109 protein-coding genes and 3 pseudogenes (1 of these 112 running past the window's edge) are annotated in these 111,554 nt (G+C 73.9%); 66 read left to right on the top strand and 46 right to left on the bottom strand.

Going from position 1 to position 111,554, the window contains the following annotated elements; translation table 11 throughout:
- The 12 genes from ACH4J0_RS01790 to ACH4J0_RS01735 form a co-directional block, all read left to right on the top strand.
- A protein-coding gene (locus tag ACH4J0_RS01790; RefSeq protein WP_396235694.1) for a 4-hydroxy-tetrahydrodipicolinate reductase crosses the window boundary here: on the top strand, positions 1–10 show its 3' end. 773 nt of this gene lie to the left of the window's left edge; only the last 10 of its 783 coding nucleotides appear in the window; its start codon lies off the left edge, out of view; it ends in the stop codon at positions 8–10.
- Positions 7–516 carry a hypothetical protein gene (locus ACH4J0_RS01785; RefSeq protein WP_396235693.1) on the top strand — a complete coding sequence of 170 codons (510 nt, stop codon included), beginning with the start codon at positions 7–9 and terminating at the stop codon, positions 514–516. The genes ACH4J0_RS01790 and ACH4J0_RS01785 overlap by 4 nt, the downstream gene beginning before the upstream one ends.
- A 33-nt stretch (positions 517–549) precedes the next feature.
- Complete coding sequence (locus tag ACH4J0_RS01780) at positions 550–2,469, top strand: AMP-binding protein (protein WP_396235692.1); 1,920 nt, start codon at positions 550–552, stop codon at positions 2,467–2,469.
- Positions 2,469–8,075, top strand: a complete 5,607-nt coding sequence (locus tag ACH4J0_RS01775) for an SDR family NAD(P)-dependent oxidoreductase (protein WP_396235691.1) — start codon at positions 2,469–2,471, stop codon at positions 8,073–8,075. The genes ACH4J0_RS01780 and ACH4J0_RS01775 overlap by 1 nt, the downstream gene beginning before the upstream one ends.
- Positions 8,068–8,937 (top strand): 3-hydroxyacyl-CoA dehydrogenase family protein, encoded by an 870-nt coding sequence (locus ACH4J0_RS01770; protein WP_396235690.1) that lies wholly within the window; start codon positions 8,068–8,070, stop codon positions 8,935–8,937. The genes ACH4J0_RS01775 and ACH4J0_RS01770 overlap by 8 nt, the downstream gene beginning before the upstream one ends.
- Before the next feature lie 59 nt (positions 8,938–8,996).
- Complete coding sequence (locus ACH4J0_RS01765) at positions 8,997–9,266, top strand: acyl carrier protein (RefSeq protein ID WP_396235689.1); 270 nt, start codon at positions 8,997–8,999, stop codon at positions 9,264–9,266.
- Positions 9,267–9,314: 48 nt separating this feature from the next.
- Positions 9,315–10,487 (top strand): acyl-CoA dehydrogenase family protein, encoded by a 1,173-nt coding sequence (locus ACH4J0_RS01760; RefSeq protein WP_396235688.1) that lies wholly within the window; start codon positions 9,315–9,317, stop codon positions 10,485–10,487.
- On the top strand, positions 10,484–11,578 hold the full coding sequence (locus tag ACH4J0_RS01755; RefSeq protein WP_396235687.1) for an HAD-IIIC family phosphatase: 1,095 nt from the start codon (positions 10,484–10,486) through the stop codon (positions 11,576–11,578). Before ACH4J0_RS01760 ends, ACH4J0_RS01755 begins: the two co-directional genes overlap by 4 nt.
- Positions 11,575–12,354 (top strand): thioesterase II family protein, encoded by a 780-nt coding sequence (locus tag ACH4J0_RS01750; protein ID WP_396235686.1) that lies wholly within the window; start codon positions 11,575–11,577, stop codon positions 12,352–12,354. The genes ACH4J0_RS01755 and ACH4J0_RS01750 overlap by 4 nt, the downstream gene beginning before the upstream one ends.
- A gap of 71 nt (positions 12,355–12,425) precedes the next feature.
- On the top strand, positions 12,426–13,130 hold the full coding sequence (locus tag ACH4J0_RS01745) for a 4'-phosphopantetheinyl transferase family protein (RefSeq protein ID WP_396235685.1): 705 nt from the start codon (positions 12,426–12,428) through the stop codon (positions 13,128–13,130).
- A 78-nt stretch (positions 13,131–13,208) separates the two neighbouring features.
- A complete protein-coding gene (locus tag ACH4J0_RS01740; RefSeq protein WP_396235684.1) occupies positions 13,209–13,850 on the top strand; it encodes a LysE family translocator in 642 nt (213 codons plus the stop codon).
- Between the two features lie 23 nt (positions 13,851–13,873).
- Positions 13,874–14,902, top strand: a complete 1,029-nt coding sequence (locus ACH4J0_RS01735) for a histidinol-phosphate transaminase (protein WP_396235683.1) — start codon at positions 13,874–13,876, stop codon at positions 14,900–14,902.
- A 171-nt stretch (positions 14,903–15,073) separates the two neighbouring features.
- Here ACH4J0_RS01735 and ACH4J0_RS01730 read toward each other — a convergent pair whose 3' ends face one another.
- Positions 15,074–17,416 carry an ATP-binding protein gene (locus ACH4J0_RS01730; RefSeq protein ID WP_396235682.1) on the bottom strand — a complete coding sequence of 781 codons (2,343 nt, stop codon included), beginning with the start codon at positions 17,414–17,416 and terminating at the stop codon, positions 15,074–15,076.
- A 205-nt stretch (positions 17,417–17,621) separates the two neighbouring features.
- On the opposite strand from ACH4J0_RS01730, the gene ACH4J0_RS01725 reads away from it, so the two are divergent.
- The 3 genes from ACH4J0_RS01725 (at position 17,622) to ACH4J0_RS01715 (ending at position 20,577) form a co-directional block, all read left to right on the top strand.
- The gene (locus ACH4J0_RS01725) at positions 17,622–18,155 is read left to right on the top strand and encodes a hypothetical protein (RefSeq protein WP_396235681.1); all 534 of its coding nucleotides are present in this window, start codon (positions 17,622–17,624) and stop codon (positions 18,153–18,155) included.
- Positions 18,156–18,310: 155 nt separating this feature from the next.
- Positions 18,311–19,663, top strand: coding sequence for an MFS transporter (locus ACH4J0_RS01720; RefSeq protein ID WP_396235680.1), 1,353 nt, complete (start codon positions 18,311–18,313; stop codon positions 19,661–19,663).
- 95 nt (positions 19,664–19,758) lie between these two features.
- Positions 19,759–20,577: an SAM-dependent methyltransferase gene (locus tag ACH4J0_RS01715; RefSeq protein ID WP_396235933.1), complete on the top strand. Its 819-nt coding sequence runs from the start codon at positions 19,759–19,761 to the stop codon at positions 20,575–20,577.
- Between the two features lie 30 nt (positions 20,578–20,607).
- On the opposite strand, the gene ACH4J0_RS01710 is transcribed toward ACH4J0_RS01715, so the two are convergent.
- Complete coding sequence (locus ACH4J0_RS01710) at positions 20,608–21,798, bottom strand: CapA family protein (protein WP_396235679.1); 1,191 nt, start codon at positions 21,796–21,798, stop codon at positions 20,608–20,610.
- Positions 21,799–22,056: 258 nt separating this feature from the next.
- Here ACH4J0_RS01710 and ACH4J0_RS01705 point away from each other — a divergent pair, with 258 nt between their 5' ends.
- The 8 genes and pseudogenes from ACH4J0_RS01705 (at position 22,057) to ACH4J0_RS01670 (ending at position 29,846) form a co-directional block, all read left to right on the top strand.
- On the top strand, positions 22,057–22,698 hold the full coding sequence (locus tag ACH4J0_RS01705; protein ID WP_396235678.1) for a DUF4360 domain-containing protein: 642 nt from the start codon (positions 22,057–22,059) through the stop codon (positions 22,696–22,698).
- Positions 22,699–22,847: 149 nt separating this feature from the next.
- Entirely contained in the window at positions 22,848–24,515 is a 1,668-nt protein-coding gene (locus ACH4J0_RS01700; protein ID WP_396235677.1) for a purple acid phosphatase family protein, read from the top strand.
- Positions 24,516–24,651: 136 nt separating this feature from the next.
- Positions 24,652–24,873: pseudogene (locus tag ACH4J0_RS01695) on the top strand (hypothetical protein); the annotation flags it as partial.
- Between the two features lie 385 nt (positions 24,874–25,258).
- A complete protein-coding gene (locus ACH4J0_RS01690) occupies positions 25,259–26,302 on the top strand; it encodes a beta-ketoacyl-ACP synthase III (protein ID WP_396235676.1) in 1,044 nt (347 codons plus the stop codon).
- A 126-nt stretch (positions 26,303–26,428) separates the two neighbouring features.
- Complete coding sequence (locus ACH4J0_RS01685) at positions 26,429–26,662, top strand: acyl carrier protein (protein WP_396235675.1); 234 nt, start codon at positions 26,429–26,431, stop codon at positions 26,660–26,662.
- The gene (locus ACH4J0_RS01680) at positions 26,662–27,630 is read left to right on the top strand and encodes an alpha/beta fold hydrolase (protein ID WP_396235674.1); all 969 of its coding nucleotides are present in this window, start codon (positions 26,662–26,664) and stop codon (positions 27,628–27,630) included. The genes ACH4J0_RS01685 and ACH4J0_RS01680 overlap by 1 nt, the downstream gene beginning before the upstream one ends.
- A gap of 699 nt (positions 27,631–28,329) precedes the next feature.
- Complete coding sequence (locus ACH4J0_RS01675) at positions 28,330–28,851, top strand: DUF6328 family protein (protein ID WP_396235673.1); 522 nt, start codon at positions 28,330–28,332, stop codon at positions 28,849–28,851.
- A gap of 143 nt (positions 28,852–28,994) precedes the next feature.
- Positions 28,995–29,846: a DUF1906 domain-containing protein gene (locus ACH4J0_RS01670; RefSeq protein WP_396235672.1), complete on the top strand. Its 852-nt coding sequence runs from the start codon at positions 28,995–28,997 to the stop codon at positions 29,844–29,846.
- Between the two features lie 46 nt (positions 29,847–29,892).
- Here the strand turns inward: ACH4J0_RS01670 and ACH4J0_RS01665 are convergent, their stop codons facing one another.
- The 9 genes from ACH4J0_RS01665 to ACH4J0_RS01625 form a co-directional block, all read right to left on the bottom strand.
- Positions 29,893–30,195 carry a hypothetical protein gene (locus tag ACH4J0_RS01665; protein ID WP_396235671.1) on the bottom strand — a complete coding sequence of 101 codons (303 nt, stop codon included), beginning with the start codon at positions 30,193–30,195 and terminating at the stop codon, positions 29,893–29,895.
- Positions 30,196–30,272: 77 nt separating this feature from the next.
- On the bottom strand, positions 30,273–32,381 hold the full coding sequence (locus ACH4J0_RS01660; RefSeq protein WP_396235670.1) for a xanthine dehydrogenase family protein molybdopterin-binding subunit: 2,109 nt from the start codon (positions 32,379–32,381) through the stop codon (positions 30,273–30,275).
- Positions 32,378–33,382 carry an FAD binding domain-containing protein gene (locus ACH4J0_RS01655; RefSeq protein ID WP_396235669.1) on the bottom strand — a complete coding sequence of 335 codons (1,005 nt, stop codon included), beginning with the start codon at positions 33,380–33,382 and terminating at the stop codon, positions 32,378–32,380. The genes ACH4J0_RS01660 and ACH4J0_RS01655 overlap by 4 nt, the downstream gene beginning before the upstream one ends.
- Positions 33,379–33,951, bottom strand: coding sequence for a (2Fe-2S)-binding protein (locus tag ACH4J0_RS01650; protein WP_396235668.1), 573 nt, complete (start codon positions 33,949–33,951; stop codon positions 33,379–33,381). Before ACH4J0_RS01650 ends, ACH4J0_RS01655 begins: the two co-directional genes overlap by 4 nt.
- A gap of 133 nt (positions 33,952–34,084) precedes the next feature.
- Positions 34,085–35,560 carry a cytochrome P450 gene (locus ACH4J0_RS01645; protein ID WP_396235667.1) on the bottom strand — a complete coding sequence of 492 codons (1,476 nt, stop codon included), beginning with the start codon at positions 35,558–35,560 and terminating at the stop codon, positions 34,085–34,087.
- 43 nt (positions 35,561–35,603) lie between these two features.
- Positions 35,604–36,221, bottom strand: a complete 618-nt coding sequence (locus ACH4J0_RS01640; protein WP_396235666.1) for a GTP-binding protein — start codon at positions 36,219–36,221, stop codon at positions 35,604–35,606.
- Positions 36,202–36,564, bottom strand: a complete 363-nt coding sequence (locus ACH4J0_RS01635; RefSeq protein WP_396235665.1) for a DUF742 domain-containing protein — start codon at positions 36,562–36,564, stop codon at positions 36,202–36,204. Before ACH4J0_RS01635 ends, ACH4J0_RS01640 begins: the two co-directional genes overlap by 20 nt.
- Positions 36,565–36,639: 75 nt before the next feature.
- A complete protein-coding gene (locus tag ACH4J0_RS01630) occupies positions 36,640–37,026 on the bottom strand; it encodes a roadblock/LC7 domain-containing protein (protein ID WP_396235932.1) in 387 nt (128 codons plus the stop codon).
- 17 nt (positions 37,027–37,043) lie between these two features.
- Positions 37,044–38,735, bottom strand: coding sequence for an ATP-binding protein (locus ACH4J0_RS01625; RefSeq protein ID WP_396235664.1), 1,692 nt, complete (start codon positions 38,733–38,735; stop codon positions 37,044–37,046).
- A gap of 429 nt (positions 38,736–39,164) precedes the next feature.
- Here ACH4J0_RS01625 and ACH4J0_RS01620 point away from each other — a divergent pair, with 429 nt between their 5' ends.
- The 8 genes from ACH4J0_RS01620 (at position 39,165) to ACH4J0_RS01585 (ending at position 44,160) form a co-directional block, all read left to right on the top strand.
- Positions 39,165–40,100 (top strand): class I SAM-dependent methyltransferase, encoded by a 936-nt coding sequence (locus tag ACH4J0_RS01620; protein WP_396235663.1) that lies wholly within the window; start codon positions 39,165–39,167, stop codon positions 40,098–40,100.
- A complete protein-coding gene (locus ACH4J0_RS01615; protein WP_396235662.1) occupies positions 40,084–40,632 on the top strand; it encodes a GNAT family N-acetyltransferase in 549 nt (182 codons plus the stop codon). Before ACH4J0_RS01620 ends, ACH4J0_RS01615 begins: the two co-directional genes overlap by 17 nt.
- Before the next feature lie 69 nt (positions 40,633–40,701).
- On the top strand, positions 40,702–41,112 hold the full coding sequence (locus ACH4J0_RS01610) for a hypothetical protein (RefSeq protein WP_396235661.1): 411 nt from the start codon (positions 40,702–40,704) through the stop codon (positions 41,110–41,112).
- A gap of 15 nt (positions 41,113–41,127) precedes the next feature.
- Positions 41,128–42,270 (top strand): sensor histidine kinase, encoded by a 1,143-nt coding sequence (locus ACH4J0_RS01605; protein ID WP_396235660.1) that lies wholly within the window; start codon positions 41,128–41,130, stop codon positions 42,268–42,270.
- Positions 42,267–42,875 carry a response regulator gene (locus tag ACH4J0_RS01600; protein WP_396235659.1) on the top strand — a complete coding sequence of 203 codons (609 nt, stop codon included), beginning with the start codon at positions 42,267–42,269 and terminating at the stop codon, positions 42,873–42,875. Before ACH4J0_RS01605 ends, ACH4J0_RS01600 begins: the two co-directional genes overlap by 4 nt.
- A 177-nt stretch (positions 42,876–43,052) precedes the next feature.
- Entirely contained in the window at positions 43,053–43,328 is a 276-nt protein-coding gene (locus tag ACH4J0_RS01595) for a hypothetical protein (RefSeq protein WP_396235658.1), read from the top strand.
- A 25-nt stretch (positions 43,329–43,353) separates the two neighbouring features.
- The gene (locus tag ACH4J0_RS01590) at positions 43,354–43,641 is read left to right on the top strand and encodes a hypothetical protein (RefSeq protein WP_396235657.1); all 288 of its coding nucleotides are present in this window, start codon (positions 43,354–43,356) and stop codon (positions 43,639–43,641) included.
- A 42-nt stretch (positions 43,642–43,683) separates the two neighbouring features.
- The gene (locus ACH4J0_RS01585; protein WP_396235656.1) at positions 43,684–44,160 is read left to right on the top strand and encodes a hypothetical protein; all 477 of its coding nucleotides are present in this window, start codon (positions 43,684–43,686) and stop codon (positions 44,158–44,160) included.
- Positions 44,161–44,319: 159 nt separating this feature from the next.
- On the opposite strand, the pseudogene ACH4J0_RS01580 reads toward ACH4J0_RS01585, so the two are convergent.
- A pseudogene (locus ACH4J0_RS01580) lies at positions 44,320–44,837 on the bottom strand (ABC transporter substrate-binding protein); the annotation flags it as partial.
- Between the two features lie 64 nt (positions 44,838–44,901).
- Between ACH4J0_RS01580 and ACH4J0_RS01575 the strand changes: the two are divergent.
- Positions 44,902–45,066 (top strand): hypothetical protein, encoded by a 165-nt coding sequence (locus tag ACH4J0_RS01575; RefSeq protein ID WP_396235655.1) that lies wholly within the window; start codon positions 44,902–44,904, stop codon positions 45,064–45,066.
- Positions 45,067–45,256: 190 nt separating this feature from the next.
- Positions 45,257–46,081, top strand: coding sequence for a DUF4389 domain-containing protein (locus ACH4J0_RS01570; RefSeq protein ID WP_396235654.1), 825 nt, complete (start codon positions 45,257–45,259; stop codon positions 46,079–46,081).
- Positions 46,082–46,251: 170 nt separating this feature from the next.
- Here the strand turns inward: ACH4J0_RS01570 and ACH4J0_RS01565 are convergent, their stop codons facing one another.
- Positions 46,252–47,004 (bottom strand): IclR family transcriptional regulator, encoded by a 753-nt coding sequence (locus tag ACH4J0_RS01565; RefSeq protein ID WP_396235653.1) that lies wholly within the window; start codon positions 47,002–47,004, stop codon positions 46,252–46,254.
- Positions 47,005–47,100: 96 nt separating this feature from the next.
- Entirely contained in the window at positions 47,101–47,433 is a 333-nt protein-coding gene (locus ACH4J0_RS01560) for a putative quinol monooxygenase (protein ID WP_396235652.1), read from the bottom strand.
- A gap of 201 nt (positions 47,434–47,634) precedes the next feature.
- Here ACH4J0_RS01560 and ACH4J0_RS01555 point away from each other — a divergent pair, with 201 nt between their 5' ends.
- Complete coding sequence (locus ACH4J0_RS01555; RefSeq protein ID WP_396235651.1) at positions 47,635–48,414, top strand: phosphotransferase; 780 nt, start codon at positions 47,635–47,637, stop codon at positions 48,412–48,414.
- A gap of 92 nt (positions 48,415–48,506) precedes the next feature.
- On the opposite strand, the gene ACH4J0_RS01550 is transcribed toward ACH4J0_RS01555, so the two are convergent.
- The 7 genes from ACH4J0_RS01550 to ACH4J0_RS01520 all read right to left on the bottom strand — a co-directional run bounded on the left by ACH4J0_RS01550 (position 48,507) and on the right by ACH4J0_RS01520 (position 57,285).
- The gene (locus tag ACH4J0_RS01550) at positions 48,507–49,514 is read right to left on the bottom strand and encodes an NADP-dependent oxidoreductase (RefSeq protein WP_396235650.1); all 1,008 of its coding nucleotides are present in this window, start codon (positions 49,512–49,514) and stop codon (positions 48,507–48,509) included.
- Between the two features lie 331 nt (positions 49,515–49,845).
- Positions 49,846–52,419, bottom strand: a complete 2,574-nt coding sequence (locus ACH4J0_RS01545; RefSeq protein ID WP_396235649.1) for a collagenase — start codon at positions 52,417–52,419, stop codon at positions 49,846–49,848.
- Between the two features lie 101 nt (positions 52,420–52,520).
- On the bottom strand, positions 52,521–52,754 hold the full coding sequence (locus ACH4J0_RS01540) for a hypothetical protein (RefSeq protein WP_396235648.1): 234 nt from the start codon (positions 52,752–52,754) through the stop codon (positions 52,521–52,523).
- A 124-nt stretch (positions 52,755–52,878) separates the two neighbouring features.
- Complete coding sequence (locus ACH4J0_RS01535; RefSeq protein ID WP_396235647.1) at positions 52,879–53,907, bottom strand: LLM class flavin-dependent oxidoreductase; 1,029 nt, start codon at positions 53,905–53,907, stop codon at positions 52,879–52,881.
- Between the two features lie 208 nt (positions 53,908–54,115).
- Positions 54,116–54,505, bottom strand: a complete 390-nt coding sequence (locus ACH4J0_RS01530) for an SCO5389 family protein (protein ID WP_396235646.1) — start codon at positions 54,503–54,505, stop codon at positions 54,116–54,118.
- 103 nt (positions 54,506–54,608) lie between these two features.
- Positions 54,609–56,153, bottom strand: a complete 1,545-nt coding sequence (locus ACH4J0_RS01525) for an MFS transporter (protein WP_396235645.1) — start codon at positions 56,151–56,153, stop codon at positions 54,609–54,611.
- A 175-nt stretch (positions 56,154–56,328) separates the two neighbouring features.
- Positions 56,329–57,285 (bottom strand): Lrp/AsnC family transcriptional regulator, encoded by a 957-nt coding sequence (locus ACH4J0_RS01520; protein WP_396235644.1) that lies wholly within the window; start codon positions 57,283–57,285, stop codon positions 56,329–56,331.
- A gap of 159 nt (positions 57,286–57,444) precedes the next feature.
- Here ACH4J0_RS01520 and ACH4J0_RS01515 point away from each other — a divergent pair, with 159 nt between their 5' ends.
- Complete coding sequence (locus tag ACH4J0_RS01515; RefSeq protein WP_396235643.1) at positions 57,445–58,947, top strand: FAD-dependent monooxygenase; 1,503 nt, start codon at positions 57,445–57,447, stop codon at positions 58,945–58,947.
- 18 nt (positions 58,948–58,965) lie between these two features.
- On the opposite strand, the gene cynR is transcribed toward ACH4J0_RS01515, so the two are convergent.
- A complete protein-coding gene (gene cynR / locus ACH4J0_RS01510; RefSeq protein WP_396235642.1) occupies positions 58,966–59,898 on the bottom strand; it encodes a transcriptional regulator CynR in 933 nt (310 codons plus the stop codon).
- A gap of 127 nt (positions 59,899–60,025) precedes the next feature.
- On the opposite strand from cynR, the gene ACH4J0_RS01505 reads away from it, so the two are divergent.
- From ACH4J0_RS01505 to ACH4J0_RS01495, 3 genes are all read left to right on the top strand, one after another.
- On the top strand, positions 60,026–60,619 hold the full coding sequence (locus ACH4J0_RS01505; protein WP_396235641.1) for a carbonic anhydrase: 594 nt from the start codon (positions 60,026–60,028) through the stop codon (positions 60,617–60,619).
- A gap of 86 nt (positions 60,620–60,705) precedes the next feature.
- Entirely contained in the window at positions 60,706–61,176 is a 471-nt protein-coding gene (cynS, locus tag ACH4J0_RS01500; RefSeq protein WP_396235640.1) for a cyanase, read from the top strand.
- Between the two features lie 223 nt (positions 61,177–61,399).
- Positions 61,400–62,254, top strand: coding sequence for a hypothetical protein (locus ACH4J0_RS01495; protein ID WP_396235639.1), 855 nt, complete (start codon positions 61,400–61,402; stop codon positions 62,252–62,254).
- An 83-nt stretch (positions 62,255–62,337) separates the two neighbouring features.
- On the opposite strand, the gene ACH4J0_RS01490 is transcribed toward ACH4J0_RS01495, so the two are convergent.
- Positions 62,338–62,553, bottom strand: coding sequence for a hypothetical protein (locus ACH4J0_RS01490; protein ID WP_396235638.1), 216 nt, complete (start codon positions 62,551–62,553; stop codon positions 62,338–62,340).
- Between the two features lie 122 nt (positions 62,554–62,675).
- Between ACH4J0_RS01490 and ACH4J0_RS01485 the strand changes: the two genes are divergently transcribed.
- Together ACH4J0_RS01485 and ACH4J0_RS01480 are read left to right on the top strand one after the other, a co-directional pair.
- On the top strand, positions 62,676–63,644 hold the full coding sequence (locus tag ACH4J0_RS01485) for an alpha/beta hydrolase (RefSeq protein ID WP_396235637.1): 969 nt from the start codon (positions 62,676–62,678) through the stop codon (positions 63,642–63,644).
- 200 nt (positions 63,645–63,844) lie between these two features.
- The gene (locus tag ACH4J0_RS01480; protein WP_396235636.1) at positions 63,845–65,482 is read left to right on the top strand and encodes an alkaline phosphatase family protein; all 1,638 of its coding nucleotides are present in this window, start codon (positions 63,845–63,847) and stop codon (positions 65,480–65,482) included.
- Between the two features lie 151 nt (positions 65,483–65,633).
- On the opposite strand, the gene ACH4J0_RS01475 is transcribed toward ACH4J0_RS01480, so the two are convergent.
- Positions 65,634–66,182, bottom strand: a complete 549-nt coding sequence (locus tag ACH4J0_RS01475) for a YciI family protein (RefSeq protein WP_396235635.1) — start codon at positions 66,180–66,182, stop codon at positions 65,634–65,636.
- A gap of 259 nt (positions 66,183–66,441) precedes the next feature.
- Between ACH4J0_RS01475 and ACH4J0_RS01470 the strand changes: the two genes are divergently transcribed.
- Complete coding sequence (locus ACH4J0_RS01470) at positions 66,442–66,993, top strand: RICIN domain-containing protein (RefSeq protein ID WP_396235634.1); 552 nt, start codon at positions 66,442–66,444, stop codon at positions 66,991–66,993.
- Between the two features lie 146 nt (positions 66,994–67,139).
- On the opposite strand, the gene ACH4J0_RS01465 is transcribed toward ACH4J0_RS01470, so the two are convergent.
- The 5 genes from ACH4J0_RS01465 to ACH4J0_RS01445 all read right to left on the bottom strand — a co-directional run bounded on the left by ACH4J0_RS01465 (position 67,140) and on the right by ACH4J0_RS01445 (position 72,740).
- Complete coding sequence (locus ACH4J0_RS01465; RefSeq protein ID WP_396235633.1) at positions 67,140–67,682, bottom strand: hypothetical protein; 543 nt, start codon at positions 67,680–67,682, stop codon at positions 67,140–67,142.
- Positions 67,683–67,859: 177 nt separating this feature from the next.
- Positions 67,860–68,600 (bottom strand): 2OG-Fe(II) oxygenase, encoded by a 741-nt coding sequence (locus ACH4J0_RS01460; protein ID WP_396235632.1) that lies wholly within the window; start codon positions 68,598–68,600, stop codon positions 67,860–67,862.
- Positions 68,601–68,751: 151 nt separating this feature from the next.
- Positions 68,752–70,476, bottom strand: coding sequence for a putative Ig domain-containing protein (locus tag ACH4J0_RS01455; RefSeq protein WP_396235631.1), 1,725 nt, complete (start codon positions 70,474–70,476; stop codon positions 68,752–68,754).
- A 372-nt stretch (positions 70,477–70,848) separates the two neighbouring features.
- The gene (locus tag ACH4J0_RS01450; protein ID WP_396235630.1) at positions 70,849–72,093 is read right to left on the bottom strand and encodes a M20 family metallopeptidase; all 1,245 of its coding nucleotides are present in this window, start codon (positions 72,091–72,093) and stop codon (positions 70,849–70,851) included.
- Between the two features lie 272 nt (positions 72,094–72,365).
- Positions 72,366–72,740 carry a hypothetical protein gene (locus ACH4J0_RS01445; protein WP_396235629.1) on the bottom strand — a complete coding sequence of 125 codons (375 nt, stop codon included), beginning with the start codon at positions 72,738–72,740 and terminating at the stop codon, positions 72,366–72,368.
- Positions 72,741–73,073: 333 nt separating this feature from the next.
- Between ACH4J0_RS01445 and ACH4J0_RS01440 the strand changes: the two genes are divergently transcribed.
- Positions 73,074–73,277, top strand: a complete 204-nt coding sequence (locus ACH4J0_RS01440) for a cold-shock protein (protein ID WP_045694210.1) — start codon at positions 73,074–73,076, stop codon at positions 73,275–73,277.
- A 134-nt stretch (positions 73,278–73,411) separates the two neighbouring features.
- Here the strand turns inward: ACH4J0_RS01440 and ACH4J0_RS01435 are convergent, their stop codons facing one another.
- From ACH4J0_RS01435 to ACH4J0_RS01425, 3 genes are all read right to left on the bottom strand, one after another.
- Positions 73,412–73,903: a universal stress protein gene (locus ACH4J0_RS01435; RefSeq protein WP_396235628.1), complete on the bottom strand. Its 492-nt coding sequence runs from the start codon at positions 73,901–73,903 to the stop codon at positions 73,412–73,414.
- Between the two features lie 13 nt (positions 73,904–73,916).
- Positions 73,917–75,173, bottom strand: coding sequence for an SLC13 family permease (locus tag ACH4J0_RS01430; RefSeq protein ID WP_396235931.1), 1,257 nt, complete (start codon positions 75,171–75,173; stop codon positions 73,917–73,919).
- Between the two features lie 83 nt (positions 75,174–75,256).
- Positions 75,257–76,129: a helix-turn-helix domain-containing protein gene (locus tag ACH4J0_RS01425; RefSeq protein WP_396235627.1), complete on the bottom strand. Its 873-nt coding sequence runs from the start codon at positions 76,127–76,129 to the stop codon at positions 75,257–75,259.
- Between the two features lie 154 nt (positions 76,130–76,283).
- Between ACH4J0_RS01425 and ACH4J0_RS01420 the strand changes: the two genes are divergently transcribed.
- From ACH4J0_RS01420 to coaD, 7 genes are all read left to right on the top strand, one after another.
- Positions 76,284–77,300 (top strand): zinc-dependent alcohol dehydrogenase family protein, encoded by a 1,017-nt coding sequence (locus ACH4J0_RS01420; RefSeq protein ID WP_396235626.1) that lies wholly within the window; start codon positions 76,284–76,286, stop codon positions 77,298–77,300.
- A 31-nt stretch (positions 77,301–77,331) separates the two neighbouring features.
- Entirely contained in the window at positions 77,332–77,748 is a 417-nt protein-coding gene (locus tag ACH4J0_RS01415) for a cupin domain-containing protein (RefSeq protein WP_396235625.1), read from the top strand.
- Between the two features lie 160 nt (positions 77,749–77,908).
- Positions 77,909–78,094: a hypothetical protein gene (locus ACH4J0_RS01410; protein ID WP_396235624.1), complete on the top strand. Its 186-nt coding sequence runs from the start codon at positions 77,909–77,911 to the stop codon at positions 78,092–78,094.
- Positions 78,095–78,191: 97 nt separating this feature from the next.
- A complete protein-coding gene (locus tag ACH4J0_RS01405) occupies positions 78,192–80,021 on the top strand; it encodes a RiPP maturation radical SAM C-methyltransferase (RefSeq protein WP_396235623.1) in 1,830 nt (609 codons plus the stop codon).
- Positions 80,018–80,584: a DUF5825 family protein gene (locus ACH4J0_RS01400; RefSeq protein WP_396235622.1), complete on the top strand. Its 567-nt coding sequence runs from the start codon at positions 80,018–80,020 to the stop codon at positions 80,582–80,584. The genes ACH4J0_RS01405 and ACH4J0_RS01400 overlap by 4 nt, the downstream gene beginning before the upstream one ends.
- 242 nt (positions 80,585–80,826) lie before the next feature.
- Complete coding sequence (locus ACH4J0_RS01395; protein ID WP_396235621.1) at positions 80,827–81,243, top strand: nuclear transport factor 2 family protein; 417 nt, start codon at positions 80,827–80,829, stop codon at positions 81,241–81,243.
- A gap of 58 nt (positions 81,244–81,301) precedes the next feature.
- Positions 81,302–81,724 (top strand): pantetheine-phosphate adenylyltransferase, encoded by a 423-nt coding sequence (gene coaD / locus ACH4J0_RS01390; RefSeq protein ID WP_396235620.1) that lies wholly within the window; start codon positions 81,302–81,304, stop codon positions 81,722–81,724.
- A 179-nt stretch (positions 81,725–81,903) separates the two neighbouring features.
- Here the strand turns inward: coaD and ACH4J0_RS01385 are convergent, their stop codons facing one another.
- Both ACH4J0_RS01385 and ACH4J0_RS01380 read right to left on the bottom strand, forming a co-directional pair.
- Positions 81,904–82,365, bottom strand: coding sequence for a MarR family winged helix-turn-helix transcriptional regulator (locus ACH4J0_RS01385; RefSeq protein WP_396235619.1), 462 nt, complete (start codon positions 82,363–82,365; stop codon positions 81,904–81,906).
- 294 nt (positions 82,366–82,659) lie between these two features.
- Positions 82,660–83,091 carry a tautomerase family protein gene (locus ACH4J0_RS01380; RefSeq protein WP_396235618.1) on the bottom strand — a complete coding sequence of 144 codons (432 nt, stop codon included), beginning with the start codon at positions 83,089–83,091 and terminating at the stop codon, positions 82,660–82,662.
- 98 nt (positions 83,092–83,189) lie between these two features.
- Between ACH4J0_RS01380 and ACH4J0_RS01375 the strand changes: the two genes are divergently transcribed.
- From ACH4J0_RS01375 to ACH4J0_RS01365, 3 genes are all read left to right on the top strand, one after another.
- Positions 83,190–84,119 carry a LysR family transcriptional regulator gene (locus tag ACH4J0_RS01375; RefSeq protein WP_396235617.1) on the top strand — a complete coding sequence of 310 codons (930 nt, stop codon included), beginning with the start codon at positions 83,190–83,192 and terminating at the stop codon, positions 84,117–84,119.
- A gap of 448 nt (positions 84,120–84,567) precedes the next feature.
- Entirely contained in the window at positions 84,568–86,784 is a 2,217-nt protein-coding gene (locus ACH4J0_RS01370) for a SpoIIE family protein phosphatase (protein WP_396235616.1), read from the top strand.
- A gap of 164 nt (positions 86,785–86,948) precedes the next feature.
- Positions 86,949–88,070 carry a serine hydrolase domain-containing protein gene (locus tag ACH4J0_RS01365; RefSeq protein ID WP_396235615.1) on the top strand — a complete coding sequence of 374 codons (1,122 nt, stop codon included), beginning with the start codon at positions 86,949–86,951 and terminating at the stop codon, positions 88,068–88,070.
- A 179-nt stretch (positions 88,071–88,249) separates the two neighbouring features.
- On the opposite strand, the gene ACH4J0_RS01360 is transcribed toward ACH4J0_RS01365, so the two are convergent.
- The gene (locus ACH4J0_RS01360) at positions 88,250–89,515 is read right to left on the bottom strand and encodes an APC family permease (protein WP_396235614.1); all 1,266 of its coding nucleotides are present in this window, start codon (positions 89,513–89,515) and stop codon (positions 88,250–88,252) included.
- Positions 89,516–89,848: 333 nt separating this feature from the next.
- Between ACH4J0_RS01360 and ACH4J0_RS01355 the strand changes: the two genes are divergently transcribed.
- Both ACH4J0_RS01355 and ACH4J0_RS01350 read left to right on the top strand, forming a co-directional pair.
- Positions 89,849–90,043: a hypothetical protein gene (locus tag ACH4J0_RS01355; protein ID WP_396235613.1), complete on the top strand. Its 195-nt coding sequence runs from the start codon at positions 89,849–89,851 to the stop codon at positions 90,041–90,043.
- The gene (locus tag ACH4J0_RS01350; RefSeq protein ID WP_396235930.1) at positions 90,022–90,219 is read left to right on the top strand and encodes a tannase/feruloyl esterase family alpha/beta hydrolase; all 198 of its coding nucleotides are present in this window, start codon (positions 90,022–90,024) and stop codon (positions 90,217–90,219) included. The genes ACH4J0_RS01355 and ACH4J0_RS01350 overlap by 22 nt, the downstream gene beginning before the upstream one ends.
- A 217-nt stretch (positions 90,220–90,436) precedes the next feature.
- On the opposite strand, the gene ACH4J0_RS01345 is transcribed toward ACH4J0_RS01350, so the two are convergent.
- Positions 90,437–90,847 (bottom strand): DUF1634 domain-containing protein, encoded by a 411-nt coding sequence (locus tag ACH4J0_RS01345; protein ID WP_396235612.1) that lies wholly within the window; start codon positions 90,845–90,847, stop codon positions 90,437–90,439.
- On the bottom strand, positions 90,840–91,733 hold the full coding sequence (locus ACH4J0_RS01340; RefSeq protein WP_396235611.1) for a sulfite exporter TauE/SafE family protein: 894 nt from the start codon (positions 91,731–91,733) through the stop codon (positions 90,840–90,842). The genes ACH4J0_RS01345 and ACH4J0_RS01340 overlap by 8 nt, the downstream gene beginning before the upstream one ends.
- Positions 91,734–91,979: 246 nt before the next feature.
- On the opposite strand from ACH4J0_RS01340, the gene ACH4J0_RS01335 reads away from it, so the two are divergent.
- Together ACH4J0_RS01335 and ACH4J0_RS01330 are read left to right on the top strand one after the other, a co-directional pair.
- A complete protein-coding gene (locus tag ACH4J0_RS01335; RefSeq protein WP_396235610.1) occupies positions 91,980–93,188 on the top strand; it encodes an acyl-CoA dehydrogenase family protein in 1,209 nt (402 codons plus the stop codon).
- A gap of 96 nt (positions 93,189–93,284) precedes the next feature.
- Entirely contained in the window at positions 93,285–94,166 is an 882-nt protein-coding gene (locus ACH4J0_RS01330; protein ID WP_396235609.1) for a fumarylacetoacetate hydrolase family protein, read from the top strand.
- A 30-nt stretch (positions 94,167–94,196) separates the two neighbouring features.
- Here the strand turns inward: ACH4J0_RS01330 and ACH4J0_RS01325 are convergent, their stop codons facing one another.
- Positions 94,197–95,600: an MFS transporter gene (locus ACH4J0_RS01325; protein WP_396235608.1), complete on the bottom strand. Its 1,404-nt coding sequence runs from the start codon at positions 95,598–95,600 to the stop codon at positions 94,197–94,199.
- A gap of 458 nt (positions 95,601–96,058) precedes the next feature.
- Between ACH4J0_RS01325 and ACH4J0_RS01320 the strand changes: the two genes are divergently transcribed.
- The 10 genes from ACH4J0_RS01320 to ACH4J0_RS01275 are packed head-to-tail and all read left to right on the top strand — an operon-like array spanning position 96,059 to position 106,738.
- Entirely contained in the window at positions 96,059–97,018 is a 960-nt protein-coding gene (locus ACH4J0_RS01320) for an NAD-dependent epimerase/dehydratase family protein (protein ID WP_396235607.1), read from the top strand.
- Positions 97,019–97,077: 59 nt separating this feature from the next.
- A complete protein-coding gene (locus tag ACH4J0_RS01315) occupies positions 97,078–98,751 on the top strand; it encodes a carbamoyltransferase (RefSeq protein ID WP_396235606.1) in 1,674 nt (557 codons plus the stop codon).
- Positions 98,748–99,818, top strand: coding sequence for a glycosyltransferase family 2 protein (locus tag ACH4J0_RS01310; protein ID WP_396235605.1), 1,071 nt, complete (start codon positions 98,748–98,750; stop codon positions 99,816–99,818). Before ACH4J0_RS01315 ends, ACH4J0_RS01310 begins: the two co-directional genes overlap by 4 nt.
- Positions 99,815–100,465 carry a D-glycero-alpha-D-manno-heptose-1,7-bisphosphate 7-phosphatase gene (locus ACH4J0_RS01305; RefSeq protein ID WP_396235604.1) on the top strand — a complete coding sequence of 217 codons (651 nt, stop codon included), beginning with the start codon at positions 99,815–99,817 and terminating at the stop codon, positions 100,463–100,465. Before ACH4J0_RS01310 ends, ACH4J0_RS01305 begins: the two co-directional genes overlap by 4 nt.
- Positions 100,462–101,502 carry a glycosyltransferase family 9 protein gene (locus ACH4J0_RS01300; RefSeq protein ID WP_396235603.1) on the top strand — a complete coding sequence of 347 codons (1,041 nt, stop codon included), beginning with the start codon at positions 100,462–100,464 and terminating at the stop codon, positions 101,500–101,502. Before ACH4J0_RS01305 ends, ACH4J0_RS01300 begins: the two co-directional genes overlap by 4 nt.
- On the top strand, positions 101,499–102,461 hold the full coding sequence (locus ACH4J0_RS01295; protein WP_396235602.1) for a glycosyltransferase: 963 nt from the start codon (positions 101,499–101,501) through the stop codon (positions 102,459–102,461). The genes ACH4J0_RS01300 and ACH4J0_RS01295 overlap by 4 nt, the downstream gene beginning before the upstream one ends.
- Entirely contained in the window at positions 102,458–103,720 is a 1,263-nt protein-coding gene (locus ACH4J0_RS01290; RefSeq protein ID WP_396235601.1) for a glycosyltransferase, read from the top strand. The genes ACH4J0_RS01295 and ACH4J0_RS01290 overlap by 4 nt, the downstream gene beginning before the upstream one ends.
- A complete protein-coding gene (locus ACH4J0_RS01285; RefSeq protein ID WP_396235600.1) occupies positions 103,717–104,388 on the top strand; it encodes an SIS domain-containing protein in 672 nt (223 codons plus the stop codon). The genes ACH4J0_RS01290 and ACH4J0_RS01285 overlap by 4 nt, the downstream gene beginning before the upstream one ends.
- On the top strand, positions 104,385–105,767 hold the full coding sequence (locus tag ACH4J0_RS01280; protein ID WP_396235599.1) for a PfkB family carbohydrate kinase: 1,383 nt from the start codon (positions 104,385–104,387) through the stop codon (positions 105,765–105,767). The genes ACH4J0_RS01285 and ACH4J0_RS01280 overlap by 4 nt, the downstream gene beginning before the upstream one ends.
- A complete protein-coding gene (locus tag ACH4J0_RS01275; protein ID WP_396235598.1) occupies positions 105,764–106,738 on the top strand; it encodes a glycosyltransferase family 9 protein in 975 nt (324 codons plus the stop codon). Before ACH4J0_RS01280 ends, ACH4J0_RS01275 begins: the two co-directional genes overlap by 4 nt.
- A gap of 47 nt (positions 106,739–106,785) precedes the next feature.
- Here ACH4J0_RS01275 and ACH4J0_RS01270 read toward each other — a convergent pair.
- The 8 genes and pseudogenes from ACH4J0_RS01270 to ACH4J0_RS01235 all read right to left on the bottom strand — a co-directional run.
- Positions 106,786–107,211 (bottom strand): annotated as a pseudogene (locus tag ACH4J0_RS01270) (glycosyltransferase family 2 protein); the annotation flags it as partial.
- A gap of 92 nt (positions 107,212–107,303) precedes the next feature.
- A complete protein-coding gene (locus ACH4J0_RS01265) occupies positions 107,304–109,097 on the bottom strand; it encodes a complex I subunit 5 family protein (RefSeq protein WP_396235929.1) in 1,794 nt (597 codons plus the stop codon).
- A gap of 84 nt (positions 109,098–109,181) precedes the next feature.
- Positions 109,182–109,529, bottom strand: a complete 348-nt coding sequence (locus ACH4J0_RS01260) for a sodium:proton antiporter (RefSeq protein WP_396235597.1) — start codon at positions 109,527–109,529, stop codon at positions 109,182–109,184.
- Positions 109,526–110,269, bottom strand: coding sequence for an MnhB domain-containing protein (locus ACH4J0_RS01255; RefSeq protein ID WP_396235596.1), 744 nt, complete (start codon positions 110,267–110,269; stop codon positions 109,526–109,528). The genes ACH4J0_RS01260 and ACH4J0_RS01255 overlap by 4 nt, the downstream gene beginning before the upstream one ends.
- Positions 110,266–110,535: a Na(+)/H(+) antiporter subunit B gene (locus ACH4J0_RS01250; RefSeq protein WP_396235595.1), complete on the bottom strand. Its 270-nt coding sequence runs from the start codon at positions 110,533–110,535 to the stop codon at positions 110,266–110,268. Before ACH4J0_RS01250 ends, ACH4J0_RS01255 begins: the two co-directional genes overlap by 4 nt.
- Positions 110,532–110,828, bottom strand: a complete 297-nt coding sequence (locus ACH4J0_RS01245; protein WP_396235594.1) for a monovalent cation/H(+) antiporter subunit G — start codon at positions 110,826–110,828, stop codon at positions 110,532–110,534. The genes ACH4J0_RS01250 and ACH4J0_RS01245 overlap by 4 nt, the downstream gene beginning before the upstream one ends.
- Positions 110,825–111,082, bottom strand: coding sequence for a monovalent cation/H+ antiporter complex subunit F (locus tag ACH4J0_RS01240; RefSeq protein ID WP_396235593.1), 258 nt, complete (start codon positions 111,080–111,082; stop codon positions 110,825–110,827). The genes ACH4J0_RS01245 and ACH4J0_RS01240 overlap by 4 nt, the downstream gene beginning before the upstream one ends.
- Positions 111,079–111,525 (bottom strand): hypothetical protein, encoded by a 447-nt coding sequence (locus ACH4J0_RS01235; RefSeq protein WP_396235592.1) that lies wholly within the window; start codon positions 111,523–111,525, stop codon positions 111,079–111,081. Before ACH4J0_RS01235 ends, ACH4J0_RS01240 begins: the two co-directional genes overlap by 4 nt.
- Positions 111,526–111,554: the final 29 nt, after the last annotated feature.

Raw genomic sequence — 111,554 nt, 5'->3', positions numbered from 1 at the left:
ACGGCGGTGACCGGCGTGCGGCTGCTCCGGGGCGAGGACCGGCACGGTGCGGCGCAGCGCGCGGGCCGGCACGGCGGTCACACCGGTGCCGCCCGGCAGGACCAGTGGTGCGCGGCCCGGCACACGTTGAGGACCGGCCTGGTCCGGCTCGGCCCGGTGCCCGACGCGCCCGACGCGCACCGGCGGATCGGGCCGGCCGAGCCGGGCGCCGTCCGGCCGGTCGGCTGGGACGGTGCCGTCCTGCGGCCCGCCGTGCAGTTCTCCGTCGCGCACACCGCCGAGCAGGTGGTGGCGCTGCGCCGACTGCACCCCGCCGCCGACTCCGCGTCCCACCGCCTGACCGTCGAGATCGCCGGAGCCGACCCGCCGGACCACGGCCCCCGCCGCGCCCGGGTCCGCACCGGCACCCGGACCCCCGCCGGTCGGCCGCCCACCGCGTGGGCGGTGGCCGAACTGCCTACCCGCCGAACCCGGAACTGCCGATCCGCCGAACCCCGGAACCTGCCGACGCGCTGAACCCCGACCAACGAAGCCACCTGGGAGATCACCGTGACCGAGGACGCCCCGATCACCGGCCTCAGCCGACTGATCGCCGACCGGGCCGCCGCCCGGCCGGACGCCGCCGCCCTCCTCGCACCCGACCGGACCCCGCTCACCTACCGGGCGCTCGCCGACCGGATCGAGCAGATCGGGCAGTCGCTGAACACCTTCGGAATCGGCCGCCCCCACCGGGTCGCCCTGGCGCTGCCCAACGGCCCCGACCTCGCCACGGCGTTCCTCGGTACGGCCGCGCACGCCCAGAGCGCCCCGCTCAACCCCGCCTACCGGGAGCGGGAGTTCGCCTTCCACCTCGCCGACATGCGGGCCGACGCCCTGCTGATCGAGGCGGGCGACGACTCGCCCGCCGTGGCGGTGGCCCGCGAACTCGGCATCCGGGTCATCGAGCTCAGCTCCCGGCCCGGCACCCCCGCGGGCGCGTTCGACCTGCACTGCGCCGACCCGGCCACGCCGGTCGCCGCCGCCGACGGCGGCCCCGCCGGCCCGGACGACACCGCGCTGATCCTGCACACCTCCGGCACCACCGACCGGCCCAAGCTCGTCCCGCTCACCCACGCCAACCTGCACGTCGCCGCCCGCAACACCGGCGCCGCCTTCGCCCTCGACGAGAACGACCTCTGCCTCAACCCGATGCCGCTGTTCCATGCCCACGGCCTGACCAGCACCCTGCTGGCCACCCTGGTCCGCGGCGCCGGCATCGTCTGCACCCCCGGCTTCAGCGACACCGGGTTCTACACCTGGCTGGAGCGGTTCCGGCCGACCTGGTACACCGCCGTGCCCGCCATGCACCAGGCCCTGCTGTCCGTCGCCGACGACCACCGCGAGGTCCTCGCCGGCAGCCGGCTCCGGTTCATCCGCTCCGCCTCCGCACCGCTGCCCGGCCCGACCCTCACCGCCCTGGAGGACGCCTTCCACGCCCCGGTCATCGAGGCGTACGGCATGACTGAGGCCGGCTCGCTGGTCACCAGCAACCCGCTGCCGCCCGGCCGGCGCAAGCTCCGCTCGGTCGGCCTGCCCGTCGGCGGCCCGGTCGCCGTGCTGGACGAGGCCGGGCGCCCCGTCCCGGCCGGCGAATCCGGCGAGATCGCCATCCGCGGCGCCAACGTGATGGCCGGCTACGAGGCCAATCCGGAGGCCAACGCCCGTGCCTTCACCGGCGGTTGGCTGCGCACCGGCGACGAGGGACGCCTCGACGAGGACGGCTACCTGTACGTGGTCGGGCGCAGCAAGGAGATCATCAACCGCGGCGGCTCCAAGGTCGCCCCGGTCGAGATCGACGACGTGCTGGCCGGCCACCCCACCGTCAAGCTCGCCGTCGCCTTCGGCGTCCCGCACCCCACGCTCGGCGAGGACGTCGCGGTGGCCGTCGTCCCGCGGCCCGGCGCGCTGGTCGTCGAACGGGAGCTGCGCGCGTACGCCCGGGAACGGCTCGCCGAGTTCAAGGTCCCCAGCCGGGTGTTCGTCGTCGACGACGTCCCGCGCAGCCCCACCGGAAAGGTGCAGCGACTGCGGCTCGCCGAACGCCTGGCCACCGCTGCCGCCGCGCCCGGTCACCGGGCCGCCCCAGCCGACCCCTTGGCACGGCGGATCGCGGCCGTCTGGTCCGAGGTGCTCGGCACCGAGGAGTTCGGCGTCGAGGACAACTTCTTCGACCTCGGCGGCAACTCGCTGCTCCTCAAGCGCGTCGCCGCCCGGCTCGGCGAGCAACTCGGCCGCGACGTACCGCTGCTGACGCTGACCATGTGCCCCACCGTCGAAACCCTCGCCGCGCACCTGGCCGAGGAGCCCGGCGCGTCGGGCCGGCCCGCGGCCACCGCCCCCGACACCCGGGAGCGGCTCGACCGCGGCCGCGACCGGATGCGCCGTCAGCTCGACCGACGGCGGGACGGCGCGCGGAAGGAGAACAGCTGATGGAGCACAGCGACGACACGACCGGCCTGGAGATCGCCGTCATCGGCCTCGCCTGCCGCTTCCCCGGCGCCGACGGCCCCGAGCAGTACTGGGAGAACCTGCGCACCGGCACCGAGTCGATCACCTTCTTCACCCCCGGGGAACTCGCCGACCAGGGCGTCCCCGAGGCGCTGCGCACCGACCCGGACTACGTCGCCGCCCAGGGCGTCCTGGCGGACGCCGACCGGTTCGACGCCGACTTCTTCGGCATGAGTCCCAGGGAAGCCGACCTGATGGACCCCCAGCACCGGGTGCTGCTCCGGTGCGCCTGGGAGGCACTGGAGGACTCCGGCCACGACCCGCACGCGGTCCCCGGCCAGGTCGGGGTGTACGCGGGCACCTACTACAACAGCTACGTCGACCACGTGGACGCCCGGATCGACGGCGACGACCCCGGTGAGGTGTTCGCCCGGAACATCGCCAACGAGAAGGACTTCCTGGCCACCCGGATCGCGTACAAGCTCGACCTGTCCGGCCCCGCCCTCACCGTCCAGTCCGCCTGCTCCACCTCCCTGGTCGCCGTGCACCTGGCCTGCCAGGCGCTGCTCAGCGGGGCCTGCGACACCGCGCTCGCGGGTGGCGCGACGGTCCGCGCCCACCAGCACCAGGGCTACCTGTTCCAGCCCGGCGGGATCTTCTCCGCCGACGGCCACTGCCGGCCCTTCGACGCCACCGCGCAGGGCACCGTCGCCGCCAACGGCGCCGGCATGGTGGTGCTCAAACGCCTGGAGGACGCGCTCGCCGACGGCGACCCGATCCGGGCCGTCATCAAGGGCTCGGCGGTCGGCAACGACGGCGCCCGGCGGATCGGCTTCACCGCCCCCGGCGTCGCCGGCCAGGCCCGGGTGATCCGCGCCGCCCTCGACACCGCAGAGGTCGACCCCGCCACCATCGGCTACGTCGAGGCCCACGGCAGCGGCACCCCGCTCGGCGATCCGATCGAGATCGAGGCCCTGACCCGGGTCTTCCGGGGCGTCGCGCCCGGCAGCTGCCCGATCGGTGCCGTCAAGGGCAACATCGGCCACACCCACGCCGCCGCGGGCGTCGCCGGGCTGATCAAGACCGTGCTGGCGCTCCAGCACCGGCAGATCCCGCCGAGCCTGCACTTCGACGTCCCCAACCCGGCCATTGACTTCGGCGCCGTCCCGTTCCGGGTCAACACCCGGCTCACCGACTGGCCCGCCGGCCCCGGGCCGCGCCGGGCCGGTGTCAGCTCCTTCGGCATGGGCGGCACCAACGCCCACGTCGTGCTGGAGGAGGCCCCCGCCCCCGCCCGCCGCGACCCCGGCCGGGCCCGCGTCCTGCTGCCGATCACCGCCCGCACCGCCACCGCCCTGGAGGCCGCCACCGACCGCCTCGCCGACCGCCTGGACGGCCCCGGCGCCCCCGACCTGGCCGGCGCCGCCCGTACCCTGCAGACCGGCCGCCGCCACTACGGCCACCGCCGCTTCCTGATCGCCGAGTCCACCGCCGAAGCCGCCCGCGCCCTGCGCGAACGCGCCCCGAACGCCGTCCGCACCGGCCACCACGACGGCACCCCCCGCCAGGTCGCCCTGGTGCTCCCCGGACTCGGCGAGCAGCGCATCGGCATGGGACGCGAACTCCACGCCACCGAACCGGTGTTCCGCGCCGCACTCGACCGCTGCGCCGAAGGCTTGCGCCCCCACCTCGGCATCGACCTGCGCGAGCTGATCCACCCCGCCGGCGCGCCGGACACCGCCCCCGCCGGCCCCGACCTGCGCCGGATGCTGCGCGGCCCGGCCGCCGTGGAGCGCACCGAACTCGACCGCACCCGCTACGCGCAGCCCGCGACCTTCGCCATCGAGTACGCGTTGGCCCGGCTCTGGGAGTCCTGGGGCGTGCGGCCGACCGCGCTGATCGGCTACAGCATCGGCGAGTACACCGCCGCGCACCTGGCCGGCGTCCTCTCACTGGACGACGCCCTGGAACTGGTCGCGCACCGTGCCAGGCTGATCGACGGCCTGCCCGCCGGCGCCATGCTGGCCGTGCCGCTGCCCGAGGAGCACGTCCTCGGCCTGCTGGACGACGGCCTCTCGCTGGCCGCCGTCAACGGGCCCGCGCTGTGCGTGGTGGCCGGCACCGCCGAGGCCGTCGGCGTCCTGGAGACCCGGCTCGCCGCGGACGGCATCGCGGCCCGGCAGTTGCGGACCACCCACGCCTTCCACTCGCACCTGATGGACCCGATCGTCGAGGAGTTCGCCGAACTCGCCGCCGGGGTCACCCTCCACCCGCCGACCGTCCCGTACGTCTCCAACGTCACCGGCGACTGGGCCGACGCCGAGCTGGTCACCGACCCGGCGTACTGGGTGCGGCACCTGCGCCGGCCGGTGCGCTTCGCCGACGGCATCGGCCGGCTGTGGCGGCAGCCCGGACGGATCCTGCTGGAGACCGGCCCCGGCCAGTCGCTGACCAGCCTGGCCCTGCAGCTGCGGCCCGCCTCCGCCGCGCCGGGCGCGGCCGTCGCCTCCCTGCCGGGCCGCTTCGACCGGCAGGGCGAGGAGCGGTTCCTGCTGAACACCGCGGGAGGGCTGTGGGCCGCCGGCGTGGACCTGGACTGGTCCGCCGTCAGCGGTGGCAACGAGGCGGTGAGGGCCGCCCTGCCGCCGTACCCCTTCGAGGAGACCCGGCACTGGATCGACCCGGCACCCCGCCGGGCCGCGTCCTCGCCCGGCCGGCGGGCGGACCTGGCGGACTGGTTCCACATCCCCGTCTGGGAGTCGCTGCCGCCCCGCCCGGCGACCACCGCCCCGGCGGCCGGGAGCTGGCTGCTGTTCACCGACGAGGAGGGCGTCGGCGAGGCGCTCGCCGACCGGCTGCGCGGCGACGGCCACCGCGTCAGCACCGTCCGGGCGGCCCGCGGCTGGAGCGAACTCCCCGACGGCGGCTACGAGATGGACCCCGGCAGCGCCGCCGACCACCGGCGCCTGGTCGAACGGCTGACCGCCGACGGCGGCCCGCCCGACCGGATCGTCCACCTGTGGAGCGTCGGCCCGCGCCGCCCCGCCGACGAGACCCTGGAACGCGGCTTCCACAGCCTGCTCCGGCTCGACCAGGCCCTCACCGCCACCGCCCCCGGCGCCCCGCTGGACCTCGCCGTGGTCTCCAGCGACGCCTTCGCGGTCCTCGGCACCGAGCCCGTCGTCCCGGAGAAGGCCACCGTCACCGGCCCGGCCCTGGTCCTGCCGCTGGAACAGCCCGGCACCGTCTGCCGGGCCGTCGACCTCTCGCTGCCCCCCGGCCGCGGCTGGACGCCGGAGGACACCGACCTGCTGTACGCCGAACTCCTCGACGAGCCGACCCGCCCGCTCACCGCCCTGCGTGGCCGCCGCCGCTGGGAGCGCACCCACCGGCCCGTCCGGGTGGAGACCACCGAGGACGGCCGCACCCCGCTGCGCGAGAACGGCGTCTACCTGATCACCGGTGGCTTCGGCGGTGTAGGCCTCTCCCTCGCCCGCCACTTCGCCGCCGCCGCCCGGGCCCGGCTCGTCCTGGTCGGCCGCACCCCGCTGCCGCCCCGCGAGAGCTGGGACGCCCTGCTCACCGGCGACCGCCGGGGCGGGGCGGCGGGGGAGCGGATCCGGGCCGTCCTGGAACTCGAAGAGCTCGGGGCGCAGGTGATGACGGCCGCCGCCGACGTCACCGACCCCGCGGCCATGCACCGGATCGCCGACCAGGCCGTGCAGCGGTTCGGCGCCGTCCACGGGATCGTGCACGCGGCCGGCGTCCCGGCCGCCGGGCTCGCCCAGCTGAAGACCGTCGAGGCCGCCGACCGGGTGCTCGACCCCAAGGTGCGCGGCGGCCTGGTGGTCGACGCGCTGGCCCGCCGGCTCGCCCCGGACTTCACCGTCCACTGTTCCTCCAGCCTCGCCCTGACCGGCGGCGTCGGGCAGATCGACTACGTCGCGGCCAACGCCTTCCTGGACGCCCTGGCCCACCACAACGAGGCCACCGGCGGCCCGCGCACCGTGTCGGTGAACTGGGACGGCTGGCAGGAGGTCGGCATGGCCTTCCGCACCATCGGCGCCGGCGCCGACCGGCCCGCCGACGGCCGCACCGGCCCCGTCGACCACCCGCTGCTCGACGCCTGCCTGCGCGACGACGAAGCCGTCGCCGTCTACTCCGTCGCGCTCAGCGTCGCCACCTCCTGGCTGATCGACGAGCACCGGATGGCCGGCAACGCCGTCGTCCCCGGCACCGGCCACCTGGAACTCGCCCGCGCCGTCCACGAGCACCAGAGCGGCGACGCCAGGGCCGTGCTCGACCAGGTCACCTTCCTCTCCCCGGTGGTCATCGGCGAGGACCGGCAGCGCGAACTGCGGGTCGTCCTGGACAAGCGGCACACCCCGCCGAGCTTCGCCGTGGTCAGCCGCGAGACCGGCGACGCCGCCGACCCGGCCCACCCCGCCGACGTGGACGGCTGGCAGGTCCACGTGACCGGCTCCGTCGGCCCCCTCGGCGACGGCGCCGCCCCGCGCCGCCGCCACGACATCGCCGAGCTGATCGCCCGCGCCGGCCTGCGCGACCTCGGCGCCGTCACCCACACCGGCCCGATGGGCTTCGGCCCGCGCTCCCGCTGCCTGCGCCGGGTGCACCTCGGCGAGAAGGAGGCGCTGGCCGAACTCGAACTGCCCGACGAATTCACCGGCGACCTGGAGCGGATCGCCCTCCACCCGTCCCTGCTCGACCTCGGCGCCGGGTTCCACGGCATGAACCTCGCCGAGGAGTTCCGGATCCCGCTCAGCTACGGCCGGCTCACCCTGCTCGCCCCGCTGCCGCGCCGGATCTACAGCCACCACCGCTTCCACGAGGCGGACCGGCCCGGCAAGGAGACCTTCACCGCGGACTTCACCCTGCTGGACGAGACCGGCCTGGAGACCGTCCGGGTCGAGGACTTCGTCCTCAAACGGGTCGCCGACCTGGAGACCCGGCTCGAAGCGCTGCGCGACGGCACCTCCCGCGAGACCGCCGCCTACCGCTTCCCGCCCGCCGCCACCGCCCCCGGCCGGCCGGGCGACGCCGGACCGCTGCGCGACCACCTGGACCAGGGCATCCGGCCCGCCGAAGGCGTCGAGGCGCTGCTGCGGCTGCTCGCCGCCGGGCTCGGCCCGCAGGTCGCCGTGGTCGCCAAGGACCTGGACGCCCTCCTCGCGGACATCCGCGCCCACCGGGTGGGCGCCCCGGCGGACGGCCCGGCGCAGGACACCGCCGTCCACCCGCGCCCCGGCGTCCTCACCGCCTACACCGAGCCCCGGGACGAGACAGAGACCGTGCTGGCCCGGCTGTGGGCCGAACTGCTCGGCCTGGAACGCGTCGGCGTGCACGACGAGTTCTTCGAGCTCGGCGGCCACTCGCTGCTCGGCCTCCAGCTCGCGGCCCGGATCCGGCGCCGGTTCGGCGTCGACCTGCCGCTGAACGCCCTCTTCGAGACGCTGACCGTGGCGGACCAGGCCGCCGCGCTCCGGCGACGCCTCGACACCGAACCGACGACCGGCACCGCGGGGGAGACGACCCCGGCCGAACAGAAGCGGAGCACAGCAGATGTCTGACATCCACACGGTCGGCGTGGTCGGCGCCGGCGTCATGGGCACCGGTCTGGCCCAGGCGCTCGCCCAGACCGGCCACCAGGTCCTGCTCGTCGACCGGACGAAGGAGATCCTCGCCGCCGCCGAGCGCACCATCGGTCAGGGCCTGCGCTTCGGGCGGGTGCTGGGTGCCGAGGGCCCGAAGGAGGACCGGCGGACCGTCCTCGGGCGGATCAGCTGCACCACCGACTACGAGGGCTTCGACGGAGCCGACTTCGTGATCGAGAACATCACCGAGGACTGGGGTCTCAAGAAGGGCGTGTACGCGCGCCTGGACGCGATCTGCCCGGAGCGCACCGTGTTCGCCGCCAACACCTCGGTCATCCCGATCACCCGGATCGGCGCGGCCACCTCTCGCCCCGACCGGGTGCTCGGCATGCACTTCATGAACCCCGTCCCGCTCAAGCCGACCGTGGAGATGATCCGCGGCCACCACACCTCCGCCGCGACGGTGGACACCGCCCGCACCCTGCTGACCCGACTCGGCAAGGAGGGAATCCTGGTGGAGGACTCGCCGGGCTTCGTCACCAACCGGGTCCTGATGCTCACCGTGAACGAGGCCGTCTACCTGGTCCACGAGGGCGTGGCCGGCGCCGAGGAGGTCGACCGGATCTTCAAGACCTGCTTCGGCCACACCATGGGCCCGCTGGAGACCGCCGACCTGATCGGCCTGGACACCATCCTGCAGTCCGTCGAGGGCCTCTACACCGCGTTCAGCGACAGCAAGTACCGGCCCTGCCCGCTGCTGGTCCGGATGGTCGACGCCGGCCTGCTCGGCCGCAAGAGCGGCCAGGGCTTCTACAGCTACGCGACCACCCTGGCCTGACCGTACGTCCCAGCCCCAGCCGAACCCGGCACCCGAACGAGAAGGAGGAACCGCCCGCCATGACGACGGCCGACCACAAGCCGCAGATCCTCGCCTTCCTCGCCCAGTTCTTCGGCGAGCACCGGCTCACCGACGACGAGGACATCTTCGCCACCGGATTCGTCAACTCGCTCTTCATCATGCAGCTGGTGCTGTTCGTCGAGGGCGAGTTCGACATCACCGTCGACGACGACGACCTGGAGATGGCCAACTTCAACACCGTGCGCGCCCTCGACGCGCTGGTCACCCGCAAGCGGGCCGCCGTGGGCGCCGCCGCGCGGCACTCCTGACCCTCCCGTGACCATCCCGACCGTAGAGACGAGGCAGGAGAGGGACCGATGGCCATCAGAGTGCAACTGACCGAGCGCCAGGCCGCGGCGCGGGAGGAGTACGAGTCCTTCAGCCGGGAGGCCGTCGCCCCGCACGCGGACGCCTGGGACCGCGCCGAGCGCCTCCCCGAGGAGTTCCTCGAGGAGTTCGCCGCCCGGGGCCTGCTGGGCGCCGCCGTCCCGGCCGGGTACGGCGGCACCGAACTGGACCCGATCACCTTCGGCCTGCTCAACGAGGAACTCGGCCGCGGCTGTTCGTCCGTGCGCAGCCTGGTCACCGTGCACGGCATGGCCTCGTACGCGGTCGCCCGGTGGGGCGGCGAACAGCAGCGCGCGCACTGGCTGCCGAAGTTCGCCACCGGCGAGGCGATCGGTGCCTTCGCGCTCACCGAGCCCGGCGCCGGCAGCGACGTCAAGGCCCTGCGCACCGCCGCCCGGCGCACCGACGACGGCTTCCGGCTCACGGGTGAGAAGCGCTGGATCACCTTCGGCCAACGCGCCGACGTGTACCTGCTGTTCGCCCGCCTGGACGGCCGGGAGGCCGCCTTCCTGGTGCCCCGGGACGCCCCCGGGCTGACCGTCCGGCCGGTCACCGGCGTCCTCGGCACCAGGGCCTCGATGCTCGCCGAACTCAGTCTCGTGGAGTGCCGGGTGGCCCCCGAGGCACTGCTCGGCCGCCCCGGCTTCGGACTCACCGCCGTCGCCGCCAGCGCCCTCGAACTCGGCCGCTACAGCGTCGCCTGGGGCTGCGTCGGCCTCGCCCAGGCGTGCCTGGACGCCTCCCTCGACCACGCCGACCGGCGGGAGACCTTCGGCGTCCGGCTCCGCGACCACCAGCTGGTCCAGCGGATGATCGCTGACATGGCCACCGGCACCGCCGCCGCCCGGCTGCTCTGCCAGCAGGCCGGCTGGCTGCGGCACGACCGCTCCACCGAGAGTCTGCACGCCACCTGGCTCGCCAAGTACCACGCCTCGCGCACCGCCTTCCGCTCCGCCTCGGACGCCGTCCAGGTGCACGGCGCCCAGGGCTGCGGCGACGCCTACCCCGTGCAGCGCTACCTGCGGGACGCCAAGGTCATGGAGATCATCGAGGGCAGCACCGAACTCCAGCAGGCCACCATCGCCGAATCCGCCTACCACTCCCGGCCCCGCACCACCCCCAAGGAAAGGGTGACGGCATGACCACCCCGGGCACCGCCGACCACCAGGACGCCACCACCGACAAGCCCGCCAGGACGGTCAAATGCGTCGTCTGGGACCTCGACCACACCCTGTGGGACGGCATCCTGCTGGAGGACGGCGAGGTGCCGCTGCGCCCCGGGCTGCGGGAGGTCATCGTCGAACTCGACCGACGCGGCATCCTGCACTCGATCGCCAGCCGCAACGACCACGAGGCCGCCACGGCGGCGCTGCGCCGGCACGGCCTGCTCGACTACTTCCTCTACCCGCAGATCAACTGGAACGCCAAGTCCTCGTCGATCCGCTCGATCGCCACCTCGCTCAACCTCGGCCCGGACGCCTTCGCCTTCGTCGACGACGACGTCTTCGAACGCGGTGAGGTCGCCTTCGAGATCCCGGAACTGCTGGTCGTCGACGCGGCGGAGGCCGCCGGCCTCGCCGACCGGCCGGAGTTCTCGCCCCGGTTCATCACCGACGACTCCGCCCGGCGCCGCGAGATGTACCTCGCCGACCAGGAGCGCACCCGGGTCGAGAAGGAGTTCACCGGCCCCCAGGAGGCCTTCCTCGCCACCCTCGGCATGACCCTCACCGTCCTCCCCGCCCGGGAGGAGGACCTGCGCAGGGCCGAGGAGCTGACCGTCCGAACCCACCAGCTCAACACCACCGGCTACACCTACTCCTACGACGAGCTGGACGCCTTCCGCCGCTCGGACACCCATGAACTGCTGGTCGCCCGCCTTGAGGACCGCCACGGCCCGTACGGGACCATCGGCCTGGTGCTGGTCGCCAAGGACCCGGGCGCCTGGACCGTCAAGCTGCTGCTGATGTCCTGCCGGGTGATGTCCCGAGGCGTCGGCGGCGTGATCATCAACCACCTGCGCCGCAGCGCCCGGGACGCCGGCGTCCGCCTGCTGGCCGAGTACCTGCCCAACGGGCGCAACCGGATGATGCTGATCACCTACAAGTTCACGGGCTTCCGCCGGCTCCCCGGCGACGACGGGCCGACGCTGTTCGAGGCCGACCTCACCGACGTTCCCGACGACCCGCGGTACCTCACCGTCCACACCCCCACCGGAGAGGACGGGCAGCGGTGACGGCGGCCGGCAGCCCCTGGGTGGTCAGGACCGAGCCCAAGCCCGGCGCCGGGCTCCGGCTGATCTGCTTCGCCTACGCCGGCGGCGGCAGCTCGGCCTTCGGCGACTGGCCGCGCGTCCTGCCCGACGACGTCGAGGTGTGCGCCGTACGGCTGCCGGGCCGCGAGTCGCGGATCTTCCAGCCGGCCTACACCGACGTCGAGGACCTGCTGCCCGACCTCGCCGAGGCCCTGGCCGACCACTGCCGGCCCCCCTTCGCCCTGTTCGGCCACAGCATGGGAGCGCTGATCGCGTTCTCCTTCGCCCGCCGCCTCCGTGCCCTCGGCGCCCCCGCTCCCGAGAACCTGGTGGTCTCCGGCCGCCGGGCCCCGCAGCTCGCCCACAACCGGCCGCTGATCCACCACCTGCCGCAGGACCAGTTCCTGGAGCGGATCCGGGAGCTGGGCGGCACACCGGAATCGCTGCTGGCGGACGCCCGGGCGATGCGGGTGGTCCTGCCCGGGCTGCGGGCCGACTTCCAGCTCAACGACTGCTACACCCACCGTCCGGAGGAACCCCTGTCCGTCCCGATCACCGCCTTCGGCGGTCGCGCCGACCCGCACGTCGACCCCGAGGGCCTCGCCGCCTGGGCCCGGCAGAGCACCGGCGCCTTCACGATGCGGCTGTTCGACGGCGGGCACTTCTTCCTGCACTCCGCCCGACAGGAGGTCCTGCGCGAACTGTCCCGGCTGCTGCGCCGGCCGACCGACCGGATCGCCGGAGCGGTCGCGCTGTGAACCCACCCGACGTGAATCCACCCCACGTGAATCCACCCCACGTGAACCCACCCGACGTGAATCCACCCCACGTGAACCCACCCGACCGGTGGCCGGACGGCCCCGCCGCGCCGACCCTCGCCGAGGGCGAGGTGCACGTCTGGCAGGCCCGCCTCGACCCGTCCGAACAGGCCGCGCGCCGGTACGCCGACCTCCTCGACCCCGAGGAGCGGGCGCGGGCCGACCACTGCCGGCTGCCGGTCCAGCGCGCCCGCTTCGTCGCCGCGCACGGCGCGCTGCGCACCGTCCTCGCCCGCTACACCGGCCAGGCCCCCGCCGGCCTCCGCCTGCACCGCACCGCCCGCGGCCGCCCCCGCCTGACACCGGCACCGCACCCCGCGGCGCTCGACTTCAACCTCAGCCACTCGGGCGACCTGGCCCTGATCGCCGTCACCCGAACCGGCACCGTCGGCGTCGACCTGGAGGAGGTCCGTACCGACCTCGACCACCGCGCGATGGCCGCCCGCTTCCTCGACCCCGCCGAGGCCCGGCTGGTCGCCGGCCTGCCCCCGGCCGCCGGGCGGCAGGCCTTCTTCGCCCGGTGGACCTGGCGGGAGGCGTACGCCAAGGCCGCCGACGTGCCCGTGCCGCGCCGGCTCGGCACCGGTCCACCGGGCCCGCTGCCGATCACCGTGGATCTCTGGAAACTGAGCAACCTCCCACTGGGCAAGGGATATTGTGCGACCGTCGCGGCCTCCGGATCCTGCGCGCCGCCGCTCCGCTGGACACTGAGCTGACGCAGGACCGGGCCCGTAGGACATCGCCCACCCGCTGCTCCGCCTGACAGGGACTGCGGACGAAAGGAGCCGGATCGCATGCCCGAACTGTCCAGCCTGTGGTGGTTCTTCACGGCCTCACTGGTACTGCTGCTCATCCCCGGCCCGTCCGTGCTCTACGTGACCGGCCGGACCCTCGACCAGGGGCGCCGCGCCGGACTGCTGTCCACCCTCGGCCTGGCCTGCGGCGACCTCGTCCAGGTGCTCGCGGCCGTGGTCGGCCTGTCCGCCCTGGTCGCCTCCTCCGAGACGGCCTTCGACGTGGTCAAGTACGCGGGCGCCGCCTACCTCGTCTGGCTCGGCGTCAAACGGCTGCGCACCCCGGACCCGGACCCGTCCGCCGAACAGACCGACGGGGCGCCCGGCCGCTCCCCCCGGATCTTCACCGACGGCCTCGTCGTCAACGCCCTCAACCCGAAGAGCACCCTGTTCTTCCTCGCCTTCCTGCCCTCCTTCATCCACAGCGGCAGGGGAGCGGTCTGGTCCCAGACCCTGGTCTTCGGACTGGTCTTCGTGGTGGTCGGCATGGCCACCAACGCCGGCTGGGCACTGCTGAGCTCACTCATGCGCCAGCGCGCCCGGAAGAGCCGCGGCTTCCTCCGTGCCGAGCGGTACATCGTGGCCGGAGTCTTCCTCGTCCTCGCCGCCGCCACCCTGGCGACCGGCCTCACCGGCGGCTGAGCCGCCCACGGGAGCCCACCGACATGACCGACGCACCCACCGGCACCGCGCCGACGACCGCCCACCACCTGCTGGCGGGCAACGAGAACCCCTACCCGCCGCTGCCCGGCGTGCTGGAACGGGCCACCGCCGCCCTGCACACCCTCAACCGCTACCCCGACCCGGCCGCGGCCCGTCTGGTGGCCTCCCTCGCCGACCACCTGAACGTCCCGCCGGCCCATGTGGTGGTGGGCCCCGGATCGGTCGGCGTGCTGTTCCAACTGGTCCGATCGGCCGCCGGCCCGGGCGACGAAGTCCTGTTCGCCTGGCGCTCGTTCGAGGCCTACCCGGAGGCGGCCGACCTCGCCGGCGCGACCCCCGTCGCCATCCCGCTGGCCGACGGCGAGGTCCACGACCTCACCGCGATGGCCGCCGCCCTCACCCCCCGCACCAAGGTCGTCCTGGTCTGCAACCCCAACAACCCGACCGGCACCGCCGTCCCGCCCGCCGAGCTGGTGAAGTTCCTGGACGCGGTACCCGCCACCACCCTGGTGGTCCTGGACGAGGCCTACCGCGAGTTCGCCCCCGAGGACACCCCGGACGGCGTCGACCTCTACCGCACCCGCCCCAACCTGGTCGTCCTGCGCACCTTCTCCAAGGCCTACGGCCTGGCGGGCCTGCGGGTCGGCTACGCCGTGGCCCACGACACCGTCGCCGCCGCGGCCCGCACCGTCGCCCTCCCGTTCGGCGTCAGCCGGATCGCCCAGGACGCCGCCGTGGAGTCCCTCGCGGCCGGCCCCGAACTGCACGACCGGGTCCGCGGCCTGCTCGCCGAACGCACCCGGGTCCAGACCCTGCTGCGCGCCCAGGGCTGGCCCCTGGTGGAGTCCCACGCCAACTTCGTCTGGCTCCGCCTCGGCGAGCACACCTCGGCCTTCGCCGAGGCCTGCGCCGAGGCCGGGATCACCGCCAAGGTCTTCCCCGGCGAGGGCGTCCGGCTCAGCATCGGCGAACCCCTCGCCAACGACGCGGCCCTCACCGTCACGGCCGCCTGGCGCGCCCGCACCGCGTGACGAGCGGCTGGCCCTCTACGTCCGGACCGCCTGCACCGGGAGCGGCTGCCGCGGTAGCCCCGGGGCGACGATCCCAGCCCCAGCGCGTGGTCCTCGCCTGGTCCCGTAGCGCACGCGGAGCCCGCCGACCCGGTCGGCGGGCTCCGTCGCCGTACGGTCCCGCCGCGGCGTTCAGCGGGGCGGCTCCGGCGCGGGGTGGCCGTCCAGGCGGGCCCGGACGACGTCGGCGTCCCGGTGCTGGAGGTCCTCCAGGATGGCGAGACTGCGCAGCCAGGCCGCCCGTGCGGCCCCGACGTCGCCGAGCGCGAGGTGGGTGTCCCCGAGGTGGGTGTGGATGTCCGCCTGGAGGAAGTAGTCGCCGACCGCCACCCGCAGCCGCAGGGACTCGTGGTACGCGGGCAGCGCCTCGTGGTACTCGCCGAGGCGGTGGTGGATGAAGCCGATGCTGTCCCAGATGGACGACTGGCCGGGGAGGTTGCCGGCCTCCCGGGCCAGCTCCAGGGCGCGCCGGCAGTGCGGGAGCGCCTCCCGCAGCTCGCCCTGCTGGGCCAGGTACCAGCCGATGCTGTTGAGCGCGAGGGCCTGCCCGGACGGGTCGCCGATGGCCTCGAACAGCTCCAGGGCCCGGCGGGACTCGGCCACGGCGTCGGCGTCGGCGTGCTCCTCTCCGTGGGCGATCGCGAGGTCGAGCCGGGTCCGGCCCTCCCTCGGCCGGTCGCCGAGCGACTCGAACAGCTCCAGGGCCAGGCGCAGTTGGCGCTGGGCCTCGGGCTGGCGGCCCTGGGAACGGTGCACCTGGCCGAGCCAGCGGTGCGCGTGGGCCTGTCGGCCGAGGTCGCCGGTGCGTTCGGCGGCTGACAGCGCGGTCTCGCTCGCCCGCTGCCACTGCTGCCACAGCCCCGACTTGAGCAGGTAGGGCACCTGGGCGCCGACGAGCTGCCAGGCGTGGACGTCGGCTGCGCATCGGTGCGCCGTGTCGACGATCCGCTCCAGCACCGGCTGCTCCTCCCGGTACCAGTCGAGCGCCTGCCGCCGGTCGGTGAGTTCCTCGGGCGTCACCCCGGTGGCGGGCTCCGCGAGGTCGAACGCCTGCCAGGAGACGTCGTCGGCGTAGGCGAGGCGAGCGGCGCGGTGGGCGGTGTGGAGGTAGTGGTCGAGCATTCGCAGGGTCGTCGCGGCCCGCCCCTGCGGGGGTTCGAGGGCGGCCGCCTGCTCGGCGGCGTAGGCGCGCAGCAGGTCGTGGAAGGTGTACCGGTCGCGCTCCGGCGCGGTGATCAGATGGGCGCGGTGCAACTCCTCCAGCAGGGCGCGGGTCCGGGCCGGCGGCCGGCCCGCGAGGCTCGCTGCCGCCGCCGTGCTGATGGTCGGGCCGGGGTGCAGGCCGAGCAGCCGGAACAGGCGGGCGGCCTGCGGGGTCAGCGCGCGGTAGGACCAGGAGAGCACCACCCGGACGTCGGCGTGGCTGTCGCCGGCCGACAGGAGGTCCAGGCGCGCCCGGGAGTCGCGCAACTCGCGCGCCCACACCTCCAGCGGGGTGCCGGGGTGGTCGGCCGCCCGGGCGGCGGCGATGTTCAGCGCGAGCGGCAGCCGGGCGCACAGCTCGACCAGCTCGTCGGCCGCGTCATGCTGGCCGGCGACGGTCGCGGCGCCCAGGCGGCGGGCGAGCAGTTCCCGCGCTTCCGCGGGGGAGAGCACGTCCAGGGCCAGCGGGACGGCGCCGTCCAGGGCGACCAGCCCGGGAAGCCGGTTCCGGCTGGTGACCACGACCAGGCAGGTGTTCGAGCCGGGGAGCAGCGGGCGGACCTGTTCCGCCTCGCGGACGTTGTCGAGGACGATCAGCGTCCGGGTGCCCGCCAGCCTGCTGCGCAGCAGCGCGAGCTGCCCGTCCGGGTCGGCGGGGACGCGGAGGGCCGGGACGCCCAGCGCGTCCAGGAAGCCGCGGGCCACGTCGGCGGCGTCGACCGGGGCCCGGGCCGGGTCGAACCCCCGCAGGTTGGCGAAGAGCTGGCCGTCGGGGAAGCGGTCGGCCACCCGGTGGGCGAAGTGCACCGCCAGGGTGGTCTTGCCGACGCCCGCGGTGCCGGCGATGGCCGAGATGACGACCGCGCCGCAGCCGGGGGTCACGTCGACGAGCAGCTCGTCGAGCAGCCGGAGCTCCCGGGTCCGGCCGGTGAAGTGGCGGATGGCCATGGGCAGTTGCTGTGGGGCGGTGGGCCCGGTCGGGACCACCGGAAGGACGGCGGGGCCGCCCTCGAGTGACGGCGCCGGTACGTCCGGCCCACCCGCCCCGTCGGGCTCCGCGGACGGCCGGGCGGCGTCCGTGTCCCGCGCCGCCGCCAGCCACCGGGCCCGGGTCTGCGGGTCGACGCCGAGGGCCCCGGCGAGCCGGATCACCGAGGACATCCGCGGGCGTCGCCCGCCCGCCTCCAGGGCGCTGATCGACCGGGCGGACACCCCCGAGCGCTCCGCGAGTTCGTCCTGACTCCACCCCGCCGACAGGCGCCGTTCCCGCAACAGCGCAGCAAAGACCGCAGACTCCACCAGATCCCCCCGAGTCCCCTGCGATCCGCGCCGTCGCCCCGCCCGTCCGACCCGGATCGCGAACGAGCGTAGCCCGACGGCGCCCAAGTGTCAGGTCAACGTCGGGTCAACGTCGTGGTCAGCGGGGCGGTGCCGGGGCGAGGATGAACGTCCTACGGACCCGTCCGAGGAGGAACGATTGAACGCCCGCAGGCTTGCTTCGCGCCCGACCAGGGGCCTGGCCCGGGTCGTCGCCGTCGCCCTCACGGCGTTCGGAGCCGTCGGTACGGTCGGCGCCTCGCCGTCCACCCCGACCGCTGCCTCGACCGCCACGCCGACCTCCACGCCGACCGGCGCGTCGGCCCCGCCCGGCGCCGCCCTGGTCAAGGAGGTCAGCACCGACGACGGGATGCTGGCCGTCTACCGGTCGGGCGATCCGGCCGAAGCCTGCAACGGCGTCGACCCGAAGGTCTGCCTCGCGGTCTCCGGCAGCGGACTCGCCGTCAGCACCGTGGTGAACAGCACCTACTACGGTGCGGGCGCCTCGGCGGACCTCCAGATCAAGAGTCCGTCCGGGGCCGTCGTCGCGGAGACGAGTTTCTACGCGAGCGCCGGCGGCTGGTACAGCGCGACCTACGCCCCGGACGGCTACGTCGCCGCCGGTCGGTGGTGCGGCCTCAGCAACGCCAACGGCGGTGTGTACACCGGAACGTGCGTCAACGTGACCAACTGATCGGCCGGTCCGCCGGGCCGGTGGGCCGGTGGCGAGGCGCGGCAACGGGGGTACCGCGCCTCGCCGGGGCCCCGCGACGGCCGACCGCAGCCCGGCCGTCGCGGGGTTCACCGCCGCCGATTCCGCCGCAGGTGGAACGGTGCCATGCTGACGCCATGACTGATCACATCGATACCGCCCCGGCTCGTGACGGGGCGCAGGACGGGGGCCGGCGGCGGGAGTTGGCGGCGGCGACGGTGGGGTCGGTGGTCGAGGCCTTCGACTGGAACATCTACGCCGTGCTCGCGCCCTACTTCGCCGCCGACCTGTTCGGCCACGGCAAGGGCGGGGTCAGCGGCGTGCTCGCCGCGTACGCCACCTTCGCGGTCGGCTTCGTGGCCCGGCCGGTCGGCTCGTACCTGATCGGCCGGCTGAGCGACACCCGGGGACGGCGCTTCGCGCTCAGCCTGGGCATGGCCGTCATCGCCGCCGCGAGCCTGGGAATAGCCGCGCTGCCGGGGCAGCGGACGATCGGCGTCTGGGCGGCGGTGCTGACCGTCGTCGTCCGGGTGGTGCAGGGCCTCGCCTTCGGCGGGGAGGCGCCGAGCGTCGCCGCGTACGTGACCGAGACGGCCCCGCCCCGACACCGCTTCGCGTTCAGCGCGGTCTCCTACGGCGGGATCGTCCTGGGCTCGCTGCTCTCCTTCGGGGTGCTCACCCTGCTGATCCACACCGTCGGCAAGTCCGGCCTGGAACAGGGCGGTTGGCGCTGGGGCTTCCTGGTCGCCGCGCTGCTCGGGCTGGGCGCGGTGTGGGTGCGGCGGGCCGCGCCGGAGAGCGCCGAGTTCCACCGCGCCCGGGCCGGGGCGCGGCCGGGAGTGCGCCCGTCCTTCCTGCGCACTGTCCGCGACCACCGCTGGGCGGTGCTCACCGTCTTCCTCAACACCCTGGGCGGCACGGTCGGTTACTACTTCGCGCTGACCTACCTGCCGCAGTACGCCGCCGCCTACCACGTCATCGACAAGGAGCGGGCGGCCTCCTTCATGACGGTCGTGCTCGCCGTGGTCCTGGTCACCATGCTGCTCGTCGGTGCGGCCGCCGACCGCTTCGGCCTGCTGCCGGTCGCCCGGATCGGGTTCGGACTGCCGATCCCGATGGTCGGGATCCTGCTGGCCGGGCTGCGCGGGGGCTGGCTGCCGTTCCAACTGGTGGCCGTGCTGTTGGGGATGCTGGTGGCGACGCAGCTCGGCACCCTGAACGTCCTCACCGGTTCGCTCTTCCCGACCGAGGTGCGGTCGGTCGGCGTCGGCGTGGTCAACGCGACCACCATCGCCGCGTTCGGCGGCACCTTCCCGCTGCTCGCCGAGTGGCTGGGCCACCACGACGGCCTCGGGGTGATCCCGGTCTACGTCACGATCTGCCTCGCCGGACCGGCGCTGGGCCTGCTGACGGCCATGCGGGTGCCCTCGTTCACCGCCGCCCTCCGGAAGGCGGAAGCCGGGATTCAGCGGACAGCGGGAACCGCCTGACGGACGCTCACGTCCTGTGGTTGAGTGGTCCGGACCAGACGCCGGACGGGGAGGGCGAGGCGACAGTGGACAGCAACGAGCCGGACAGCTGGCTGATCGAGACGGACTTCGAGCAGCCGCCGCAGGTGGACCTGCGGACCGACCGGGCGCACTCCGCGCGGGTCTACGACTACCTGCTCGGCGGCAAGACCAACTTCCCGGCGGACCGGGAGGTCGGCGACCGGGTGCTCGCCGACCTGCCCGCCGCCCGGGCCGGGGCCACGGCCGCCCGCGCCGTGATGCACCGGATGGTCCGCCGGCTGGCCGAGCAGCACGGCGTACGCCAGTTCCTGGACGTCGGTACCGGCATCCCCACCGCGCCCAACCTGCACGAGATCGTCCAGGCGGTCGACCCGGCCTGCCGGGTGGTGTACGTGGACAACGACCCGATCGTGCTGGCCCATTCGCGCGCGCTGCTCACCAGCACGCCCGAGGGCCGCACCGCCTACGTCGAGGGCGACCTGCGCGATCCGGCGAAGTTCCTGGCCGACCCAGCGGTGGCCGCCACCCTTGACCTGACCCGGCCGATCGCGCTGACGCTGATCAACATCGTGCACTTCCTCTCCGACGAGGCCGCGCACCCGCCCGTCCGCGAGCTGCTGGACGCCCTGCCCTCCGGCAGCTTCATGGCCCTGACCGCGGGCACCGCCGACAACGCCCCGGAACAGGTCGCGGTCGGCGCGCGCCGCTACGCGGAGGCCGGGATAGAGGTGCACGCGCGCTCGCACGCCGAGGTGGAACGTTTCTTCGCCGGGCTGGAGCTGGACGACCCGGGCGTGGTCCTGATCAACCGGTGGCACCCGGAGCTGGGCGGGCCCTCGGGCCTGGCCGACGGCGAGGTCTCGGTGTACGGCGGCGTCGGCCGCAAGCCGTGACACCGGCCTCGGCCACCCGGGCGGCCACGCCTACCGCGGCGCCACGGCCAGCCCCGCCGAACCGGCGCCGCGGCTGAGCACCACGGTGCGGATGTGCTCCAGCGCGCGGGCCCAGTCGGCGCGGCCGGGGTCGCGACGGACGGCCTCGCGCAGGTCGAGCACCCGGTAGGGCGGGCCGAGGTCGGTGATCTGCGGTACGAACTCGGCCCGGCTCACCGACCACCGCTGCCCGGGAGCGGCCGGCGGGCTGACGGTGAAACGGGCGATCGAGCTCCAGTTGCCGCGCGGATCCTCGGCGCCGTCATAGGTGAACATGTGCCCGGCGAGCTGGTCGCCGAGCCCGTACACCGTCCAGGTGTCGCCGATCTTCTCGTAGGCCTGCGGGATGTGGGCGTGGGTGCCGAGGATCAGGTCGACGTCGGGCCGGCCCGGGCCCTGCCCGGCGGCGGACAACTCCCGGGCGAGGGTGAGCTGCTGCTCGTTGGGCGTGTCCTGCCACTCGGTGCCCCAGTGGATGCTGACCACCACCAGGTCGGCGCCGTTCGCCCGGGCGGCGCGGGCGTCGGCGAGGATCCGGTCCCGGTCGATCAGGTTGACTGCCCAGGGCTCGTCCTCGGGCAGCGGGATGCCGTTGGTGCCGTAGGTGTAGGCGAGGTGGGCCACCGTCGCACCGCCGGCCCGCAGCAGCGCGGGCCGTCCGGCCTCCTCGGCGGTGCGGGCCGAGCCGGTGTGGGCGAGGCCGACGGCGTCCATCGCGTCCAGGGTGCGGCGGATGCCGGCCGGGCCGTCGTCCAGGGTGTGGTTGGAGGCGGTGTCGCAGGAGGCGTACCCGGCCTCCTTGAGCGCCTTGGCGACCTGTGGCGGGGACTTGAACGCCGGGTACCCGGTGTACGGACCGCCGTCCGCGCCGTAGACCGTCTCCATGTGGCAGATCGCCAGGTCGGCCGCGCCGATCAGCGGTCTGACGCCGGCCAGCATGGGGCCGAAGTCGTAGCCGGAGCCGCCGGCGTCCTCCTTGGCCTGCTGGATGATCTCGGTGTGCGGCAGCACGTCGCCGGTGGCGAGCAGGGTGAACGCCCGCGGCCCGGTCGGGCTGGGGGTCGGCGTCGGCGCGGCGCTGCCGGGGGCGGCCTGCCCGGACGGGTGCAGGGCGCTGCAGCCGGGGAGGGCGAGCAGCAGGGCGAGGGCCGTGACGGCGGTCCGGCGGCGGGGGAGGGGCATGGTCGGCTCGTCTCACGATCGGAAGGTATGACCAACCCTCCGACTATGCGGGCGCCCGCTTCACGGGTCGTCGGCCCCACGCCCGCAGGTCACCCGGGGGGCTGCCGCTCCCGCCGGTAGTGACCATGGGTGACCCCCTGTACACGGTCCGCTCGATGTGCTGACATATCCACGTCAATTCTGACGAGGGGTCGCGCGGGAAACGCCCGGACCGCGCCGCGCCGCCCCTGCCTCCGTGGACGATCGAAGGGGAAGCCCATGCTGCTCCGCACCCTGGCCGCCGCGGCCGCCGTCTCCGCCGCAGTGGTCGGCTCTCCGGCCTTCGGCGGCGACTCGCTGCCCACCCCGCCGGACCGGATCGTCATCGACGTGGCGACCGTCAACGGCTCCGGCTGCCCGGTGGGATCGGCCGCGGTGGCCGTGTCGCCGGACAACACCGCCTTCACCGTGACGTACAGCAGCTACCTGGCCCAGGTGGGAGTGGGCGCGAAGCCGACCGACTTCCGGAAGAACTGCCAGCTCGACCTGCGGGTGCACGTCCCCCAGGGCTTCACCTACGCCATCGCCTCCGCCGACTACCGCGGCTTCGCCCACCTGGAGAACGGGGCGAGTGGCGTCGAGCGGGCCAACTACTACTTCCAGGGGGACTCCGGGACGACGTACCAGAGCCACCGCTTCGACGGCCCGACGGACGACAACTGGCAGGCGACGGACTCCGTCGACGTCGCCGCCCTGGTCTGGGCCCCCTGCGGCGAGGAGCGCAACTTCAACATCAACACCGAACTGCGCGTCGCCGGCGGCACCTCGGACCAGGCCCACACGACCAGCTTCATGACGATGGACTCGACCGACGGCAGCATCAACACCGTCTACCACCTCGCCTGGAAGCAGTGCCCCTGATCCGCGAGCGCGCCCGGCCCCGGCGGTGCCCCGGCCGCCGGGGCCGCGGCGTGTCCGGAGGTGAGCGTCCGTCAGAAGACCCTCGCCTTTACATGCACATGTCGTTACAGTGCTGCGGGTCCGAACCCCCACTCGGCAGACGGAGCACCATGACCATCGCACGCAGGTCCATCCTCAAGGGCACATCGGCGGCCGGAGCCGCCCTGGTCGCCGGCGGCGCGGCCGTCCAACCGGCCACCGCCTCCGACGGACCGACCGACCGGAACACCGACGGGCCCACCGACGGGCCCACCGACGGGCCCGCGAGCCCGTTGCTCCAGGCCCGCCCGCACCGCATCGGCACCCCCAGCGTCAGCGGCCTGCACCTGCAGTTCGGCACCGACCCGGCCACCGAGATGACCGTCTCCTGGATCACCCCGCAGTCCGTCCGCCGCCCGCAGGTCAGGCTCGGCTCACCCGGCGGCGGCCTCGGCAAGGTGACCGAGGCCGAGACCCGCACCTACCGCGACGCCCTCGGCAAGGACGAGGTGTACGTCCACCACGCCAGGCTCACCGGCCTGCACCCCGGCACCACGTACCTCTACACCGCCGGACACGACGGCACGAGCCCCGAGACCGGCAGCTTCACCACCGCCCCGCGCGGCCGCACTCCCTTCACCTTCACCAGCTTCGGCGACCAGGCCACCCCCAACCTCCGCCGCCACCTGGTCTTCCCCGACGGCACGCCCTCACCGCTCGGCAAGTACCCGGTGTTCACCAGCAGCCAGGTCGGCACCCCGCACTCCGCCGACATCGTCGCCGCCGTCGAACGCGTCGGCCCGCTGTTCAACCTGGTCAACGGCGACCTCTGCTACGCCTCCTACAGCGGCCGCCACGGCAGCAGCCGCACCGCCACCTGGGCCGACTGGTTCATCAACAACAGCCGCTCGGCCCGGCTGCGCCCCTGGATGCCCTGCGCCGGGAACCACGAGAACGAGGGCGGCAACGGCCCGATCGGCGCCGCCGGCTACCAGACGTACTTCACCCTCCCGGACTCCACCGCCGACCGCGACCAGGAGACCCGGGGCATGTGGTACGCCTTCACGGTCGGCTCGGTGCGCTTCATCAGCCTCGCCAACGACGACGTCGCCATCCAGAACTCCGGCGAGACCTATCTGCGCGGCTACTCCGGCGGCGCCCAGCAGCGCTGGCTGGAACGGGAGTTGCGCACGACCCGGAGCAACCGGGCGATCGACTGGATCGTGGTCTGCATGCACCACCCGATGATCTCCAGCTCCAAGCACGGCTCCGGCAGCGACCTCGGCGTCCGCGAGGCCTGGGGCCCGCTGTTCGACGCCTACGGGGTCGACCTCGTGGTCAGCGGCCACGAGCACTACTACGAGCGCTCCCACCCTGTCCGCGGCACCCTGCCCAACGACACCCGCACCCCGGTGCCCACCGGTACCGACCCCCGCCTCGCCGACACCGGCCGTGGCACCGTCCACATGGTCATCGGCGCCGGCGGCAACGCCGCCACCACCCAGGACGACCTGTTCGAACGCCCCCAGGGCCGGGTGGTCATCGGCCTGGAGGACAAGCCGGCCCCCGGCGCGCCCTACCGGGAGTCGATCTGGCTCACCGAGGACGCCCCCTGGGCCGCCTACCAGGACCGCACCAACACCCACGGCTTCGCCGCCTTCGAGGTCGACCCGGGGGACCGGCGCGGCGGCACCACCAGCATGCGCGTCACCTACTACACCTTCGACGGCCCGCACGCCGACCTCACCCCGGTCGACACCTTCACCCTCCACCGCCGCCGCACCGACGGCCGCGACTGACACCGGGGGGCGGGATGCCCGGCAGGTGCCCCCGCCGCGAATTCCCGCCCCACCCCCGGGTAGGCGCGTCCACGCACCCGGGGCCGCCGGCCGTCGGGGCCGGTGCGCGCAGGGGCGCGGAAGGAGCGTCGCGATCATGAACGAGGAGACCGGCCACGTCACCGGCACCAAGGACAAGGACTACAACCTGCTCTGGTACGTCGAGGCCTGCCTGAGCAACGCGCTGCGCATGGAGACCTACCTGGAGGACGCCGAACGGGAGGGCGACGACGAGGTCGCGGAACTGTTCCGCAAGGCACAGGCCGACAGCCGCAAGGGCGCCGAGATGGGCAAGCGGCTGCTCGCCGCCCGCCTGAGCGCCACGGGCTCCGGCACGAGGGGCACCCCCACCGCCCCGGGCAGCGAGACGGGCAGCGGCGAGGGCAACGCCACGGTCCCCGGCGAGGCAGCCGGAACCGGTGGCTCCCCGGCGCCCGTCGGTGACCCGGGCGCCCTGCCCCAGGACCCGGGGACCCCGTAACCGCCCCGCCCGCGCGGCGGCCCCGGTAGCACGGGATCGGGCCCGGTGCACCCGACGCACCGGGCCCGATCCGCCGTTAGGGCGACAGCGGCCCCTTCCCGGTGTGGCTCCGGGACCGCCGTCAGGAGCGCTCCTCTATGAATTGACGGGCGGGTCCGGCCGGTACGGCAGCGGCGCGGACGCCGCCTTTCCGACGTGCGCGTGTCCGACCGAGGGAGCTCCCGTGACCGACACCCCCTGTGCCACGGACCGCGGCCGCGGCGCCGCCGCCGTCCTGACCGGGCTGGGGGCGTGGCTGCCGCCGCGCCGCGTTCCCAACAGCGCGCTGTGCACCCGCATCGACAGCTCGGACCAGTGGATCCGCGAGCGCATCGGCATCGCCGAGCGCCGGATCGCGGAACCGGACATCGCGACCGGGGACATGGCGGTGGAGGCCGGAGCGCGGGCCATGGCCTCCGCCGGGATCGGCAGCGTGGACGCGCTGGTCCTGGCCTCGAACACCCCGGACCGGCCGTGTCCGGCCACGGCGCCATGGGTCGCCCACCGGCTGGGCCTGCCCGCCGTTGCCGCCTTCGACGTCATGGCCGGCTGCTCCGGTTTCGTGTACGCCTGCACGGCCGGCGCCGGTCTGATCGCCTCGGGCACGGCACGCCGGGTCCTGGTGGTCGGCGCCGAGACGATGACCTCCCTGGTCAACCCGCTCGACCGGGCCACCGCCCCGATCTTCGGCGACGGGGCGGGCGCCGTCGTCCTCGAAGCCGGCCCGCCGCACGCCGAGGGCGCCCTCGGGCCCGTGGTGTGGGGCAGCGACGGCTCCCTCGCCGACGCCATCGCCGTTCCCGCGGGCGGTGCGCGCGAGCGCCACCGGCGGAACCGGACGGCACCCGAGGAGCACTTCGTGCACATGAGCGGCAACGAGGTCTTCCGGCACGCGGTGCGCCGGATGACGGCGGCCGCACGGGAGGCGGCCGCCCAGGCCGGCTGGTCACTCCGCGACGTCGACCGGCTGATCGCCCACCAGGCGAACCAGCGCATCACCGCCACGGTCGCCGACATGCTGGAGATCCCCGCGGCACGCGTCCCGTCGAACATCGAGGAGGTCGGCAACACCGCGGCCGCCTCCGTGCCGCTGCTGCTGGCCCACGCCGCCGAGCAGGGGGAACTGAAGCCCGGTCACCGAGTGCTGCTGGTCGCCTTCGGCAGCGGCCTGGCCTGGGCGGCCACCACGCTGGTGTGGCCGGCCGGCCTCAGCGCCCGTCTGTCCTGACCCCGCCCGCCCTGCTCCCGCCCCGTCCTGCCCCCGGCTGCCGCGCCCCGCCGCCGCGCCCGCCCGTCCACGTCCCTCGGCCGCCGCGTTCCGAGCCGGCCGTCTTCCCACCGGAGGGAATCGCGCATGACGTTCGACGAAATCAAGGAGATCCTGACGGACAGGTGCGGCCTGCCGTCCGCGCCCCTCACCCCCGAGGCCCCCCTCGCCAGCGCGGGCGTCGACTCCATGGCCCTGGTGGTGCTCTCCATCCACCTGGAGGACCGCTTCGGAGTGGAGATCAGCGAGGACCAACTGTCCGCCGCGACCTGCGTGGACGACATGGCCAAACTCATCAGCCGTCACGCGGTGGGCCGTTGATGACCCACCTGTCCCCGCCCCGCCCCGCCGGGGACACCACCCCCGTCGAGGAACTCCACCACCTGCGCTGGCAGGGCATGAAGTACGTCTGCCGGATCGTGCACACGGACCCGGGCGCCGGGCACTGGCGCGGACCGCATCCCGTGCCCGAACCCCTCCTGCTGCTCGGCGGCGCGCTCCAGGACATGTACGCCTGGGGCCGCCTGGAGCGGCGCATCGCACCGCACACCCCGGTGATCCTGGTCGACCTGCCCGGCACGGGCACCGCGGACGACCTGCCCGAGGAGGAGGGGTTCGACACGCTGGCCGGCGCGGCCCTGCACCTGCTGGACGCCCTCGGCCTGGACCGCGCCAACGTCCTGGGCGCCTCCTACGGAGCGCCGATCGCCTACCGGATGGCCCAGCGCCGCCCGGACCGGGTCAGCCGTCTGCTGCTGTCCGGCGCCACCCACCGGGTCACCGGCACCATGCGGGGGTTCCTGCGGGAGGCCGTCAGCCACATCGAAGGAGTCGCCCCCGGACCGGGCGAGTCCCTGGACGACGCGTGCCCGGTCATGGGCCCGTACGCCGACCGCCTGGTGCGCTACCTGGTCAACACCGACGAGCACCAGCGCGTCCAGCAGTCGGCGGCCGTGCAGCGGCTGCTGCTCAAGCAGGCCCTGCGCACCACGTGGCGCCAGGCCCGGCGCCACGCGGCGTGCCACCGCCGCGTCCTGGAACCGACCCTCCTGCCGCGCGGCGGCGTCACCGGCGTCCCCGCGCTGGTGTTCACCGGGGAGCACGACGTCACCACCTCCCCACGGCAGAACCGCGACGTCGCCCGCACCATCGCCGGCTCCACCCTGGTCCTGCTCAAGGACGCCGACCACATGGCCCACCTGGAACGCGACGCCGAGTACGCCCACCTCGTGCTCCGGTTCCTGCGCGACGAACCGCTCAACGGCCTGGACTTCGCCTACACCGCCTGACCCCGGACGCGAGAGGGAACCCGTGCCCAGAACACCCACCCGCCCGTGGCACCAGTGGCGCGCCGCGACGGAGCTGACCACCGGCCCGTCCGACGACGTGGAGAACGCCAGCAGGCGCTTCCTCCTCTACGGCGTGCTGCCCCTGTGGTTCGCACCGGCCGTCGGCGACTGGGCCATGCACCGCCGCTCGCACATCGAGGACACCAATGGCCTGCGGGAATCACTCGTGCACGCGCTGATGATGGCCGAAGCGGGCACGCCCGTCGTCCTCGGCCTGGTCGCCGGGATCAACCCGCTGGTCCTCGCCACCATGGGTGCCGCCGCCCTCGCCCACGGCGCCACCGCGCTGTGGGACGTCACGGTCGCCACCGGCCGACGGGACGTCACCCCGCTAGAACAGCACGTCCACAGCTTCCTGGAGGTGCTCCCGCTCACCGCCGCGCCTTCACCGCCTGCCTGCACTGGGGCCAGGTCCGCTCCCTGGCCCGCGGCGGCGACACCCGCCGGGCCTGGCGCCTCAACCCCAAGCCCCACCCCCTGCCGGCCCGGTACCTGGCCGGCTTCGCCGCCGCCACCGCGGCCTTCGTCGCCCTGCCGTACAGTGAGGAACTGCTGCGCTGCGCCCGCGCCGCGCGCCGCCGGGCGGCGGCCTGACGGCCGATGGCGTGACAACCGTCCGACCGCAGGAGGATCCGGCGCATGCCCGCCCAGTCCGACCGCCCCGCACCGGGCCGCGACGAAACCCCCGAGGAACGCGCGGACCGTCTCTGGACCGACATGCTCCAGGAGGTCCGCGTCTGCCAGACCGGCGCGCAGATCCTCTTCGGGTTCCTGCTCAGTGTCGTCTTCACCCCCCGCTACCGCGGCCTGCCGGCCTTCGACCACGACCTCTACGTCGCCACCGTGTTCCTCGGAGCCCTCGCCACCGGCACCCTGATCGCCCCCGTCGCCTTCCACCGCTTCCTGTCCGGCCGGGGCATGAAACCGGAACTGATCCACGTCGCCCGGCGACTGATCGCCGCCGGACTGGTCCTGCTCGCCCTCACCATCACCGGGGCCCTGCTGCTCCTGCTGCGCACCGCCACCGACCTCTCGACCGCCGCCTGGGTCCTGACCGGCATCACCCTCGGGTGGTTCGCCACCGGCTGGCTGCTGCTGCCCTGGTACGTCATGCGGCGCGGTTCCCGCCGGGACGCCGCGCGGCGTCGTACGGAACGCTGAACCCGCACGGGCCGCCCGGCGGTGCGCACCCGCTGCGGTGCGGCGGAGCGGATCGGCGGTGGTGTCACGATTCCGGGTGAACGGGCGCGGCGTGTCGGTGCGGTGGGCCGCCGACCGCCGGGGCGGACGGCTAGGACGGGGGGATGCGTCTTCTTCCCCTGACCGCGCTGCTCGCGGTCCCGCTCGTCCTGTTCCCCGCCGCCGTCCCCGCACAGGCGTCCCCGCTCGTCCGTCCCCGGCCCTTCGCCGCCGCGCCGCCCGACGGTTCGTCGGAACCGCCGCCCGAGTACCGGTACACCGGGGCCGGGTTCGACGCCTGCTCGGCTCCGCCGGCGGAGGCCCTGGACGTCTGGCGCACCGCGTCGCCGTACGGTGCGGTGAACATCTACAGCAGCGGCAGTCAGCGCGCCTGCGAGCAGCCCCGGCTGACGCCCCAGTGGGTCGCCTCGGTCCGGGCGATGGGGTGGAAGCTGGTGCCCACGCACGTCGGGCTCCAGGCGCCCTGCGCCGAACGCCCGGACAAGCCGTTGCGGATCGATCCGGACCGAGCCGAGGAGCAGGGCGGACAGGAGGCGGGCGAGGCCGCGGCGGCGCTGGGGGAGCTGGGCCTGGGGCCGGGCAGCCCGGTGTACCTCGACATCGAGTCCTACCCGGTGGGCGACGCGGTCTGCAGCCGGGCGGTGGTCGACTTCACCGTCGGCTGGACCAGGGCCCTGCGGGCGGCCGGATACCGGTCGGGCTTCTACTCCAGCATGAGTTCCGGCATCGCGGACCTGGTCGCCGCCGCCCGGGCCGGCCGGGCCCCGCTGCCCGACGCCATCTGGTACGCCCGCTGGGACGGGCGCCCCACGACCACCGGGCAGCCCGGGCTGCCCGACGACCTGTGGGCCGGCCACCGCATCCACCAGCACCGGGGCAGCGCCGACGAGACCTACGGAGGGGTGACTCTCAGCGTCGACCCCGATGCCCTGGACGGACTGGTCGCCGGCCCCTGAGCCGTGACGAGCCGTGACGATCCGGATGCCACCCCCGGGGGCAGGACTACCCGGGGGTGGCGTCGTCCTCGGCGGCGGGCGGCACCGTGCGCCGTTCGGCGCTGCGGCAGGTCCCGCAGGCGTTCCAGTACGGCCAGGGCCGGCCGTCGATGGTGGTCCGGTGGGGTGCGAGCGTCATGTCGGAGGTGTTCCGGCCGCACAGGGTGAGCGGTCCGCAGACGCCGGAGGCGTCGGCGGGCGCGGTGTGCGCGAGGCGCACCGGGTCCTCCGGGGCCGCGGGCTCCTGGTCGGTGCCGAGGAGCCGGACATTGGCCGGAGTGTCGGTTTCGAGCACGGTGACGGTGTCCATCTCCCCAACCTCGCCGCAGAAGCCGTACGCTGCACGCGGAGGCTGCCATCCGGACCAGTCGGCGGTGGGCGCCGCGGTCACCGCCCGGGCCCGTCCTCCAGCGCGTGCAGGACCTTGTCCAGGGTGATCGGCAGGTCCCGCACCCGCACGCCGCAGGCGTGCCACACCGCGTTCGACACCGCGGCGGCGGTGCCGACGATGCCGATCTCCCCGATGCCCTTGGACCCCACGGCGTTGACGTGGGGGTCGTGTTCGGCGAGCCAGTACGCCTCGATCTCGCCGACGTCCGCGTTGGCCGCGACGTGGTAGTCGGCCAGATCGTGGTTGACGACGTGACCGGTGCGGGGGTCGAGCACGCTGCTCTCGTGCAGGGCCATGGACAGCCCCATGGTCATCCCGCCGATGAACTGCGAGCGCGCCGTGCGCGGGTTGATGATCCGACCCGCCGCGAACACGCCCAGCAGGCGCGGCACGCGCACCTCGCCGGTGTCCAGGTGGACGTGCGCCTCGGCGAACTGCGCCCCGAAGGCGTGCATCGCGTAGCGGTCGTCGGTCGGTCCGACGGAACCGGACGCCTCGGCTCCGTCCGGCGGCTCGCTCCCGTACCTGGCCCGGAAGGCGCCCGCCGCCTCGACCACGGCCGAGCCCCAGGTCGTCATGCCGGAGGAACCCCCGGCCACCGAGGCCATCGGGTAGTCGGTGTCGCCGATGCGCACGTCCATGAGGGCCACCGGCACGCCGAGTGCGTCCGCGGCGATCTGCGCCAGGGTGGTCCAGGTGCCGGTGCCCAGGTCGGCCGCGCCGATCTCGGTGACGTAGCGCTCGCCCTCCCGACGGATCGTCGCCGTCGACTTCGGCATGCGGCTGACCGGGTAGGTCGAGGAGGCGACGCCGGTGCCGACGAGCCAGTCACCGCGGCGGCGCACGCCGGGCCGGGGATCGCGCTCCGACCAGCCGAACCGGACGGCGCCCTCCTGCAGGCACCCGACCAGGTTGCGGCTGGAGAAGGGCTTGCCGGAGCCGGGTTCGACCTCGGGCTCGTTGCGGATCCGCAGTTCGACCGGGTCCGTGCCCAGGCGCTCGGCCAGCTCGTCCATGGCCACTTCGGGGCCGAACATCCCGGGGCACTCGCCGGGGGCGCGCATCCAGGACGGCACCGGGACGTCGAGGGCGGCGAGGCGGTGCGTGGTCCGCCGGTTCGGCGAGGAGTACATCATGCGCGCGGGAACGCCGCTCTGCTCGGCGAACTCCTTGATGCGCGAGGTCAGGCCGACGGCGTCGACGGCGATCGCGGTGATCCTGCCGTCCCGGTCCGCACCGAGGCGGCAGCGCTGGATGGTCGGCGTGCGGTAGCCGGCGAGGGAGAACATCTGCTGCCGGGTCAGGGCCAGCCGCACCGGCCGGCCGGGGACCGCCCGGGCGGCCATGGCGGCCAGGACCACGTTGACGTGCGGCTGCCCCTTGGACCCGAACCCGCCGCCGACGTACGGGCAGACCACCCGCACCCGCTCCTCGTCGAGGCCGAACACCGACGCCAGGGCGGCCCGCGTCGGGTGGACGCCCTGGGTGGAGTCCCACAGGGTCAGGAAGCCGTCGCCCACCGGGTCCCACAAGGCCGCCGTGGCGTGCGGCTCCATCGGGTTGTTGTGGTACATCGCGGTCGTGTACGTCTGCTCGACGCTCACCTCCGCAGCCGCCATCGCGGCATCGACGTCGCCCTCGGCGGTGTCGGTGGGAAGGTCCGGGTTCACCGTCCCGGGCGCGTACAGGTCCTCGCGGTCGGCGCGCAGCTCGGCGTCGTGCGCCTGCTGGGCGTACTCCACCCGGACGAGGGCGGCCGCGTGCCGCGCCACCTCGGAGCTGTCCGCGACGACGAGCGCGACCACCTGGCCGCGGAAGGCGACCTCCTCGTCCTGGAGGACCGCCAGCTCCCGGTCCTCGGTGGACGCCAGCCGCTCCGCCGTGCCGGGAGTGAGCACCGCGAGCACACCGTCGAGTCCTTCGGCGGCGGCGGTGTCCACCGCCGTGACGCGTCCCCGGGCGATCGTGGCCTGGACGGCGTGGAGGTAGGCGGCGTCCGTCAACGGCGTCTCGTAGGCGTACGTGGCGGTGCCCAGGACCTTGACGGCCCCGTCCCGGCGGGGCAGGTCGCGGCCGACGGCCTCGGGTTCGTCGGGGAACGTCATCGGGGGTCCTCTCCCGCCAGGTCGCGGAGGGTGGCGGTCAGGGTGCGGCACAGCAGCGGGATCTTGAAGGCGTTGCCGCCGTCCAGCCCCTCGGCCGGCCGGGCGTCGGCGAGCTCCGCCTCCGCCGCGGCCCGGTAGCTCCGGTCCGACGCAGGGGCGCCCCGCAGGGCCTCCTCGGCCCGGTAGGCGCGCCACGGCGCGTGCGCGACGCCGCCGAACGCGACGCGCGCGTCAACGATCACGCCGTCCTCGACGTCGATCGCCGCGGCCACGCTGACCAGGGCGAACGCGTACGAGGCGCGGTCGCGCACCTTGCGGTAGGCCGATCGGCGGGCGAGGGGCAGCGCCGGCAGCTCGATCGCGGTGATCAGCTCGCCGTGTTCGAGCACCGTGTCGCGCTCGGGGGCGTCGCCGGGCAGCCGGTGCAGTTCGACGAAGGGGATCGTGCGCTCCCCGACCGGGCCCAGCGTCCGCACCCGTGCGTCGAGTGCGGCCATCGCCACGGCCATGTCGGACGGGTGGACCGCGATGCAGTGCTCGGACGCGCCGAGGACCGCGTGGTAGCGGGTCCATCCTCCGGTCGCGGAACAGCCCGAGCCCGGCTCCCGCTTGTTGCACGGCGTCGTGACGTCCTGGAAGTAGACGCAGCGGGTGCGTTGCAGCGGATTGCCTCCGACGGTGGCCATGTTGCGCAACTGCCCCGACGCGCCGGACAGCAGTGCCTGCGACAGCACCGGGAACCGCTCGCGCACCCGCGGGTCGGCGGCGAGTCCACTGTTGCTGACACCCGCGCCGATCCTGAGGGTGCCGTCGCCGAGTTCCTCGATCCCGGCGGGCAGCAGACCGGCGAGGCCGACGACCAGGTCGGGTCCGACGACGCCGAGCTTGAGGTGGTCCACCAGATTGGTACCGCCGCCGAGGAAGACCGCGCCCGGATTCCCGGCGACGCCTCGCACGGCGTCCGCGGCGTCCGTGGGGCTGAAGTAGTCGAAGGGCTTCACCCGGTCACCTCCGGGCCGGCCGTCCGTCCGGCGGGGGACGCCCCGGAGGCCTGGAGCACCGCGGTCACGATGTTGACGTAGGCCGCGCAGCGGCACAGGTTGCCGCTCATCCGCTCGGCCACCTCGGTGCGGTCCAGTCGCGGCGCCCCGGGGCCCTCGGTGACGGCGCTGGGCCAGCCCCTCGCGAACTCGTCGAGCGCCCCGACCGCCGAGACCACCTGCCCCGGGGTGCAGTAGCCGCACTGGAGCGCGTCGCAGTCGATGAAGGCCCGCTGTACCGGATGCAGGCCGCCCTCGGCCCGCTGTCCGTCGGCGGTGACCGGCTCGGCGGCGAGCCCTTCGGCGGTGACCACCTCGGCGCCGTCCTGGGTGACGGCGAGCGTGAGGCAGGCCAGCACGCGCTGCCCGCCGGACAGCACCGTGCACGCGCCGCACTGCCCGTGGTCGCAACCCTTCTTGGGGCTCGTGATCCCGAGCCGTTCCCGCAGGGCGTCGAGCAGCGTCGTGCGCGTGTCGACGGTCAGCCGACGCGCGATACCGTCGACCTGAACGGTGATTTCCCTCTCCATCGCACGAGAGTCCCCGGCCCCGGCCACGCCCACACGGCGCACGGGGCCGCGTCACACCGGCGGCGGCAGGAGGCCGGGCCGGCGCGAAGGGCGGGCGGGGACCGACCGGCCCCGCCCGCGGCGCTGGGCCGGCTCAGCGCCGGAACAGGCCGGTCAGCGCGTCCCACCAGCTGCGACGCTGCGCCGGGACGGTCGCCGCGGCCCCGGTTCCGGTGGCGGCCGCCCGCTGGGTGGCCTCCGGCGCCCGGGCGGCGAGCTCGCGCTCCTCGGCTGCCCGGCCCTCCGCCGCCCGCGCCGCCTCGGCGACCGACTCCGGGTCGGGCTCGATCTCGTGGGCGGTGAACTCCACCGGCAGCGCGGTGAGGTGGCGGGAGATCCAGGCCGAGCTCCAGGTCAGCTCCTCCTCGGGGACGGCGAGTCGCAGGTCGGGGAGCAGGGTGAGCAGGATGTCGATCCCGGCCTCGGCGACGTGCCGGCCGATGTCCTGTCCGGGGCACTCGTGCGGGCCGGCGCCGAAGGAGAGGTGCGAGCGGTTGCCGTACAGCGGGGTGGTCAGGTCGGGCCGGACTACCGGGTCGACGTTGCCCGCCGCGAGGCCGAGCAGCAGCAGGTCCCCGGCCCGGATCTGCTGGCCGCCGAGCTCGGTGTCGGCGGTGGCCCAGCGTCCGGCGACGAGGGACATCGGCGGGGAGTCCCAGAGCACCTGGTCCAGCGCCTCGCCCAGGGTCATCTGGCCCCCGGACAGGTGGGCGCGGAAGCGCGGGTCGGTGAGGACCATCTTCAGCGAGTCGGCGATCAGGTTGACGGTCGTCTCGTTGGCGGCCAGCAGCACCACCCGCAGGTGCTCCATGACCTCGTCGTCGCTCAGCCCGGCCGGGTGGGCGAGCAGCCGGCTGGTCAGGTCGTCGCCGGGGCTGTCGTGCTTGATCGCGATGGTGCGGCGCAGGCTCGCCACCACGTACTCGTTGCTGGCGATCGCCGTCTCGGTGCCCTTCATCAGGTCCCGCGCGGCCTCGACGAGTTGGGGCCCGTACTCGTCGGGCATGCCGAGCAGCTTGGTCATCACCAGCATCGGCAGGTGCTCGGCGAACTGGGTGATCAGCTCGGCCCGGCCGGTCGGCCCGACCACCTGGACCAGGTCGGTGGTGAAGCGGCGGACGTGGCGTCGGATGCCGCGGCGGTCGAAGCCGTTGAGGCCGTCCAGCAGGGCGGTGCGCAACCGGCGGTGCTCCTCGCCGTCGGCGAACACGCAGATCGGCTGCCAGGCGACCACCGGCAGCAGCGGGGAGTCGGCGGGGATCTCGTCGTTGCGGAAGGCGTTCCACAGCCGCGAGTCGCGGGAGAAGAGCGAGGGGGTGCGCATCGCGGTGATGTTGGCGCCGTGGCCGAGGACCAGCCAGGCCTGGTGGTCGCCGTGCAGCAGCACCGGGGCGACGTCGCCGTGCTCGGCGCGCAGCTTCTCGTACAGGGCCGCCGGGTCAGCCTCGGCCTCGGGGCCGTACAGCCGGCGCAGGCCGCCGGGGCCGATCGGTTCGACGGCGCGCCCGTGGGCGGGGCAGCCGGGCGGCGGGACGGGGGCGGCGGCGTCGTCGGGGAACGGGGTGGTCACTGGGTCTCCGGTCGCGAGGTTCGGACGGGGTACGGCAGGGGGGTCAGCCGGCGGGTGGTGCGGCCAGTTCGTACAGGTAGTGCATGAGCGTCATCAGGAGGTCCCGGCTGGATCGGCGGCTGCGCGCGTCGCAGGCGACGATCGGCACCTCGGGCGGCAGGTCGAGCGCCTGCCGCAGCTCGTCGAGCGGGTAACTCGGCGCCTCGGGAAAGCCGTTGACGGCGACCACGAAGGGCACGCCGCGGTCCTCCAGGCGTCCGATCACCTCGAAGCTGACCTCCAGCCGGCGGGTGTCCACCAGCACGACGGCGCCGAGCGCGCCCTCGAACAGGCCGTTCCAGAGGAACCAGAACCGCTCCTGGCCGGGGGTGCCGAAGACGTACAGCACGAGCTTGTCGCTGATGCTGATCCGGCCGAAATCCATGGCCACCGTGGTGGAGGTCTTGCGCTCGACCCCGGTCGGGTCGTCCACGCCCACCCCGGCCTGGGTCATGGTCTCCTCGGTGGTCAGCGGGCGGATCTCGCTGACGGCACCGACCAAGGTGGTCTTGCCGACGCCGAAGCCGCCGACGATCACCACCTTGACCGCCGTGGTGACGGTGTCCGGCAGCAGGTCCGCGCTCGCCGGTCCGACGACCGTGTCAGAGCCGCTGAAGTCCATGGATCACCGCCTCCAACAGGGCACGGTCGGGGAGTTCCGCCGCTCGACGACGGGCGGCGCGGGCCTCGATCCGCCCGTCGTCGAGCAGGTCCGCCAGCAGGACGGTGACCACGCTCGTGGGCAGTTCGAGGTAGGCGGAGACCTCCGCCACCGAGAGCGGCGAGCGGCACAGCCGCAGGATCGCCGCGTGCTCGGGCTGCATGGCGGGGGTCGGTTCCGCGAGGGAGACGATCAGGGTGACCAGGTCGAAGACGCCCGGCCCGGAGGGGCCGCTGCGACCGCGGGTGATCACGTACAGGCGATCGGGCTCGGGTCCGTCCCAGCTGCCCTGGTCGGCGGTCATGTCACCGCCTCACTGTGCTCGTTCATGTGCCCGCCCGGGCGCCGGGGGCGCCATTGGACGTCACGGCCGGGCGGTTCACGCGACCACCTCCGGATTGCGCGGCGGCGCGGACAGGTGCTCGCCGATCCGGTCCACCAGGTCGCGCATCTGGTGGCTGACCAGACCGGCGTCCACTCCCTCGTCGGCGAGCACCGCGAGGTAGGCGCGCTCACCGGCCGACATCAGGTAGAAGTAGCCGCCGTCCACCTCGATGACGACCAGCTTCATCGCGCCGTTGCCGTGCGGGAACTCGTGCCCGACGGCGGCGGCCAGGCTCTGCAGTCCGGCGCAGGCGGCGGCCAGCCGGTCGGCGGTGTCCGGGTCGGCGCCGTACTGGGCGATCCGCAGGCCGTCGGCGGAGAGCACGATGACGTGGCGCACGTACGGGACGCTGTGTGCGAGGTCGTTGAGGATCCAGTCCATGTTGCTGCGGTGCGGAATCACTGCTCGCCTTTCCCTGCCGTCTCTTCACTGGTCTGTCCGGCGCTGCTCGGTGCGGTGCTGCTGGTTCCGGTGGTGGCGCTGTCACCCGAGCCGTTGCCGCTGCCGCCGGTGCCCTTGTAGCCCTCCATGAACGCCTCCAGCCACAGGCCGGGCTGCTTCTTGGGGCGGGGTGCCGGGGCGGCCGGTCCCGCCGCGGGACCGGCGGTCGGGCCGCTGGGCTGCGCGCTGCTGCGGGCGGCGGCGGAGAAGACGGCCCGGCCGGTGGGACGGCTGCGGCGGCGCTGCGGCAGGCCGTTGGCGGTGCGCTCGGTGACGATCACCTCGTCGTCCCCGTTCCCCGGGCCGGACGGCCCCCACGGGTTGGTCGAACCGAAGGACGGTCCGACGCCGGCCGTCTGCCCGAGGCCGGCGGACTGCCCCAGCCCGGCGGCCGGGGCAGTCCGGGCGCCCCAGGGCCGGGCGGGGGCGGCGTGCCGGGGCGGGTTCGCAGGCAGCGGCCGCGGGCCCGAGAAGGCGCCGATGCCGTGCGCCCGCCCGGTCGGGGGAGCGGTGGTGAGCAACTCCTGGGGCACCACCAGCACCGCGCGTACGCCGCCGTAAGCGGAGCGGCGCAGCGACACCTGGAAGCCGTACGCCTGGCAGAGCCGGCCGAGGATGGCGAAACCCAGCCGGGGGGACTCGGTGAGGTCGTCGAAGTCCTTGGAGACCATGGCCTCGCGCATCGAGCGCTCGGCCCGGGCGCGGGCCTCGTCGGTGAGTCCGAGGCCGCCGTCCTCGACCTCGATCGCGATCCCGCTCTGCACCTCGGAGGCGCTCAGGTGGACGTGGGTGTGCGGCGGGGAGTAGCGGGTCGCGTTGTCGAGCAGCTCGGCCACCGCGTGGATCAGGGGTTCGACGGCGGGGCCGGTGACCGAGATCTGGGCCACCGGGTGCAGGTCGACCCGCTGGTACTCGAGGATCCGGGACATCCCGCCGCGCAGCACGCTGTAGAGGGCGATCGGGCGGGTCCACTGGCGGCCGGGACGGGCGCCCGAGAGGACGGCGATGGAGTCGGCGAGGCGGCCGACCAGGGCGTTGCCGTGGTCCAGGCGCAGCAGGTCGTCGAAGACCGCCGGGTCGTTGCCGTGCCGGTCCTCCATCTCCCGCAGGTCCTTGGCCTGGCGGTGGATGATCGCCTGGACCCGGCGGGCCAGGTTGACGAAGGCGCGCTCGGCGGAGTCGCGCCGGCTGACCTCGTCGTCGACGGCCTGGGCGATGCCGCGCACCACCAGCTCCAGCGAGTGGCGGAACTTCCGTGACAGCAGCGGGTTCGGGCGCTGGAAGGGCTGGAGCAGCACGTCGATGGACGAGCCGTACCGGGCGCCGCCGACCAGTCGGCGCAGCTCGCCGGCGGCCATCCGCTCGATCTCGTCCTCCTGCCCGGCCAGCTTGCGCTGCAACTCGTCGATCCGCCGGGTGTGTTCGTCGCGCAGCTCGGCGAGGGCCCGGCCGCGGCGGGCGGATTCGGCGGCCACCACGGCGACCAGCACGGTGGCCGTCGCCCCGCACCACAGCAGTTGGGCCCTGGCTCCGGCCGACACCACCACCGCGGCGACCCCCACTGCGGCCGCCATCACGGCCGTGGGCAGCAGCCAGCCGAGCAGGGGCGCGGGGCGCCGTCTGGCGGGTGACGATCCAGCTCGAAGCATTCGGCATCCTCAAACGATCGGAACAGAACGGGGACGGGCGACGACCGGCTCCGGAGGCGTGGTGCTGCAGCATAGCCAAGTTCAGGACAAGCCTGACCGAAACTCAAAATTACTGTCGGTCAACCGACTTGTGGCAACTTGCCGGACATGCCGGACATCTCGCACGCCAGTCGGAGTCCGGGTCGGCGGCGCCCGGCCCCTAAGGCTTCTCGCCCGGCCGCGCCCGCACAGGGAACCCGGCCCGGATTCGCTCGTGCGAAGGGTTTCCGGTCCAAGTCGCCGCGAACGGAAGCGAGTTCGTGCTACAGGCGGGGCGCGAGGCCCGTTCGTCACTCCTGTGGGGGATGAGACGGCGTGGCGCAACATCTGTTGCTCATCAGGGCAATGGTTGTTGACGGTTCGTGCGCGCGGTCCCTAGAGTGCGGGCCCATGGACATGAACGATCTGGGTAGCCGGGTGGCGGCCGACGTGACCGGCGCGGGCGGGCTGGACGGCCTGCACCGGCTCTCGGGGGTGATCGAGGCGCTGGAGGAACGGCGCACCGACCTGGTGGAGGAACTGCGCCGCGGCCGGGAGGCGACCTGGGAGGAGATCGGCCGGGCCTGCGGGATGACCAGGCAGGGCGCGACCCGGCGCTGGTCCGGCCGGTTGCAGGCCCGTTCCTTCGGCCTCGCCGCCGCCTCCTACCAGCACGGCCGGCCCGGCTACCCGCAGGCGCTGATCGGCTCGGCGGTGCCCCGCGAGGCCCGCCGGGTGCTCGATCTGGGCGCCGGGACGGGCAAGTTGACCGCTCTGCTGGTCGACGCCGGACTGGACGTGGTCGCGGTGGAGCCCGACGAGGGCATGCGCGACCGGCTCGCCGCCGCCGTACCGAAGGCGGCGGTCCGGGCCGGCTCGGCCGAGCGCATTCCGCTCCCCGACGCCGGCGTGGACGCGGTGGTGGTCGCCCAGGCCTGGCACTGGTTCGACCAGGCGGCGGCCGTACCGGAGATCGCCCGGGTGCTCGCCCCCGGCGGCACCCTCGCCCTGGTGTGGAACGTCCGGGACGAGACCGAGCCCTGGGCCGCCGCCCTCGGCGCGCTGATGCACCGTTCGACCCGGCAGCAGATCGACACCGCACCCGTGCTGCCCGCCCCGTTCGGCGCGCCCGAGCGGCTGGAGATCCGCTGGGAGCACTCCACCACCCCGGCCGGAATCATCGACCTGGTCGCCTCCCGCAGCTACGTCATCGCCATGCCCGAAGCCGAGCGCGCCCGGCTGCTGGCCGACGTCGAGCACCTGCTCGCCACCCACCCCGGCCTGGCCGGGCGGGAGGAGATCGCCATGCCCTACCTGACCCGGTGCACCCGTGTCCGCCTCGGCTGAGCCCGCCGCCCTCATCCGCCGCCTCGGCGTCGCGGACGCCGAACCGTACCGGGCCTTCCGGCTCGCCGCCCTGCGCGGGACGCCGAGCGCCTTCACCTCCGGCTACGCGGAGGAGCGGGCCAAACCGATCACCGACACGATCCGGCGGTTGGCCGAGGCCGAGCACGGGCCGGGCGTCCTGTTGGGGGCCTTCGGCGACGACGGCGCCCTGGTCGGCACCGCCGGACTGCGGGTGAAGCAGCGCAGCCAGGAACGGCACAAGGCCACCCTGTACGGCATGGCGGTCGCGGGCCCGGCCGGCGGCCGGGGGATCGGCGGTGCGCTGGTGGACCGGGCGCTCGCGGTCGCCGCCGACGACGCGCGGCTGCGGCAGGTGCTGCTGACCGTCTCCGAGGGCAACGAACCGGCCCTGCGCCTCTACACCTCCCGCGGCTTCGAGGTGTGGGGCCGCGAGCCCCGGGCCGTCCTGGTGGACGGGCGGGCGGTCGCGAAGCTGCACATGGTGCGGCTGCTGCCCGAGCCGACGGGCTGACAATTGTCATGGTGCGGGGGTGTGGCAGCACACTGCCGCCCACCCCCGCCCCGCGGCCACGATGAGGGCATGACCTCCACCGACCTGCACTCCGACGCCCGTCGGGCCTTCCGCACCGTACGGCGGCTCGTGCTCGCCTACCTCGGCCTCAGCGCCCTCACCCTGGTCGCCGCCTTCGCCCTCCGCGACCACACCGACCTGATCACCCCGGCGGTGTGGGTCCGCGGCACGATCGTCCTGGCCGGCGCCGCCGTCGCCCTGCTGCTCACCGTCCGCGCGGCCCGCGGCTCCCGCGGCGCCTTCCGACGGCTGCGGATCGTCTCCGGCGCCATGCTGGTCGCGATTGCTGCGATCATCGCGGTGCCGGGGGTCTTCCCCGTCTGGATGAAGATCGAGCAGGGCCTGTGCGGCCTCGCCCTGCTGGGGGTGGCCGTGGTGCTCAACGGGCGGCAGCTGCGCACGCTGTTCGCCCGGCCCTGAGGAGGGGGCGCAAGAGTGACCGACCTCGACCGTGAGAACGCGCCACCCCTCGCCCACAGCTGGGCGGGCGGCTGGCGGCGGATCATGCTGGGCACCGGGATGCTGGTCTTCCCGACGCTCACCGCGGTGGCCGTGAGCGGCGACGTCGGCGGGTCCGCAGCGGTCGCCGGGTTCGCCGTGGTCATCGCGTTCTGCCTCTGCTACGTGCTCCTCGCGCTCGCCCTCGGGCCCGAGCGGCGCAGCTTCGTCAAACCGCTGCTGGCGGTGATGACCGTCCTGTTCCTGGCCTCGCTGCCGTTCGCCCACGCGGACGCCTTCTACCTCGCCACCGTGATCGTCTCCGTGGTCGTGGTGCTGTGGCGGCAGCACACCCTCAGGGCGGTCGCCGCCGGGACGCTCGCCGCCCTGCTGGTGCCCTGGGCGGTGCCCGCCTGGCACACCGGGCCCGGGGGGTTCCAGGCGCTGGCCCTGCTGTTCACCTCGCTCACCTGCGGCGCCTTCGCCGAGATCGCCGACACCAACCGGGCCCTGGTCGCCGCCCGGGCCGAGGTCGCGCGCCTCGCCTCCGAGGCCGAGCGCAACCGGATCGCCCGCGACCTGCACGACCTGCTGGGTCACTCGCTCACCGCGATCACCGTCAAGTCCCGCCTGGCCCAACGGCTGGCCCCCAAGGACCTGGACCAGGCAGTGGCGGAGATGACGGCCGTGGAGTCGCTCTCCCGCCAGGCCCTGACCGACGTGCGCGCCGCCGTCACCGGCTACCGCGAGGTCACCATCGCCGGCGAGCTCGCCCGCGGCCGTGAACTGCTGCGTGCCGCCGGGGTGGTGGCCGACCTGCCCAAGGCGGCGGACGCGGTCGGGCCAGAGCACCGTGAACTGTTCGGCTGGGTGGTGCGCGAGGGCATCACCAACGTCGTCCGGCACGCCCGGGCGTCGCGCTGCTCGGTGCTGCTGACCGCCACCTCGGTGGAGATCCGCGACGACGGCCCGGGCGGTGGGGGTCTCGGCCTCATCGGTGCGGGCAAGGGCCTCACCGGGCTGAGGGAACGGGTAGCGGCGGCGGGCGGTACGGTCGACGCCGGCCCGCTCGACCCGCGCGGGTGGCGACTGCTGGTCACCGTCCGGCAGGCCGACTCGCGCTCCGGAGGGACGACATGACGATCCGCCTGCTGCTCGCGGAGGACCAGGAGCTGGTCCGCACCGCGCTGCGCGCCCTGCTCGACCTGGAGGACGACTTCGAGGTCGTCGCCGCCGTGGGACGCGGCGACCAGGTGGTCGAGGCCGCCCGCGAGCACCGGCCGGACGTCGCCCTGCTGGACATCGAGATGCCCGGCCTGGACGGCCTGGCGGCCGCCGCCGTACTCGCTCAGCAGGTCCCCGGCTGCCAGGTGGTCATCCTCACCACCTTCGGTCGCGCCGGCTACCTGCGCCGCGCCATGGAGGCGGGAGCGCTCGGCTTCGTGGTCAAGGACGCCCCGGCCGAGGTGCTCGCCGACGCCGTCCGCCGGGTCGCGGTGGGGGAGCGGGTGGTCGACCCGGAACTCGCCGCCGCCACCCTCGCCGCCGGCGCCTCCCCGCTCACCGCCCGTGAGCGCGACGTCCTCGACGCCTCCCGCTCCGGCGCCGGGGTCGCCGAGATCGCCGCGAAGCTCTACCTCTCCGAGGGCACCGTCCGCAACTACTTCTCCTCCGCCATCGCCAAGACCGGCACCCGCAACCGCACCGAGGCCCTGCGCACGGCCGACGAGCGCGGCTGGCTGTAGGGCCCGGCTCCGAGCTCGAAGGCGGGCGGCTCGGGCGTCGTGCGTTTCGGCTTCCCCCGACCGGTTAGACGCACGGGGCCGAGGGAGGAGCAGCGGCCGCGCGGCCCGCCGCGGCGGGGCCGGCGCCGGAGCCCGCGCTCCCGTACGGCGTCCGACGGACCCCCGGAGGAGGAGGGCATGACCGGCTCGCACAGCCAGGAGGACCGTGGCGAGCCGACGGTCCAGCGTTTCGCGGCCGGCTCGTTCGCCGGGCTGTTCGCGGTGACGGCGGTGGTGTTGGCGGTTCTGGCCGCCGTCCTCCCCGTCGACGGGACGACGACGGGCTACTGTGCACTCGCGGCCCTCCTGTTCGCACTGCTCGCGGTCGGCACGGTCGTCGAGCGGGTGGTCGTGCGCCGCCGCCGTGAGGATCGCCCGCGGCACGGCGGAGGACCACCGGTGCGAGACTCGTAGGGGGACGGAGCGAAGGACGGGACACATGACTGGGGACATCGGGATCGAAGCGCTGGGTGACCACGAGTACCTGGTGAGCTTCCCCACCGCCGGCGAGGCGGTGCTCGCCCGCTTCCAGGCCAGCGAGGCGACCTTGGAACGGCTGAGCCCGGACCGCGCCGACGAGCAGCGGATCGTCGCGGAGACCGCCGTCTACCTCTCCGAGCGCCAGCAGACGGCGGACCTCCCGCCGATGATCGACCTCGACGACGTCGCCGCCGCGTACGGTGACGACTACCTGGAGGAGCTCGGACGCCGTCTCAACGCCCGGTGATCCGGTCTCGGGCGGGCGGCGGGCGCGGCTCCGGGGACAGTCATGGCTGACGGAACGGGCGACGGTGCGACCCGGGGGCCGGTGGTGTGGGCGATGGCCGTCCGCGAGGCGGTGCAGGGCCCACCGGTCGCGGAACTGATCGTCGAGGTCGGGGTGAACCTGCACGCCGACCTGGTGGAGGCCGCCGTCGACAGCGGCTTCACGGTCGCGGCCGGTGAACCCCCGGCGACGACCGGCGTCATCGAGGTCGGCGACGGCCGGGTGGAGCGGCTCCTGCTGGTCGGCGGCCGCCAGGGCTGGGAACCGGGCTCACGGGTCGAGGTGTCGCCGCGCTGGCTGGCCGCGGCCGAGGGGCGGGGTGAGGCCGTGGTGGTCGTCGTCCCGCCGCAGGACTGGCCGCTCGGGCCCACCGACGAGGATCTCGGGGCGCGGGTCGGCACGTTCACCCGGTGGGTCGAGGAGCAACGGGTGGCCGGCCGGGTGCTGCACGGGGCGGTCTCGGTGCGCGGCTGGGCGTGAACGGGCTCAGCCGGTGCCCTGGCCGCGCGTCAGTGTCGAGGGCACCTGCGGGCCGACCCGCTTCTCCCGATCGCCCGGCATCAGCGTGTGGCAGTGGGCCTGGCCGCCGGTCCAGGTCGTCGACCGGGATCCGGCGGCACCCGAACACTTCCGGGTCCTGCGCTTCCGCTCGGTGCCGGCGGTGCGCAGCACCTCGGCGAGCACGGTGACGGCGTCGTAGCCCTCGAAGGCGACGAAGGACGGCGCCTGGCCCAGGTGCTCGCGAAGGGCCGCGCCGACCCGCGCGCCGAGCGGCCCGAGTCGCTCCGGCAGGTAGCGCAGGAAGGGGATGCCCGAACCGTCGCCGCCCAACTGTGCCGTCCACTCGGCGAATTCGGGCTGCCCCGCCGGAGCGCCGATCAGGACGTCGGCGAGGCGCTGGTCGTCGCGGACGGACCTGACGATCGGTACGACGGGCTCCGGGTGGCCGACCAGGAGGAGCAGGGTGGTCGCGCGGTGCCGGACGAGCTCCTCGCACAGGCCGGTGGGGAGAGGGCACCGGTGTCGAGTTCGACGACCGTGCCGCCGTGCGGGCCGAGGTGGTCCCGCAGGACGCGGGCCCCGGCGGCCCAGTAGACGCTCGGCTGGGTCGCCACGGCGATGCGGCGGTGGCCCGCGGCGAGCAGGAAGTCCGCGTAGGGTCCCCGTGTTCGCCGCGCCCCCGGTGGGCGTCCGGGCGCGCCGTACTGGCCTCCCTACCCGGTGCCGGCGCCCCAGCCGCGCAACGGCCTGGGCGTCGCGGCGATGGTGCTCGGGATCGTCGGCACCGTTCTCAGCCTCGCCGTCACCCTGTTCCGGCTCTCCTGGCTTCCTGCCGTGCTCGCCCTGATCTGCAAGAACGTCGTCTGGACCGGTGCCCCCAGCTGACCCGGCGTCCGGGACCCCTACCCGGCCCGGGCCCGGCCGACCGGTCGAGCCCGGCCCGTGGCGTGACCCGTGCGGCGCAGCACGGCGCGCGGAGCGGGCGGGGTGCTGCGATCTTCGGAAGGCACCCGGCCGCGCCCGATCGCCGTGCCCGATCGCCGGGTCCCGTCGTTCCGAGACCGTGGAGGCCCGGATGTGGCAGGCTCCCCCCGCCCCCGCCCCCGTCAGCCGTGAGTGGCTTCCGGTGCTGGACATGCCGGCGTCCGGCCCGCAGTACCGGTTGACGGTGCTGCTGCGCATCCTGCTGCTGATCCCGCAGTTCGTGGTGGTGTGGGTTCTGTCGGTGGTGGCGTTCGTCGTCACCGTCATCGGCTGGTTCGGCGCGCTGGTGCTCGGCCGGCTGCCCGGCTTCGTGGCGGACTACCTGACCGCGTACCTCCCGTACGACACCCGGGTCACCGCTTACCTGATGCTCACCGTGGACCGCTATCCGCCGTTCCGGTTCCAGGTCCCGGAGTACCCGGTGCAGGTCGGGCTGCGCCCGGGCCCCCTGAACCGGCTCGCCGTCCTGTTCCGCATCATCCTGGTCATTCCGGCATCGATCGTGCAGGGCCTCGTGAACGCGGGGTGGTGGGTGGTGGCGTTCGTCATCTGGCTGGTGGTGCTGGCCCTCGGCCGGATGCCGCAGCCGCTGTACGAGGCGACCACGGCGATCGTGCGCTACCGGATGCGCTTCATCGCCTATCTGGTGATGCTCACCTCGGCCTATCCCAAGCGGCTGTTCGGCGAGGAGCCGGGCAGCGAGCCCGAGCCGGCGTCGGCCACCCGCCCGCTGGTGCTGAGCGGCGCCGGGCGCGGTCTGCTCGTCCTGTTCCTGCTCCTCGGCCTGGTGTCCTGGGCGACGAGTTCCGTCACCGCCTCGGTGAACTCCGGCGACGACAACGACGACGACAACGGCACCAACCCGACCGAGCACGTCATGGCTCCGCTCGTGCCGGGCCCCGCCACTCAGGGCTGAAACCGTTCTGCCGCAGGGTACTTGACGGGACCACCTGCAGAGGAACATGCGGTGCCGCAATCGGGCCAGCTGGTGTGAACGAGCTCGCAGCCTCTTTCACGTCAGCTGGCCCGATGTCGTTCCTCAGGCCTCAGAGCCTCAGGGACCCAGAGCCTCAGAGCTTCAGGGACTCAGGGCCGCTGGGAGGCTTCCCGGGCGGCCTGCTTGACGGCGGTGATCAGCTGGTGCCGACGGGTGCGCAGGTCCTCGGGGCGGACGGACAGCGAGACGCTGCCGATCACGGCGCCGTCGGCCGCCAGGACGGGGGCCGCCAGGCAGGCCAGCCCGGGGCGGGCTTCCTCGACGTCCAGGGCGACACCGGTCCGGCGGATCCGCCGGAGCTCCTGGTCGAGCCGTTCGGCGGAGGCGATGGTCTGCGGGGTGAACCGGCGCAGGCCGGGCTGTTCGAGGTAGCGGCGGCGCGCGGCCGGCCCGGCGGCGGCCAGGGCGATCTTGCCGTGCGCGTAGGCGTGGGAGCGAGGGTCGACGCCGATCGCGAGGTCGGGCTGCTCGTCGCCGTCGGCGGCGACGGTCCGCACGTCGGCGATCACCAGTCCGTCGCCCTGGTAGGCCACGTAGTTCGCGGAGGCGCGGGTGGCGTGCCGCGTCCGCGCGAGCACCCCGTCGATGCCGTCGGTCAGGCCCGCCTGCCGCTGGAACGCGCGGTGCAGTGCGGAGACCTGGTAGCCGAGGGTGTAGCCGCCGTCCGTGCGCACCAGGTAGCCCCGCTCGATGAGCGGGGTGAGGAGGGTGTAGACCGTCGACAGGGCGCACCCGAGCCCGCGGGCGAGGGCCTTGGCCGAGACCGGTGCGCTCGCCCGGGCGACCAGTTCCAGCACCTCCAGGGTGCGGTCGGCGGCGCGCGGCCCGCTCTGCCCGGCCATGACGGGTGTTCCTCCCGCTCGTCGTTCGTGGTCCCTCCAGTGTGCCGGTGACCGGACCGGGGGCGGTCACCGGCCCCCGGGCCCCGGCTCCCGGCCTCAGGACTCGCGGGGCGAGAGCTCTCCCATGAGGTCCCAGCCGTCACGGTCGGGGAGGTCGACGCTGAGGATCCTCGGCCTGGCGACGACCGCGCCGGACAGCGTCTCCATGGCCTGCCGGAAGTGCGCCGACTCGACGTGGGCCCGGCCGGCCGCGGCGTCGCGAAAGCCCTCCACGAGCACGTACTCGTCCGGGTCGTCCAGGCTGCGGGACCACTCGAAGAACAGGTTGCCCGGCTCAGCGCGCGTGGCCTCGGTGAAGTCGCGGACGACGGCCGGCCACTGCGCGCTCAGCTCGGGGCGGACGGGGAACTTCACGGTGATGAAGATCATGGCGGTCCTTCGGGTCGGGGAGGACGGTCGGGCCCCACGGTGCCCGAGCGCCGCCCGGCGGGGGAAGCGGACGGCGCCGCGATTCCGCCCCTGCCGGAAACCGCCGTGCCTCCGTGACCGCTGTCCGGCTGTACCGCACCGCCCGCGGGCGCGAGCTCCACCGGATTCGGCCGTGGGGGGCGGGCCGCTACGCTGCCTCCCGTGATCGAGGACGGCGCCACGGACAAGGGCAGTGTGACCACGGTCCGGCGGGTCGGCGAAACGATCCGCCGACCGGTCGGTGAGTGGACGCCCGCGGTCCACGCCCTGCTGGCCCACCTGGAAGCGGTGGGCTTCACCCGGGCCCCCCGGGTGCTCGGCGTCGACGGCACCGACGAGGTGCTGTCGCTGCTGCACGGCGAACCCGCCTTCGGACCGTGGCCGTCGCTGCTGCGGTCGACCGCCGGAATCGCCGAGCTCGGGCGCTGGCTGCGGGACTACCACGACGCCGTCCGGGACTTCCGCCCGCCGGCCGACGCCCGGTGGCGGGGCCAGGAGCAGGAGTGGCGGCCCGGCACGGTCATCCGGCACGGCGACCTCGGCCCGTGGAACTCCATCTGGAACGGCGACGGACTGGTCGGGTTCATCGACTGGGACTTCGCCGCGCCCGGCCACGCTCTCGACGACCTCGCGCAACTCGCTTGGTACGCCGTCCCGTTGCGCTCCGTCGAGAAGCAGCGGCGAGCCGCGGTCACCGGCGAGCGCGTCCTGCGGAGCCGCCTCCGCACCCTGTGCGCCGCCTACGGGGCCGAACCGGCGGCGGTGCTCGACGCGCTGGAAGCGCTCCAGACCCGCGAGGCGGGGCGCATCCGACGGCTCGGTGGGCTGGGCCAGGAGCCGTGGGCGGCCTTCCTCGCCCGCGGGGACGTGGCCGAGATGGCGGCCGAGCAGTCCTGGCTCCGCTCGGAGCGCACGGCCCTGCTCGGTGGTCCGGGTGCCTGAACGGCATCGACCGGGGCGCTGAGGCCGCTGTCGGAGGCGGGCCCGGGGTGGCCGCCGAGGTCCTCGGCGGCCACCCGACGGTCACGACGGGCTCACACCAGCCGCAGCACCAGCTTGCCCGTGTTCTCGCCGCGGAAGAGCATCCCGAGGGTCTCCGGGAAGTCGGCGACGGTGCCCTCGACCAGGTGCTCCTTGACCTTGATCCGGCCCTCGCCGATCCAGCCCGCGATCTCGGCCGCCGCCCGCGCGTACTGGCGGGCGTAGTCGAAGACCACGAACCCTTCCATCCGGGCCCGCCGCACCAGCAGCGACAGGTAGTTGGAGGGGCCCTGCACGGCCTGCTCGTTGTTGTACTGGCTGATCGCGCCGCAGACGACGACCCGGGCGTGCATCGCCAGCCTCGTCAGCGCGGCGTCCAGGATCGGGCCGCCGACGTTGTCGAAGTAGACGTCGATGCCGTCCGGGGCGTGGGTGCGCAGCGCCTTGCGGACGTCCTCGGAGCGGTAGTCGATCGCCGCGTCGAAGCCGAGCTCCTCGGTCAGCAGCGCACACTTCTCCGGCCCGCCGGCGATCCCGACCACCCGGCAGCCCTTCACCTTGGCGATCTGCCCGACCATCGTGCCCACCGCCCCGGCGGCGCCGGACACCACCACGGTCTCGCCCTCCTTGAGCGCGCCGACCTCCAGCAGCCCGAAGTACGCCGTCATCCCGGGCATTCCGAGCGCCCCGAGGTAGGTGGACAGCGGCGCGAGCGCGGGGTCGACCTTGAGCGCCCCCTTGCCGTCCGACACCGTGTAGTCCTGGACCCCGAAGGCTCCGACCACGTGGTCGCCGACCTGGAACTTCGGGTGGTTCGACGCCACCACCTCGACCACCGACCCGGCCCGCATCACCTCGCCCAGTCCCACCGGCGGCAGGTAGGACGGCCGGTCGTCCAGCCACCCGCGCATCGCCGGGTCCAGCGACACGTACCGCGTCCGTCCCAGGAACTCCCCGTCCCCCGGCACCCCCACCGGCTCCTCCGTATACGCCCAGTCCTCCGGCCGCACCTCACCGACCGGTCGACGGGCGAGGCGGATCTGGCGGTTGACGTCGGTCATGGCATCTCCTGGGGGGCGTACTCGGTCTCCGCATGGACAGGTGTCCGATTCTAAGCAAGCGCTTAGTCAAATGACCAGGGATTGTCCGGAGTCAGCGGGCCGTGCGTGCCAGGGGTGCAAAGGTGGGGGTCGAGCACCGACGGCCGCTCCGCCGGGTCGCCCCCCGTGCGTGGGGACCGGCGCCGGAGAGGAGAGCGGTAGGTGAGCAGAGCGCAGATCGGTCCCGGTGACTTCAGCCAGGTGTCCTGGACACCGGCAGGTTCTGACACGGCCCGAGCGGCGCGTCCCCGGCAGGGGGCGCGCCGCTCGGGCCGTTCGCGCGAGGAGTCCGTCAGTACTGGGTGCTGACGGTCACGCCGCTGAAGTCGGTGGCGGCGTAGAGGCTGACGTACCGGTAGCCGGCCGTGGTGTTGGTGACGGTGAGGGTCTGGGCGGTGCCGGGGTTGGTGGAGGCGGCGGTGTGGGTGGCCGGGGAGGCCCAGGTGTCGGGGTCGTAGTAGAGGGCCGCGTTGCCGGTGCCGCCGGAGGTGGAGACCTTCAGGGTGGTGGTGCCGGCCGGCAGGTAGAGGTAGAAGTAGTCGAGGTTGCCGGCGGTGCGGGCCTGGCCGGGGCGGGAGCAGTTCTGGCCGAGCGCGTCGGTGCGGGGGTCGGTGCAGGTCGGCAGGGCGGTGCCGCCGCCGGTGGTGACGGTGACCGAGGACGGGGTGGCGGCGGTCTTGCCGGCGCTGTCGGTGACGGTCAGGGCGACGGTGTAGGTGCCGGGGGCGGCGTAGGTGTGGACCGGGTTGCGCTCGTCGGAGCTGCTGCCGTCACCGAAGGTCCAGTGCCAGGAGGCCAGTTTCGCCTGCGAGTTGGTCTCGACGGACTTGTCGGTCAGCGTGACGGTGGCGCCGTCGACGGACTGGCCGAACAGGGCGGTGGGGCCGTCGGCGTAGCAGGCGCCGGCGGCGCAGGTGTTCAGCCAGCTGTCGAAGTCGGCGTCGTAGGAGGTGCCGAGGCCGTTGTAGACCGCGTAGCCGCCCTGGTAGTCCCCGGCGCGGAAGTGGCCGAGCATGTTCTGGATGTCGGCGGGGTGCTTCTCGAACATGTAGCGCACGGCGAGGTAGCCCCACGGGTAGGTGCGCACCGTGTCCGAGTTGTCGTAGGTGTTCTGGAAGATCGTGCTGAGCTTGTACCGGTGCGCGGCGGCCTCGTCCATCGCCTGGGTGTCGGTGGTGCCGCGGTAGGCGTAGGACTCGTACTCGGCGACGCCCTCGATCCACCAGATGTCCGGGACGGAGATCTCGGTGGAGAAGTTGCCCTTCATGTCGTAGATGTTGTCGAGGTAGTGGGTGTACTCGTGGTTGAGGTTCCACACGTTGGCGGGGAAGCCGTCGTTCCACGCCTTCCGGTACATCACCGACACGGGCTTGTTGTTGGGGTCGGTGACGTCCATGACGGTCTGACCGCCGTTGTCGGTGGAGTTGCCGTAGATCGCCCAGGAGTAGGTGAGGTAGTCGTCCCGGTTGGAGAACACGGCGAGGGTGATGGTCTTGCCGTACTGGTCGGGGACGGGTCCGTTGTCCTTGACGAGGTTGTGGAAGAAGGTGTCCTCGCCGCGCAGGCTCGCGCAGACGGTCGACAGCTCTGCGGGCGAGAGGTCCTCGGTGCGGATGGTGCGGTTGTCGCAGACCAGGCTGTTCGGCAGGACGGCCGCGGTGAGCTTGCCGGGCAGGTCGCAGGTGCCGTAGTAGGAGCACTGCGCGTTGTCGTACTGGTTGGCGTTGTACGCGGTGTAGACGTACAGCTTGCCGACGGCGCCGGAGATCGGGGTGGTGTCGAGCACCTTCTTGACCAGCGGCCTGGCGAAGGCCTCGACGCTGCCGCCGTCGCCGGCGGTGCGCGCCAGGTCGTTGCCCGCGTTGACGTCGAGGAAGGCGTTGGGGGTGGTGAGCAGGTCCTTGTGGTTCTGCGCGAAGTTCGCCAGCGTGGTGACCACGCTCGGGTCGGCGGTGACGGCGCTGACGTAGTCGGGGTTCCAGTTCGCCCGCCACAGCGGCGCCCACAGCACGGAGTTGACGGCGTTGACCATCTTCGGGAACGCGTTGTAGCCGTTGTCGTAGCCGTTCAGGACCTGCTGGTAGACCTTCAGGTAGTGCGCCTGGATGTTCGCGCTGTCGGTGAGGATCAGCACCTCGCTGAGCACGGTGCCGTTGGCGTCGCTGACGTCCTTGCGGTGCGCGTTCGCGAAGAAGGCGTCGAGGCCGGCCTGGACGGCGGTGGTGAGCGTGGCGTCGTACGGGCCGACGGCGCTCGCGTTGTTGGACTGGACGTAGTAGCCGGCCCGCAGGAAGAGCACGAGCTGCAGGAGGTTCGCGGAGTTGTCGCCGGTGTAGTTCGCCGCCTGGGCCCGGAAGGCGTTGGCGACGGTCAGCATCTGCGACTGCTTGAACACCTTGCCGGCGTCGGTCCCGGTGACGTTGAACAGCGTCTTGACGCAGTCCGTGGTCGAGCCCTGGACGAAGGAGACCAGGGCGGCGCCGCTGCGGCCGCCGAAGTCGGCGGGCGTGCAGCTGGGCGCGGCCGGGGTCTGCGCGGCCTGTGCGCGCTTGGCCGGCGCCGTGGCGTGGGGGTGGGGCGTGGTCTGGACGGCCGTCCCGGTCGGCTGGAGGGCCTGCCCGAGCAGCTCCGCGGGGAGCGGCGGGGCCGTGCGGCCCAGGTCTTCGGAGGAGTCGGCGGCGATCTCGGCGCCGAACGGCTTCGGCGCGACCGTCCCGGTCTGAACCCCGGCGGCCTCGGCCTGGGGCGTCGGGTTCGAGGCCGCGACGGTCGTCGGGGAGGCGGCGAGCGCGGGGGTCGGTAGCAGGGTGGCGGGGCCGGCGAGGGCGGCGGCCACCAGGAGCGGAAGGGATTGGCGCAGACGCACTGCGGTGTCCTTGTCCTGAGGTGGGGGAGGTGACGCGGCGTCGGCCACGAGGCGAGGGGGTTGACGTGTGACCTGTCACCGGAATCAGGGTCAGAACAATGTCACAGGTTATATGTCATCGCAAGGGTGTGCGCAGGAGCGGCTCCGGGCAGTCGGTGGAACTCGAGGATGGGGCCGGCGTGGAGCAGGGCGACCTGGGTGGCGGCCGTCAGCTCGGCGACCGAGACGAGGATGCCCTGCATGGTGGCCATGAAGGTCCGCTCGTCGTGGTGGCGCGGGCTCTGCCTGCCGGCCTCGACGTCCTTGCGCGAGGTCCGGTAGATCACGTCGATCATGGGCAGCACGTAGCAGTGGACCGCGTTGAAGAGTGTTGAGGCTGGTGACGGCCTGGTCGCCGGCCCGGAAGCAGGAGCGCGTCATTCGAGCAGCGCAAACGGCCGGTGCGGTGGCCCGGCCTCGTCAGGCTGCGGGCGACCAGCCGAGGGCCGGGCCGAGGCGGGTGGCGAGGTCGGTGAGGATCTGCACGTAGTCCTCGTGTGCGAAGGTGAAGGGCAGGGCGAAGGCGACCTCGTCGACCTCCCGGTAGCCGGTGTGGGCGTGCAGCCGTTCGGCGAGTTCCGCGGAGCTGCCGACGAGGTCGGGGGCGAAGAGCAGCCGGGCCGGGCCCTGCGGGGCGAGGGTGCGCGGAGTGCGGGCGAGGGCGTACGCCTGGTACTTGGCGCGCTGCTCGGGGGTGGCGCTGTCGGTGGGGACGACCACCAGGCCCTGGGAGACCCGGGCGCGTTCGCCCTCGGGGTGCACGGCGCGGAAGGCGCGGATCTGCTCGGCCTGGATCCCGGCGAAGTCCGGTGCCAAGTCGGCCGGTTCGGGCTTGACCACACTGCTGGTCAGCAGGTTGAGCCCCTGCTCGCCGGCCCAGCGGGCCGAGCGCAGGCCGGCAGCGCCGTACCAGAGCCGCCCGGCCAGGCCGGGGGAGTGCGGCTGGACGCGGCGCGAGTACACCTCGATGCCCTCGGTGCCGGCGAAGTCGGAGGCGTCCTCGCCGCGGACCAGGGCGATCAGCCGTTCGGCGCGGCGGTGGCCGAAGTCCTCTTGGTCGCCGGTGTCCGGGTAGAGGGCGCCTCGCACGTGCTCGTAGTGGGTGGGCGGGCCGACGCTGAAGCCGGGGTTGAGCCGGCCGCCGGAGAGCAGGTCGACGGTGGCGAGGTCCTCGGCGAGCCGCAGCGGGTTCTCCCAGCCGAGCGGGGTGACGGCGGTGCCGAGCTGGATGCGGCTGGTGCGCTGGGTGGCGGCGGCGAGGACGGCGACGGGCGAGGAGATCCCGTACTGGAGGTGGCGGTGGCGCAGCCACGCGCTGTCGAAGCCGAGCCGCTCGCCGAGGGCGATCAGGTCGAGGGTGGACTCGTGGCCCCGGCGCGGGTCGGCCTCGTCGAAGAGCCCGATGGTGAGGAAGCCGAGCTTCCGCAGCGGGCGGGGGAAGGGCGGCATGGTGGCGGCTCCGCGTGGGATCCTGCGGCCCCGGGGAGGGCCGGACGGGTGGGGCCCGTCGACCGTACGCAGGCCCTCCGCGGCGCCACAAGATCGCCGTGCGATCCGGACAGCGGATCGCAACGGGCCGCAACGCGGCGCAACGCGGGGGCGCGTACGACGGGCGCCCACCCCTGCCGGGTGGGCGCCCGCCACGGGCTGCCGCCGGTCAGCAGCTGCGCAGCTCCGGGCTCTGGTTGCGGATCTGGTTGTGCAGCGAGGTGAACTCGCGGTAAGCCTCGCTGTCCTCGCAGCCGGGGCGGAAGGCTCCGACGCGGTGGCAGTTGACGAAGGCGAGCCTCACGCCGAAGTGGTCCTCCAGGCTGCCGCGGATGGCGTTGCTGGCGAGCGCGCGCAGCAGCTGGGCGCGCTGCTCGTCGCTGGGCGTGGTGTTGTCGGTGGTGAACTCGGCCTCGGTGGCGGCGAGTTCGGTGCTGAGTCCGGCGACGACCTGGTAGGCGTACGGGAGCGAGGCGCGGACGGTGTCGAGGAAGTCGGCCTCGTCCACGCGGCCGTTGCGGGCCTGGTCGAGCAGGGCGGGGGAGACGTCGAGCGACATGGGGGTCCTCTTTCGCGGGGCGCGCACGGGCGCGGTCGGGGGATGGTTAACGAAGATGAAAACCATTTGCGTAAAGGACTGTCCTGGACGCCCCGACGGTCTGTCAAGTACCGCCCCCCGAAGGGCTGACGCCCGGCGCCTGCGGCACCCGCCGCACCTTGATGACGAACACCGCGATCAGCACCGCGAGCGCGGCGAACACCAGGCCCATCCGGAAGGCGGTCGCGATGCCGTGCACCAGCACCTCCGAGGAGTACGGTGCCGGCAGCTTCCCGCTCGCCCGGAACCGGGCGGCCTGCTGCGCGGTGGCCTGCCGGAGGAACGCGCCGACCTGCCGCCCGGCCTCGTTGCGGCTGGCCGTGCCGTACACGGTGACCAGGATCGACAGGCCGAGCGAACCACCCACCTGCTGGGTGGTGTTGAGCATCCCGGTGGCCGCCCCGGTCTCGTGCGGTGCCACGTGCGAGACGGCGGTGAGCATCGCCGGGACGAAGATCGAGCCCATGCCGAAGCCGAACAGCAGCGTCGGCCCGAGGACGCCGCCCGCGAAGGTGCTGTGGACGTCGATCCGGGTCGCCCAGAACACCCCGCAGAACACCAGCACCGAGCCGGTGACCAGGAACGGCTTCGGGCCCCACCGCAACTGGTTGCGCGCGGCGAACTGGGCGGCCGCGACGATCGCCGCGCTGATCGGCAGGAAGGCGAAACCGGCCCGCAGCGGGCTGTAGTCCAGGATGTCCTGCACGAACAGGGTGATGAAGAAGAAGATGCTGAACATCGTGGCCGCCACGCACAGCATCAGCCCGTACACGCCGGAGCGGTTGCGGTCGCGGAAGAGGTGCAGCGGGGTGATCGGCTGTGGCACCCGCCGCTCGTTCACCAGGAAGGCGGCCAGCAGCGCGACCGCCAGGCTGAACGCGGTGAGCGTGACGGCGTCCGTCCAGCCGTGCTCGGAGGCCCGGATGAATCCGTACACCAGCGACACCATGCCCCCCGTCGCGGTGAACGCGCCGGTCAGGTCGAAGCGCCCGGGGTGCCGCTCGGACTCGTTGATGTACAGCGGCGCCAGCACGGCGATCGCGATGCCGATCGGCACGTTGACGAACAGCACCCACCGCCAGGACAGCCAGGAGGTCAGCATGCCGCCGAGCAGCAGACCCACCGCGCCGCCCGCACCGGCGACGGCGGAGTAGACGCCGAAGGCCCGGTTGCGTTGCGAGCCCTCCTTGAAGTTGGTGGCGATCAGCGCCAGCGCGGTGGGCGAGGCGATCGCCCCGCCCATGCCCTGGAGGGCCCGGGCCGCCAGCAGCCAGGCCGAGGACTGGGCGGCCCCGCCGAGCAGCGAGGCCAGGCTGAACACCAGTACGCCGACGATGAACACCCGTCGGCGGCCGAGGATGTCGCCGGTGCGCCCGCCGAGCAGCAGCAGGCCGCCGAAGGTGAGGGTGTAGGCGTTGATGACCCAGGACAGGTCGGTGGTGGAGAACCTCAGCGCCTGCTGGATGTGCGGCAGGGCGATGTTCACGATCGTGATGTCGAGGACCACCATCAGTTGGGCGGCCGCGATGACGGTGAGCGCTATCCCCGGGTGCTGGCCCCGACGTGCGGTCGCGGGCGAAGCCGGGGCCAGGGCGGGAGAGGTGGCCATGGCAGGTTCCCCAATGGCTCGGGGGCGGCGAACGGCGGGCAGGGGACGGATTCGTTCGCCACCCTTGACAGTAGCCCCGGGGGATAGGGAACACAACCGTTCATTACGGACAAGAGGTGATTTCCGGACAACCGCCGATCAGGGGTGGGGGAGCGGCTCGGTGCCCCGGGGGGCGTCACGCCCGGTTCGCGGCCTGTTTGACGGTGCGGATCACCGGCGCCGTCTCGACCTGGAGGACGGCCGGGAGCGCGGCGACCCGGGTCGTCAGGTAGCGGTACAGCGCCCGCTGGTCCGCGCACACCACGGTGGCGTACAGGTTCGTCGGGCCGGTCGTGGCGGCGGCGAAGGCCACTTCGGGGTGGCCTGCCAGCACCTGGCCGGCCTCTTCCAGGTGAGGGGGAGCGACCGAGAGCCACAGCAGGGTCCGGATGCTGAAACCGAGCAGGTGCTTGTCGCAGTCGACGTCCAGGTAGAGCACCCCGCGTTCGCGCAGCTCCGTCATCCGGCGCCGGACCGTCGTCGGCGACCAGCCGGTCAGTGCGGCCAGCTGTTCGAAACCGGCGCGGCCGTCGGCGGCGAGCAGTCTGCGGTCGCCGTCGTCGAGCCGCACCGGGCCGGGCCGGTGCGGCAGCGGAGGCGGGCGCAGGGCCTCGACGGCCTCCGCGTCCAGCGGGCCCAGCTTGGCGATGAGGCTGTCCGGGCCGCCGTAGAAGGTGTGCAGCACGGCGTGGGCGCTCACCCCCTCGACCCGCGGGGTGCGCGGCAGTCGGGCCAGCAGCAGCGCTTCGCTGTCGGCCTCGCTCTCGGTGCGGACCGTGCAGGTGATCTCGGTGCCGCCGGAGGAGAGGCTCACCCAGGAGGTCTCGGGGCGCCGGGCCAGTGCCTCGGCGACCGCGACCGACGCGGACGGCGCGCAGCGCACCCGCAGGAGCCACCGCACCGCGCCCAGCGCGGCCGGGTCGACCCCGCCGAGCACCCGCACCGCGCCGGTCGAGCGCAACCTGGCGTACCGGCGGGCGACGGTGCGGTCCGACACCCCGAGGACGGCGGCGATCGTGCTGAACGGGGCCCGGCCGTCCACCTGGAGGGCGTGCACGAGGCGGCGGTCCAGCTCGTCGTAGTCGGATTCCACCGCGCCGAGCGTAGTGGGTGTCGGATCCCGCCGCCATCGCTCCGGTCACTCGCCCAACGGCCCTTGGTGGGGCGAGCGTTGTTCCCGTCATCAGAACCGCCGGTCGACGGCGCGGCCGTTCGACGACACGGCAGATCGACGAGAACCAGGGAGAGAAACATGGACACCGACGTACTCATCGTCGGCGCGGGCCCGACCGGGCTGACGGCGGCCAACGAACTGCTGCTGGCGGGCGCATCGACCGTAGTGGCCGACCGGCTGCCGCGACGCAGCGCCCTGTCCCGCGCCGGCGGCGTGCAGTCCCGCACGGTGGAGGCGCTCGACCAGCGCGGCCTGCTGGAACCGCTGCTGGCCGCCGGGGACCACCCGGTCGGCACCACCCACTTCATCGGCATCCCCCTGCCGGCCGACAGCGCCTCCCGCCCCCGCCTGCCCTGGCGCTCCGTCCCGCAGGTCGAGCTGGAGGGCTTCTTCGAAGGCCACCTCGCCACACAGGGCCTGCACGTCCGGCGCGACCACGAACTGGTCGGCCTCGTCCAGGACGAGGAAGCGGTCACCGCGACCTTCGCCAACGGCCGTACCGTCCGGGCCCGTTACCTCATCGCCGCGGATGGCGGCCACAGCACCGTGCGCTCGCTATTGAAGGCCGGGTTCCCCGGCCGGGCGGGCACGGCGACCACGGTCGCCGCCGACGTCCGGCTCAGCGGCACCGAGGACCTGGGGACGCACCACCGCGCCGCGGACGGCACCTGGGCGGCGGTGTTCCCGCTCGGCACCGACGGCCGGGGCAGGCCGCTGCGCCGCCTCGCCCTCGGCGGTCCGGGCCGGTCGGTGCCCAGGGACGTCCCGATCACCGAGGAGGAGATCCGCTCCGGGCTGCGGACCGTGTTCGGCGACCGGGTGCGGCTGCTCGAACTGTGCCACGCCCGCCGGATCACCAATGCGGCCCGGCAGGTCGCCGAGTACCGGCACGGGCGGGTGTTCCTGGCCGGCGACGCGGCCCACGTCCACCTCCCGCTCGGTGCCCAGGGCATGAACACCGGCATGCAGGACGCCTTCAACCTGGGCTGGAAGCTCGGCGCCGCCGTGCGCGGCTGGGCGCCGGAGGGCCTGCTCGACAGCTACCACACCGAACGCCACCTGGCCGGCGCCCAGGTGCTGCGCCACGTCCAGGCGCAGAGCCTGCTGATGGACTGGGTGGGCAGCGGCGACCCTGAGGTGACGGCCGCCCGGGAGCTCTTCACCGAGCTGGCCCGACTGCCGGAGGTGCGGCGCCGTCTCGGCGACCTGATGGCCGGGATGGCCACCCGCTACCCGATGCCGGACGTCGTCCCCCATCCGCTGCTCGGCGGCCCCGCACCGGACCTGGACCTCGGCGCGGCCCGACTGCACGAACTGCTGCGCTCGGGACGCGGGGTGCTGCTCGACCCGCGGGACGCCCTGGCCGAGGCCGTCGCTCCCTGGTCGGACCGGGTCGACCGGGCCGGCCGGGGCGCCGCGGTCGAGCCGATGCTCGTCCGCCCGGACGGCTACGTCTGCTGGGTCGGCACCCCGGACGCCGAGGGCACCTCGGACGCCGATGGCGCTTCGGACGTCGAGGGTGCCCTAAAGACCCTGCGGCCGTCCCTCGCCCGCTGGTTCGGCGGCCCGTCCGCCGGGTGACCGTGGCCGGCCCGTCCCTCAGGAGGCCGGCGGGTAGCCGCGGGTGCGGACGAGGGCGTGGGTGAGGTCGGTGAAGGCGCGGGTGGCGGCGCTGCGGTAGGCGTCGGCGCGCAGCAGCAGGGTGACGGTGCGAGTGGGGAGAGGAGGGTCGAGCGGGACCCGGGCGAGGCGGGGGTGGTCGTGGGTGACGGCCTCGGGCAGGACGGTGGCGAGCTGGGTGCGCTGGACGACCTCGGTGAGGGCCTGGACGGAGTTGGCCTCGACGGCGATGCGCGGGCTGACGCGGTGCTGTGCGAAGTAGCCGTCGATGTGTCCACGGGTGGCGAAGTCTCCGCTGAGCAGGGCCAGTTGTCGATCAGCGAGGTCACGGGCGGGGAGCGCGCCGGGCTGGTCGGCGCCGGACTGGTCAGCGGCGGGGTGGCCGGTGGTGACGCTCGCGGTGACCAGGGTGAGGGTCTCGGTGAACAGGGCGGTGGCGGCGACGCCGGGCAGGTGCGGCCCCTGGAAGGCGATGCCGAGGTCGAACTCGTCGGTCAGCAGCCCGGCTTCGATGCGGTCCTGGCTGGTCTCCCGCACCGTCAGGGTGATGCCGGGGTGCCGGGCGTGGAGTTCGGCGGTGAGCGGGCCGACCAGGTAGGCCGTGAAGGTGGGCGTGACGGCCAGGCGCAGCTGCCCCCGTGAGAGGTCCTGGACGTCGTGGACGGCGCGTTCGGCGGCGGCCAGGTCCCGCAGCGCGCCGCGGGCGTGGTGGGCGTACGCCTGGCCGGCGTCGGTGAGGCGCACGGTCCGTCCGGTGCGGTCCAGCAGCTGGGTGCCGAGGGCCCGTTCGAGCTGCTTGACCTGCTGGGACAGTGTGGGCTGGGAGATGTGCAGCTCCTCGGCGGCACGGGTGAAGTTGCCGTGGTCGGCCACGGCGAGCAGGTAGCGCAGGTGGCGCAGTTCCAGGGCCATGGGAGCAACTATAGATGGCAGCAATGAGATCCATGGTTTCTGCGTCTTGGACACTATAGAAGCAGGTCATGCACAGTGGATCTCGACGGGCCCCACCGGCCCGGCCGCCACGAAAGGAAGTGACCCCATGCGTGACTTCGCCCAGGGCATCGCACGCTTCCAGCAGGACGTCTTCCCAGCCAGGGAGGAGCTCTTCACCCGCCTGGCCGCCCATCACGCCCCGCACACGCTGTTCATCGGCTGCTCCGACGCCCGCGTCGTGCCGGAGCTGATCACCGGATCGGAACCGGGCGAGCTGTTCGTCATCCGCACCGCCGGGAACCTCGTGCCCGCCTACACCCCCGGGGCCGACGGGGTCACGGCGAGCATCGAGTACGCCGTCGCGGCCCTGGGCGTGCGGGACATCGTCGTCTGCGGGCACTCCGCGTGCGGCGCCATGACCGCCCTCGCCCACGGCCACGACCTGAGCGGTGCCCCGGCGGTCGCCGACTGGCTGCGGCTCGCCGACGCCTCGGTGGCCCGGACCGCCACCGCCGGGGACGTGCCGGCCCTGGTGCGGCACAACGTGCTCGCCCAACTGGCGAACCTGGCGACCCACCCGTCCGTCGCCCGCGCCCTCGCCGAGCAGGCGGTCACCCTGCGCGGCTGGGTCTTCGACATCGCCACCGGCGGCGTCGAGGACCTCACCCCGGACGGCCGCACAGCCGTGCTCGCGGCCTGACCCGGAAACACAACCCGGACACACCACCCCTGAACCCGGCGGCTCCGCGCACGATCCGCGCAGCCGCGAACCCGAAAGGAACCTCCATGGTGCACGCCCAGTTCGACCCCACCGCCCGTCAGGCCCTCGCCGTCGCCGCCGTCGACGCCAAGATCCGCAAGGACCTCAGCTGGCAGCAGATCGCCGACGCCTCCGGCCTGTCGGTCGCCTTCACCACCGCCGCCGTCCTGGGCCAGCACGCCCTGCCCGAGGACTCCGCCAAGGCCGTCGCCGCCCTGCTCGGCCTGGACGACGACGCGGCGCTGCTGCTCCGGACCGTTCCCACCCGCGGCTCGATCCCCGGCGCGATCCCCACCGACCCGACCATCTACCGCTTCTACGAGATGCTCCAGGTCTACGGCACCACTCTCAAGGCCCTCGTCCACGAGCAGTTCGGCGACGGCATCATCTCCGCGATCAACTTCAAGCTCGACGTGAAGAAGGTCGCCGACCCCGAGGGCGGCGAGCGGGCCGTCATCACCCTGGACGGCAAGTACCTGCCGACCAAGCCCTTCTGATCCGCCCCCTGGCTGATCCGGTCCCACGGCGGGGCGGGCTCGCCGCCCGCCCCGCCCACCGTTCGACTTGAGGGCCGACGCCCCCGACGCCCGACGTGCGAGGGCTGCCGTTCGGGTGATGTTCCGCCGGTCGGGGCGGTGGCAGCCCCTCGGCCTCGTTGAATCCGGTGATCCAGCCACGAGGAGTCGCGAGTGCAGCGACCGTACCGAGCAGGGAGACCGGGTGAACGATCAGGCCGCCTTCGATCACGAACGAGCCCCGGGCAAGGCCCGTTTCGACGACATCTACGACCAGCCGGATCCCCGGGCCTACTTCGCCAGGCTGGCGCCGCTCGAGTACCAGATCCCGCACCATGCGCAGGCGGAGTTCCGCCGTACGCTCGCCGAGCGCACTCGGGCGGCCGACTGCGCGGGCGAGGTCGCCGTTCTCGACCTGTGCTGCTCGTACGGCATCAACGCGGCGCTGCTCAACCACGATCTGACGCTCGCGGACCTCTATGCCCACTACACCGACCCCGCGCTGGGGCGTTTGACCACGGCGGAACTGGTCGAGCGGGACAAGCAGTTCTACACCGCCCGACGCCACCGCCATGCCGTACCGGTCATCGGTCTCGACATCGCGGGCAACGCGCTCTCCTACGCACTGGCCGTGGGACTGCTGGACGACGCCTGTTCGGTCAACCTCGAGCACGACGAACCGAACGCATCGGTGCGCCGTGCGATGGCGCACACCGGCCTGATCGTCTCCACCGGTGCCGGAAGCTACATCACCGCTCGCACCGTCTCCGCCCTGCTGGACCAGGCCCGCCGCCCCGTGTGGATCAGCGCCTTCATCCTGCGCACGGTCGACTACCGGCCGGTCATCGACCGCCTGCGCTCCTACGGACTGATCACCCGCTCGGACCCGGCCGACCTGTACCCCCAACGACTCTTCGCCACCCCGGACGAACAGCACCACGCCGTGGCGGCGGTACTGCGAAGCGGTCAGGAGCCCCACGGCCGGGAAAGCGCAGGACGGTACTACGCGAGGCTGTACCGCTCCCGCCCCGCCACCGCGTGGGCCGACCAGCCGGACTGACGGGCCCGAACCGGGGGCGACGGGTGTCTTCCTGTGAGGGGCCCGGGCGTGACCGAGATCGCTTGGGGGTCTCGACGGGTTCCTCAGGGCGTCGGCGCCGTGAGGAACCGCTGGACCGTGGGTTCGAGCCAGTTCACGATCGCCTCGCGGCCGAGTTCCACGCTCGCCGGGAATCGCGGCACGTAGCGCGTCAGCGCGAGGCCGGGCACGGTGGAGGCGCACCGTGCCGCCCGCGCCGGCGCCAGCTCCGGCTCCGGGCCGATCCGGCGGACCAGCGGGATCAACTGCTCGCGCAGCACGCGAGGAGATCGGCCGCACGCTGTGCCGAGCCGGCCGGGCTGGCAAGCTGGGGGGGTCGGGGCGCCGCCGGGTGCCCCTCGGCGATGGGGGTGCTGGGGTGGGTGGCTCGGTGGCTCGACGGGTGCCTCCGTTGGATCCGCAGGTCCGGGACGCGGTGGCGGCCGCGGGTGCGAGGGCGCGCGAGGTGCTCACCCCGGAGGGGCTGACGGCCTGGCAGGAGCGGGACGCCGACGCCCGGCCCCGCCCGACGCTCGACCAGTTGTGCGACGGCGGCCGGTTCGAGGTGGCGGAGCTGCGGGTGCCGCGGGCCGACGGCGGGGGAGAGGTCACGCTCGTCCATGGGCGGCCCGCCGGAGTCGGCGGCGCCCTGCCGGTGCTGTACTACCTGCACGGCGGTGGAATGGTGACGGGCAACGCGTGGTCCGTCCTGCCGCGGCTGTTGCGCTCGTGGGCGCTGCCGCTGGGTTTGGCGGTGGTGTCCGTCGAGTACCGGCTCGCGCCGCGCACCCGCTTCCCCGGCGCCGTGGAGGACTGCTACGCCGGGCTCGCCCGGGTGGCCGAACACGCCGACGCGCTGGGCCTGGACGCACGGCGCCTGGTGATCGGCGGGAAGAGTGCCGGTGGTGGGCTCGCCGCCGCCCTGGCCCTGCTGGCGCGTGACCGCGGCGGTCCGACCCCGGTCGGCCAACTGCTGCTGAGTCCGATGCTCGACGACCGCGGCGACACCTTCTCCAGTCGCCAGATGGCCGGTCATGACACCTGGGACCGCACCTCGAACGCCACCGCCTGGCAGGCCGTGCTCGGCGACCGGTACGGTGCCGCCGACCTCTCGCCGTACGCCGCCCCGGCCCGTGCCACCGATCTGGGCGGACTGCCCGCCGCGTACGTCGAGGTGGGGTCCGCCGAGACCTTCAGGGACGAGGCCGTCGCCTACGCCGACGCGATCTGGCGGGCGGGCGGCGAGGCCGAACTGCACGTGTGGCCCGGCGCCTGCCACGGCTTCGACACCCTCGCCCCGCACGCGGCCGTGTCGCGGGACGCCCAGGACGCGCGCACCCGCTGGCTGCGGCGCGTTCTCCCGTCGGAGTGAGGAGTCGCGACAGCTGGCCGCATTGACCGGGCATGCTCAGCAACTACCAAGGAGCATACACGAGTTGGTGAGAACTGGGTAAAACCGAACATCTCTCCGCGAGCCGGTCCGGCGCTGTTCATCCGCCGGCCGCCGCCGGTACACCGAGGACTCCCAACCTAGGGGCCGCCACCTCCCCTCCCCCTCCACAGGAGCCCTCCGTGACCCGTCGTTACCTCCGGCTGGCCGCCACCCTCGGCGCCGCCGGTGTGCTGGCCGGATCCACCGTCGCCCAGGCCGCCGCCGCCGAGGAGGGCCGCGGTGCCCACGCCGAGCACGTGCTGCTGGTCTCGGTCGACGGCCTGCACCAGTCGGACCTGGCCCGGTTCGTGGCCGCGCACCCGCAGTCGGCCCTGGCCCGGCTGGTCCGCGGCGGCGTCGAGTACACCCACGCCGGCACCACCAACCCCTCCGACTCCTTCCCCGGCATGGTCGCGCAGCTGACCGGCGGCGGCCCCGGCACCACCGGCGTCTATTACGACGACACCTACGACGCCGCCCTGCTCCCGGCCGGCACCACCGACTGCAAGGCTGCCGAGCCCGGTGCCGAGGTCGACCTCACCGAGGACCTGGACCGGAACCAGGACTCCATCGACGCCGGCCAGGGCCTGGCCGGCCTGCCCGGCTCCATCCTGAAGATGACCGGCCGGCCGCAGACCCTGATCGACCCGGCCAAGCTGCCCGTCGACCCGCGGACCTGCAGGCCAGTCCAACCGCACTCCTACCTCCAGGTGAACACCGTCTTCGAGGTGGCCCGCCAGGCCGGGCTGCGCACCGCGTGGTCGGACAAGCACGCCGCCTACGACATCCTCAACGGCCCCTCCGGAGAGGGCATCCAGGACCTCTTCACCCCGGAGATCAACAGCAAGGCGACCGGCTACGACGGCGACTGGACCAAGGACAACCAGGCCACCGAGCAGTACGACGCGTACAAGGTGCAGGCCGTCCTCAACGAGATCGACGGCTACGACCACGGCCGCGCGCAGCAGGTCGGCACCCCGGCGGTCTTCGGCCTGAACTTCCAGTCCGTCTCCACCGCGCAGAAGCTCAAGAGCTCCGAGGGCCTCCAGGGCGGCTACGTCGGCAAGGGCGTGCCCGGCCCGCTGGTCGAGAAGAACCTGGAGTTCGTCGACCGGCAGATCGGCGCGCTGACCGACGAGCTGCGCAAGCAGCACCTGGACGGCTCCACCACCGTCATCCTCTCGGCGAAGCACGGCCAGTCCCCGATCGACCCGACCGCGCTCAACCGGATCGACGACGGTCCGCTGCTGGAAGGCCTCGACACCGCTTGGAAGGCCGCCCACCCGGGCGCCGGAGACCTGGTCGCCCACGCGGTCGACGACGACGGCGTGCTGCTCTGGTTGAACGACCGCTCCACGGCCGCCACCGGGTTCGCCAAGGACTACCTGCTCGCGCAGAACGGCAACGGCGTCGACATCGACGGCAAGGCCCGGCCCTTCACCGAGAGCGGAGTCCAGAAGGTCTATGCCGGTGCGGCAGCCGCCGACTACTTCCACGTCGAGCCGGGCGACGCCCGGGTGCCGGACGTCTTCGGCGTCGCCCAGTACGGCGTCGTCTACACCGGCGGCAGCAAGATCGCCGAGCACGGCGGCGCCCACGCCGACGACCTGAACGTGCCGTTGGTCGTCTCCGGCGCGGTCACCCCGGACGGCGTCCGCCACGACGAGAAGGTCGAGACCAAGCAGATCGCGCCGACGATCCTGAAGCTGCTCGGCCTCAAGCCGAACGCCCTTCAGGCCGTCCGCGAGGAGCACACCCGGGTGCTGCCGCTCCGCTGACCACCCGGATCCCCGGTCGATCGGAGCACCGGAAGCCCCGCCAGCCGGATGAGCGCACGATCGAGATGAGCGCCCCGAGCGGCCGTACGCCAACCGCGCACGGCCGCTCGTCCACGACTGCCTTCGGAAACGACCACTCCTCCGGCCCTGGCTACGACGGACGCCCGCCGAAGGTCCACCTGCGCACCTCGACGTCGTCGTACCGCTCCGGGGTCAGTACGGCGCGGGCGGCCTTCGGGTCCGGCGCCCGGAGCAGTACGGCCGTGCCCAGCCAGGCGGCGCCGTCGTCGGACAGGAGCGGCCCGTAGACGATCAGTTCGTCCCGGTCGGCAGGCACGGTGAGGTCGGCGGGCCGCCCCGTGCCGAGGCCGAGCACCAGGTAGTGGTTGCCGTCGGTTCCGCCGCCGGGGAAGTCCCACATGGTGCGCCCCAGCAGGTTGCGCCAGCGCCGCAGCAGCACGTCGCGGTAGACGCCGGCCTGGTAGCCGGGCTCGTCGAAGGCGAAGGCGCGGGCGGCGGCGGGATCGGGCAGGTCGACGACGTGGACGCTGCCGGTGGGGGTGTCATCGTCGTCGAGGGTCGGGCCCCGGGCGATCAGCTCGTCCGCGTACCGGTCCATGTAGGACCAGTGTTCTTCGCGCACCTCGTGGCGCAGCGCCACGGAGCCGGGCCGGTCGCGGTGGTAGCAGAGGAACTCCATGCTCGCAGTCTCCCGTCAAGTGGGCGGCACGATCCAGCACCGGGGGTCCGGGCCGCAAGTGTCGGGCGAACGTCGGGCGAACGTCGTGGCCGCGGACGTACCGGGGCCGCGAGGATGGGTCACGTCAGCCGGTCAGCTGACACGGCGAGCGCCACGGAGCGCGGCACCGGTCCGGCCCGGTCGGGGTTCGGCAGGGTCAGTGCCGCCTGCGGGAAAGTGCACGTGCTCCGTCCGCTCACTCATGCTGCGAGGAGAGTTCATGCGCAAGCAGATCTGCACCGGTTTCGGAATCCTGGCCCTGGTGACGGCCGCCCTCGGCGCGGGCGTCGGGTCGGCTTCGGCCGCCGACAGCCGCGCGAACACCGGTACGGTCCGCGCCGCAGCGGCGCTGAACTACGTGGGCCAGTACCGGATCCACAACAGCTACAACGGCAAGTGCCTGGATGCGGACCTGAACACGATCGGCGCCAACGGCACCAAGGTCCAGCTGTGGGACTGCAACGGCTGGACCAACCAGAACTGGACCCTGTGGACCGACGGCACCGTCGACTACATCCAGAACAACTACAGCGGCCGCTACCTGGACGCGGACCTGAACACGATCGGCGCCAACGGCACCACGGTCCAGCTGTGGGACTACAACGGCTGGTCGAACCAGCGGTGGAACTTCGCCAGCTACGGCGTGGTGAACGGCTACAACGGCCGCGTGCTGGACGCGGACCTGAACACGATCGGCGCCAACGGCACCAAGGTCCAGCTCTGGGACAGCAACGGCTGGTCCAACCAGACCTGGACGCTCGAAGCGATCTGACCCCCACCCACCCTGGCCCCGCCCCTCGCCGGGTCTTCCGGCAGCCTGCCCCACCAGAGCTGCCGGAAGACGGTGGCGCCGGCTCGTTCCGAGTCGGCGCCACCGTCGCCGGCGGCACCAGCGGCGGGAAGAGCGGTGGGACGGGTTCAGCGGGGGCTGCGGGTCTCGGGCGACCGGCTGGTCAGCCAGCCGTGACGGACCTCCCAGGTGCGGCCGTCCGCCGTGGCCCCGCGCAGGCCATGCAGGGTGTCGGGGCCCGCGAGGGCGACGGCGCGCGGCTCGGCCAGCGAAGCGAAGCCGAAGGTCCGCTCGGCGGTCCACGTGGTGCTGTGCCGCAGCCGTCGGGCCATCTGGACCCAGCCGGGCGGCGCGGCGGCGACCACCCAGGCGTCCGGGGCCCGGCTGGTGAACCGTCGGGCCGGGCGGAGCCAGGAGGCGGCCTGCTCGGGCCAGTCGGTGACGGCGAGCACGGATCCGCCGCGGGCCCGCCAGGCGTCGGTGAAGGCCTGGGCGGTCGCGCGGGAGGCGTCGTCCCGGCTGTGGCCGACGGCGACCGTGTGCATCCGGGGGCGGCTGGTGCTCAACAAGCCTAGTAGCGTGGCGAGTTCGGCTTCGGTGTGACCGGTGGGGGAGGGCAGTGGCCCGTAGGCGCCGAGTTCGCCGGGGCGGACCAGCGGGGAGGGGGTCATGTGTGCTGCTCCTGCTGTTGGGCCTTCCACTGTCGGCCCTCCGCGGGCAGGCGGACCGCGGAGGGCCGGTAGTCGCCGAGGGGGCCCGGACGGGGACCGGTCCGGGTGCGGCCGGCCGCGTCGAGCAGCCGGGGACGCGGTTGCGGGGCCGGCTGGTCGGGGTGGGCCATGGCGGGCTCAGGCGTCGTGGAAGACGAGCCCGAGGGCGTGCCGGCGGCCCGAGCGCACGGTGCTCACCCCGTGCCGCACGGGGCCCGCGGAGAAGCCCCGGGCCGAGCGGACGGGCCGGTCGCGGGTGGTGAACACCAGGCCGTGGCCCTGTGGGAGGACGGTGCTGGTGCCCCGGGACTGCGCGCGGGGGCGCTGTTCGACGAGGAGGAACTCGCCGCCGGTGTAGTCGGTGCCCTGTTCGTCGAGGCCGATGACCACCTGGAGCGGGAAGACGAGGTCGCCGAAGACGTCGCGGTGCAGCGCGTTCCAGTCGCCGGCCCGGTAGCGGAGCAGGATCTGCGAGGACTTGGCCTGCCCGGCGGCGTGGCACCGCTCCAGCCACTCGTCCAGGCTGTCGGGCCAGGGCGCGGGCCGGCCGAGCTTCTCGGCCCAGCCGCGGGCGATGGTGAGCAGGTGCGGGTACAGCGCCTGGCGCAGCTCGTGGACGGGCCCGGGCAGGTCGTGGGTGAAGTAGCGGTACTGGCCGGAGCCGAAGCGGTGGCGGGCCATGTCGACGGTGGTGCGGAACGGCTCGTCGCGGTCGTAGAGCGCGGCCAGGTCGCGGCATTCCCGGCGGCTGAGGAGCTGCGGGGTGAGCGCGCAGCCGTGGGCGTCGAGTTCCTCGGTCAGGGCCGGCCAGTCGGCCGGGTCGACGCGCTCCCGGGAGCGGGACGCCGCAGGGGCGGGAGGGGCTGTTCGGGTGGTCACGCGGTCCAGTCTCCGGCCCGTCGGCGGCCGGCACCGGCGGTTTTCGGACCGGACGTTCGACGGCCCGCACGCCGGTTGCTCCCCGCACGCCGGTCGGCCTCCCCGCACGCCGGTTGCCCTCCCCACCGCGGGGAGGGCAACCGGCTTCGGATCACCCGACGTTGACGGCGGTGTCGTCGAGGACGAAGGAGGTCTGCTTGGTGTAGTCCTCGGCGCCGGTGAACTTCAGGGTCACGGTCCGGCCCGCGTACCCGGACAGGTTGAAGCTGTGCTGCTGGTAGCCGGCGGCCGCGTTCATGTTGGAGTAGGTCGCCAGGGTGGTGCCGTTGGCGGTCACCGTCAGCTTGTCGTACGCGCTGGTGGTGGGCTCGGCGGTGTCGACGTGCAGCCAGAAGCTGAAGGTGTAGGTGCTGCAGCCGGTCGGCAGGGTCACCGTCTGGGCGAGCGTGTCGGTGTTGGTGCTGCCGTAGCCGTCCAGCCAGACGTCGTACGTGCCGGAGTGCGGCGGCTCGCTGGAGCCGCTGTTGATGGTGCTGCTGCCGCCGGTGTTGGTCTCCGTCCAGCCGGCCGTCGTGCCGGCCTCGAAGCCGGGGTTGGTGAGCAGCTGGGCCGCGGTGCAGCCGCCGCCGCTGCCGGTGGCCTGGACGGTCCAGGTGAAGGTGACGGAGGAGGACGGGCCGGTGGAGTCGGTCGCGGTGGCCGTCACCGAGTAGGTCCCCGCGGTGGTCGGGATGCCGCTGATCAGGCCGGTCGTGGCGTTGAGGCTGAGGCCGGCGGGCAGTCCGGAGGCGCCGTAGCCCAGGGTCCCGCCGGCGGTGTCGGTGGCGGAGAGCTGGAGGCTGGTGGCGGTGCCGGCGGTGGCGGTGCGGGCGCCGGGGTTGGTGAGGGTGACGCTGCCGGTGGTGCTGCCGCCGCTTCCGGTGGCGAGCCAGGCGGTGGCGTTGAGGCCGAGGGCGGCGTCTGTGCCGGCCGGGTCGTTCCAGCCGTTGTAGAGGGTCTTGCCGGATTCGCCGGTGCCGTCGTCGATGGCCGAGCTGTCGCCCCAGATGGCGACCCGGCCCTTGCCGAAGCTGCTGGTGGCGAAGAAGGCCCCGGTGGTGCCGGAGTACCCGGTGCGGTAGACGATGCCCTTGACGCTGGGGTTGTCGGCGGGCTTGAGGGTGAAGGTGGTGCCGTTGCGGATGATGCTGCCGGTGACGGTGCCGAAGGGGCCGTGCAGGACGGGGTCGGTGGCGTCGCCGATGGCGGTCGGGTTGTCGGTCTGGATGTTGAGCAGGTCGACGGAGAGCCCGAACGGGTCGTTGCTGTTGACCGAGTTGGTGGTCATCAGGTCGTTGATGACGGCGGGGGAGTCCCAGCCGTCGTTGTTGCGGTCGCTGCCGGTGTGGTCCGAGATGAGGAACAGTCCGCCGCCGTTCTGGACGAACGTCATGACCGCGGTCTTCTCGGCGTCGCTGAGCCGGACGTTGGGCTCGGGCAGGACGAACTCGTCGAAGTTGGCGAGGTCGAGGGCTCCGCCGGTGCCGTAGGTGATGCTGGAGCCGCTCGGCAGGGTCTTGAGGCTGTACTGGCCGGTCTTCTGGAGCGCGACGCCCCAGCTGGAGATGGCGCCGGTCCAGTCGGTCTCGGACTGCGGGCTGCCGTTCTCGGCGAGCGGGTCCGGCTGGCTGGTGCTGATGATCCAGTCGGCGTTGCCCGCGGTCTCCGCCTTGGTGTCGTCGAACAGCACGCGGTGCTGGGCGGTCGCGGCGGCGGGGGTCGCGGCCGTCACGGTCGCGGCCGCGGCCCGGTGGGGGACGGCGCCGGCGGCGGTGAGCACGGCCAGGGCGACGGCGCCCAGGGCGAGCGGGCGGGTGGCTGCGATGCGTCTGAGCATCGGTCAGGCTCCTTGTGTTGTGGGGGGCAGGGGGGCGCTACGCGCGTAGGCGCAGAGGCACCGTCCCATGATGGGGTAAGCGGCGCTTGAACGGAACGCGACGAAACGGGGCATCACCACGCCGCTCGCCCCCATCCGTGAAAGCCTGCACAGCTGCCACACCGTCAACTCACCGGATCTCCCCGCCTCCGACGGGAACGGACGGTCGCACCGTGCGGATCCCCGTCGCCCCGCCGACTTCCCGCTGCGCTCGACAGGACGCGCCGACGCGGCGCGGGGCGGCCGTAGCGCTCCGGAGCACCGCCCGACCGTGGCCCGGCGCCCGGCTGCCTCCGCCGGGCACCGGGCCACGCCCTTGCATTGCCACCGGGTCTACCCCCGGGCCAGCCTCCCCAGGGCGAGGGCGGCCAGGAGCGCGGCGCCGTCGGCGAGCACGTTGTCGTCGAACTCGGCGTCAGGGGAGTGGTTGTAGGCCGCGGTGAACGGGTCACGGCCGTCGGTCGGGGCGGCGCCGAGCATCAGGTACGCCGACGGGACCAGGGCCGCCAACACGCCGAAGTCCTCGGAGCCGGCGATCGGTTGGGGCATCGGCACGTACCGCTCCGGCCCGACGAGCCGGCCCGCCAGTCCGGCCGCGAAGTCCGCCTCCACCGGGTCGTTGACGGTCACCGGGTACCCGGGCTCCACCTCGGCCACCGCCTCCAGCCCGTGGGCGGCCGCGATCCCGTGCACCACCCGCAGCGCCTCGCCGTGCACCAACTCCCGCGAGCGGGGGGAGAAGGAGCGGATGGTCGCCGCGAACCGTGCCTCGTCGGGGATCACGTTGGCCGCGGTGCCGGCGTTGAGCGTGCCGACGGTGAGCACCACCGGGTCGAAGGCGTCGACCCGCCGGGTCACCATCGTCTGGAGGGCCAGCACCGCCTCGCACGCGGCCGGCACCGGGTCCAGCGCCGAATGCGGACTGGACCCGTGCCCGCCGCGCCCGCGCAGGGTGACCCGCAGGGTGTCGGAGGCGGCCATCACCGGTCCCGGGCGGGTGGTGACCAGCCCGTTGGGCAGCAGGGCCGCCGCCACGTGCAGGGCGTACGCGGCCACCACCCGCTCACCGGCCGCGTCCAGCACGCCCGCGTCCACCATCAGCTGGGCGCCGCCCGCCCCCTCCTCGCCGGGCTGGAACATCAGGACCACGTCGCCCGCCAGCTCGGCGCGCCGCTCGACCAGCAGACGGGTGGCGCCGACCAGCGCGGCCATGTGCAGATCGTGCCCGCAGGCGTGCATCGCCCCGGGGACCTTCGAGGCGTAGGGCAGCCGTACGTTCTCCTGCACCGGCAGGGCGTCCATGTCGGCGCGCAGCAGCACCTTCGGCCCGGGGCGGCCGCCGCGCAGCACGGCCGTGATCGAGCTCAGCCCCTTGCCCGGGGTGAGTTCCAGCGGCAGCCCGTCGAGTGCGGCGAGCAGCCGGGCCTGGGTCCTGGGCAGTTCCAGTGCGATCTCCGGCTCCTGGTGCAACTCCCTCCTCAGGGCGACCAGTTCGGGTTGCAGCAGGGCGGCCGATCGGGTCAGTTCGGGCAGTGCCAGCCGGTCGAACAGGGCGGCGAACGTGGGAAGGTCGGACACGGGGCCTCCAGGCGAGGGTCGGGTCTGGCTGGCTCCATGATCCGCGCTGACCGGCCCGTTCCGGCCGGATTCGCGGATCCGTGACGCGCCGGACCCGGGAACCCGCCGTGATGGTCCTGACCGTCCCGCGCCCGGGCCGCCGGGCTGGAACGCCGCGACGCCGAGGGCGCCTGAGCGCCGGGGCCGTACGGGCGTCGGCCGGTCGCCGGCCGACCGGGCACCGAGCGCACGACGGCCGGGCCCCGCGGAGCGGAGCCCGGCCGTACGAGGTGTCACTGGTCCGAGTAGCTGAGGTCTCCCACCGTCCAGCTGCTGACGTCGGCGATGGCGATGCGGTACATGCCCCCGGTGTGGGGCAGGCCGTAGCTGCCTTGCAGGATGCGGGCGACGTGCAGGTGAAGGTGGGTAGGCGGGGTGGCCGGCGGAGCCGGGTCGCCGGTGGCGGACATCGCGAAGAGCGTGGCGAAGGGCTTCAAGTGGTCTGAGGCGCCGAGGACTTCGGCCACCCGTTCGTGCCAGAGGCGTTCCGGTGCCAGACGGCCGGTGATGACCGCCCCCGGGACGACCACGGTCAGGGGCATCTGGTTGCTGCGCTCGGACTCCACCATTGCGGCGATGTCGACGAGCAGCGCATCAGGGTTCGACATGGATCCGAGAATAGTGCCCCCGGACGCCGGTCGGACCGGATCCTGCTTCGACGGCCGCCCTGGCGGTCAAGTTCGAACAGCTGGGAATGCATTCATTCCGCGCGGCATGCGCCGGGACGCGCGGGCGCGGGATTTTCCGGCGGGTCCCACCACGGCGGGCGGCGGCCTGCTACAGTCGACCCAGTTGCAGTAGTGGTTCCCATGAACTTTGTGTGCGCCTGCTGATGTATCGCAGGCGCATTTTTTGTTCCCCGGCTTTCCGGTGGGCGCTCCATGCGGTGACTCGAAGTACGCACCGTGCGTGCTTCGGATTGTCCCTTGAAGGAGATTTAAATGGCTAATGGCACTGTGAAGTGGTTCAACTCGGAGAAGGGCTTCGGCTTCATCGAGCAGGAGGGTGGCGGCCCGGACGTCTTCGCCCACTACTCGAACATCAACGCCAACGGCTTCCGTGAGCTGCTCGAGGGCCAGAAGGTCGAGTTCGACGTCACGCAGGGCCAGAAGGGCCCGCAGGCCGAGAACATCCGCCCGCTGTAGTTCTTCTGCCGCGGCACCTGCCCGAGCAGTGAGGGGCCCGCACCGAGCACATGCTCGGTGCGGGCCCCTCGGCGTCGCGCCGGCTCCGGAGACAGCCGGGCCGGACGCCGGCCACTGACCGCCGTCCGGCCGCGTCAGCGCTGGGGGCTCGGCGGGGGCGGCAGGGTCTCAGTGCCCGGTGCGGGCTGCGGCCAGACCAGCAGCACGGGGCAGGGGGCGTGGTCGACGACGAAGCGGGTTGCGGGGCCGAGACTGTGCGGCCCGAGGCGGGTGCGGTCGCCGTCGCGGGCCAGGACCAGCAGTGCGGCCCCCTCCGCCGCCGAGACGACCTCGCGCTCGGTACGGCCGGTGCGCTCCAGGCGGGTGCAGGCCCGTCCGAGCCGCTCGGCCGCGGCGTCGAGTAGCTGCCGGGCGGAGGCGTCGGCCAGGTGCTCCACCTGGTCGCCGGGGTCGCGCTCGCGGTGGCCGCGCCCGAGCAGACCGGCGAAGGCGCCGTGCGCGAGGCCCGGGACGTCCCGGTCGCTGACGTGGAGCAGCACGACCTGCGCGCCCTGCGGCGCGTGGGTGCGGGCGGCGTCGACGCAGGCGGGCCAGGTGCCCTCGGTGATCCAGACGACGACCGTCACGGATTCCTCCTCCTCACGATCCGATGATGTGCAGGGACCCCCACAGTGCCACCACGGCCAGTGCCAGGGCGGCGGGCACGACGAGCAGCCCGAGCCGGGTGAACTCGCCCAGACCGACTTCGGTGTCGTGTTCGTGCACGATGCGCCGCCACAGCAGGGTGGCCAGCGACCCGGCGTAGGTGAGGTTGGGGCCGACGTTCACCCCGAGCAGCACGGCCAGGACGGCGCCCGGACCGGAGGGGACGGCCAGCGGGAGCAGGACGAGGGTCGCGGGCAGGTTGTTGATGACGTTCGCCAGGACGGCCGCCAGCGCCGCGACCCCGAGCAGGGCGGGCAGCGAGGTGCCGTGCGGGAGGAGGTGCCCGAGCGCGGAGGCCAGCCCGTTGTCGACCACCGCCCGCACCACGACGCCCAGCGCCAGGACGAAGGCCAGGAACGGCACTGCGGCCGAGCGCACGATCGCGGCCGGGCTGGTGCGGCGCTGGGCGAGCGCCCGGGCGGCGAGAACCAGGGCGCCCGCCAGCGCCGCCCAGGCCGGGTCGATCCCGACCGCCGAGGTCAGGACGAACCCGGCGAGCGTGCCCGCCACCGTCACGAGCGCGAACACAGGCGTCTGCGGCGCCTCCGCCTCGGTCGCGGCCGGGGCACCCGCGTCCAGATCGGCGCCGAAGAACCGGCGCAGCACCACGTACTCCACGCCGATGGCCGCCAGCCACGGCAACACCATCAGCGCGGCGAACCGGGTGAAGCTCAGCCCGCTGGCGGCGAAGGCCAGCAGGTTCGTCAGGTTGGAGACCGGCAGCAGCAGCGAGGCGGTGTTCGACAGATGGGTGCACGCGTACAGGTGCGGCTTCGGACGGGCCCCGAGCCGGGCCGCCGTGGCGAACACCACCGGAGTCAGCAGCACCACCGTGGCGTCCAGGCTCAGTACCGCCGTGATCACCGACGCGACCACGAACACCTGCACCAGAAGCCGCCGCGGACTCCCCGCCGAGGTGCGGGCCATCCACGCCCCACAGGCCTGGAACAACCCCTCGTCGTCGCACAGCTGCGCCAGCACCAGCACGGCCGCCAGGAACCCGATCACCGGGCCGAGCCGCTCGGCCTCGGCCAGCGCGTGGGCGGGGGAGATCGCGCCGGTGGCGACCACCAGTCCCGCCGCCGGGACGGCGACCACCGCCTCCGGCCACCCCCACGGCCGCACCACCGCACACACCAGGACCAACACCAACAGCGCGAGGGACAGGGCCTCGGCGAACGACGTACTCAGGGACCTGCTCCTCGCGGCTGGGGATGACGGCGGCCCCTATCGAACCAGACAGCCCCGACGAACGCCCGACCGCCTCTCCGGAGTCACGCGTGCGTACCTACGGCCTCCCTGGTCGCGCCCCAGGAGGCGAGCAGGCGCAGTCCCTCCTCGCTGGGGGAGCCCGGCTCGGCGGTGTAGACCGTGAGGGTCAGACCGGGCTCGGCGGCCAGTTCCAGTCCCTCGTAGGCGAGGGTGAGGTCGCCGACCGCCCGGTGGTGGAAGCGTTTGGTGCCGGTGCCGTGGTGGCGGACGTCGTGGGCGTCCCAGCGGGTGCGGAACTCGTCACTGCGGGTGGACAGCTCGCCGACCAGTTCGTGGAGGTCCTTGTCGTGGGGCGTGCGGCCCGCCTCGGTGCGCAGGATGGCGACGGTGACGTCGGCGGCCTGGCTCCAGTCGGGGAAGAAGCGGCGGGAGGCCGGGTCCAGGAAGTGGTAGCGGGCCAGGTTCGCCTGGTTGTCGGGGCCGTCGTAGATCTCGGCGTGGAAGGCGCGGGCGAGCGGGTTGGCGGCGAGCAGGTCCAGCCGGCCGTTGCGGACGAAGGCCGGGCCGGCGGTGATCGCGTCCAGGGTCCACTGCAGGCTGGGGTGCGGCGTCCACGCCCTGGCCCGGCGCCGGGGGCGGACGAGGGCGTCGGAGCCGTCGGCCGCCTGCGCCAGGTTCAGCAGATGGGCGCGTTCGGCCTCGTCGAGGCGGAGCGCGCGGGCGACGGCCTCCAGGACGGCGGGGGAGGCGCCCGCCAGATTGCCGCGCTCCAGTTTGGCGTAGTACTCCACGCTCACGTCCGCGAGCGCCGCGACCTCGCTCCTGCGCAGGCCCGGGACCCGCCTGCGGCTGCCCGCGGGCAGGCCCACCCGCTCGGGGGTGATCTTCGCTCGCCGCGAGGTGAGGAACTCGCGGACCTCCTGGCTGTTGTCCACCCCCCGACCGTACGGCCTGTCGGGCCCGGGAGGGATGTACTGCCGGTACACCCCTCGCTGGTGACTCGCCGCGGGCGCCGGCAGCGGGTTCCCTGGAAGGCAGGGGGCGCGAGCAGAACGCACCCCGGCCCCGTGATGCGAAGGAATCCCACTCATGCGCGGAACAGTGATCCACGGCCCCGGCGACATCCGCCTGGAGACCCTGGAGGACCCGAAGATCCTCCACCCCACCGACGCGATCATCCGCACCGCCGTGACCTGCGTCTGCGGCTCCGACCTGTGGTCGTACCGCGGCGTGGATCCGGTGGGCGGACCGAGTCCGATGGGGCACGAGTACATCGGCTTCGTGGAGGAGGTCGGCAGCGAGGTCACCGGCCTGCGCCCCGGCCAGTTCGTCGTCGGCTCGTTCGCCACCTCGGACAACACCTGCCCCAACTGCCGCAACGGGTTCACGTCGAACTGCGTGCACCGCGAGTTCATGAGCACCTGCCAGGCCGACTACGTGCGCATCCCCAACGCCCAGGGCACCCTGGTCGCCACCGACGGGGTGCCCGGCGAGGAGTTCTGGCCGGGCCTGCTGGCCGTCTCCGACGTGATGGGCACCGGCTGGTGGGCCGCCGACGCCGCCGAGGTCAAGCCCGGCTCGACCGCGGTGGTGATCGGCGACGGCGCGGTGGGCCTGTGCGGGGTGATCGCCGCCAAGGCGATGGGAGCGGAGCGGATCATCGCGATGAGCCGCCACGAACCCCGGCAGAAGCTGGCCCGGGAGTTCGGAGCGACCGATCTCGTCGCCGAGCGCGGAGAGGAGGGGGTGGCCCGGATCAGGGAGCTGACCGGCGGCATCGGCGCCGACAGCGTGCTGGAGTGCGTGGGCACCGCCGAATCCATGCGGCAGGCCCTGCGCTCCGCCCGGCCCGGCGGCACCGTCGGCTTCGTCGGCGTCCCGCACGGGGTCTCCGTCGACGGGCAGGAGCTGTTCTTCTCCCACGTCGGCCTGCGCGGCGGCCCGGCCCCCGTACGCCGCTACCTGCCCGACCTGATCGACCACGTGCTGACCGGCCGGATCGCGCCGGGCAAGGTCTTCGACCTCACCCTGCCCCTGGAGCGGGTCGCCGAGGGGTACCGGGCGATGGACGAGCGCCGCGCCGTCAAGGCCCTGCTCAAGCCCTGACCACGTTGCCTTCGACTGGACAGGAAGACCTGTGGAACTCATCAAGCCCCAGCCCACCGGCAAGGCCCCCGCCGACTGGTTCACCGGCGACGTGTGGTGGGACGTCATCGTCGCCGGCCGGGAGCCCTCCCGGATGCGCGCCAACCTCGTCCGCTTCGCCCCCGGTGCCCGCACCCACTGGCACGCCCACGCCGTCGGCCAGATCCTGCACGTGGTGTCGGGTGTGGCCCTCATCGGCACCCGTGGCGGCACGGTCCTCGAGGCCCACCCCGGTGAGACCGTCAACTGCCCGCCCGGTGAGGAGCACTGGCACGGCGCCGCGCCCGACCGCTTCATGGAACACATCGCCATGTGGGAGGGCACCGGCAGCGCCGACACCCCCGAGACCGTCTGGGCCGAGCCCGTGACCGACCAGCAGTACGACGGCCCCCGTACGTGCGGCCGGTAGCCGCCCGGACCGGTACGGAACCGTGCTGCACGGGCGCGTCGGGCTTCCCCGTGCACGGCTATTCACCGGTAACCATTCGCCGATTACAGTGACTTGGCGTGCGAGTCCGGAAGCGAGTGAACGTCCGGGCCGTTGCGCGCCACTGCCCGCAGGAGAGGAGGTGACCACGATGCAGATCACCAAGACCGTGATGAGCAGCGGGACTTCGAACTCGACTCCGCGGATCGACGCCCCACCGGCGTACCGGATCGACGCGCCTCCGGCGTACCGGATCGACGCGCCTCCGGCGTACCGGATCGATGCTCCGCCGTCCCGGGTTGACTCGTCCGCCGAGCGGGACGGCTGAGCCGAAGCCGAGACAGACCTATCGACGGTCGGGGCCCCACCCACTCCGGGGTCCCGGCCCGACGCGGGAGCGGAGTTTGAGGCTGAGCCTGGTGTCGATGCCGTGGCAGCTGCTGGAGCTGCCCTCGTTGGCGATCGGCATCCTGCGCCGCCGCGTGGCACGGACCCGGCCGGAGGCCGAGGTCTCCGAGGTGCACGCGGCGATGGACTGGGCCGGGTTCCTGCTCGCCGAGAGCGGCGGGGACCTCACCCCGCACGACTACACGCACGTCGCGGAGACCGGCCTGCACCACGGGCTGGGGGACTGGGTGTTCGCGGGTGTGCTGCACGACGACGACCGCTGGCGCGAGTTCGAGCTGAACCGTTACGCGAAGGCCAGTGGGGTCGACATCGAGGTGGTGCGGCGGATGCGTCCGTACGCGCGCCCCTTCGTCGAGCGGGTCGTCGACCAGATCCTGAGCGAGGACCCGGACGTCGTGGGGTTCACCACCACGTTCATGCAGAACGTGCCGAGCCTCGCGGTGGCCCGGCTGCTCAAGCAGCGGCGCCCCGGGGTGAGGACCGTCATGGGCGGGGCGAACTGCGACGGACCGATGGGCGCGGCACTGCACCGCAACCACCGCTTCGTCGACTTCGCCGTCCGGGGAGAGGGCGAACTCGCCTTCCCCGCGCTGCTGGAGCACCTCGCGGCAGCGACAGCTCCGCTGGACGTACCGGGGCTGTGCTGGTGGGACGGCGACCGGCCGGTGGCGAACCCCGAGAGCGCAGCGCCCGTCCCGCCCGGGCTGATCCCCGCCCCCGACTACACCGGCTGGCAGCGGGCCCTGGAGGCGTCGCCGGTACGCACCTTCGTGGAGCCCAAGCTCGCCGTCGAGGGAGCGCGCGGCTGCTGGTGGGGAGAGAAGCACCAGTGCACCTTCTGCGGGCTCAACGGCTCGGCCATCGCCTTCCGCAGCAAGGACGCCGACGCCGTGTGGGAGGAAGTGTCCGGCCTGATCGAGCGCCACCGCATCCTGGACCTGGTGATGGTGGACAACATCCTGGACATGGGCTACTTTGCCGGACTGCTGCCGCGGATGGCCGCCAGTGGCTGGGACCTGCGCGTGCACTACGAGGTGAAGTCCAACCTCCGCCCCGACCAGCTCGACCTGCTCGCGGCGGCCGGGGTGGTGCACATCCAGCCCGGCATCGAGAGCCTCAACGCCCGGGTGCTCGACCTCATGGACAAGGGTGTGAGCGGTGCCCGGAACGTGAGGCTGCTGCGGGACTGCCACGACCGTGGCCTAACGGTGAGTTGGAACCACCTCTACGGCTTCCCCGGGGAACGCGACGCGGACTACCGGCCCGTGATCGACCAGATGCCCGCGCTGGTGCACCTCCAGCCGCCGGGCGGCACCATACGCATAGCGCTGGAACGGTTCAGCCCGAACTTCGAACGCCCGGACCTGGGCTTCGCCGCGCGGGCCCCGTCCCGCATCTACGACCACATCTACGACCTGCCGCCCGAGGAACTGGCGGATCTGGTCTACCTGTTCGACACACCGCCGCAGGGGATCCGGGGAGAGATCGAGGCCCGGCTCCACCGTGCGGTCGATGCGTGGCGGGCCGCGCACGCCGGCTCGTTCCTGGTGGTGGTGGCCGACGTCGAAGGAGAGGTGAGGATCACCGACCGTCGGCACGGTTGGCCGGCACGGGACCACCTGCTGCGCGGTCTGGACGCCGCCGTGTACCGGCTCACCGAGCGGGTCCGTACCGCGCGTTCCGTGCTCCGGGCACTGGCCGAGCAGGGGCGGCGGGTGTCGGAGGAGGAGGTGGCTGCGGCGCTGGCGGGCTTGCGGGAGCGCGGACTCGTCTTCTGCGACGGGGAGCAGGTCGTGGCACTGGCGGTGCGCGACCTCCCGGTCCCAGTCCGGGAGGGGGCGGAGTGAACGTGGTGGTCGGCGATCGGGCGGCAGACCTGTTCCGCAGGCACGACCCCGGCTACGGTGCCACGGTGGAGGGCGGCACCATCGTCGTGCCCGACGAGGTCGACCTGGGTGGGGACGCGCTTGCCGCCCTGGGGTTCCTGGCGTTCCTGCGGGTCGCCCTGGAGGAAGGCGTGCCCGTTCGTTGGACGGCGTCCGGAGGCGGTGAACTCGACACCGCACCGCTGCGCCACCTCTGGCCGCCGAGCGGGTTCGCCGGGCTTCCCGCCGACCCGTGGGAGGAGGCGTTCCGGTACGGGCTGTGCTATTTCAGGCGCGGGCCGGGCTTCATCACGGTCAAGGACGCCCGGGCGGAGCACGACGTCCACCTGATGCTCGACCACCCGGACCTGGTCACGACCTTCCTGGCCGGACGCACTCCGCTGCCGGTGGAAGCCCTCACCGCGACGCAGCGCCAGGCGGTCGGCCTGCTCATCGCGGAGAACCTGATGTACCGACTCGGCGATCTGCTCCTGACTCTGCCCACCCACATGCGCCGCTGGCCCGTACCGTTCAGCGCGGTGTGAGCCTGTACGCCGACGGCCCACCGCCCGGAAGGCGGCGGGCCGTCGGGAGAGGTCGGACCCGGCACCACCACAACCCACCTCCGGCGAAGCTGTGCGGACGAGGAGGGCGCGGATGGAGAAGTCGGTGGCAGGCTGACCGCCGGTAGGGCACGATCACGACGTGTGCGGCCCTGCACCTGCCGTGCCGATGTCGGATCGCTGCTCGCCTCGGCGCCTTCCACGCCGGGCCGGAGAGGACGCGTGTGTCGCTCGCTGTTGAAGATCGCCTGGCCGTCATGGAACTGATCTCGTTGCACGGCCACCTCGTTGACGACGGAAGCCTTGACCGGTTGGACGAGTTGTTCACCGCCGATGTGACCTACGACCTCACCGACTTCGGCCAGGAACCGCTGTCCGGGGTGGCGGCCGTCCGGGAAGCGGCATGGGCGCTGGGAGCGGCCAACCCCGTCGCGCATCACGTCACCAACGTCGTCGTCACCGCATGGGCGGAGGGCCGGGTGCAGGTCCGATCCAAGGGGCTGGGCATCAGGGCGGACGGCTCCTGCGGTTCCGTCTCCTACGACGACACCGTGGTGCGCACCGCCGAGGGCTGGCGGATCAGCCATCGCAGGGTCTCGGCACGCCGAACTCCCCTGGGTGGGATGACGAAGCCCCGCTGACCGGGCGGCCGCCCCGGCCCTCACTGCCGGGGCCGGCCGCTTGCTACTGTTCCCGATCATGCGAGCCCTCTTCCCAGGATCCTTCGACCCGGTCACTCAAGGGCATCGGGACGTCCTGCGCCGCGCCGCCCTCCTGTTCGACGAGGTCGTCGTCTGCGTGATGTTCAATCCGAACAAGACCGGCCGCTTCCCCGTCGCCGAACGGCTGGAACGGCTCCGCGAGGCAGCGGCTGACCTGGGCAACGTCACGGTGGACTACCAGACCGGCGGCCTGCTGGTCGACTACTGCCGCCGGACCGGAATCGACGCCGTCATCCGGGGAGTCCGCGACACCCACGACCTGGACCACGAACTGCCGATGGCCCGCATGAACCACGAACTGGCCGGGGTCGAAACCTTCTTCATCGCGGCCGACCCCGCCCTGCGGCACATCTCCTCGACCCTCGTCACCACGATGGGTCAAGGCCTGTCGCGGAAGTGAATCAAGGTTCTGGATGATCAGAGGCCGTGAGGCGCGGTGACCTGACGAACGGCCGGTGGAGTCGGGTTGAGCCGCTGTTGCCGATGGGCGGGAAGCCGGACCGGCCGCCGGTGAGGTTGCCGTTCGTTACGAGGCGCCCGTGCTGGTGACGGCCGTCAACGAATGGTTGTGGCCGGCCTTCACGACAGGCCCTCGGCGAGGTTGTCGGTGACGCGTTGGAGCACGGAGACCGCAGTCGCGTACTCCTCCTCCGTGATGTCGCCGAGGAGCTCCGCACGCACCCGGTCCATGTGTTCCTTCGCCGTTGCCAGGCCCTCGCGGCCCTGTTCCGTGAGGGTCAGCCGGCCGTCCGCGCCGATGCCGAGCCAGCCCCGGTGCACAAGTGAGTCGACGGCGTGGACCATCACCTCGGCACCCATGCGGTAGGGCACGGCCACGGCGCGGATCTCCTCTCCGGTGAGGCCGTGCTCGGCGCGGACGATGTTGTTGAGCGCCCACCACTGGGGTTGAGTGACGTCGATGCGTGCCAGGGTGGCTTGGGAGTGCCGCAGGATCGCTTCGGTGGCACTCCAGGCGACCAGGGCGATGGGCCGCTGGCCGAGCGTGGCGGTGCCGTTCTGCGGGGTGCTTGGGGTCGTCATGATCGTTAGGCTAGGACCTCAAGTGCGGTTGAGGTCAAGGTTGTGGCGCTGCCGCCGCGAGATGCGGCTGCCTGGACCGCACGGAGCGGCTGAACCCGGCCGACGTGATCCGCTGACTCGACCACCGCGCGTCGGGTTCGAGCACGAGGACCGGGATCACGAGGTGGGCCTCCTCCTGGTACCCGGCGTACGGCGGGTGCGCGGCGACCGGCGACGGCTGGTCCACCACGAGCCTCGCACGAAGGGGGCCCACCCGCCCCGCTCCCGCGGGCGGGTGGGCCCCCGGCAGCCGCCTCAGCCGGTGGCCCCGGCGCCGGTGGGGGCGTCGTTCATGCGCTCGTCGTAGCCGGTGGCGGGGTTGACGACGCGGCCGGCGGCCCACCAGTTCTCCCGGGCCGTTTCGTTGATCATCATCAGGACGTCCTCTTCGGGGACGTCGGCGAACAGCCGGAGCCTGTCGACGATCACCCGGAACAGCTCGGCCTTCTGTTCGGCGGTGCGGTGGTTGACGGAGATCTGGACGAACATGGCGCGCTCGCTGCGGCGCAGGCCGAACACGACCGGCTGCATCTGGAAGTTGTCGGGCGAGACTTCGTGGAAGACGTGGAACTGGTCGTCCTGGGGGACCTTCAGCACGTCGACCATGGCGCTGTGGATGCCCAGGGACACGTTCCGGCGGTGCTCGGCGGTGGTCCCCTGGCGCAGGTAGACATTGATCAGAGGCATGATCCGTTGCCCTTTCCTCGGTTGTCCTGCCTTCACGCTAGGAACCCGGGTGGCATTCCACCAACGAATGTCCGGCATGGTGGATATGATTTTTGCTCATGGAGATGACACTGGTCGGGCTGCGGGTGCTGCGCGAAGTGGCCGAGCGGGGCACCTTCACCGCCGCGGCGCAGGCGCTCGGGTACACCCAGTCGGCGGTCTCCCGGCAGATGGCCGCGCTGGAAGAGGCGACCGGCGCCCGGCTCTTCGACCGCTACCCCGGCGGCGTCCGGCTGACCGGCTCGGGCCGTGCCCTGTTGCGCCGCGCCGTCGTCGCCCTGGACGCCCTCGAAGCGGCGGACCGGGAGTTGCGCGGAGCGGAGGAGGTCGAGAGGGGCAGCGTTCGGCTCGGCTTCTTCCCCACGGCGGGAGCGGTGATCGTGCCCCGGGCCCTGGCGATGCTGCACCAGGAGCACCCGCACATCCAGGTGACGACGCGTGAGGGGACCACTCCGTCCCTGGTGCGCGCGCTGCGCGCCGGCACCCTGGATCTCGCCGTCCTCTCCTCCCGGCCACCGCATCGCTCGCCCGACACGGACGAGCCGCCCCTGAGTGTCGAGCCGCTGCTGGAAGTGCACCTGGCCGTGGCGGTGTCGGTGGGCGGCGCGTTCGCCGAACGGGGCAGCGTCAGCGTCGAGGAGATCGCGGGCGCACCGTGGATCGCCGGTCCCGGCAGCGCGGACGAGCCGCTGCTCGGCGTCTGGCCCGGTCTGCCCGGGCGGTCCGAGGTCCGCCACACTGCCCGCGACTGGCTGACCAAGCTCCACCTGGTCGCGGCCGGCGTCGGCATCACCACGGCCACGCCGGCGCTGCTGCCGGTCGTCCCGCCCGGTGTCCGCTTCGTTCCCGTCGAGGGCGCCCCGGAGGAGGTGCGACGCGTCAGCCTGGTGCGCGTGCCGGGCCCTCCCAACGCACCCACGCAGGCGCTGGCACACGCCCTGCGCCGGGAAGCCGCCGATCTGGCTGACCTCGCCGACCTCGCCGACTGACCGTCCCGGACGTGTGCCGGCGCACCCGGTCGGCTGTTCACCGGTGGTCAGTCGGGGCTTCCGTCGCGCTCCCCGCGCCGGGTGTCGAGGGCGGCGAGCTGGTACTCGATGAGTAGGTCGTCGAGCAGGTACGCGCCCGGGGGCCGTTGGAAGATGATGGAGGCCACGGCGTACCAGTCGGTAACCAACCCGCCCCACCGGGCCCCCACCGAGCCGCCGGTGCACCGCTCGCAGGCCCGCCGCGCACGCTCGCGGCGGGCCTGCCTCACCTCCGGCCGGGCCGGGAGCAGATTCGGGACGGCGGGATGACGGGACGAGGGGACGCACTGTTGCCGTCCGGGCGAGTATGGAGGGAGGCTGCAGGTGCGCTCGCCGGTTCGAACGAGGTTTTGTGATGGCCATGCCATGGAAGTCGCCGCCGAGGCCCGGCGAAGGGACTGCCGAGGCGATGGCGGAGCGCGGCGCCACCGAGGCGCTGGCACGGATCATGCGGTCGCTGCCGGACCGGCTCGACGCGCACATGGGTGGCCTCTACCTCCTGTCGGACGACCGGCAGGTGCTCGAACTGGCCATGACGCTGGGGGCCATCCGGCAGTTCACCAGGCCGTGGCGGCACATCGGCGTGACCGCGCCCATCCCGGTGGCCGAGGCCGTGCGCAGCGGCCGCACCGTATGGGTGGGCAGCGGGGACGACATGGCACGCCGCTACCCGAGGGTCGCGCTCGCCATGCCGTACGCGTTCTGCCTCGCGGCCGTTCCGGTCGTCGCGCGGGGGACGACGTACGGCGTGCTGTTCGTCCTGTGGCCCGCCGCGCATCCCCCGGAGCTGTCGGCACCCGAACGTGAGGGGATCGGTGCGCTGGCTGCCCGCCTCGCCGAGGTGGCGGCGGAGGCGGCGGGTGCGGGCCGTCCGATCCGGGCCGGCCCACGGCCCGAGGTGGCGGAGGACCGTGTCGCCGACCCCCTCGCCTCGGTGGCCTCACGACTGCCGGAGGGCCTGTGCGGCCTCGATCTGGACGGCCGGCTGGCCGCGGTCACGCCCGTCGCCGCGGAACTGCTCGGCGAACCGGTGGACGGACTGCTCGGTGCGCGGCCGTGGACGGTGCTGCCCTGGCTGCGGGACCCGGTGTACGAGTACCACTACCGGGCGGCGGTGATCAGTGGGCAGTCCACCTCCTTCGTCGCGCTGCGGCCGCCGGACCGGTGGCTGTCGTTCCAGCTCTTCCCCGACGCCTCCGGGCTCACCGTGCGGATCGCCACCGTGGAGTCCGCCGTCACCGGGGATCCCGACTCCGCCGCTGCCGCCACCGCCGCCGACCCCGCCACCGCCGGCGCCGACCCCGCCACCGCCGGCGCCGACCCCGCCACCGCCGCCGCCGACCCCGCCACCGCCGCCGACCCCGCCTGGGACCACCGGCACGCCGGATGCCCGGCCGATCGGGCGGTGCACACCCGGCCCGGGGTGCTCTACCACCTCCTCCACCTCGCGAGCGCGCTGACCGAGGCCATCGGCGTGCAGGACGTGGTGCGCATGGTGTCCGAACAGATCGTGCCGGCCTTCGGCGGCCAGGCCGTCGCCGTCCTGATGGCCGAGGGCGGCCGCTTGCGCATCGTCGGTCACCGGGGCTATCCGCCCGGCCAGGTCGACCAGTTCGACGGCACCCCGCTGACGGCCTCCACACCCGGTGTCCAGGCGTCGACCAACGCCGTGCCGGCGTTCTTCGAGTCCCGCGCGGAGCTGGAGCTGCTGTACCCGAACCGCCGCGAGACCCAGGACGGGATGGCCGCCTGGGCCTACCTGCCGCTGGTGACCTCGCGAAGACTGATCGGCACCTGCGTGCTGGCCTTCGCCGAGCCGCACCGCTTCGACGTGGACGAGCGTGCCGTCCTCACCTCGCTGGGCGGTCTGATCGCCCAGGCGCTGGACCGCGCCCGGCTGTACGACACCAAGCTCGGTCTCGCCCAGGGTCTCCAGGAGAACCTGCTGCCCCATGTGCTGCCCGCGGTCCCCGGCCTGGAGGTCAGCGCCCGCTACCTGCCGTGCACCGAGGGCATGGACGTCGGAGGCGACTTCTACGACCTCATGCGGGTGGGGCCCGACAGCGCGGCCATCGTCATCGGCGACATCCAGGGCCACAACGTCAACGCGGCCGCGCTGATGGGCCAGGTGCGCACCGCCGTCCGGGCGTTCGCCGCCGCCGACGCCGATCCGAGCACCGTGCTGGCCCGCACCAACCGCCTGCTGACCGACCTGGACACGACGCTCCTGGCCACCTGCGCCTACCTCTGCGTCGATCTCGCCGCTCGCGAGGCCAGCCTGGCCACCGCCGGCCACCCCGCACCCCTGCTCTACCGCCCCGACGGCCGGGCGGAGATCGCGGAGCCGCCCATCGGCCTGGTCCTGAACGTCGACCCCGCCGCGGAGTACTTGCAGCTCCGGCTCGACCTGCCGGTCGGCACCACCCTGGCCCTGTACACCGACGGCCTCGTCGACACACCCGGCGCCGACCTCGACCGGGCGCTGGCCGAGCTCACCGCCACGCTCGCCCGCCACGGCTCCCAGCCGCTCGACCGGCTGGCCGACGCGCTCATCGGACGGGCCGGGCACGCGGACCACCGCACGGACGACATCGCGCTGCTCCTGGTCCGGTCCGTCCCGCGCTGAACCGCGACCGGGGGAGAGTTCCCGCTGCCGCCGTCGCCCGGGCCGTTCCCCCAGGGGACGGACCAGGGTCGCCCCAGGGTGATCACTGATGGGCAAGGGCGCGCCCGGCCAGCAGACTTGGCGCCGTCAGGAAGGCCCGCCCGCGCCATTGAAGGAGACAACCGATGCGGATCCGCCGCACCGTCACCACGCTCGCCCTGGCCACCGCGCTCACGACTGCGCTCACGGCCGGCGCCGCCGCGTCCGCGTCCGCGGCCGTCGCCGCGCCGGTCGCAGGCGCCTCGCCGTCCGCCGCACCGACCGTCGCGGAGATCCTCGGCCACCTGCCCGATGCCGTCGTCGCCGGTGCGCTGGTCCGGCAGGACGGTGCGAGCGCCACCGCCGGCCCGGTAACGGCGGACGCGTACCTGCGGATCGGCAGCGTCACCAAGGTGTTCACCAACACGGTGGTCCTCCAGCTCGTCGCGGAACACCGGATCGGTCTGGACGCACCGGCCCGGCAGTACGTCCCCGAGGTGCTGCCCGAGGCGTACGGTGACGTGACCGTGCGCCAGCTCCTGGACCACACGAGCGGCCTGCCCAAGCCCGCGCGGACCCCCGGCCCGGCCGACGGGCCCGGATGGCAGCTCAGGTCCGTGACACCCGTGGACCTCCTGCGCGAGTCGTTCGCCGCTGCCGACGCCGCGCCCACATCCCGGGGGGAGCAGCAGTACAACGGGCTCAACTCCCTGGTCCTCGGCCTGGTCGTCGAGAAGGTCACCGGCCGGTCCTTCACCAGCGAACTGCGACGCAGGATCATCCAGCCGTTGCACCTGACCCACACCGGCCTGCCCGCCGCCGACGACCCGGCGATCCCTTCGCCCCACGCGGAGGTGTACCTGGACGGACAGGACGTGACCGAGCAGAGCCCGTACCCGTGGGCCGAGGGCGGCATGGTCTCCACCGCGTCCGACCTGGACCGTTTCCTCACCGCGTTGTTCCGGGGGCACCTGCTCCCGCCCGCCCAGCAGAAGCTGGTCTTCGAGGTGCCGGACGTGCCGAGTGCCGCCGACAACACGAACTGTGCCGGCACGGACGCCTGTTACAGCGTCGGCGGGCTCATGCGTTACCGGCTCCCCGACGGCGAGTACGCCTGGGGCAAGACCGGCTCCCGCCCCGGCTGGGACAACGGGATCTTCGCCACCCGCGACCTGAGGCACCGCGTGGTGTACTCCCTGAACCCGACCGGGAACGGCGACGACCTGCCGTACATCAAGGCGCTCGTCAACGCCGGGCTCGCCGACTGACGACCGGACCGTCACGCCCGGGGCGCGCGGTACCCGTCGACCGCCCGGCTGATCACCGCCGGCGCCGCGAGGCAGAAGCCGTACACGGACACCAGTCCGTGGCCGTTGTCCTGGGCGCGGTGGTCCGGGCGGTCCGCGGCCGGTTCACCGCCCGCCCGGACGGGCGGCCCGCCTTGACGTCAGGAGCGGGCGAAGACCTGGCGCGCGCCGTAGGCCGCGGCGCCGAGGGCCAGCACCCCGGCGCCCCACAGCACCGAGGTGCCGGGCAGGGCGAAGGCCAGGACCAGGCAGCCGGCCAGACCGAGGAGGGGCAGAGCGCGTGGTGGCCGCCCCTCCTCGGCTTCGAGCGTCCAGGCGGAGGCGTTGGCGACGGCGTAATAGGCCAGCACGCCGAAGGACGAGAAGCCGATCGCGCCGCGGATGTCGCCGACGGCCGCGACCACGGCCACCACGGCGCCGACGGCGAGTTCGGCGCGGTGCGGAACGGCGAAGCGCGGGTGGACGGCGGCGAGCCGGTGGGGCAGGTGTCGGTCGCGGGCCATCGCCAGAGTGGTCCGGGAGACGCCGAGGATCAGCGCCAGCAGTGAACCGAGCGCGGCCACGGCCGCCCCGGCCCGTACGACCGGGGCCAGTCGCGGCGCCCCGGCGGCCCGGACGGCGTCGGCGAGGGGCGCGGTGGCGTGGGCCAGGCGCTCGGGCCCGAGGACGGCCAGGACGGCGAGCGCGACGGCGGCGTAGACGACCAGGGTGATGCCGAGTGCCAGCGGAATCGCGCGCGGGATCGTGCGCTGCGGATCGCGGACCTCCTCGCCGAGGGTGGCGATGCGCGCGTACCCCGCGAAGGCGAAGAACAGCAGGCCCGCCGCCTGGAGCACGCCGTGGAAGCCGGCGTCCGCGCCCACCGCCCAGCGGCCGGCGTCGGCGTCGCCGCCGGCCAGACAGGCGACGACGACCGCGGCGAGCACCGCCAGGACCACGGCGACGATCACCCGGGTCAGCCAGGCCGCCTTCTGCACCCCCGCGTAGTTCACCGCGGTCAGCGCCACCACCGCCGCGACCGCCACCGCGTGCGCCTGCTGCGGCCACACGTACGAGCCGACGGTGAGCGCCATCGCCGCGCAGGAGGCGGTCTTCCCGACGACGAAGCCCCACCCGGCGAGGTAGCCCCAGAACTCGCCGAGCCGCTCGCGGCCGTAGACGTACGTGCCGCCCGACCGCGGGTAGCGGGCGGCCAGCCGGGCCGAGGACGTCGCGTTGCAGTACGCCACCACCCCGGCCAGTGCCAGCCCGACCAGGAGCCCGGACCCGGCGGCCCCGGCAGCGGGGGCGAGCGCGGCGAACACACCCGCGCCGATCATCGACCCCAGCCCGATCACCACGGCGTCGACCACGCCCAGGTGTCGCCGCAGCTCCTCCGGCTCGGGCGCCTGTGCCGATGAACCCATGGATCCGTGTCCTTCCACGCTCTTCGTTGTCGGCGCGCACGCTACTGGACGGGGTGGCCGTCCGGCAGATCGGCGAGCGGTGGTGGTCCACCTCACTCTACAGAAGTAACCGTTCAGGAGAGTGATGAATGTCAATCGCAGGGCGAGGACTTGGCGTTTACGCCAAGCTTGCCCTGTGCAGTTTGACGATCGCGACCACTGGGTGTCAGTCTGATAACCGTTCAGAACGGTTACTTGTGTGCCTGCGGTGAACGACCTGACGGCAGGACCACCCTTCCCACGCGCCAACGCCCCTGCGGGCCTGGCCGCTTCACGCCCTTGGACGGAACCCCGATGAACCGGACCCTGACCGCCCTCGCGGTCGGAATGTCCCTGGCCGCCGTGCTGTACGCGCCGGGTGCCTCGGCGGCCACCGGCACGCCCGCTCCCCACAGCCGGCTGCAGACGGTCGGCGGCAGCGCCTCTTCCTCGCGCCGGGCACGGCCCACTGCGGTCTCAGCGGCCGGATCGACGACCTCGCCGCACTGACCGCCTGGGTCGAGCGGGGCGAGGCCCCGCAGACCCTCGCCGCCACTCTGCCCACCGCCGACGGCCGAACGGTCAGCCGCAACCTCTGCGCCTACCCGCTGGTCTCCCGCTACGACGGCCACGGCGGCCCCGCCGACGCCGCCGGCTTCCACTGCGCGCCCGCCACCCGGCGCTGACCGGGCACCCTCGGGCCTGGTGGCCAGGACCCGGACCCCGGTCCGTCGGGGGCCGGGCGCGGGAGGTGCCGCTGTTCCGGCGGGAGACGGCCGAGCGGCTCGGTCATGGCGCGTTCACCTGCCCGTCCTGCGCGGTGGTCCCGGCCACCGGGCGGCTACGGTCCCGACCCAGCGGTCACCCGGTCCACCGGTTCCCACCCGTTGCGGAGGCAGCGCGTCAGCCGAGCAGTGCGCCGCCCAGCAGCATCGCGACCACGAGCCCGGCCAGCAGGGCGTAGCGCCGGTCGCCGGTGCGCAGCCAGCGGGCGACGGTGACCAGGATTCCGAGGGCCGGGGCGACGGACAGGGTGAGGAGGCCGAGTCCGAGCAGCAGGGGCCCCGCGCCGTGCTGGGAGGTGAGCTCGGCGAGGGCGAGCGGGCGGGCGGTGCGGTCGCCCGCGGCCAGTGCGGCGACCAGGCCGGCCAGGATCAGGACCAGCGCGAGGGCGCTGACGACCAGTAGCGCGGTGGCGGTGAGCCGGTTGGTGCGGGCTTCCCGGACGAGGGCGACGTCCGGTGCCGGTGTGGTGGCGACCGCGGGCTCCGCGGCGGTGGCGACGACGGTCTCGTCGGTGGGCAGGTCAGACATGGATCACTCCGAAGGCACCGAGCAGGAAGGAGAGGCCCGAGACGAGCACCACGGTGGTGTAGACGGCTTCGATGGTGCCCACCGAGAGCCGGCCGGAGAGCCGGGAGCCGAGCAGCGAGCCGGTGGTGATGCCGAGCACGATCGGGGCCACCAGCAGGGGCTGCACCACGCCGGCCGCGAAGTAGACCACGAAGCTGGCCACCGCGGTGATGCCGATCATGAACTGGCTGGTGGCGGTGGCGACCCGGACCGGTACGCCCATGCCCACCGTCATCGCGGGCACCTTGAGGAAGCCGCCGCCGACGCCCAGCATGCCGGAGAGCATCCCGGCCGCCATGGAGGCGCCGGCGCCGAGGAGCGGTCGCCGGGCCCGGTAGGCGCGCGGGGTGCCGTCGGACTCGTCCGCGATCAGGCCGGTCAGTGCGGTACGGCCTTCAAGGGCCCGCAGTCCGTGCCGGGTGAGGGCGTCCGGCGGGGTCCCGGCGGGCGCCGACCCGCTCGCGGCGGTGGGGAGTCGCTTGCGCCGGCGGGTGAGTTCGGCGGAGAGGAACTGGCTGATGCCGAAGACGCCCTCCAGAAGCGGGCGCGGGATGAAGGCGGTGACCAGGCTTCCGGCGATGCCGCCGATGGTGGTGGTCACCTCCAGGCTGAACGCCAGGCGCTTGTGGGTCAGGCCCTGACGCAGGTAGGCGGCGGATCCGGTCGCGGAGTTGGCGATGACGGCGGCCAGCGAGACGGCGACCGCGGAGCGGAACGAGACGCCGTAGCCGAGCACCAGGACCGGGACCACGATCGCGCCGCCGCCGATCCCGGTCAGTGCGCCGACGCCGCCCGCCGCGGCGCCCATCAGTATCAGTACGAGGAGGGTGGAGAACGTCATCGTCATCGGCATGCCCTTTCCCGGGGACGCGTGGACAGCGTGTGCCGAGTGCACATCTTCCGGAGCCCGAACGTTAGTTGACACAGGATCAGGGAAATGCGGGACTGTGACGTACACCACCGGTCGCGACTGGACAGTTTACTTGTCGGTAACATGGCGGAGTCCGGGGAGTGGCATCGTCGATTCCGCTCGCACCGGGATGTGCGACCGGCGTGAGCCTGCAACCTCGCCTCCGAGGAAAGGGCAAAATCCATGACCCCGTTAGCCGTTCAGCAGCGTTCCTCCGCCGCTGACCAGATCGATGAGGCCGTCGGAACCGACGCGGCGGCCTTTCTGGACAACGTCCGTCGCTTCACTCGGGAGCGCATCGCTCCGGTGGCCGGACTGATCGACCGCAGTGACGAGATCGGCACGGAACTGTTCGCGGACATCGCCCGCCAGGGCCTGTTCGCCAACTCCCTCGGCTACCGCGCCGACCAGCCGCACGGCGGCCCCGAGCGGGTGCGCTTCCTCCTCGACGTGCTGGAGGAGCTGGCGCGGGTCTCGCCGTCCGTCGCCAAGGCGGTGATGGACCAGAACCTGGGCCAGATCGGGATGTTGCGCGAGTACGCGGGCCGTGACCTGCGCGAGCGCTACCTCGACGCGATCCGCACCGGCGAGAAGCAGGCCGCGTTCGCGATGAGCGAGCCGCAGACCGGTTCCGACGTCGCCCGGTTCACCACGGTGGCGACCCCGGTCGAGGGCGGCTACCGGATCAGCGGCGAGAAGGACTGGATCACCGGCGCGGCCCGCCGGACGGTGCATTTCGTGGTCGCCAAGCCGGCCCCGGAATCGCGCGAGGTCGGCCTTTTCCTGGTGGACCGCAGCAGGCTCGGCGCGGGGGACGGAACGGTCGAGATCGACGACCGGAAGGAGAAGCTGGGCCTGCGCGGGCTGGGCGAATTCCACGTCCGCTACCACGATGTGTTCGTACCCGTCGAACAGGTGGTGCTCGGTTTCGACCGGACTTCGCTGCGCAGAATCATGCGCCACTACAACGGAAAGCGGCTGGGCCAGTCGGCGATCTGCCTGGGCCTTTCGAAGAGCGCGTTGCGGACGGCCTTCGACTACGCCAGTGCCCGCCTTCCGGCCGGTTCGCCCGGGCACCTCGCGATGCAGTCCACGCTGGCGCCGCTGGTCGGTGAGCTGCGGGCGGCGCAGGCGCTGATCGAGTGGGCCGCGGGGGAGTGGGCCGGCGGGGACGAGACCGGCGCGCCGAGCGCGATGGCCAAGTACGTGACGGGCGAGCTCGCGCAGCGGGTCACCAACGCCGCCGCCCAGGTCTGCGGCGCCAACGGGCTGTCGGACAAGATGCCGCTGGTCCGGTTGATGCGGGACGCCCGGATGCTCACCGTGGCCGGCGGTGCCTCGGAGGTGCTGCGCGGCACGGTCGCCCAGCACCTGGGCCGCCTTCTCGACTGAGCCCGGCCGCACCCGTCCCACGGCCACGCCCCGTCGGCCGGCCGTGCACCGGCCGACGGGGTGTGGCCGGCCCGCCAACGTGAGAAGGAGTGAACGATGCGCGTTGCGACCATCAGGACCGGTGGAGTGGAGGCACTCGCGCTGGTCGATCCGGACGGCGGCGCCCTGAGGCTGCCCGCTCCCGACCGGCCCGGGCCGGTCGGCCTGCCCGAACTGCTCGGGGAGGGGCCGGAAGCCTGGACGGAGTTCGCCGAGCGGGCCCGCCGGGGCCGGCGACTTCCCTTCGGTGATGTCGAGTTGCTGGCGCCGCTGCCGCGTCCGGCGAACAACCTGTTCGCCCTCGGGCTCAACTACACCGACCACGGGGAGGAGGCCTACCGCGCGGCCGGCCGGGAGTACCGCAAACCCCGGCACCCGGTGGTGTTCACCAAGGACCGGGGCTGCGTGGCCGCCCCCGTCGGACCGGTGGGCATCGACTTCTCGCTCTCCCGGGAGATCGACTGGGAGGTCGAACTCGCCGTGGTGATCGGCCGCCGGGCCCGGCGGGTCGACGAGGCCGGGGCGCTGGACCACGTCTTCGGCTACTGCGTGGCCAACGACATCACCGCGCGGGACCTCCAGACCCGGCACAAGCAGTACTACCTGTCCAAGAGCCTGCCCGCCAGCTGTCCGCTGGGCCCGTGGATCACCACGGCCGACGAGGTCCCCGATCCGCACGACCTGGCGATCACGCTCAGCGTCAACGGTGTGCCCCGCCAGGTCTCCCGGACCGACCGGATGGTGTTCTCGATCCCGGAGACCATCGCCGCGATCTCCCGGATCGTGCCGCTGGAGCCCGGCGACGTCATCCTGACCGGCACCCCGGCCGGTACGGGGTTCGCCGCCGATCCGCCGAGCTACCTGGAGCCCGGCGACGTGGTGGAGTGCTCGATCGAGGGGCTGGGCACGCTCCGAAACCGGATCGCGGCGCTGGACTGACGGCAGGCCTCCGGCCGTCCGGATCGTGGCTCACGCCGCCGCGACGAGCTGGTCCGCACCGCCCACCGCACCGCTCACGGTGCCGCCCACCGTGCCGTCGACGGTGTCGGCGGCCGGCCTGGTGGCGGAGCGGCGGCTCGCCACGGAGCCCCCGCCCACCGCGCCGCTGACCAGCAGCCCGCCGGCCAGCAGGGCGCCCCGCGCGCCGAGCAGCTGGATCGAGGCGCCCAGCAGCGGGGGACCGGCCAGGCCCCACAGCGTGCTCACGCTGCGCCAGGCACCCAGGACCCGTCCGCGCAGGTGGGCGGGCGGATCGGTCTGCAGGATCGTGGACACGGCCGTGTCGCTCAGCGACTCCAGGACGGCCATGGGAACGACCAGCACGGCGAGCAGCAGCAGGGTGGGCGAGAGTGCCGCGAGGCACTGGAGGAGCCCCCCGGTCGCCGTCAGCACCGCCACCAGCCGGACCGAGGGGTTGCGCAGCCGGCCGGCGATCACCGCGCCGACCGTGCCGCCGACGGCCAGCACGGTGGCGATCAGCCCGTACTCCCGCGCCCCGCCGTGCAGGGCCCCGCTGACCAGCGCGGCGAGGGTGAGTCCGTAGTTGCGGCCGAGCATCGAGCCGAGGCCGGTGAGACAGGCCACCGCGACCAGGCGGCGCCGCCCGCAGAAGAACGCGACGCCGGCCCGTACGCCCTGGTGGTCGGTCTCCGGCTCGGGTTCGGCGGCCGGTGCCGCACCGGCCGCCGGCCGCAGGAACGGAATGACCAGCGCCACCAGGACGAAGGACAGACCGTTGGCCAGGTAGGCGCTCGCCATGCCGAACAGGCCGACCACGACCCCGGCGAGGGCGGTGCCCGCCAGCCGTCCGACGCTGTGCACCACCGAGCCCACCGCGATCGCCGAGGGCACGTCCTCACGGGGGACGAGGTCGTTGCCGAGCAGGGCGCAGGCCGGGGACTCGATGGTGGCGATCAGCCCGGTGAGCACCGCGAGCACCAGGAGGACGGGGATGCTGAGCGCGCCCAGCGCCACCAGCGCCGCCGTGCCGAGGGCGATCACGGCCAGGGCCGCCTGGCTGACGGCGGCGGTGGTCTTGCGGGGCCACCGGTCGACCGCCGCTCCGCCGGCCAGGCCCAGCAGCAGACCGGGCGCGACCTGGAGGGCGAGCGACAGGCCGGTGACCGCGGCCGATCCGGTCAGCTGGAGGACCAGGAGGTTCTGGACCGTCATCTGCATCCAGGCCCCGGCGTTGGAGACCAGGTTGGCCAGCGACCACCAGCGCATGCCCTGGTGGCGCAGCGAACGCCAGGGCGCGCGGGAGGCCTCCGGTCCGGTGCCCGCCGAACGCGCTGTCGTCGGAGCGGAGACCGTACGTCGGGACGGGACGAGGACGCGGCGGGCGCGCGGCGGTGCGGTGTTCTCGGGCAGCACTTTCACAACCGGATCGGGTGGAACGGGGAGAGGGGCCGGGCTCGATCCGGGGCAGGCGTCGCCCGTGCGTGAGCCGGTGCCGCCGGAGCAACCGGGCACCGGGCGGTAGGTCCATGCTCGACGGCCGGGGCGTGATCTCAAACGTCGGCTGGCTCACATTGCCCTCAATGGCTTCGGTGCCATACCGCTGACCTGCGGATTCCTCGCCGCGGTGGGGTTGCTCACACAGACTCGGCGGGCCGCGCGGCCGGTGCGGAGCCGTGCTGAGGGCCTTCGAACGGGTGAACCGGTGCGGCCCGGGTACCCGAACGGGCTCGGAACCGTCGCACCAGCGGAATCGGCGGGCCCCGCTCCCGCGGCCGCGCCCGGGCGGCAGGCCCTTCCTCTCGCGGGGCCCGGCGGTGGCGGCGAGGCTGGGCGGAGCGCCGCGGTACCGGCCGAGAACCGAGGAGGAACGGATGACTTCCCGCCCTGGAGAACGCCTTCACGCCGTGGTCACCGGCGGGGCCGGTTTCGTCGGCTCCCACCTGTGCACCGCCCTGGTCGCACACGGCTACCGGGTGACCTGCGTCGACGACTTCTGCACCGGGGCCGCGGCCAACGTGGCCCACCTGGCGGCCCGGCCCGGCTTCGAGCTGCGGGAGGCCGACGTCGGGGAGGGCCTGGACGTCGAGCGCCACGTCGACTACGTGTTCCACCTGGCTTCGCCCGCCTCCCCCCTCGACTACCTGCGCCTGCCCCTGCACACGCTGGACGCGGGCAGCCTGGGCACCCGCAACGCGCTGGAGCTCGCCCGCCGGGACGGCGCCCGGTTCCTGCTCACCTCCACCTCGGAGGTGTACGGCGATCCGCAGCAGCACCCCCAGGCGGAGAGCTACTGGGGCAACGTCAACCCGGTCGGCCCGCGTAGCGTGTACGACGAGGCGAAACGGTTCGCCGAGGCGCTCACCACCGCCGAGGCCGGCGCCGTCGGCGTGGACACCGCGATCGTCCGGCTGTTCAACACCTACGGCCCGCGGATGCGCTCCCACGACGGACGCGCGGTGCCCACCTTCATCCGCCAGGCGCTGGCCGGGGAGCCGCTGACCGTCACCGGCGACGGCACCCAGACGAGGTCGCTCACCTACGTCACCGACACGGTCGACGGCATCCTGGCGATGGCACGCTCGGACCTGGCCGGTCCGGTGAACATCGGCAACGACGTCGAGTTCACGATGCTGGAACTGGCGCACCTGATCATCGAGCTCACGGACTCGCCCTCCACCGTGCAGTTCGTGGCGCGGCCGACCGACGACCCCGCGGTACGGCGCCCCGACATCACGATGGCCCGCGACAAGCTCCGCTGGGAGCCGATGACGCAGGTCCACGAGGGGCTGGCCGCCACGATCGAGTGGTTCCGCGCGCACCCGGAGGCCTGACACCGACGCTCCCGGTGGACGGTGCCCCGTCGCCGGACGAAACGAGGAGGTCACGCGCCATGCGTGTGCTCGGAATCAACGCCCTGTTCCATGACCCGGCAGCCGCCCTGGTCATCGACGGCCGGACGGTGGCCGCGGCCGAGGAAGAACGGTTCAGCCGCCGCAAACACGGCAAGCGCCCGCTGCCCTTCTCCGCCTGGGAACTGCCGGTGCAGGCCGCCCGGTGGTGCCTGGCGCACGCGGGCCTGACCCCCGCCGACGTCGACCTCGTCGGCTACTCCTTCGACCCCGAACTGGCCCGCCCCGCCGACGCCATGGGCCTGGACGACCCCTGGGACCACCTGCGGCTGCGGTACGCGCAGGAGGCCCCCGGCTTCCTCGCCGAGGCGCTGCCCGGTCTGGACCCGGCCAAGGTCCGCTTCGTGCCGCACCACGTCGCCCACGCGGCCTCCGCCGCGTACGCCGCCGACGGCGCCACCGATCCCTGCTCCGTCCTGGTCCTGGACGGCCGGGGGGAGGCCACCTCCCACCTCGCTGCCCGGCGGGTCGGCACCCGGCTGGAACCGCTGGCGGGACAGCAGCTGCCCCACTCGATGGGGCTGGTGTACGAGGAACTCACCCAGCACCTGGGCTTCCTGCGCTCCTCCGACGAGTACAAGGTCATGGCGATGGCCTCGTACGGGACGCCGCGGATGGCCGACGAGCTGCGCCGCCACGTGTACCCCACGGGCGACGGCGGCTTCCACGCCACCGCCGTGCCGTGGACGGAACTGGCCCCCGCGCTCACCCCCGGTCAGGAGTGGACCCCGCACCACGCCGACCTCGCCGCCTCCGCGCAGCGCGTGCTGGAGGAGGTCCTGCTCGACCTCGCCCGCTGGCTGCACGGCCGCACCGGGGACCGTCTGCTGACGCTGGCCGGCGGCGTCGCGCTGAACTGCGTGGCCAACTCCAGGATCGCGGCCGAGGGGCCCTTCGACCGGGTCTGGGTGCAGCCCGCCGCCGGCGACGCGGGGACCGCCCTGGGCGCCGCCCTCCACCTGGCCGCCGCGGGCGGTGACCAGCCGCTCCCGATGCCCGGCGTCGACCTGGGCCGGGGCTGGTCGGACGCGGAGGTGGAGGCGTGGCTGCGCCGGGCCCGCGTGCCGTACGAGCGGCCCGCGGACGTCGCGGCCGAGGTCGCCGGGGCACTGGCCGAGGACGGGATCGTGGCCTGGTTCCAGGGGCGGTCCGAGTTCGGTCCGCGGGCGCTCGGCCACCGGTCGCTGCTGGCCCACCCCGGCCGCGCGGCCAACCTGGAGCGGCTGAACGACGTGAAGGGCCGTGAGCAGTTCCGGCCCGTCGCCCCGATGGTGCTCGCGGACCGGGCTTCCAAGATCTTCGACGGGCCCCTGCCCAGCCCGTACATGCTCTTCGTGCACCGGGTCACCGCCGAATGGCGCGAGCGGATCCCCGCGGTCGTCCACGTGGACGGCACCGCGCGGATCCAGACCGTCGACCGGGCCGCCGACCCGCTCACGGCCCGGATGCTGGAGGAGTTCGAACTGCTCACCGGACTGCCGGTGGTGGTGAACACCAGCCTCAACACCGCCGGCCGGCCGATGGTCGACGACGTGCGCGACGCGCTGGAGTGCTTCGGCTCCTCGCCGGTCGACCTGCTGGCCCTGGGCCCGTTCGTGGTCCGGCGCGGCCGGATGTTCGCCGACCCCGCCCGGCCCGGGGAGGGAGAGCGGTGAGCGGCGGCACCACCGCCTACGCGGTGGTCGTCCCGACGCTCGGCCGGCCCAGCCTCACCACCTGCCTCCGGGCGCTGGCGCAGGGCCAGGGGCCGCCACCGGAACAGGTCGTGCTGGTCGACGACCGCCCGCTGACCGACTGCGGGCCGCTGGCCGTCGAGGTGCCACCGGCGCTGCGGGACCGGCTGACGGTCCTGCCCGGCGGCGGCAACGGCCCGGCGGCGGCCCGCAACACCGGGTGGCGCGGCGTGTCCCAGCCCTGGGTCGCCTTCCTGGACGACGACACCGTGCCGGGCCCGACCTGGCCGCGGGACCTGGTGGCCGACCTGGCCGCCGCACACCGCACCACCGGCGGCGTCCAGGGGCGCATCGAGGTGCCCCTGCCCGTCGGTCGGCGGCCCACCGACTGGGAGCGCGGCACGGCGGGTCTGGCCCGGTCCCGGTGGATCACCGCCGACATGGCGTACCGCAGGGTGGTGCTGGAACAGGTCGGCGGTTTCGACGAACGCTTCCGCCGGGCCTTCCGCGAGGACGCGGACCTGGCCCTGCGGGTGCTCGACGCCGGCTGGCGGCTGGAATCCGGCAACCGCCGCACCACCCATCCGGTGCGACCGGCGGACCGCTGGGTCTCGCTGCGCCAGCAGGCCGGCAACGCCGACGACGTGCTGATGAACCGGCTGCACGGACCGCACTGGTGGGAGAGGGCCGAGGCGCCCCGCGGACGCTTCCCGGCGCACGTCGCGGTGACCGCCGCCGCGGTCGCCGCACTGGGAGCCGCCGCCGCCGGCCGACCGCGCGCCGCCGCGGCCCTCGCCGCGCTGTGGCTGGCCGGCACGGCGCAGTTCGCCGCCGCCCGGGTCCTGCCCGGCCCCCGCTCCCGGGAGGAGGTCGTCGCGATGCTGCTGACCAGCGTGCTCATCCCGCCGGCTGCCTGCCGGCACCGGCTGCGGGGCCTGCTGCGCCACCGCGCGGCCGCGCCCTGGTACGAGCCGGACATGGTCGTGCCCTCCGCCGGACCGCGGACGCCGCAGCCCGTCCGGCCGGTGGAACGGGAGGAATCCTCATGACGTCCGCCACCGGACGGGCCCCGTCGAGCGTGTGGCCGCCGTACGGCCGGGCACGGGCCGACGAGCCCTGGCTCTTTCCCGCGCGACCCCGCCCGGGCGGGGCGCCGGCGGCGGCCGCCGTGCTCTTCGACCGGGACGGGACCCTGGTGGAGGACGTGCCCTACAACGGGGACCCGGCCCTGGTGCGGCCGGTGCCCGGCGCCGTGCGGGCGGTGGCCGCGCTGCGGGCGGCGGGCCTGGTGCTGGGCGTCGTCAGCAACCAGTCGGGTGTGGCCCGCGGTCTGCTGACCCGGCGGCAGGTGGAGGCCGTACAGGGCCGGATCGACGAGCTGATCGGGCCGTTCGGGATCTGGGCGGTCTGCCCGCACGGACCGTCCGAGGGCTGCCGGTGCCGCAAACCCGCGCCCGGCCTGGTCCTGGCCGCCTGCCGAGGCCTCGGCGTACCGCCGGCCCGTACGGTGGTCATCGGGGACATCGGCGCGGACGTCGGAGCGGCCCGCGCGGCGGGAGCCCGGGCGATCCTCGTACCGACCCCCGCGACCCGGCCGGAGGAGGTCGCGGACGCGGACACCGTCGCGGCCGACCTGGCCGCTGCCGTCCGGCTGGTGCTCGACGGCCGGCCCGGCACCCACCGGGAGGGCACATGACGACCCTCGTGGTCAGGCTCGACAGCGTCGGCGACGTCCTGCTCGCCGGCCCGGCCGTCCGGGCCGCCGCCCACCACTCCCGGCGGGTGGTGATGCTCTGCGGACCGCAGGGCGCCGCCGCCGGCCGGCTGCTCCCGGGAGTGGACGAGGTCGTCGTCTGGGACTCGCCCTGGACGGGCTTCGACCCGCCTCCCGCGACGGCCCGGGGAGTCATGGAACTGGTGACCGCGCTCGCCGCCAGGGCGATCGAGCGGGCCCTCGTCCTGACGTCCTTCCACCAGAGCCCCCTGCCGACCGCGCTGCTGCTGCGGATGGCGGGAGTGGCCCGCATCGCCGCGGACAGCGTGGACTACCCGGGCTCCCTCCTGGACGTGCGCCACCAGCGCGCAGCGGGGCGCCACGAAGCCCAGGCGGGCCTCGACCTCGCCCGGGCCGCGGGCTTCCCCCTGCCGCCCGGTGACGACGGCCGACTGGCCGTCCTGCCACCGCCCGACCAGCGGCACCTCACGGGCCCGGGCCGCTACGTCGTCCTGCACCCGGGAGCCGCCGTGCCCGCCAGGGCGCCCGGTGCGGGCCTGGCCGCGGCCGCGGTACGGGTGCTGACCGCCGCGGGCCGCCGCGTGGTGGTCACCGGCGGTCGGGCGGAGAAGGAGCTGACGGCCCAGGTGGCCGGCGCCGACGCCCTCGACCTCGGCGGGCGCACCGGCCTCGCCGAACTGGCGGGCGTCCTCGCGGGCGCCGACGTCGTCGTCGCCGGGAACACCGGTCCGGCCCACCTCGCCGCCGCCGTCGGCACCCCGGTGGCCTGTCTGTTCGCGCCCGTGGTGCCGGCCCACCGGTGGCGGCCTTACGGCGTGCCGCACGTGCTGCTGGGGCGTCAGGACGCCCCCTGCGCCGGGACCAGGGCCCGGACCTGCCCGGTCCCGGGCCACCCGTGCCTGGACTCGCTCACCGCGGAGGAGATCGTCACGGCCGTCGACCTCCTGCGGGGACCCGCCGACCACGACCGAGCGGCCGCCCCGGAGGTGATCCGATGAACATCCTGCTGTGGCACGTCCACGGCTCCTGGACGACCGCGTTCGTCCAGGGACCGCACACCTATCTCGTGCCCGTCACGGAGGACCGCGGACCGGACGGCCTCGGGCGCGCCCGGACCTTCGACTGGCCGCGCACCGTGGTGGAACTGCCGCCGGAGCGGCTGCGCGAGACCGACATCGACCTGGTGGTGCTCCAGCGTCCCCACGAAGCGGCGCTCGCCGAACGGTGGCTCGGCCGACGGCCCGGCCGCGACCTTCCGGCCGTCTACCTGGAGCACAACAGCCCGCACGGCGACATCCCGGACACCCGCCACCCGATGGCCGACCGGGACGACCTGACCGTCGTCCACGTCACCGACTTCAACGACCTGTTCTGGGACTGCGGCAGCACCCGGACCACCGTCGTCGAGCACGGCGTCGTCGACCCCGGGTACCGCTACACGGGAGAGCTGACCGCCTCGGCCGTCGTGGTCAACGAGCCGGTCCGCCGCGGCCGCACGACCGGGACCGACCTGCTGCCGCTGTTCGCGCAGCAGGGCCCGCTCCACGTCTTCGGCATGGCGACCGGCGGGCTCGCCGCCCACCTCGGGCTGCCGCCGGACCGCTGCCGGACGGCCGAACTGCCCCAAGCCGCCCTGCACGCCGAACTGCCCCGGCGCCGGCTCTACCTGCACCCGGTGCGGTGGACCTCCCTGGGCCTGTCGCTGCTGGAGGCGATGCACCTCGGCATGCCCGTGGTGGCCCTGGCCACCACCGAGGCCGTCCGCGCCGTGCCGCCCGGAACGGGCGTGCTCTCCACCGACGTCCGGGAACTCGCGGACGCGGTGCGGCACTACCTGGCCGATCCGGACGCGGCCACCGCGGACGGGCTGCGCGCCCGGCAGGCCGTCCTGGAGCGGTACGGCCTGAAGAGGTTCCTCGCCGACTGGGACCGCCTGATGGAGGAGGTGACCCGTTGAACGCCCCCCTGAGCATCGACCTGGTCTCCGAACACGCCAGCCCCCTCGCCGCCCTCGGCGGGGTCGACGCCGGCGGGCAGAACGTCCACGTCGCGGCGCTCGCCGGCGCCCTCGCCGACCTCGGCCACCGGGTCGTCGTCCACACCCGGAGGGACCGGGCCGACCTCGCCGAGCACGTACCGCTGCGGCCGGGCGTGCTCGTCCACCACGTACCGGCCGGCCCGGCGCGCCAACTCCTCAAGGACCAGCTGCTGCCCTACATGCCGGCCTTCGGGGACGAGCTGGCGCGGTACTGGCGGGCCCGGCCGCCCGACGTCGTGCACGCGCACTTCTGGATGTCCGGACTGGCCGCGCTGCGCGGCGCCCGGCACCTGGCCATCCCGGTCGTGCACACCTACCACGCGCTGGGCGTGGTCAAGCGCCGTCACCAGGGAGCGGCCGACACCAGCCCGCCCGGCCGGCTGACCATCGAGGCCGCGATCGCCCGCTCGGCCCACCGCCTGGTGGCGACGTGCAGCGACGAGGTCGCCGAACTGCTGGGAATCGGCGCCCCCTCCGACCGGATCAGGGTCGTGCCGTGCGGCGTCGACCCGGCCCGCTTCACGCCGGCCGGCCCGAGCGTGCCGCGCGGTGGGCGCCGACGACTGCTCATGGTGGGCCGGATGGTCCCGCGCAAGGGCGCGGAGACCGCCGTCGAGGCGCTGGTCCGGCTGCCAGGGGTCGAACTCCTGGTGGCCGGCGGCCCACCCGCCGACGAGCTGGACGCCGACCCGTACGCGCGACGCCTGCGCGCGCTCGCGACCCGGCTCGGAGTGGCCGACCGGCTCGTCCTGCTGGGCGCGGTACCCGCCGACGCCATGCCCGCCCTGCTGCGCAGCAGCGACCTGGTGATCTGCCCCGCTCACTACGAGCCCTTCGGCATCGTCCCGCTGGAAGCGATGGCCTGCGGCGTGCCGGTCGTCGCCACCGCCGTCGGCGGCCACCTCGACACCATCGCCGACGGGCGCACCGGCATCCTCGTGCCGCCAGCCTCCGCCGAGGCGCTGGCCGCCGCCGCGCACGCCCTGCTGGCCGACCCGAAGACCCGGCACGCCTACGGGGAAGCCGGGCGCCGCCGCGCCCTCGCCTTCTACACCTGGCAGACCGTCGCCACCTGTACGGCGAAGGTGTACGACGAACTGCTGGGCCGTGCCGGCCCACCGACCCGGACGGTCGGCGCGGCCCGGACTTCGCGAGTCACGACAGGAGGCCCCCGATGACCACGCGCTTCTTCGACTCCGCCGACGACCTGGAGCAGGCCGCGCGCCACTGCCGGGCCCTGGAGACCGCCATCGGCGCCGTCCGCGCCCGCCACCTGCCGCTGCTCACCGGGTGGGGAGAGGCGCTGGCCGGACTGCTGCCCGCGGGCTCCCGCCTGCTCGCCGCGGGCAACGGCGGCAGCGCCGCCCAGGCCCAGCACCTGACGGCGGAACTGGTGGGCCGTTACCGGGGCGAACGCGCCGCGTACTCGGCGATCTCCCTGCACGCCGAGACCTCCAGCCTCACCGCCATCGGCAACGACTACGGCTTCGAGGAGGTCTTCGCCCGCCAGGTCGAGGCCCACGGCAGCGCCGGTGACGTGCTGATCCTGCTGTCCACCTCGGGCCGCAGCCCCAACCTGCTGGCCGCCGCCGACACCGCCCGCTCCCGGGGCCTCGGCGTGTGGGCGATGACGGGCCCCCGGCCCAACCCGCTGGCGGAGCGCGCGGACGAGGCACTGGCGGTGGAGGCGCCGGAGAGCGCCACCGTGCAGGAGGTCCACCTCGCCGCCCTGCACATGGTCTGCGAAGCCTTCGACGCCGCGCTCGACCGCAGACAGGACGCCGGGGATCCGTTCACCGCACCGCCGGACCGCGAAGTGCCGCGACTGCCCGGGCGGACTTCGTGAACGGCCCGCTGGTCGTGGTGGGCGACAGCCTGCTCGACATCGACATCGACGGCCGCGCCGAACGCCTGGCCCCGGACGCCCCGGTGCCCGTGGTCGACGTGGCGGCCGAGCGCAGCCGCCCCGGCGGCGCCGCACTCGCCGCGTGCCTGGTGGCGCGAACCGACCGCGAAGTCGTCCTGGTCACCGCCCTGGGCCGGGGACCGGCAGCCCGCACCCTGCGCCGTCACCTCGCCGGACGCGTACGACTCGTGGAGCTGCCGCTGGCCGGCGACCTCCCGGTCAAGACCCGCGTGCGGGTCGACGGCCGCGCCCTGCTGCGCATCGACCGCGGTGGCGGAACCGTCGGGCCCCCCGACCGCCGGGCCGCCGACGTGCTCTCCCGCGCCGCCGCAGTCCTGGTCGCCGACTACGGCCGGGGACTCGCCGACCGGCTGCGCTCCCCGCTGGCGGCCCGCGCCGCGCACGTCCCGCTGGTCTGGGACCCGCACCCGCGCGGCGGGCCGCCCGTCCCCGGCACACGGCTGGCCACCCCCAACGCCGCCGAAGCCAGGTCCTGGGCCACCGCCCTCGACCCGGGCGCACCGACCGGCGACGGGCTCCCCGACCACACCGCCCGGGGCGCGCTGCTGGCCGAGCGCTGGCGCGCGGCATCGGTGGCCGTCACCCTCGGGCGGCGGGGGGCGCTCCTGAGCCGGGGCACCGAGAGCCCCATCCTGCTCCCTGCCCCTTACGAGGCCACCGGCGATCCGTGCGGAGCCGGCGACTGCTTCGCGGCAGCCGCCACCGCGGCCCTGGCGGCCGGCGCGATCCCCGAGGAGGCGGTGCAGAGCGGGGTCACCGCGGCGGCGGACTTCGTGGCCCGCGGCGGTGCCGGCAACCCCGCCCTGTGGGACCAGGCCCCCGCCCCGGCGACCGCGCCGCCCGACGCCCGGCGGATCGCCGAGGCCACCCGGGCCAGGGGCGGCACGGTCGTGGCGGCCGGCGGCTGCTTCGACCTGCTGCACGCCGGTCACGTCTCCCTCCTGGAATCCGCCGCCCGCCTGGGCGACTGCCTGATCGTCTGCCTGAACTCCGACGACTCCGTGCGCCGGCTCAAGGGCCCGGGCCGCCCGCTCAACCCGGTGGGCGACCGCGGGCGGATCCTCACCGGCCTCGGCTGCGTGGACGCCATCCAGGTGTTCGAGGAGGACACCCCCGAACGGGTCCTGCGCGCCCTGCGCCCGGACGTCTGGGTCAAGGGCGGCGACTACCGGCCCGAAGCCCTGCCCGAGGCGTCGGTGCTGGCCGAATGGGGCGGCCAGGTGCTCGTCCTGCCCTACCTGGACGGCCGCTCCACCACGGCGCTCGCCGAGCGGGCCTCCGTCCGGCCCCGCCCGTGAGCGAAGGGCGGCCCACCCTCCTGGTCCTGCGGGCGCTCGGCCTGGGGGACCTGCTCACCGCCGTACCCGCCCTGCGCGCGCTGCGCCGCCACCACCCGGACCACGAGCTGGTCCTGGCCGCCCCGGACCGGCTGGCACCGGCCCTCGCCGCCACCGGCTCGGCGGACCGGCTGCTGGCCACCGACGCCCCCGGACGCGAGGTGCCCCACCGCCTGCCCTGGGACGGTCCACCGCCCGACCTCGCGGTGGACCTGCACGGCAACGGACCGGCCAGCCGTGACGCCCTGGCCCGCCTGCGACCCGCCCGCCTGATCGCCTACGCCGACGCCCGCGCCCCGCGCTGGCGGGACGACGAGCACGAGCGCGAACGCTGGTGCCGCCTGCTGCGCCACCACGGCATCGGCGCGGACGCCGACGACCTGCTCATCGCCCGGCCCGCCGTCCCCTCGCCCGCGCCCGGGGCCGTGCTCGTCCATCCGGGAGCCGACTCGGCCGCCCGGCAGTGGCCGCCCGACCGGTTCGCCGCGGTGGCCCGCGCGCTGCGGGGGCAGGGCCAACGGGTGGTGGTCACGGCCGGACACGGTGAACGCGCCCTCGCCGAAGACGTCGCGCGCGACGCCGCACTGCCCGCGGGGGACGTCCTCGGCGGCGGTGCGGACCTGCCCTTCCCCCTGCTGGCGGCGCTGGTGGCCGGGGCCCGCGCCGTGGTCTGCGGGGACACCGGGATCGCCCATCTGGCGGCCGCGCTCGGCACGCCCTCGGTGACGCTCTTCGGCCCGGTCTCGCCGGTACTGTGGGGACCGCCCCCCGGCCCCCGCCACCTCGCCCTGTGGCGGTACGACGGCGACGACACCCGGCCCGGCGACGCCCACGGTCCGCGGCCCGACCCCCGCCTGCTGCGCATCCGCCCCGCCGACGTCCTGGCCGCCCTCTCGCAGCTGCCGCGCCCGTCGCCGACACCGCGTCGGTGACCCGGCCGGGGGGCGGGTGCCCTCCCGGCCGGCGGCCGTGCCCCGGTTCAGCCGATGTAGCGGCGGGCCCGGGACGTACGCTGCGCCCCTTCCAGGCTCCGCAGCGCCCGTTCGACCCGGGGCGGTACGGTCCGCCGTTCGCGCAGCACCCACGGCAGGCCCGCCACCGCCTCGGCGAAGGCCCGGAGGGACACCGCGTCCCGCGGCACCGTGCGGGCCAGGAAGGCGGTGCGGCGCACCGCGCGCCACAGCGGCCGGCGCAGCCAGGTGAACCAGAGGGTGTTGCGGATCCCGTGCCGCCGCCGCAGCGTCGCGTCGCGGGCCGGGGACGGGCGGTGATGGACCGTCAGTCCGTCGGCGTAGACCAGCCAGTGGCCGGTGGCGGCGAGGTCGGCGGCCAGCAGCTCCTCCTCGCCGCCCAGCCACAACCGCGGTCGGAAGCCGCCGGCGGCGCGGAACATGTCGGTGCGGACGGCGGGGATCCTCGGGGGTGGTGCCCCTGCCGCCGACGCTCCTCCCGTGTGACCCCCGGGCGGCCCGGGGGCGTGGCGGGAGCCGGGCCGCCTCACAGCTGCGCGGTCAGGGCGACCAGCAGCGCGGCCAGCCCCACGGCCAGCCAGGCCACGTAGTCCCCGAGCAGTCCCGAGTGCAGTCGGCGCAGCGGCAGGACGGTCGCCCGGTACAGTCCACCGGTGCCGCGCCCGGGGTCGCGCCGGACGGCGGCGGTGGCGAGGCCGACGGCCAGCAGGGCGGAGAGCAGGCCCAGCAGGACTCCGGACGCCGTCCACCAGGCCTCGGGCACGGCGGGCGCGGCCGGGGTCGGCCCGTTCGGCCGTCCGAGGGTGTCGGTGAGGTAGCCGGCCCGGTCGGTGAAGGCCACCGCCGCGGCGGCCAGGGCCCGTCCGACGCCCGGCAGCACGCCGACGGCCAGGCAGCCGGCCAGCAGCAGACCCGGGACGAGCAGTATCGGTACCGGCGTGCGGCGCCCCGGTTCGCGGATCTCGGGCTCCTCGCCGTCGCCGGTGGTCGCGGCCACCTCGGGGTGCTCGGCCGGCGGCGCGCCGACCCCGCCGAAGACCCGCAGCCCGGCGCGCAGCACCGCGCCACCGGTGAGCGCGGAGACCAGCACGAACACCACCGGCAGCCAGCCGCCCCAGCGCCCGGCGGCCTCCTCGGTGACGGACTTGCCGAGCCCGGTGCCGAACGGCGGCAGCCCGGCCAGGGCGAGTGCGCCGATGACGAACAGCAGCCCGGTGAGCCGGAGTTCGCGGGCCCGGCCGTGCAGCCCGTGCTCGTCCACCGAGCCGTACCGGTCGAGCAGCACGCCGGTGAGGCCGAACAGCGCCGCCTTGGCGCCCGCGTGGCCGGCCACGTACACCGCCGAGCCGGTCAGCCCGGCCGGGTCGAGCAGCGCGGCGCCGATCAGGAACAGTCCGATGTGCCCGACGGTGGAGAAGGCGAGCATCCGCTTCAGGTGTCGCTGCTGCCAGCACATCAGGGCGCCGACCAGGGCCGTGAGCACGCCCGCGGCGAGCAGGGTGTCGCGGACCGCGGCGTCCGGCAGGCCGCCGGCCCCGCCGAAGACGACGCAGTGGATGCGGGCGACCCCGTAGACGCCCAGTTCGACCATCACCCCGGACAGCAGCATGCACACCGGGCTCGGCGCCACCGCGTGGGCGTCCGGCAGCCAGAAGTGGAAGGGCGCCGTCGCGGCCTTGACCAGCGGACCGGTTAGGACCAGCACGAATCCGACGACGACCAGGGCGTCCCGGCCGTGCCCCGCCGCGGCACGCTGGTCCAGGGCCGCGCCGATCTGGGCGAGGCCGAGTTCGCCGGTGCGGGCGTAGAGCAGGCCGATGCCGAGCAGCGAGAGGTACGCGGCGGCCGAGTTGACCAGTCCGAAGGCGAGCGCGCCCTGCAGCGGGCGCGGGTCCTCGATCCGGTAACCGGTCAGCGCGTAGGCGACGGCGCCCATCAGCTCGAAGAAGACGAAGGCGTCGAAGAGGTCCCCGGTGAGGGCGAAGCCGCACATCCCGGCCTCGAAGAGCAGCAGCAGGGCGGGGAACATCCCGCCGTGCTCGCCGGCGGGCTCGTCGAAGTACCGCCAGGCGTAGCAGACCACCGCGAGGACGAGGACGGCCGCGAGCAGAGCGAGGCCGGTGCCGAGGCGGTCGGCGACCAGGACGATGCCGACGCTGTGGCCGTTGCGCGGGCTCCAGCCGCCGAGCCAGGACACCGCCCGGCCCTCCGGTGCGGTCCGCGCCCACAACAGGGCCAGACAGGCCACGTCGGCGGCGGCCCAGGCGGTGGCCAGCGCGTCGCGGCCCCAGCGGGGCAGCCGGCGTCCGGCGACGGCCATGACGGCGGCGCCGAGCAGCGGGATGGCGACGGCCAGCGGCAGCAGGTTGGTGGTGCTGAACGGATCAGCCGTGTTCACCGGGCCTCACCCCCGCAGCCCGGTGAGTTCCTCCGGGTCCACTGTGTCGTGCCGCTTGCGCAGTTGGATGACCAGGGACAGCAGCAGTGCGGTGACGGTCGCCCCGACCACGATGTCGGTCAGGGCGAGCGCCTGGACCACCGGGTCGACCACCGGGGCGTCGGTCGGCAGGTCGGAGAAGACGGGTGCGGTGGCGCCGTGGCCGCGGTAGCCGACGGCGAGCAGCAGGACGTAGGTGGAGGACTGGGCGACGGCCAGGCAGCCGACCGCCTGCACCAGGTTGCGGCTGGTCACCAGGCCGTACAGCCCGGCGAGCAGGATCCAGCCGGCGACCAGGTAGGGGAAGAGGCTCATTCGCCGCCCTCCCCGCGGGGGGCGATCTCGACCGCCTGGTCCAGGAAGTGCGCCAGCAGGACCACCACGCCCGAGGCGACCTCGACCCCGACGGCGGCGTTGACCACCGCTACCAGCCCGCTGGAGGACATCTGGTTGAAGGTGCCGAGCGGCAGGGTGTTGGCGAGGTAGCCGGCGCCCTGGACGAGGCCGATCAGTCCGAGCGCGGCGTAGCTGCCGGCCGCGACGGCCTCCGCCACGTCCAGGACGGCCAGTGGGCGGATCCGCTTGAGCACCAGGTAGTCGGCGGCGACGTAGGCCAGGTGCAGGGCGGTGGCCAGCGCGACGCCGCCCTGGAAACCGCCGCCGGGGCTCAACTGGCCGTGGGCGACGAGGTATCCGCCGACCAGCAGGGTGACCGGCAGCAGGGTGGCGCCGAACAGCCGGGTGGTGGGCAGCACGGGTTCGGCGGCGGCGCGGCGCTTGTGCTCGTCCCGCGCCAGCCGCAGCAGCATGCCGGCGCCGAGCACCGAGCCGAACAGGATCGACTCCTCGCCGAGGGTGTCGAAGGCCCGCTGGTCGAAGTTGACGGAGGAGACGATGTTGGCCGTCCGCTGGGCCAGGCCGGCCGCCACCGCCCGTTCCCCGTAGGGGTGGTGGTTCCCGCCGAAGCGGGGCAACTCGGTGGCGGCGGCGATCAGGGCGGCGGCGAGGACGGCGGCGGCGGTCAGGAACAGCCGCAGCCGGGCGGCGCGGCTCACTCGGTGCGGTCCGGGTGGTCGTCCGACCGCTCCTGGCGGCGCACCCGGCGGACGGTCAGCAGGATCAGCAGCGGGGTGATGGCGCTGCCGACGCCGAGCTGGGAGAGCGCGACGTCGGGCGCCTGGAGCACGGTGAACAGCATCGCGAGGCAGAGGCCGAGCAGCGCGAGGACGGCGGCCTGCCGCACCGGGTCGCGGGTGAGCGCTGCGGCGGTGGCGGTGACGGCGGTGAGCAGCAGGGCGATCACGGTCAGGGCGTTGGTCAACGCTGGGCCTCCCGTTCGGCGCGCACGGTGGTGCGGGCGACGGCCATTGTGGTGACGGTGCCGCCGGCGGCCAGCAACAGGCCGATCACCAGCAGCTTCACGGCCGCCCGTCCCGGCCCGGTGTCCACGGCGAGGGCGAGCGCGACCAGTGGCGCGCCGAGGGCGGCGGCCGGGGAGAGGGCGTGCAGGCGCAGGTAGGGGCCTGGCAGCACGGCGAGGGCGAGCGCGGCGAGCAGCAGCGCCGCGGTGCCGGCCACCAACAGGACCAGCGCGAGGGTGTGCCGGGGCGTCACTGCTGCCTCCCGGCCAGGAAGCGGGTGAACACCAGCGTCCCGGCGGGCGCCAGTACTGCGAGGTCCAGCGCCAGGTCGGTGTACGAGGTGCGGCTGAACCCCTGGGCGAGGAGCAGCAGGACGACGGAGGCGGTCGTCGCGGCGAGGTTGAGTCCGGCCAGGCGCTGCTGGGGCGAGCCGCGAAGTCCGAGCAGCAGGCAGGGGCCGATCCCGCCGACGGCCAGCACGGCCGCCGCGAGCAGCCAGGCGTTCACTCCCCGGCTCCGGTCAACGCCCGCTCCAGCGAGGAGCGTCCGTCACCGAGCGCGTGGACGGTCAGTTCGCCGTCCCGGCTCCCCACCGCGTACGCGCCGGGCGTCGAGGACAGCAGTGCCGCGCCCCAGGCGGCCCCGGTGCCGTTGCCGAGCCGCACGGTGCGGAAGCCGCCGCGCCGGTGCCGGGGGGAGAGCACGGCGAGCGCGAGCCGACCGGTGTCGGCCAGCAGGGTCCACGGGAACGCCCACAGCGCCCGCGCCAGTCGGGCCGTTCCACCGGGAGTGGCCCCGGACGCGCGCCGGACGGCGACCGCGCCCACTGCCCCGAGGAGCGCCACACCGCCGCCCACCGCCATCTCCAGCGGGGACACCGAGCTGATGAACACGGTGTTGAGCAACAGCAACACCCCCCACCAGAGCAGGAGTTCGAGCATCGTTCGCATTTCCACCACCCCCATGTCGGTCCTCCGGG

Origin of the sequence: Kitasatospora sp. NPDC017646, from assembly GCF_044329365.1 — a bacterium.
Lineage (GTDB): Bacteria > Actinomycetota > Actinomycetes > Streptomycetales > Streptomycetaceae > Kitasatospora.
The sequence above is the reverse complement of the archived record's forward strand: the minus strand, read 5'-3'. Positions and strand labels throughout refer to the sequence as shown.

What these genes read in the sequence shown, in the direction of transcription:
- ACH4J0_RS01775 (WP_396235691.1), top strand. Translation starts at nt 2,469, where the DNA reads ATGGAGCACAGCGACGACACGACCGGCCTGGAGATCGCCGTCATCGGC.
- ACH4J0_RS01770 (WP_396235690.1), top strand. Translation starts at nt 8,068, where the DNA reads ATGTCTGACATCCACACGGTCGGCGTGGTCGGCGCCGGCGTCATGGGC.
- ACH4J0_RS01765 (WP_396235689.1), top strand. Translation starts at nt 8,997, where the DNA reads ATGACGACGGCCGACCACAAGCCGCAGATCCTCGCCTTCCTCGCCCAG.
- ACH4J0_RS01760 (WP_396235688.1), top strand. Translation starts at nt 9,315, where the DNA reads ATGGCCATCAGAGTGCAACTGACCGAGCGCCAGGCCGCGGCGCGGGAG.
- ACH4J0_RS01755 (WP_396235687.1), top strand. Translation starts at nt 10,484, where the DNA reads ATGACCACCCCGGGCACCGCCGACCACCAGGACGCCACCACCGACAAG.
- ACH4J0_RS01740 (WP_396235684.1), top strand. Translation starts at nt 13,209, where the DNA reads ATGCCCGAACTGTCCAGCCTGTGGTGGTTCTTCACGGCCTCACTGGTA.
- ACH4J0_RS01735 (WP_396235683.1), top strand. Translation starts at nt 13,874, where the DNA reads ATGACCGACGCACCCACCGGCACCGCGCCGACGACCGCCCACCACCTG.
- ACH4J0_RS01720 (WP_396235680.1), top strand. Translation starts at nt 18,311, where the DNA reads ATGACTGATCACATCGATACCGCCCCGGCTCGTGACGGGGCGCAGGAC.
- ACH4J0_RS01710 (WP_396235679.1), bottom strand. Translation starts at nt 21,798, where the DNA reads ATGCCCCTCCCCCGCCGCCGGACCGCCGTCACGGCCCTCGCCCTGCTG.
- ACH4J0_RS01705 (WP_396235678.1), top strand. Translation starts at nt 22,057, where the DNA reads ATGCTGCTCCGCACCCTGGCCGCCGCGGCCGCCGTCTCCGCCGCAGTG.
- ACH4J0_RS01700 (WP_396235677.1), top strand. Translation starts at nt 22,848, where the DNA reads ATGACCATCGCACGCAGGTCCATCCTCAAGGGCACATCGGCGGCCGGA.
- ACH4J0_RS01685 (WP_396235675.1), top strand. Translation starts at nt 26,429, where the DNA reads ATGACGTTCGACGAAATCAAGGAGATCCTGACGGACAGGTGCGGCCTG.
- ACH4J0_RS01680 (WP_396235674.1), top strand. Translation starts at nt 26,662, where the DNA reads ATGACCCACCTGTCCCCGCCCCGCCCCGCCGGGGACACCACCCCCGTC.
- ACH4J0_RS01675 (WP_396235673.1), top strand. Translation starts at nt 28,330, where the DNA reads ATGCCCGCCCAGTCCGACCGCCCCGCACCGGGCCGCGACGAAACCCCC.
- ACH4J0_RS01670 (WP_396235672.1), top strand. Translation starts at nt 28,995, where the DNA reads ATGCGTCTTCTTCCCCTGACCGCGCTGCTCGCGGTCCCGCTCGTCCTG.
- ACH4J0_RS01665 (WP_396235671.1), bottom strand. Translation starts at nt 30,195, where the DNA reads ATGGACACCGTCACCGTGCTCGAAACCGACACTCCGGCCAATGTCCGG.
- ACH4J0_RS01660 (WP_396235670.1), bottom strand. Translation starts at nt 32,381, where the DNA reads ATGACGTTCCCCGACGAACCCGAGGCCGTCGGCCGCGACCTGCCCCGC.
- ACH4J0_RS01650 (WP_396235668.1), bottom strand. Translation starts at nt 33,951, where the DNA reads ATGGAGAGGGAAATCACCGTTCAGGTCGACGGTATCGCGCGTCGGCTG.
- ACH4J0_RS01640 (WP_396235666.1), bottom strand. Translation starts at nt 36,221, where the DNA reads ATGGACTTCAGCGGCTCTGACACGGTCGTCGGACCGGCGAGCGCGGAC.
- ACH4J0_RS01635 (WP_396235665.1), bottom strand. Translation starts at nt 36,564, where the DNA reads ATGACCGCCGACCAGGGCAGCTGGGACGGACCCGAGCCCGATCGCCTG.
- ACH4J0_RS01630 (WP_396235932.1), bottom strand. Translation starts at nt 37,026, where the DNA reads ATGGACTGGATCCTCAACGACCTCGCACACAGCGTCCCGTACGTGCGC.
- ACH4J0_RS01625 (WP_396235664.1), bottom strand. Translation starts at nt 38,735, where the DNA reads ATGCTTCGAGCTGGATCGTCACCCGCCAGACGGCGCCCCGCGCCCCTG.
- ACH4J0_RS01620 (WP_396235663.1), top strand. Translation starts at nt 39,165, where the DNA reads ATGGACATGAACGATCTGGGTAGCCGGGTGGCGGCCGACGTGACCGGC.
- ACH4J0_RS01610 (WP_396235661.1), top strand. Translation starts at nt 40,702, where the DNA reads ATGACCTCCACCGACCTGCACTCCGACGCCCGTCGGGCCTTCCGCACC.
- ACH4J0_RS01600 (WP_396235659.1), top strand. Translation starts at nt 42,267, where the DNA reads ATGACGATCCGCCTGCTGCTCGCGGAGGACCAGGAGCTGGTCCGCACC.
- ACH4J0_RS01595 (WP_396235658.1), top strand. Translation starts at nt 43,053, where the DNA reads ATGACCGGCTCGCACAGCCAGGAGGACCGTGGCGAGCCGACGGTCCAG.
- ACH4J0_RS01590 (WP_396235657.1), top strand. Translation starts at nt 43,354, where the DNA reads ATGACTGGGGACATCGGGATCGAAGCGCTGGGTGACCACGAGTACCTG.
- ACH4J0_RS01585 (WP_396235656.1), top strand. Translation starts at nt 43,684, where the DNA reads ATGGCTGACGGAACGGGCGACGGTGCGACCCGGGGGCCGGTGGTGTGG.
- ACH4J0_RS01570 (WP_396235654.1), top strand. Translation starts at nt 45,257, where the DNA reads ATGTGGCAGGCTCCCCCCGCCCCCGCCCCCGTCAGCCGTGAGTGGCTT.
- ACH4J0_RS01565 (WP_396235653.1), bottom strand. Translation starts at nt 47,004, where the DNA reads ATGGCCGGGCAGAGCGGGCCGCGCGCCGCCGACCGCACCCTGGAGGTG.
- ACH4J0_RS01560 (WP_396235652.1), bottom strand. Translation starts at nt 47,433, where the DNA reads ATGATCTTCATCACCGTGAAGTTCCCCGTCCGCCCCGAGCTGAGCGCG.
- ACH4J0_RS01550 (WP_396235650.1), bottom strand. Translation starts at nt 49,514, where the DNA reads ATGACCGACGTCAACCGCCAGATCCGCCTCGCCCGTCGACCGGTCGGT.
- ACH4J0_RS01540 (WP_396235648.1), bottom strand. Translation starts at nt 52,754, where the DNA reads ATGATCGACGTGATCTACCGGACCTCGCGCAAGGACGTCGAGGCCGGC.
- ACH4J0_RS01535 (WP_396235647.1), bottom strand. Translation starts at nt 53,907, where the DNA reads ATGCCGCCCTTCCCCCGCCCGCTGCGGAAGCTCGGCTTCCTCACCATC.
- ACH4J0_RS01530 (WP_396235646.1), bottom strand. Translation starts at nt 54,505, where the DNA reads ATGTCGCTCGACGTCTCCCCCGCCCTGCTCGACCAGGCCCGCAACGGC.
- ACH4J0_RS01525 (WP_396235645.1), bottom strand. Translation starts at nt 56,153, where the DNA reads ATGGCCACCTCTCCCGCCCTGGCCCCGGCTTCGCCCGCGACCGCACGT.
- ACH4J0_RS01515 (WP_396235643.1), top strand. Translation starts at nt 57,445, where the DNA reads ATGGACACCGACGTACTCATCGTCGGCGCGGGCCCGACCGGGCTGACG.
- cynR (WP_396235642.1), bottom strand. Translation starts at nt 59,898, where the DNA reads ATGGCCCTGGAACTGCGCCACCTGCGCTACCTGCTCGCCGTGGCCGAC.
- ACH4J0_RS01505 (WP_396235641.1), top strand. Translation starts at nt 60,026, where the DNA reads ATGCGTGACTTCGCCCAGGGCATCGCACGCTTCCAGCAGGACGTCTTC.
- cynS (WP_396235640.1), top strand. Translation starts at nt 60,706, where the DNA reads ATGGTGCACGCCCAGTTCGACCCCACCGCCCGTCAGGCCCTCGCCGTC.
- ACH4J0_RS01475 (WP_396235635.1), bottom strand. Translation starts at nt 66,182, where the DNA reads ATGGAGTTCCTCTGCTACCACCGCGACCGGCCCGGCTCCGTGGCGCTG.
- ACH4J0_RS01470 (WP_396235634.1), top strand. Translation starts at nt 66,442, where the DNA reads ATGCGCAAGCAGATCTGCACCGGTTTCGGAATCCTGGCCCTGGTGACG.
- ACH4J0_RS01465 (WP_396235633.1), bottom strand. Translation starts at nt 67,682, where the DNA reads ATGACCCCCTCCCCGCTGGTCCGCCCCGGCGAACTCGGCGCCTACGGG.
- ACH4J0_RS01455 (WP_396235631.1), bottom strand. Translation starts at nt 70,476, where the DNA reads ATGCTCAGACGCATCGCAGCCACCCGCCCGCTCGCCCTGGGCGCCGTC.
- ACH4J0_RS01445 (WP_396235629.1), bottom strand. Translation starts at nt 72,740, where the DNA reads ATGTCGAACCCTGATGCGCTGCTCGTCGACATCGCCGCAATGGTGGAG.
- ACH4J0_RS01440 (WP_045694210.1), top strand. Translation starts at nt 73,074, where the DNA reads ATGGCTAATGGCACTGTGAAGTGGTTCAACTCGGAGAAGGGCTTCGGC.
- ACH4J0_RS01420 (WP_396235626.1), top strand. Translation starts at nt 76,284, where the DNA reads ATGCGCGGAACAGTGATCCACGGCCCCGGCGACATCCGCCTGGAGACC.
- ACH4J0_RS01405 (WP_396235623.1), top strand. Translation starts at nt 78,192, where the DNA reads ATGCCGTGGCAGCTGCTGGAGCTGCCCTCGTTGGCGATCGGCATCCTG.
- coaD (WP_396235620.1), top strand. Translation starts at nt 81,302, where the DNA reads ATGCGAGCCCTCTTCCCAGGATCCTTCGACCCGGTCACTCAAGGGCAT.
- ACH4J0_RS01385 (WP_396235619.1), bottom strand. Translation starts at nt 82,365, where the DNA reads ATGACGACCCCAAGCACCCCGCAGAACGGCACCGCCACGCTCGGCCAG.
- ACH4J0_RS01380 (WP_396235618.1), bottom strand. Translation starts at nt 83,091, where the DNA reads ATGCCTCTGATCAATGTCTACCTGCGCCAGGGGACCACCGCCGAGCAC.
- ACH4J0_RS01375 (WP_396235617.1), top strand. Translation starts at nt 83,190, where the DNA reads ATGGAGATGACACTGGTCGGGCTGCGGGTGCTGCGCGAAGTGGCCGAG.
- ACH4J0_RS01370 (WP_396235616.1), top strand. Translation starts at nt 84,568, where the DNA reads ATGGCGGAGCGCGGCGCCACCGAGGCGCTGGCACGGATCATGCGGTCG.
- ACH4J0_RS01365 (WP_396235615.1), top strand. Translation starts at nt 86,949, where the DNA reads ATGCGGATCCGCCGCACCGTCACCACGCTCGCCCTGGCCACCGCGCTC.
- ACH4J0_RS01360 (WP_396235614.1), bottom strand. Translation starts at nt 89,515, where the DNA reads ATGGGTTCATCGGCACAGGCGCCCGAGCCGGAGGAGCTGCGGCGACAC.
- ACH4J0_RS01355 (WP_396235613.1), top strand. Translation starts at nt 89,849, where the DNA reads ATGAACCGGACCCTGACCGCCCTCGCGGTCGGAATGTCCCTGGCCGCC.
- ACH4J0_RS01345 (WP_396235612.1), bottom strand. Translation starts at nt 90,847, where the DNA reads ATGTCTGACCTGCCCACCGACGAGACCGTCGTCGCCACCGCCGCGGAG.
- ACH4J0_RS01340 (WP_396235611.1), bottom strand. Translation starts at nt 91,733, where the DNA reads ATGACGATGACGTTCTCCACCCTCCTCGTACTGATACTGATGGGCGCC.
- ACH4J0_RS01335 (WP_396235610.1), top strand. Translation starts at nt 91,980, where the DNA reads ATGACCCCGTTAGCCGTTCAGCAGCGTTCCTCCGCCGCTGACCAGATC.
- ACH4J0_RS01330 (WP_396235609.1), top strand. Translation starts at nt 93,285, where the DNA reads ATGCGCGTTGCGACCATCAGGACCGGTGGAGTGGAGGCACTCGCGCTG.
- ACH4J0_RS01320 (WP_396235607.1), top strand. Translation starts at nt 96,059, where the DNA reads ATGACTTCCCGCCCTGGAGAACGCCTTCACGCCGTGGTCACCGGCGGG.
- ACH4J0_RS01315 (WP_396235606.1), top strand. Translation starts at nt 97,078, where the DNA reads ATGCGTGTGCTCGGAATCAACGCCCTGTTCCATGACCCGGCAGCCGCC.
- ACH4J0_RS01305 (WP_396235604.1), top strand. Translation starts at nt 99,815, where the DNA reads ATGACGTCCGCCACCGGACGGGCCCCGTCGAGCGTGTGGCCGCCGTAC.
- ACH4J0_RS01300 (WP_396235603.1), top strand. Translation starts at nt 100,462, where the DNA reads ATGACGACCCTCGTGGTCAGGCTCGACAGCGTCGGCGACGTCCTGCTC.
- ACH4J0_RS01295 (WP_396235602.1), top strand. Translation starts at nt 101,499, where the DNA reads ATGAACATCCTGCTGTGGCACGTCCACGGCTCCTGGACGACCGCGTTC.
- ACH4J0_RS01285 (WP_396235600.1), top strand. Translation starts at nt 103,717, where the DNA reads ATGACCACGCGCTTCTTCGACTCCGCCGACGACCTGGAGCAGGCCGCG.
- ACH4J0_RS01265 (WP_396235929.1), bottom strand. Translation starts at nt 109,097, where the DNA reads ATGGCCGTCGCCGGACGCCGGCTGCCCCGCTGGGGCCGCGACGCGCTG.
- ACH4J0_RS01260 (WP_396235597.1), bottom strand. Translation starts at nt 109,529, where the DNA reads ATGAGCCTCTTCCCCTACCTGGTCGCCGGCTGGATCCTGCTCGCCGGG.
- ACH4J0_RS01235 (WP_396235592.1), bottom strand. Translation starts at nt 111,525, where the DNA reads ATGCGAACGATGCTCGAACTCCTGCTCTGGTGGGGGGTGTTGCTGTTG.